Genomic DNA, 115,343 nt, shown 5'->3' on the forward strand with positions numbered 1-115,343 from the left:
CGTAATGACATGGTATCTCTCGCATCCCACGGCATAAGCGACTCCATATACGGGTTCTTATGCCTTAGTTGTAAGTGTCTACCATGTCCCCGAACAAGCGTTCACTATGTCCCCAGTCTGTACACCCTGAATGGAGAGGGGGCCGACCGTGCCAATATTTTTTGTGAGGATCCCTCAGCCCGGCGGGAAAGGGCATCAGACCGCACGCAACTACTTAAGCGTACAGTCTCCACACTGCTGAACATCCGGCAGGCGATAGCGCTGGCAGCAGGTGCGGCGTACCAGCAGCCCGTCACGCGGCACCACGGTGCGGAAAAGCGGGTTATCCTGGCCGTCTGACAGCTGGCGGGCAAAGAAAAAGGCCTGACGCAGTGTTTCCACTTTCTCATCACCCAGCAGCGCTTTCATCTCATTCAGATACCAGTGAATTAAATAGCCGGTATTGCTCCAGATAAGTTTGCCATTAATCTCACCCGTCTCTTCCAGCGCCTCAATCACCGGGATCAGCGCGCGGGTAATCATCACGTCCATCCGCTGTTGCGCTGAGAGCACCGTTGTCTCGCGGTCTTCATTCACGTCAATCCAGAAACAGGCGGCGCGCCCGGTTTCATGGAACTCAACGTGGAAATGTTCAGGAGAAACATCCAGCGCCACATCCTGCGTAAGCAGCGTCAGCATTAATGGCGGCACCAGCAGCCCGATATACCATTGCGCCCACAGCGACAGCAGCGGCTTGTTTTCCCGCGTCTGGTTCGGTTGGTTGCGATAGATATGATCGGAGTAGATGGCCAGCAGTGACTGCAGTTCGCTCGGACGTCGCCATTGGGTCAGCGTCAGGGCCGTATGGGGATGGGGTTCGTCCAGCTTGATGAAATCCAGCAGGTGCGCACGGGTCTCGGTGATGGCGTCACGCATCGAATCCGCGAGCGCAGAAGGCCCTGACGGAAGAGGAGTGTGCCAGATAAGACTGTCAACGGTGCGTGCTGAACCTGTGGCCATAAGCAGACTGGATAGAAATCTAAATGATAATGATTGCCAATCCTAACTATAGGCAAAGCCGATCGCAAGATTTTTTACACAATCCGCCGGCAGGCTGACAGATGAGAAATTATGTCATATGATATTGGTTATCATTATCGAACCGAGAGAGACAGATCATGCTGAGCAGAGCGTTAGGAAGTGGTTGGGGAGTGTTACTGCCGGGCGCAATGATTGCCGGCCTGGCGTATACCGATCTTTCGCTGATGGTCTGGAAAGTGATTATCGTCTCGGGCTTACTGATTTCATCTGCCATGATTTGGCATAAACAGTTACGGCATTTTGTGTTGCTGCCATCGTGCGTCGCATTTGTTGCGGGCATGTGGGTGATTGCAATGAGTTTGAAATAGGGGAACTGCAGGAGAGAACATCAGGGAGAGATAAGATAATTGGTGCGAGGGGGGGGACTCGAACCCCCACATCCTAAGGACACTAACACCTGAAGCTAGCGCGTCTACCAATTCCGCCACCTTCGCACAGTCATCTTATTTTTCGATATCGCCTCGTTGGTGCGAGGGGGGGGACTCGAACCCCCACATCCTAAGGACACTAACACCTGAAGCTAGCGCGTCTACCAATTCCGCCACCTTCGCCCAGTGCAAGCGATATCTTTTACTACATGGTTATTGGTGCGAGGGGGGGGACTCGAACCCCCACATCCTAAGGACACTAACACCTGAAGCTAGCGCGTCTACCAATTCCGCCACCTTCGCATACCATCGATACCCAAAAAAAGTATCGTAACCACGGAGGCGCATTCTAGAGCGTTTCAGATTTTCGTCAACAGATAAATGAGCAGGATGTTGTGATTGCTGCAAAAACGGCCTGATTGATCATCAGGCCAGTTTGCAAGCTTCAGGCGTTACTTCTTCGCCTGGCGGGTCATGATTGCGCGGTAAATTTTAAAGCGGCCGGTCTGCGCCAGCACTTCGTGGAAGCCGAAGATTTCATCCAGCACTCTCGGATACGGCAGGAAGGCGTTGGCCACGATGCGCAGTTCGCCACCGCTGTTCAGATGACGAACCGAGGTGCGGATCAGCGTCTGAGCCGCTTCGAGGCTGGTTTCCATCCCATCATGGAACGGCGGATTGGAGATGATCATATCGAAACGACCGGTCACTTCAGACAAGACGTTAGAGGCCAGGACTTCACCTTCGATACCGTTTGCTGCAAGCGTTGCGCGGCTGGCTTCGATCGCCGGGGCGCTGACGTCAGTCAGGGTCAAGCGCACTTTTGGCGAATGGCTGGCGAGTGCCACGGAGAGCACGCCCGCGCCACAGCCCACGTCCAGCACTTTACCTTTGGTGTGCGGCTTGAAGGTGGAGAGCAGCAGCTGGCTACCCACATCCAGACCGTCACGGCTGAAGACGCCCGGCAGGGTTTTAATGGTCAGGCCATCAAGCTGATATTCGCCCCAGTATTTTTCTGCATCGAATACGGGTTTTTTGTCCAGACGACCGTGATACAGGCCGCAGCGACGGGCGCTGTCGATTTTGTTCAGCGTGGCGTATTCCGCCAGCATCTGCTCGGCGCTGCGCACGCCGCTGCGGTTTTCACCGACCACAAAGATATCGCAGCCTACCGGCAGCAGTGAGAGCAGGTTCATCAGCTGGAACTGGGCTTCCGGCTTGTTCTTCGGCCAGTAGTAGATCAGCGTATCGCAGTCAGCCACATCGCTCTCTTCCGCCACCAGGCTGTAGCGAACGCGTTCTTCCATCTGACGGCTTAACAGCTGCCAGTGGTGGAATTGCTGGGTGTGCGCGCGGCTGTCGGCGCAGTCGAAACGAGCAGGCAGGTCATCCTGCATATCTCCGGCAAACAGAATACGGCTTTGTTCGAAATCATCACTGTGGCGCAGCAAGACTTCACTTGCCGGGGTAAATGCAGACATGAAAAACTCCTCAAGGATTAAGGGGACGGATTATAGTTGTTTGTTGGCGCAGATTCGACGAGTTTGGTATATTTGCGCGCCTGACAGACAGGAGTTATGGCAATGGCATCCCGACGAGACAGGCAATTACAGCAGCTGGGCATCACCCAGTGGGCGTTGCGTCGCCCGGCGGCCTTGCAGGGCGAGATCGCCATCTCGCTTCCCGCGCACATTCGTCTGGTGATGGTGGCGCAGAGCCTGCCGGCCCTGAACGAACCGGTAATTACTGACGTACTCCGTGCCCTGAACGTGGGTAGCGACCAGGTGCTTCAGCTCACCCCGGACCGCGTCGCGATGCTCCCGCAAGGTAGCCGCTGCAACAGCTGGCAGCTTGGCGCAGCTGAAGAGATAGTGCTGGATGGCAGTAAGCTAACCACCCCGGTGCTCGACGAACTTAAAGTAAACCCGGCGGCACTGCGCGCGCTGTGGCAACAAATCTGCGAACATGAACACAATTTCTTCCCTCACGACGACTGATTTAGCCCAGGCTTTTGACATCGAAAAACGCGCCCACGCATTTCCGTGGAGTGAAAAAACCTTTGCCAGTAACCAGGGTGAGCGTTACCTGAACTATCGCCTCGATGTCGACAGTCATCTCGCCGCATTCGCTATCACCCAGGTGGTGCTTGATGAAGCGACGCTGTTTAATATTGCCGTCGATCCGGCTTTCCAGCGTCGTGGATTGGGCAGGGAACTGCTGGAGCATTTAATCCGCGAGCTGGAAGCCCGGGACGTTTTCACCCTGTGGCTGGAAGTGCGGGCCTCGAATACTGCGGCCATTAAACTCTATGAAAGCCTGGGCTTTAATGAAGCGACGATCCGCCGCAATTATTACCCCACCGCAGAAGGACGTGAAGACGCCATCATCATGGCTCTGCCGCTTGGATAACAGATAAGGTTGTAACAATGAACTGGGACTGGATTTTTTTTGACGCCGACGAAACGCTGTTTACCTTCGATGCCTTTGGCGGCTTACAGCGGATGTTTCTCGACTACAGCGTGACCTTTACCGCTGAGGATTTCCAGGATTACCAGGCGGTCAATAAACCGTTGTGGGTGGATTACCAGAACGGTGCCATTAGCGCATTACAGCTACAGCATCAGCGTTTCATGGGGTGGTCTGAGCGCCTCAGCGTCCCGGCGGGGGATTTGAACAACGCGTTCCTTAATGCGATGGCCGCCATCTGCGCGCCACTGCCGGGGGCCGCGTCACTGCTGGATTCCCTGAAAGGCAAAGCGAAGCTCGGTATTATCACCAACGGCTTTACTGCCCTGCAGCAGATCCGCCTTGAGCGCACCGGTTTTCGTGACTATTTTGATTTGTTAGTGATCTCCGAGCAGGTTGGCGTGGCGAAACCGGCGGCAAAAATCTTCGACTATGCGCTGGCGCAGGCCGGCAACCCGGATCGGGCAAACGTGCTGATGGTGGGTGATACGGCGGAGTCGGATATCCTCGGCGGGATCAATGCGGGTCTCTCTACTTGCTGGCTGAATGCGCACAATCGCGCTCTGCCGGAAGGGATCCAGCCTACCTGGACCGTGGCCTCGCTGAGCGAACTGGAGCAACTCCTGTGTAAACATTGATTGCCTGCCCCCCATTGATGGGTAAAATAGCCGCATTTTCGTATTCATGATGCGTGGCTCACTGCCGCGCTTTTAAAAGAAGATTTGATTATGACGTTGTCTCCTTATCTGCAAGAGGTGGCGAAGCGCCGTACTTTTGCCATTATCTCTCACCCGGATGCCGGTAAAACCACCATCACCGAGAAGGTGCTGCTGTTCGGACAGGCGATCCAGACCGCCGGTACGGTTAAAGGCCGTGGCTCCAGCCAGCATGCGAAATCCGACTGGATGGAGATGGAAAAGCAGCGTGGTATCTCGATTACCACTTCCGTGATGCAGTTCCCGTATCACGACTGCCTGGTGAACCTGCTCGACACCCCGGGTCACGAAGACTTCTCCGAAGATACTTACCGTACCTTGACGGCCGTCGACTGCTGCCTGATGGTTATCGATGCCGCGAAAGGTGTAGAAGACCGTACCCGTAAGCTGATGGAAGTCACCCGTCTGCGCGATACGCCGATCCTCACCTTTATGAACAAACTTGACCGTGACATCCGTGATCCGATGGAAGTGATGGACGAAGTGGAGCGCGAACTGAAGATCGCCTGCGCCCCTATCACCTGGCCAATTGGCTGCGGCAAGCTGTTTAAAGGCGTATATCACCTCTATAAAGACGAAGTTTATCTGTATCAGACCGGTAAAGGTCACACCATCCAGGAAGTGCGGATCGTGAAAGGTCTGGATAACCCGGATCTGGACGCTGCGGTAGGCGAAGATCTGGTCGAGCAGCTGCGCGAAGAGCTGGAGCTGGTCAAAGGCGCATCCCACGAGTTCGACAAAGAGCTGTTCCTGAGCGGTGAAATTACGCCGGTATTCTTCGGTACTGCATTGGGTAACTTTGGCGTCGACCATATGCTGGATGGCCTGATTGAGTGGGCACCACAGCCGATGCCGCGTAAAACCGACACCCGTGAAGTGGTCGCCAGCGAAGAGAAGTTCACCGGCTTCGTGTTTAAAATTCAGGCCAACATGGACCCGAAACACCGTGACCGCGTGGCGTTTATGCGCGTGGTGTCGGGTAAATATGAAAAAGGCATGAAGCTGCGTCAGGTCCGTACCGGCAAAGACGTGGTGATCTCCGATGCGCTGACCTTTATGGCGGGTGACCGTTCACACGTCGAAGAGGCGTATCCGGGCGATATCATCGGTCTGCATAACCACGGCACCATTCAGATCGGCGACACCTTTACCCAGGGCGAGATGATGAAGTTCACCGGTATTCCGAACTTCGCGCCGGAGCTGTTCCGTCGTATTCGCCTGCGCGATCCACTGAAGCAGAAACAGCTGCTGAAAGGGCTGGTCCAGCTGTCGGAAGAGGGCGCGGTGCAGGTGTTCCGTCCGATCTCTAACAACGATCTGATCGTGGGTGCGGTCGGTGTGCTGCAGTTCGACGTGGTGGTTGCTCGTCTGAAGAGCGAATACAACGTTGAAGCGATTTACGAATCGGTCAACGTGGCGACGGCGCGCTGGGTCGAATGTTCTGACGTCAAGAAATTCGAAGAATTTAAGCGTAAGAACGAGATCCAACTGGCGCTCGACGGCGGCGATAACCTGACCTATATCGCCCCAACCATGGTTAACCTGAACCTGGCGCATGAGCGTTACCCTGACGTGCAGTTCCGCAAAACGCGCGAGCATTAATCCCGTCCCAGAGCACGGCAGCTGCCGTGCTCTTCTTAAATCCCAGCCTTATTAATCCCTTACGGAATTTTCTTAATTCATCGCCTTTTGCTTACGATTGCTCATTTTTTGACCGATTCTGAAAGCAGCCTGCTGATTGTGATCTATATTTAACTCAGTGTTTAGCACCGGGCGCAGATGAAAGCTCTACTCAATGCGTGTTGATAAGGTCGTCGTCTCGCCCGAGTGTTGATTGGAAGTATGAATGGCTACTTAAAACAGATATGTGTCGCTCGAATCTGGAGCAAACCAAAGGAATACATCGATGAATACTAAAAAACTGAACATTTCGAAAACTCTGCTGGCGGTTGTGATGGGTAGCGCCCTGGTCTGCGGCTCTGCAATGGCAGAATCCACCACCAATACCGCAGGGGAAAAAATCGATAGCTCAATGAATAAAGTCGGTAACTACATGGATGACAGCGCGATCACGGCGAAGGTGAAAGCGGCCCTGGTTGATCATGAGAACATTAAGAGTACCGACATCTCCGTTAAAACGGATAAGAGCGTCGTCACCCTGAGCGGCTTCGTTGAGAGCCAGGCGCAGGCTGAACAGGCGGTGACCGTGGCGAAAGGCGTTGAGGGTGTAGCCTCCGTTAGCGACAAACTGCACGTGCGTGACGGCAAAGACACCACGGCCAAAGGCTATGCCGGTGACACCGCCACCACCAGCGAGGTGAAAGCCAAACTGTTAGCCGATGACATCGTCCCATCGCGTAAAGTCAAAGTTGAAACTACCGATGGGGTGGTTCAGCTGAGCGGTACCGTGGATTCGAGCGCGCAAAGCGACCGTGCCGAGAGTATTGCTAAAGCCATTGATGGCGTGAAAAGTGTCAAAAACGATCTGAAAGTAAAATAAAGTCTACAATTTGACCATCTGGCTTCGGCCAGATGGCGAGATAAGAAATTAAGAATTATATGGACATCGCAGTGAGCAACCTGAGCGCTCACGGACAGCGGTCGACATTAACTATGGTAAAGGAGAGTCTTATGTTTCGTTGGGGCATCATTTTTCTGGTTATCGCGTTAATTGCCGCCGCTTTGGGTTTTGGTGGACTGGCAGGCACCGCAGCGGGCGCGGCGAAAATTGTCTTCGTGGTCGGTATTATCCTGTTCCTGGTCAGCCTGTTCACCGGTCGACGCCGTCCATAGCGTCGCTTATCGGTACGCTTACAAAAAGGCCCCTGTTTTTACAGGGGCCTTTTTCTGTTATTGCCCCTCTCAATTTGAGAAATGCAGCGGGAGTACGCTACTGTGTAGTAACAGAACAATAAAAAAAGGGATACCAAAGTGGGGCAGCGAATTCCGGTTACGCTCGGCAATATTGCGCCGCTGGCGCTCAAGCCTTTTCGCCCGGGGCAGGTCGCACTGGTGTGCGAAGGCGGCGGTCAGCGGGGGATCTTCACGGCTGGCGTGCTGGATGAATTTATGCGCGCGCAGTTTAATCCCTTTGATCTCTTTTTTGGTACTTCAGCCGGCGCGCAAAATCTCTCGGCTTACGTCTGCAATCAGCCGGGCTACGCCCGTAAAGTGATCATGCGTTACACCACTTCCCGCGAGTTCTTCGACCCGCTGCGCTTTGTGCGCGGCGGCAATCTTATCGATCTCGACTGGCTGCTGGATGCCACCGCCAGCCAGATGCCGCTGTCGATGGACACCGCCTCGCGCCTGTTTGATACCGGTAAATCCTTCTGGATGTGCGCCTGTCGCGGGGATGATTACACCCCGGGCTACTTTTCGCCGCTGAAGGAGAACTGGCTGGATATTCTCCGCGCCTCCAGCGCAATACCGGGTTTCTACCGCACCGGTGCGCTGCTGGATGGGATCGCGTATCTGGACGGCGGCGTCAGCGATGCGATCCCGGTGCAGGAGGCGGCCCGGCGCGGTGCGAAAACGATTGTGGTGATCCGCACCGTACCGTCGCAGATGTACTATACCCCACAGTGGCTGAGGCGAATGGAGCGTTGGCTGGGTGACAGTAGCCTGCAGCCGATGCTTAATCTGGTGTCGCACCACGAGGCCAGCTACCACACTATTCAGCGTTTTATCGATAAGCCGCCGGGCAAACTGCGGATTATCGAAATCTACCCGCCGAGGCCGCTCAAAAGTCAGGCGCTGGGCAGTCGGGTGCCCGCCCTGCGCGAGGATTACAAAACCGGTCGCCTGTGCGGGCGTTATTTCCTCGCTACGGTGGGCAAATTACTGGCCGATCAACCGCCGCTGCGACGGCATGCGCGGATCGTTGTCCCGACCGCGCTGGTTGTGCCCCCGGCGATCGTGGCCAACGACATCGCCGTCACGCCGCGGGTGATTGCACACCAGGCAAATGACACCCTGTTTGATAACGAGGATCTGGCGTGACTTACCGCTTTGTTGATACCCATTGCCACTTTGATTTTCCCCCTTTTACCGACGATGAACCCGCCAGCCTTCAGCGTGCCGCCGAAGCCGGGGTCGAAGCAATTATTGTTCCGGCTATTGATGTGGCCAGCATCACGCGCGTACAGCGATTGGGCGAGCGCTATCCGGCGCTGTATATTGCGCTCGGCCTGCATCCCATCGTGATTGAATCCCATCGCGATGCGCACCTGGAGCAGCTCGATGCGGCGATTGCCGCGCGTCCGACAAGGCTGGTGGCGATTGGCGAGATCGGTCTCGATCTCTATCGTCAGGATCCGCAGTTCGAGCGCCAGGAAACGATCCTCGACGCCCAGCTAAAGCTGGCAAAGCGCTACGATCTGCCGGTGATCCTCCATTCGCGACGGACGCATGACAAGCTGGCGATGCACCTTAAGCGTCACGATCTGTCGCGTACCGGGGTGGTGCATGGGTTTGCGGGTAGCCTGCAGCAGGCCCAGCGTTTTGTGGAGATGGGTTATAAGATTGGCGTCGGCGGCACCATCACCTATCCACGGGCCAGTAAAACCCGCGATGTGATGTCGCAATTACCGCTTTCTGCCTTGTTACTGGAAACGGATGCGCCGGATATGCCGCTGAAGGATTTTCAGGGCCAGCCTAATCGCCCGGAGCAGGCGGCGCGGGTCTTCGCCACGTTGTGTGAACTGCGCAATGAGCCTGCAGATGAAATAGCCGACGCGCTGCTGTACAACACCCGCACCCTGTTCGATCTTCCGCTATAGATACAGCGCCGGGCGGATCACCCGGATCCGCTGGCTCTCGAGCATCTGCGCCAGCGGCTCGACATCCTTAGGCGTTGCGCTGCGCCATTGGCGGGCTTCGCCATAGACCCCATGCGAATGAAAAGCGTTGATTCTGACGGGAACGTCGCCCAAACGGCGGATAAAACTCACCAGTTCCCGCCGATGGGTGAGGTAATCACAATGATCCGGGATCACCAGCAGGCGCAGCTCGCTCAGTCGGTTATGCGCCGCCAGCCAGCGAATACTGTGCTTGATGGTTGCGTTATCCCGCCCGGTCAAAAACTGGTGCTGCGCGCTGCCCCAGGCCTTCAGATCCAGCATGGCGCCGTCAAATACCGGGAGCAGTTTTTGCCAGCCGGTTTCACCGAGCAGACCGTTGCTGTCCACCAGGCAGGTCAGATGCTGAAGCTGAGGGTCGGCTTTCAGCGCCGTGAACAACGCCACCACAAACGGTAGCTGAGTGGTGGCCTCACCGCCGCTGACGGTCATGCCGGTGATAAAGGGCGCCACCTTGCGAACCTGGGCCAACACCTCTTCTACGCTCATGCGTTGCGCCATCGGCGTGGCCTGCTGCGGGCAAAGCCGCAGGCAGGTGTCGCACTGCTGGCATAGCGACTCTTCCCACCACACCCGTCCGGCCTGAATGTGCAGCGCGTCATGCGGACAGTGCGGCACGCACTCCCCGCAGTCGTTGCAACGGCCTATCGTCCACGGATTGTGGCAGGTTTTGCAGCGCAGGTTACAGCCCTGCAGAAACAGGGCCAGCCGACTGCCCGGCCCGTCGACGCAGGAGAAGGGAATAACCTGACTAACTAAAGCGCATCTGCTGTTCATGGCTTATCACGCGCGGCTGGCGCTCCAGGATTCGGGTATTGCGGGCGGCCTCATCGCCCAGCCAGGTGGTGTTGGTGCGCGATCCCTCTGCACGGTATTTTTCCAGCTCGGACAGCCGCACCATATAGCCGGTAACGCGCACCAGATCGTTGCCTGCGACGTTGGCGCTGAACTCGCGCATCCCGGCGCGGAAGGCGCCCAGGCACAGCTGCACTACCGCTTGCGGGTTGCGTTTAACGGTCTCGTCCAGGGTCAGAATGTCGCTGATCCCGGCGTGATAGTGACGGTGATGCGGCGCCACGGCCAGCAGGTGACTGATAGGATCCGGCTCATCACCGTACGGCAGGCGCGCTCCCGGGGTGGTGCCAATATCCGAGCTGATCCCCGACTGCGCATGTAGCATCGCCCGCTGCTGCCAGCCATGTTTCACCGGGGTATTTTCCACAAACGCCGCTAACTGTTCGCTAATCCGATACCCCAGCGCGTTGGCCTGCGCGTCTTTACCGTATCGCCCGTTAAGCCCGGCTTTCTCGCACAGCACGTTCACCGCTTCTGCCAGGCCATACATGCCAAACATCGGCACAAAACGGTCGGCGTCGATCAGCCCTTCCTTGACCAGGAAGCTATTCTCAAAGAAGCCGGATTGCTGATAGAGGAAATCACACCGCGCATCGATGATGGCGATCTGCTGCTGGCAGTAGTGCGGCAGGCTGCGGGTAAAGAACTCTTCAACGGAGTCACTCTGTTGGGCAATCGCTTTCAGATTAAGGCGCACCAGGGTGCTTCCGCCGCCTGCCAGCGGCAGCGAGTTGTAACAACTGACTACCCCAAAGCGGTTTTTTGTGAAAATTTTATCATTTTCCGGGCCGTTGGCGATGTGAGGTTTACTGCATTCGCAGATGTTTTTGGCCACCTCCAGCAGCAGATCGTCCGGGGTGATCGTCGGATCGTAGATAAAGGTCAGATTCGGTGAAACCTGCTTCAACTCTGCATCAGCGCGTAAAATCGCCCGGGTGATGGGGCCATCCGCCGGGCCAATGTTGGCATGGACAAAGGCATCTGGCAGGGTGCGATCGAGATAGCGCCAGAAACGTTTTATTCGAATATCTATTTCGTCTTGTGTTAGAATTCTAACATACGGTTGCAACAGCGCATCAAGATGCCCGAGGAACACCGGCATCGACGTCACGGACGGGACGTGGTGGTAAAGGATAGTGAGCAGCGACAGGGCATCATCCAGATCCTGTGCCCCTTCCAGCTCCAGCCATTGTGAGCCTTTTGCCAGGAATACCGCGTAGTCGGGCAGGACATAGCGTGGTTTGTAGGGCGCGTGGCCCTCAAACATATCGCAGATAAAACCGGCTTCCAGGGCGAGACGCGCTTCAGACGTTAAGGCAGGATAGGGCAGATTGTTTTCGGCCTCCAGCGCCAGGAAATGGCGTTTTTGTTCGGGACTTAACACCGGGCTTGTCACAATTTTCTGGCAACGTTGTTGCAGGGTATCGGGGCTGGCTGTGGACATTGTCGCTTCCTTATTCTGCTGCAAAAGTGGAAGAGAGTGTAAGAAGAGTCCCGCCGTTTGCCTTTGATCCTGCGCGGGTGCCTGGTGCGTTAACCGACAGTTACAGCAAAAATATTTGAAGTTGATCGCATTACAGTTATGCAAATTTGTAAGCGTATTTCATTAACTGTGATGAATGTCGAAGTGAGAATGCGGGTGAATGTTAGAATACTCACAGACCCGCAAGGTACAATTTTACGGCTATATGCCTGGAGAATGTTATGACCGACTTAACCGCAAGCAGCCTGCGCGCGTTGAAACTGATGGACCTGACCACCCTGAATGATGACGACACCAACGAGAAAGTGATCGCGCTGTGTCATCAGGCGAAAACCGCAGTCGGTAACACCGCGGCTGTCTGCATCTATCCCCGTTTCATTCCTATCGCCCGTAAGACCCTGAACGAGCAGGGTACGCCGGACGTGCGCATCGCTACCGTGACTAACTTCCCGCACGGCAACGACGACATCGAGATCGCGCTGACAGAAACCCGCGCCGCCATCGCTTATGGCGCAGACGAGGTGGACGTGGTCTTCCCGTACCGCGCGCTGATCGCTGGTAATGAGCAGATTGGTTTCGATCTGGTGAAAGCCTGTAAAGAGGCCTGTGCAGCGGCTGACGTGCTGCTGAAAGTGATTATCGAAACCGGCGAGCTGAAAGAAGAAGCCCTTATTCGTAAAGCGTCTGAAATCTCGATTAAAGCAGGTGCTGATTTTATCAAAACCTCTACCGGTAAAGTGCCGGTTAACGCCACCCCGGAAAGCGCACGCATCATGCTGGAAGTGATCCGCGATATGGGCGTGGAAAAAACCGTTGGTTTCAAACCAGCAGGCGGCGTACGTACTGCGGAAGACGCGCAGCAGTTCCTGGCGATTGCCGATGAGCTGTTTGGTGCAGACTGGGCTGATGCCCGTCACTATCGTTTCGGCGCATCCAGCCTGCTGGCAAGCCTGTTGAAAGCGCTGGGCCATGGCGACGGTAAGAGCGCAAGCAGCTACTAAGATTTGAATTGCCGGGTGGCGCGACGCTTACCCGGCCTACTTTCGGGAGGTTACCGTGTTTCTCGCACAAGAAATTATTCGTAAAAAACGTGATGGTCATGCTTTAAGTGACGAAGAGATCCGTTTCTTTATCAACGGCATTCGTGACAACACCATCTCTGAAGGGCAGATTGCTGCTCTGGCGATGACCATTTTCTTCCACGATATGGCGATGCCAGAACGGGTATCGTTGACCATGGCGATGCGAGATTCAGGAACTGTCCTGGACTGGAAGAGCCTGAATCTTAACGGTCCGATCGTCGATAAACACTCCACCGGCGGCGTGGGCGATGTCACTTCGCTGATGCTGGGGCCAATGGTCGCTGCCTGCGGCGGCTATATTCCGATGATCTCCGGGCGCGGCCTCGGTCATACCGGCGGCACCCTCGACAAACTCGAAGCCATTCCGGGCTTTGATATCTTCCCGAATGACAATCGCTTCCGCGAAATTATTAAAGATGTGGGTGTGGCGATTATCGGCCAGACCAGCTCCCTCGCTCCGGCGGACAAGCGTTTTTACGCCACGCGTGACATTACCGCGACCGTCGACTCCATCCCACTGATCACCGCCTCGATCCTCGCCAAGAAACTGGCCGAAGGGCTGGATGCGCTGGTGATGGATGTGAAAGTGGGCAGCGGCGCCTTTATGCCGACCTATGAACTCTCTGCGGCGCTTGCCGAAGCGATCGTTGGCGTCTCCAACGGCGCTGGCGTACGGACTACCGCGCTGTTGACCGACATGAACCAGGTGCTGGCGTCCAGCGCCGGTAACGCGGTGGAAGTCCGCGAAGCGGTGCAGTTCCTGACCGGTGAATACCGTAACCCGCGTCTGCTCGACGTCACCATGGCGCTGTGCGTGGAGATGCTGATCTCCGGCAAGCTTGCCCAGGACGACGCCGACGCGCGCGCAAAACTGCAGGCAGTGCTGGATAACGGTAAAGCGGCTGAGATCTTTGGCCGCATGGTTGCCGCGCAGAAAGGCCCGACCGATTTCGTGGAAAACTACGCCAAATACCTGCCAACCGCGACGCTGAGCAAAGCCGTTTACGCGGACAGCGAAGGATTCGTCTCTGAGATGGATACCCGTGCGCTGGGTATGGCGGTGGTCTCCATGGGCGGCGGTCGTCGTCAGGCATCCGACAGCATTGATTACAGCGTTGGCTTTACCGAGATGGCCCGTCTGGGCGACAGCGTTGACGGACAGCGTCCGCTGGCGGTGATCCACGCCAAAGATGAAAACAGCTGGCAGGAAGCCGCGAAAGCGATGAAAGCGGCCATCACTCTGGCGGATAAAGCGCCGGAAAGCACACCAACCGTCTATCGTCGCATTACCGAATAGCGGTATACTGATCTGATCGCTTTTTTATGAAGCACTGAGTACGGAGAATATATGAAACGTGCATTTATTATGGTGCTGGACTCATTCGGCATCGGCGCTACAGAAGACGCAGATCGCTTTGGTGACACAGGTGCAGACACCATGGGTCACATCGCTGAAGCCTGTGCAAAAGGTGAAGCGGACACAGGTCGTAAAGGCCCGCTCAATCTGCCTAACCTGACCCGTCTGGGCCTGGTGAAAGCCCACGAAGGTTCTACCGGCAACGTTGCCGCAGGTATGGATGGCAACGCGGAAGTGGTGGGCGCATACGCCTGGGCGCACGAGCTCTCTTCCGGTAAAGATACCCCGTCTGGTCACTGGGAAATTGCCGGTGTACCGGTCCTGTTCGACTGGGGCTACTTCTCCGATCACGAAAACAGCTTCCCGCAGAAACTGTTGGATAAGCTGGTTGAGCGCGGCAACCTGCCGGGTTACCTCGGCAACTGCCACTCATCCGGGACCGTGATCCTCGATCAGCTCGGCGAAGAGCACATGAAAACCGGTAAACCGATTTTCTACACCTCCGCTGACTCCGTATTCCAGATTGCCTGTCATGAAGAGACCTTTGGCCTGGATCGTCTGTACGAGCTTTGCGAAATCGCCCGTGAAGAGCTGACCGAAGGTGGCTATAACATCGGCCGCGTCATTGCGCGTCCGTTTATCGGCGACAAGCCGGGCAACTTCCAGCGTACCGGCAACCGTCACGATCTGGCCGTTGAACCGCCAGCCGCGACCGTGCTGCAGAAGCTGGTCGACGAGAAAGACGGTCAGGTTGTCTCTGTGGGTAAAATCGCGGATATCTACGCCAACTGCGGCATCACCAAAAAAGTGAAAGCCACCGGTCTGGATGCGCTGTTTGACGCCACCGTCAAAGAGATGAAAGAAGCGGGCGACAAGACTATCGTCTTCACCAACTTCGTTGATTTCGACTCCTCATGGGGCCACCGCCGCGATGTGGCGGGCTATGCTGGCGGTCTGGAGCTGTTCGACCGCCGTTTGCCAGAGCTGATGGAGCTGGTGGGTGAAGATGACATTCTGATCCTGACCGCTGACCACGGCTGCGACCCGACCTGGACCGGCACCGACCATACCCGTGAGCACATCCCGGTACTGGTGTACGGCCCGAAAGTGAAACCGGGTTCTCTGGGCCATCGCGAAACCTTCGCGGATATCGGCCAGACGCTGGCGAGCTACTTTGGTACCTCCCCGATGGACTACGGCAAAAACATGCTGTGATAATAATTGGGGTGCGGTCTGATGCCCTCACCCCGGCCCTCTCCCACAGGAAACATGGGTGCGGCCTGATGCCCTCACCCCAACCCTCTCCCACAGGGAGAGGGCGAATTTAAATGAAAAGGAACTGAAGATGGCAACTCCACACATTAATGCAGAAATGGGCGATTTCGCTGATGTTGTCCTGATGCCGGGCGACCCGCTGCGTGCCAAGCACATTGCAGAAACTTTCCTCGAAGACGTGCGTGAAGTGAACAACGTTCGCGGCATGCTGGGCTTCACCGGTACCTACAAGGGCCGCAAAATTTCCGTTATGGGCCACGGTATGGGTATCCCATCCTGCTCCATCTACACCAAAGAGCTGATCACCGATTTCGGCGTGAAGAAAATCATTCGTGTGGGTTCCTGCGGCGCAGTACGCATGGACGTGAAACTGCGTGACGTGGTGATCGGGATGGGGGCTTGCACCGATTCCAAAGTGAACCGCATGCGTTTCAAAGACCACGACTTTGCCGCTATTGCTGACTTCGGTATGGTGCGTAACGCGGTTGACGCAGCTAAAGCGCTGGGCGTTGACGCGCGCGTGGGTAACATCTTCTCGGCTGACCTGTTCTACTCCCCGGACGGCGGCGAAATGTTCGACGTGATGGAGAAGTACGGCATCCTGGGCGTGGAAATGGAAGCCGCAGGCATCTACGGTGTGGCTGCAGAGTTCGGCGCGAAAGCCCTGACCATCTGCACCGTGTCTGACCATATCCGTACCCACGAGCAGACCACTGCCGCTGAGCGTCAGACCACCTTTAACGACATGATCAAAATCGCGCTGGAATCCGTTCTGCTGGGCGATCAAGAGTAAGTTGTTTATGCTCTTTAAGCCCGCTGAGCATCGCGCCAGCGGGCTTTTTTATTAGCGCACAGCCCGCGCAATCCATTCCGACAATTCCCGCAGCTCTTTTTCCTGATCCGGGAAATCCACGATCAACGCTTCGCACGCCTGCTGCAGCGTATCCGCACGGTATAAACAGCCCTGCAGACGTGTGGCCAGCGCTTCCAGCGGGGCCGGATTCAGGCTATCGGTAAACACCTGCGCGCGGGTGATATGGCCCTTCTCGACGTCGAAATGCAGCTCCACACCACCCCACGTAAAACGCTCGTCCAGCAGGTGGGAGAACGCCGGTGCCTGGCCAAAGTTCCACGCCCAGCTGCTCTGGCGGGCAAAGGTTTCGGCAAAGTTCGGCAGGTCCGGGGTGTTGTCCGGGGAAATCACTTCTGCCTCGACGCGTTCGCCATAGTGGGCAAAGAACGCTTCGCGAATGGCATCGCAGATCTGTTCGTGGGTCACGCCGGGCAGCAGATCCACCAGATTTGCGACTCGACCGCGCACGGAGGTGATGCCCTTGGCCTGCAGCTTTTTCTGGTCTGGATTAAGGTAGTTCGCCAGGCGGCTGAGATCGGCATTGAGCAGCAGGGTGCCGTGATGAAAGCCCCGGTCTGGCGTTTCGCGATAGGCTGAGCCGGAAACCTTACGATCGCCTTCTGCCGTTTTCACCACCAGGTCGTTGCGCCCGGACGCTTCCGCCGTGGCGCCCAGGGCCTCCAGCGCGTTGAGGACAATGCGGGTGGAGATGGTTTTGTCGTACTCGGGTTTCCCGGCCATAAAGGTAAAACAGGTATTGCCGAGGTCGTGGAACACCGCGCCACCGCCGCTGCTGCGGCGCGCCAGGCGCACGTTGTCCTCTTCCATACGCCGCGTATTACACTCTTTCCACGGGTTCTGCGCGCGGCCAATGACCACGGTGTCGGCGTTGCGCCACAGGAACAGCACCCGCTGCGTGGCAGGCATCTGGCGGAAGATGCACTCTTCCACCGCAAGGTTAAACCAGGGATCGTACGAATCAGAGATAAGCAGGCGCAAATCAGACATGGCGGTTTCCTTCGCTTAAACAAGCATCTACTTTACCACTAATCTTTCTTCTCGCTCTCTTCCTCTTCCGGGACCGATTTACTGGCAGTCAGCAGGAAAGGGGATTGCTGCCAGCGGGTGCGTTTACCCTGCAATAGCGTGCGGGTCAGTACCACCCCAATCGCCAGCGAGAGCAGCAGCATCAGGCGCAGAATATTAGTGGTGTTATCCACCTGTCTGGCTTCGGTGGCCAGAGTATGGGTATCGAGCGTGAGACGCAGATAGCCAAGAGGGCCATTTTTACCCTGAATCGGCTCAACAATTTGTTGGCTAAAATAGCCTCCGGCTTTTTTGCCATCCAGCGCCAGCCTGTCGCGCACGGCAACATGCTCGCCGGCACGGGCAATCAGCCCACCTTCTTCGTCATAGACGCTGGCATCCAGGATCCGACTCTCTTTGGTCAGCAGATTAAGCACCTGGGTAATGCGTTTTTCATCCGGCGTTTCGGTATGCATTGCCGGAGCAACGTTGAGTGTCACCTGATGCGCCAGTGTGCGCGCCAGTTCTTCAAGCTGCGGGTTACGCTGCCGTTGATGGTTCTGGCTGAACCATGAAGCACCCTGCATCAACGCCACCAGAAGTGCGAGACAGGACAGGACTATCACGGCACGATGAAGCCGGAATTTCAGTTTTGCGCGAGCCATATTCCACCTGCTGAAAAATTTCGGGTTAATGTTGCCAGAAGTGATGGTTACAAGGTAGCCTCATGCGTTATTTTCACCCCCTGGATGATTCCCGGTGCGAACGATTTTACAGGAGCTTTAATGCCAAACATTACCTGGTGCGACCTGCCCAATGAAGTCCCTTTATGGCCAGGATTGCCGCTCTCTCTTAGTGGCGATGAGGTAATGCCACTGGATTACCATGCGGGCCGTAGCGGCTGGCTGCTGTACGGACGCGGTCTGGATAAGCAGCAGCTCACGCGTTATCAGAGCCAACTGGGCGCAGCAATGGTGATCGTGGCCGCCTGGTGTGTCGAAGATTATCATGTGATCCGTCTGGCCGGGTCGTTGACCCCGCGCGCCACCCGCCTGGCACACGATGCCGGGTTTGATGTCGCGCCGCTGGGTAAAATCCCGCATCTGAAAACGCCAGGACTGCTGGTGATGGATATGGATTCGACCGCTATTCAGATCGAATGTATCGATGAGATTGCTAAACTTGCCGGGACCGGCGAGATGGTGGCTGAGGTGACCGAGCGGGCGATGCGCGGGGAGCTGGACTTTACGGCCAGCCTGAAGCAGCGCGTGGGCACGCTGAAAGATGCCGATGCCAACATCCTGCAGCAGGTGCGCGAAAAGCTCCCGCTGATGCCGGGGCTGACGCAGCTGGTGTTGAAGCTGGAAACGCTGGGCTGGAAAGTGGCCATTGCCTCGGGTGGGTTTACCTTCTTTGCCGACTACCTGCGCGATAAGCTGCGCCTGGATGCGGTGGTGGCCAACGAGCTGGAGATCCGCGACGGTAAGCTGACCGGCAACGTGATCGGCGATATCGTCGATGCCCAGTATAAAGCCAACACCCTGCTGCGCCTGGCAGAGAAGTATGATATTCCCGCCGCGCAGACCGTAGCGATCGGTGACGGCGCGAACGATCTGCCGATGATCAAAGTGGCCGGGCTGGGCATTGCCTTCCATGCCAAACCGACCGTCAATGAAAAGGCGGAAGTCATTATCCGTCATGCTGACCTGATGGGGGTGTTCTGCATTCTCTCCGGCAGCGTGAATCAGAAATAACGAGGTAAAACGTGGCGAAAGCTCCAAAACGCGCATTTGTCTGTAATGAATGTGGTGCAGATTATCCGCGCTGGCAGGGGCAATGCAGCGCCTGTCATGCATGGAATACCATCACCGAAGTGCGCGGTATTGCCGCTTCGCCAACCGTTGCCCGTAACGAGCGTCTGAGCGGTTATGCGGGCAACGCGGGCGTGTCTAAAGTCCAGAAACTTTCTGATATCAGTCTCGAAGCCCTGCCGCGTTTCTCCACCGGTTTTAAAGAGTTCGACCGGGTGCTGGGGGGCGGGGTGGTGCCAGGCAGCGCAATCCTGATCGGCGGCAACCCGGGAGCCGGGAAATCGACCCTGCTGCTGCAAACGATGTGTAAGCTCGCCGAGAACATGAAAACTCTGTACGTCACCGGGGAAGAGTCGTTGCAGCAGGTAGCGATGCGTGCGCATCGGCTGGGGTTACCGACCGCCAACCTGAATATGCTCTCCGAAACCAGCATTGAGCAGATCTGCATGATTGCCGAAGAAGAGCTGCCGAAGCTGATGGTCATCGACTCCATTCAGGTGATGCACATGGCGGACATTCAGTCGTCGCCGGGCAGCGTCGCCCAGGTGCGAGAAACGGCGGCCTACCTGACGCGCTTTGCCAAAACGCGCGACGTGGCGATCATCATGGTCGGCCACGTCACCAAAGATGGTTCGTTGGCCGGTCCGAAGGTGCTGGAACACTGTATCGACTGTTCAGTGATGCTGGATGGCGATGCCGATTCCCGTTTCCGTACTCTGCGCAGCCATAAAAACCGCTTTGGTGCCGTCAACGAGCTGGGCGTTTTCGCCATGACGGAGCAGGGGCTGCGCGAAGTTAGCAACCCGTCGGCCATCTTCTTAAGCCGCGGCGATGAAGTGACCTCTGGCAGCTCGGTGGTGGTGATCTGGGAAGGCACCCGTCCGCTGCTGGTCGAGATCCAGGCGCTGGTCGATCACTCGATGATGGGCAACCCGCGTCGTGTCGCCGTCGGTCTGGAACAGAACCGTCTGGCGATCCTGCTGGCGGTGCTGCACCGCCACGGGGGTCTGCAGATGGCGGATCAGGACGTGTTCGTCAACGTCGTGGGCGGGGTAAAAGTGACCGAAACTAGCGCGGACCTGGCGCTTCTGCTGGCGATGGTCTCGAGTCTGCGCAACCGACCGCTCCCGCAGGATTTAGTGGTGTTTGGTGAAGTGGGGCTGGCGGGCGAAATTCGTCCGGTGCCGAGCGGCCAGGAGCGTATTTCTGAAGCGGCGAAGCACGGCTTCCGCCGGGCGATTGTGCCCGCCGCGAACGTACCCAAAAAACTGCCGGAAGGGATGAAAGTGTTCCCTGTCAAAAAACTCTCTGATGCGCTAACCGTCTTTGACGACTTATAATTATACCCGTCATACTTCAAGTTGCATGTGTGTTGGCTGCGTTCGCTTACCCCGGTCACTTACTTTAGTAAGTGACCGGGGATACGCTTACTTGCCGCCTTCCTGCAACTCGAATTATTTAGGGTATACGTATTCGATGTTGCAGGAGGCACCGTAATTTATGTCGTCATTTGACTATCTTAAAACCGCAATCCGCCAGAAAAACTGCACCTTGCAGCAGGTGGCGGAAGCCAGCGGAATGACCAAGGGCTACTTAAGCCAGCTGTTGAATGCCAAAATCAAAAGCCCCAGCGCGCAAAAGCTGGAAGCGCTGCACCGCTTTCTGGGGCTTGAATTCCCGCGTCTGCACAAGAACATTGGCGTGGTGTTCGGCAAGTTTTATCCGCTGCATACCGGGCATGTCTATCTGATCCAGCGCGCCTGTAGCCAGGTGGACGAACTGCATATCATCATGGGCTACGATGAGAAGCGCGACCGCGAGCTGTTTGAAGCCAGCGCCATGTCGCAGCAGCCCACCGTATCTGACCGCCTGCGCTGGCTGCTGCAGACCTTTAAGTATCAGAAAAATATCCGCATTCATGCCTTTAACGAAGAGGGCATGGAGCCCTATCCGCACGGCTGGGACGTGTGGAGCAACGGCATTAAAGCGTTCATGGAAGAAAAAGGCATTCAGCCTAACTGGATTTACACCTCTGAAGAGTCCGATGCGCTGCAATATCCGCAGCACCTGGGCACGGAAACGGTGCTAATCGATCCCAGGCGCACCTTTATGAACATCAGCGGGGGGCAGATCCGTGAAAACCCGTTCCGCTACTGGGAGTACATCCCAACGGAAGTGAAGCCGTTCTTCGTCCGTACCGTGGCGATCCTCGGCGGGGAATCCAGCGGCAAATCCACGCTGGTCAACAAGCTGGCGAACATCTTTAACACCACCAGCGCTTGGGAATACGGACGCGATTATGTCTTTTCGCATCTCGGCGGCGATGAGATGGCGCTCCAGTATTCCGACTACGATAAAATCGCGCTGGGTCATGCGCAGTACATTGATTTCGCTGTTAAATATGCCAACAAGGTTGCATTTGTCGATACCGATTTTGTCACCACTCAGGCGTTCTGTAAAAAATACGAAGGGCGTGAACATCCGTTTGTGCAAGCCTTGATCGACGAGTACCGCTTTGATCTGGTGATCCTGGTGGAGAACAACACCCCGTGGGTGGCCGACGGGATGCGCAGCCTGGGCAGCTCAGTGGACAGGAAAGAGTTCCAGACCATGCTGGTGGAGATGCTGGAAGCGAATAACATCGACTTTAAGCATGTGGAAGAGGCGGATTACGACGGCCGTTTCCTGCGCTGCGTGGATCTGGTGAAAGAGATGATGGGGGAGAAGGGGTAAACCCGTGCGGCCTGATGCGCTCACCCTGGCCCTCTCCCACGCGAAGAGGGAACAAACATAAAAAAACGGCAACCTGTTGGTTGCCGTTTTGCGTTTATTTCGAAATACGCTTGTACTTGATACGCTTCGGCTCCAGCGCGTCGGCGCCCAGCGTGCGTTTCTTGTACTCTTCGTATTCGGTGAAGTTACCTTCAAAGAACTCCACTTTGCCTTCATCCTGATAATCCAGGATGTGGGTTGCCACGCGGTCCAGGAACCAACGGTCGTGCGAGATAACCATCGCACAGCCTGGGAACTCCAGCAGGGCGTTTTCTAACGCGCGCAGGGTTTCGATATCCAGGTCGTTGGTTGGTTCATCGAGCAGCAGAACGTTGCCGCCAACCTGCAGCAGCTTCGCCAGGTGCAGACGACCGCGCTCACCGCCGGACAGTTCGCCCACGCGTTTGCCCTGATCGACACCCTTAAAGTTGAAGCGACCCACGTAGGCACGGCTTGGCATCTCGGTATTGCCGATACGCATAATATCCTGCCCGCCAGAGACTTCTTCCCACACGGTTTTGCTGTTATCCATCGCGTCACGGAACTGGTCAACGGAGGCCAGCTTCACGGTATCGCCCAGGGTAATCGTGCCGCTGTCAGGCGCTTCCTGACCGGACATCATGCGGAACAGCGTCGATTTACCCGCGCCGTTCGGACCGATGATCCCGACAATCGCCCCTTTCGGTACGGCGAAGCTCAGGTCTTCGATCAGCAGGCGATCGCCGTAAGACTTACGCAGGTTGCTGACTTCAACCACTTTGTCGCCCAGACGAGCTCCAGGTGGAATGAACAGTTCGTTGGTTTCGTTACGCTTCTGGTATTCAGCGTTGTTCAGCTCTTCAAAGCGTGCCAGACGGGCCTTGCCCTTAGACTGACGGCCTTTAGCGCCCTGACGAACCCACTCCAGCTCTTTCTCAATCGATTTACGACGGGCGGCTTCCTGAGAAGCTTCCTGCGCCAGACGCTGATCTTTCTGCTCAAGCCAGGAGGAGTAGTTACCTTCCCACGGAATACCTTCACCGCGGTCCAGCTCCAGGATCCAGCCAGCAACGTTATCGAGGAAGTAACGGTCGTGGGTGATCGCCACCACGGTGCCTTCGAAGTCGTGCAGGAAGCGTTCCAGCCAGGCGACGGATTCCGCATCCAGGTGGTTCGTTGGTTCGTCGAGCAGCAGCATGTCTGGCTTTTCCAGCAGCAGACGGCACAGCGCGACGCGGCGGCGTTCACCCCCGGAGAGTTTGTCGACTTTCGCATCCCAGTCCGGCAGACGCAGGGCATCGGCCGCGCGCTCCAGTTGGACGTTCAGGTTGTGGCCGTCGTGCGCCTGGATAATCTCTTCAAACTTGCCTTGCTGGGCCGCGAGTTTGTCGAAGTCCGCATCCGGTTCAGCGTACTTCGCGTACACCTCGTCCAGACCTTTCAGCGCATTAACTACTTCGGCAACGGCTTCTTCTACGGACTCTCGGACGGTATGTTCCGGGTTCAGCTTCGGTTCCTGCGGCAGGTAACCGATTTTGAGGCCTGGCTGCGGACGGGCTTCACCTTCGATGTCTGTATCGATGCCGGCCATGATGCGCAGCAGGGTGGACTTACCGGCACCGTTGAGGCCCAGAACGCCGATTTTTGCGCCTGGGAAGAAGCTCAGCGAGATATTTTTGAGAATATGACGTTTCGGCGGAACCACTTTGCCGACACGATGCATGGTATAAACGAATTGAGCCACGTTGGACTTCGCCTCTTTTATCGTGATGAGAATAGCTGCGAAGTGTAGCCTTTTTCCCTCTCTAATCCCAGCCATCGACATCGGGAGTGTTAAAGGGCGCAAGAAAGGTAAAAATGTGTCCATGACGTGGCGCGTTGTCTGATGCCTGGTTAGCATAAGTTAAAGACGCTTTGCGCGGCAAGACGCTGCATTTAACAACGATTAACAGAGGACGAGCGTGTGGTAAAAGCCAAACAGGTAGCCTGGCGATTGCTGGCTGCCAGCGTCTGCGTACTGACGATCAGTAGCGCAGCGCGAGCCGATTCATTGGATGAACAACGTAATCGCTATGCACAGATTAAACAGGCGTGGGATCAGCGGCAGATGGACACCGTCCAGGCGCTGATGCCCACGTTGAAAGCCTATCCGCTGTACCCGTATCTGGAATATCGCCAGATTACCGACGATCTGATGAACCAGCCCACCGTCGCCGTCAGCAACTTTATTCAGGCCAACCCGACGCTACCGCCCGCGCGCACGTTACAGTCGCGCTTTGTGAATGAGCTGGCGCGGCGAGAGGACTGGCGTGGCCTGCTGGCCTTTAGCCCGGAAAAGCCCGGCACCACGGAAGCGCAGTGTAATTATTACTATGCGAAATGGGCGACGGGCCAGCAAGAAGAGGCCTGGAATGGGGCGAAAGAGCTGTGGCTCACCGGCAAAAGCCAGCCCAATGCCTGCGACTCGCTGTTCGGTGCCTGGCGTGGATCCGGTAAGCAGGATCCACTGGCGTATCTTGAGCGGATCCGCCTGGCGATGAAGTCGGGCAACACCCGTCTGGTGACCACGCTCGCCGGGCAGATGCCGCCGGAGTACCAGACCATCTCCAGCGCCTTGATCCAGCTGGCTAACGACCCCAACACGGTGATGAACTTTGCCCGTAACACCGGCGCCACCGATTTTACCCGGCAGATGGCGGCGGTCGCCTTTACCAGCGTGGCGCGGGATGACGCGGAAAATGCGCGGCTGATGATCCCCTCGCTTGCCGAAGCACAGAAGTTGAATGAGGATCAGACTCAGGAGCTGCGCGATATCGTGGCGTGGCGGCTGATGGGTAATGACATCACCGACGAACAGGCTCGCTGGCGTGATGATGCGATCATGCGCTCAAACTCCATATCGCTGGTGGAACGGCGGGTGCGCATGGCGCTGGGTAACGGCGATCGCCGCGGCCTGAATACCTGGCTGGCGCGCCTGCCGATGGAAGCCAAAGAGAAGGACGAATGGCGTTACTGGCAGGCCGATCTACTGCTGGAGCGCGGTCGCAATGATGAAGCAAAAACGATCCTCAGTAGCCTGATGCAGCAGCGCGGGTTTTATCCGATGGCGGCCGCGCAGCGGCTTGGTGAAGAGTACACCTTTAAAATCGATAAGGCCCCGTCGGGTGTCAACGCCGCCCTGGTGCAAGGCCCGGAGATGGCGCGGGTGCGCGAGCTGATGTACTGGAATCTGGACAACACCGCCCGCAGCGAATGGGCTAACCTGGTTACCAGCCACACCGTCGACGAGAAAGCGCAGCTGGCTCGCTACGCCTTTGACAACCACTGGTGGGATCTGAGCGTGCAGGCGACGATCGCCGGTAAGCTGTGGGATCATCTCGAAGAACGTTTCCCGCTGGCCTATAAAGATCTGTTTGATCGCTATACCCAGGGGAAAGATATTCCTGTCAGCTATGCGATGGCGATTGCGCGCCAGGAGAGCGCCTGGAACCCGAAAGTGCGCTCCCCGGTGGGTGCCAGCGGTCTGATGCAGGTGATGCCTGCCACTGCGGCGCACACGGTGAAGAAGTTTGCTATTCCGGGTTACAGCAGTCCTTCACAGCTGCTGGATCCTGATACCAACATCAACATCGGTACCACCTATTTGCAGAGTGTTTACGACCAGTTTGGCGATAACCGCATTTTCGCCTCGGCAGCCTATAACGCCGGTCCGGGACGGGTGCGAACCTGGCTGGGCAACAGCGCCGGGCGCATTGATGCGGTGGCATTTGTCGAAAGTATTCCGTTCTCGGAAACCCGCGGCTATGTGAAGAATGTGCTGGCGTACGATGCCTACTATCGCTACTTCATGGGGCAGAAGGATAGCCTGATGAACGACAGTGAGTGGCAGCGTCGTTACTGATCGGCGTGGGTTATGTTATGCTTGTACTCGTTTAAGAGTACGAAAGGCGGCATAACATGACCCAGCATTCCCCTTATTCATCGGCTATGGCCGAACAGCGTCATCAGGAGTGGCTTAGTTTTGTGGAGCTGCTTCGCCAGTCTTATGAACAGGATCTGCATTTACCCTTGCTTCAACTGATGCTAACCCCGGACGAGCGCGAAGCGCTGGGCACCCGGGTGCGGATTATTGAAGAGTTGCTGCGCGGGGAGATGAGCCAGCGTGAACTAAAAAGCGAGCTGGGCGCGGGCATCGCGACGATCACCCGCGGGTCAAACAGCCTGAAATCCGCTCCGGTTGAACTGCGTCAGTGGCTGGAGCAGGTGCTGCTGAAAAACGCCTGATGGCGCTAGGCTTATCAGGCCTACAAGAAACGGCTGCGGGTCATTGATCAGCGGTAAACGGTGTTATGAAACGGGCTTAGTGCCAGAATCACCGCCTGATGATAAACGCTGGATCGCGTGAGCGCTCCGGCGGTAAACACACCAATGGCCCCCTCTTTGCGACCTATTTCATTGATGCCGGTATACTGCGACATTACCGGCCCCAGCGCCTCGCCTGCGCGGACTTTTTCCAGAATGATTGCCGGAAGGGGCAGGGTGGCAGAACGGGCCTCGCCGCGTTGGGTCGCGCTTTCAATCACCACCCAGCTAAAGGTGCTGTCGTTGTCGATCCCGGCTTCAATGGCGACCCAGTAGTCGGCCTGCGGGCGCGCCTGCCTGGCGTTAACGACACGATTTCGTGCGCCAGATCGCGTTTCTTCGCTACCCCAGGGCTGTTCCGGGACGCCGCTCTCGACGCTTACAGCGTCAATGTGGCAGGATCCTTCGCCGAAGATCTGTTCAAATGCCCTTAGAATTGCCTGAATTTTGGCAGGATTAGTGGTAGCAGAGACAACCTGGTGCATAATTAAACCTAACTCTAAAAATATCATCGCAGTATAACGGAAAAAAAGCATGTTACAGGTATACCTTGTTCGCCACGGTGAAACGCAGTGGAACGCCGAGCGACGTATTCAAGGCCAGTCAGACAGCCCACTGACTGCGAAGGGTGAGGAACAGGCGTGGCAGGTTGCTGAGCGCGCCAAAACCCTTGGCATCACCCACGTTATCGCCAGCGATTTAGGTCGCACGCGACGGACAGCAGAGATTATCGCGCAAGCCTGCGGCTGCGATGTCACTGTCGATGCCCGTCTTCGCGAGCTGGATATGGGGGTATTGGAAAAACGCCATATCGACTCGCTGACCGAGGCCGAAGAGGGCTGGCGTAAGACCCTGGTCAACGGCACCGAAGATGGCCGCATCCCGGATGGCGAATCCATGCTGGAGCTGAGCGAGCGGATGCACGCGGCGCTGGCGGCCTGCCTGGCGCTGCCACAAGGCAGCCGACCGTTACTGGTCAGTCATGGGATGGCGTTGGGTTGTCTGGTGAGTACCATTCTGGGACTTCCGGCCTGGGCGGAACGCCGACTGCGTTTGCGTAACTGCTCGCTGTCCCGCATCGACTATCAGCAGAGTCCGTGGCTGGCTTCCGGCTGGATTGTGGAGATGGCAGGGGATATCTCGCACCTTGATGCCCCTGCGTTAGATGAGCTTCAGCGCTAGCGGCGGACAGGAATCAAGTATTCGCAGCGCAAATCGATTGGGCGTGCTTCCGGCCTGACATCACTGGCCGGGTAGTAACGCTCAATATCCTGACCCTTTCTGCGGTTCAGGTTCAGCATCGGCATGCAGGTACCGTACACCGTCATGATAAAGTCCTGAATGCCATTACCCAGCCCTTCGTAGGTGAACATCACGTATTCACCGCCTTCCACGACTACCGGCTTCGCGCTTTGAATATAACCGTTGGCCATTTCAGGGGTTAATGCGGTGGTATAAAAGACTTCCTGCTCGTCATCTTTTTCCTGGCTCGGGCGCGTTTCGTTCAGGCCGTACAGCAAGGGCGGAATGGCCGGTGCATGGCTGAGAAAATCACGCCAGAACTGGACGCGCATCTGATGACGAAATTCGGAGATCTGCTCCAGCGAACACGAGTAGCTTTGGGTGGTGCCGACCAGATGCGTTTCGGGCAGGGTAACGATTTCATGTTTTGGCATCGCGAATTCACCCAGACGCAGCGGCGGCCGCATGCCGAACGAGTTCCAGTCCGGTGAACGGCGATAGAGCGCAGGGGTGAGCGAAAACTGTTTCTTGAACGCGCGGGTAAACGTCTGCTGCGAATCAAAGCGATACTGCAGGGCAATATCCAGAATCGGACGCGCAGTCAAGCGCAGCGCCACGGCGGATTTGGAAAGACGACGCGCACGAATATAGGCGCCGATGGCATGACCGGTGACATCCTTAAACATCCGTTGTAAATGCCACTTAGAATAACCCGCTTTTGCCGCCACGTTATCGAGTGACAAAGGCTGATCCAGATGGCCTTCCAGCCAGGTAAGAAGATCGCGAATAATTCCAGCCTGATCCATATACTATCCTCATCCTTAAAACAGCAGACACCCTGCTAACAGGTTAGCGGATAATAGCATTTTTTGATCTTTTAGCATTCAGTGTTTTTTTTGCGCATAAATGCGCATTTCCGAATGCTCTGCGGGCCTTTTTGCTAATCCTGTGATCTTGCTACCTTTTTCCGTATGATTGTTGAATAATTACTCAGTGCAATTTTAAAATATGGTAACAATATGAAATACAAGACATTGATCGCTGTAACGCTTCTGCTGTTGACCGGCCACGCTGCTCAGGCAGAGGAAATTGGCTCGGTTGATACCGTGTTTAAGGTGTTCGGGCCAGACCACAAAATTGTCGTCGAAGCCTTTGACGATCCTGATGTAAAAAACGTGACCTGCTATATCAGCCGGGCGAAAACCGGTGGCATTAAAGGCGGTCTTGGCCTTGCCGAAGATACCTCCGATGCGGCTATCTCCTGCCAGCAGGTTGGCCCGGTTGAGCTGAGCGATAAGATCAAAAGCGGTAAATCGCATGGCGAGGTGGTGTTCCAGAAACGAACCTCGCTGGTGTTCAAAAAACTGCAGGTCGTGCGTTTCTACGATGCGAAGCGCAATACGTTGGCGTATCTGGCCTACTCCGACAAGGTCGTGGAAGGTTCACCGAAAAATGCGTTGAGCGCCGTACCTATTATGCCGTGGCACTAAATCAGGGAACCCTCATGCAGCAACCGTTGATCTGGTTGGTGGAAGACGAAATCAGTATTGCCGAGACGCTTATCTACATGCTGTCGCAGGAGGGCTTTTCGGTGAAAGCCTTTGAACGCGGGCTGCCCGCGTTGGATGAGGCGCGTCGGCAGGTGCCTGCGCTGGCGATCCTCGACGTCGGGTTGCCGGACATCAGCGGGTTTGAGCTGTGCCGCCAGCTTCTTGCCCAACATCCCGCTCTGCCGGTGCTGTTTCTCACCGCCCGCAGCGATGAGGTGGATAAACTGTTGGGGCTGGAAATGGGGGCCGATGATTACGTCGCCAAGCCGTTTTCGCCGCGCGAAGTCTGCGCCCGCGTACGCACCATTTTGCGTCGGATGCAAAAGTCCGCCGCGCCCTCTGACGTAGTCCGCATCGGTCAGTTTGAGCTGAATGAACCTGCGGCGCATATCAGCTGGTGCGGCGAATCTTTAGCGCTGACGCGCTATGAGTTTCTGCTGCTGAAAACGCTGTTGCACGCGCCTGGTCGCGTTTTTTCCCGTCAGCAGCTGATGGACCGGGTTTGGGGTGATGCCGGAGACAGCTTCGACCGCACAGTCGACACCCACATCAAAACGCTGCGCGCGAAATTACGCGCCATTGATGCCCAACTGTCCCCCATTACGACCCACCGCGGGCTCGGCTACAGTCTGGGGCTGTCTTAATGCGCATTGGGATGCGGCTGCTGCTGGGCTATTTCCTGATCGTTGCCATCGCCGCATGGTTCGTTTTGTCGATATTTGTCCAGGAAGTGAAGCCCGGCGTGCGGCGTGCGACCGAAGGCACGCTGATCGATACGGCGACGCTGCTGGCCGAAGTGGGGCGTGACGATCTGCTGAACGGTGATGCGCAAAACGGCAGGTTGGCGCAGGCGTTTTCGCAACTTCATCAGCGGCCGTTTCGTGCCAACATCGGCGGTATTCATAAAGTGCGCAATGAGTATCACGTCTACATGACCGATGCGCAGGGCCGGGTAGTGTTTGATTCAGCCGGTCACGCGCTCGGGCAGGATTACTCCCGCTGGAACGACGTCTGGCGCACCCTGCGCGGTGAGTATGGCGCGCGCAGCACGCTGAGCGATCCCAGCGATCCGCAAAGTACGGTGATGTACGTCGCAGCGCCGATCGTCGACAAGGGGAAGATCGTCGGGGTGTTAAGCGTGGGGAAACCCAACAGCGCGATGGCACCGGTGATCAACCGCAGTGAGCGGCGGATCCTGTGGGCGGGTGGGGCACTGCTGGGCATCGCCCTGCTTATTGGTCTGGTCGTGGCGTGGTGGATTAACCGCTCGATTGGCACGCTGTCGCGCTATGCCGACTCAGTCACCCAGGATACGCCTTTACCCTTGCCCGATCCGGGCAGCAGCGAGCTGCGCAAACTGGCACAGGCGCTGGAAAATATGCGCATCCGCCTCGAAGGTAAAAACTATATTGAGCAGTATGTTCACGCGCTGACACATGAGTTAAAAAGCCCGCTAGCGGCGATCCGCGGGGCGGCGGAAATTCTTGCAGAACAGCCGCCACCGGCGGTTGCTGCGCGATTTATCGATAACATTCTGGTACAAAACGCGCGGATGCAGTCGCTGGTAGAAAAGCTGCTTGAACAGGCGAAGCTGGAAAACCGCGTCGAGATTACCCCCTCGACGGTAAACCTTGAGGGGCTGTTCAGGCGGCTGGTCGATATGCGATCCGCATTGCTGGCCGCGAAAAATATCACCCTGACGCAGCAGAGCGCCTCGCTGGCAGTCAATGGCGATGAGGCGTTGCTCGAGCAAGCGCTGGGGAATTTACTGGATAACGCGATCGACTTTACGCCGGAAGGTGGAAGCATCGTGCTGGCGGCCTTAGAGGCGTATCAGCAGGTGCAGCTCAAGGTGATCGACAGCGGCAGCGGGATACCTGATTATGCGCTGCCACGTATTTTCGAGCGCTTTTACTCGCTCCCGCGCAGTAATGGCCTGAAAAGCAGCGGACTTGGGCTGGCCTTTGTTCAGGAGGTGGCTCGACTGCATCACGGCGAGATTGATCTTCGTAATCGCCCGGAGGGTGGCGTTGAGGCCCGGCTGACACTTCACCGTCCCTTCACATAACTTCAAACTGACCGCACATAGCAGGTTTACGCTCTCCTCATTACAAAGGAGAGCTAATGATGAAATCCCCCCTGTTCTGGAAAGTAAGCACCCTGCTGGGGTGCATCCTGCTGTTAATCATTCCACTGATGATGGTAAGCACGCTGATTGCAGAGCGTGAAAACTATCGCAATGATGTCGAAAACACCCTTCGCCAAAGTACCAGCGGCCCGCAGCAGCTGGTTGGCCCGCTGATTGCCATTCCGGTCACCGAGATTTATTACAAGTACGAGGACGACAAGCAGACCGAGCATAAACGAAGCTACATGCACTTTATCCTGCCGGAGTCTCTGTTGGTTGAAGGTAATCAGCAGGTTGAATCGCGAAGCATCGGGATCTATGACGGTCAGATCTGGAATACCAGCCTCAATATCAAAGCGCAGTTTACGACCGATAAACTGGCGCAGCTGAAGGGGGAAACGGTAACGCTCGGGCAGCCGTTTATCGTGACGGGCGTGGGGGATGCACGCGGGATTGGCGCGGTTAACGTGTCAAAAATCAACGGTGAGACCTTAAGCGTAGAGCCTGGTTCAGGTGTGTATGGGCCATTATCTGGCATTCATATGCCGTTGAGCGACAAGGTGATGACGCTGAAAACCTTCACCCTGGAGATGACCCTGAATCTGGCTGGCACTGGCAGTTTTTCGGTGGTACCGGTCGGGCGAAATAGCGAAATGACCCTCACCAGCAACTGGCCGCACCCCGGTTTTATGGGCAACTATCTGCCGGTTAAACATGACATCAGCGCCTCGGGCTTCCGCGCCAACTGGCAGAGCAGCTGGTTTGCGAACAATCTGGGAGGCTGGTTCGACGACAAAGAGACCCCAGAATGGAATACCATTCCGGCCTTTAGCGTGACGGTGGCGACGCCTGCCGATCATTACCAGCTGACCGACCGGGCAATCAAGTACGCCATTTTGCTTATCACTCTGACGTTCATGGCCTTTTTCGTCTTCGAAACCTTAACCGGGCTCCGCCTGCACCCGATGCAGTATCTGCTGGTAGGGCTGTCGCTGGTGCTGTTCTATCTGGTGTTGCTGGCGTTGTCAGAGCATGTTGGCTTTACCCCTGCGTGGATTATCGCAAGCCTGATCGGAGCGCTGATGAACGGGGTTTATCTGCAGGCGGTACTGAAAAGCTGGAAGCGGAGCGGGATGTTTGTTCTGGCGCTGCTGGGGCTGGATGTAGTGATGTGGTTCCTGCTGCGGTCGGAAGATAGCGCGCTGCTGCTGGGCTCTGCGGTTATGGCGCTGGCACTGTTTGCGGTGATGTACCTGACGCGTCACTTTGACTGGTACTCGCTTTCTCAGTCGAAACGCACAGAGCCGCCCACTGCGCCAGATAAGGATACGCTGCGGATCTGGAAATAAAAAAAACGGCGCAAAAGCGCCGTTTTTAATGCGTTAAATGCAGGATTACTCCTGCAGGTCGCCGCAGAAACGATAGCCTTCACCATGAATGGTGGCAATGATTTCTGGCGTATCCGGCGTGGATTCGAAGTGTTTACGAATACGACGGATGGTGACATCAACGGTACGGTCGTGCGGCTTCAGCTCACGGCCGGTCATTTTTTTCAGCAGCTCTGCACGGGACTGGATCTTGCCCGGGTTTTCGCAGAAGTGCAGCATGGCGCGGAATTCACTGCGCGGCAGCTTGTATTGATCGCCCTGCGGGCTGACCAGAGAACGGCTATTAATATCCAGTTCCCAACCGTTGAATTTGTAGCTGTCTACGCTACGACGCTCTTCGCTGACTGTGCCCAGATTCATGGTACGGGACAGCAGGTTGCGTGCACGAATGGTTAACTCGCGAGGGTTAAACGGCTTGGTAATATAGTCATCTGCACCAATTTCCAGGCCAAGGATTTTATCAACTTCGTTATCGCGGCCAGTCAGGAACATCAGCGCGACATTCGCTTGCTCACGCAGTTCGCGCGCCAGCAGCAGGCCGTTTTTACCCGGCAGGTTAATGTCCATGATAACCAGGTTGATATCATTTTCAGAAAGGATCTGATGCATCTCTGCGCCATCGGTCGCTTCAAAGACATCGTAGCCTTCTGCTTCGAAAATGCTCTTTAACGTGTTGCGTGTTACCAACTCGTCTTCAACGATAAGAATGTGCGGGGTCTGCATGTTTGCTACCTAAATTGCCAACTAAATCGAAACAGGAAGTACAAAAGTCCCTGACCAGCCTGATACATGCCATAAATTAACATGACCGGCGTAACGTGACTAAGGTACGTAATTGCGTTCTTGATGCACTTTCCATCAACGTCAACAACATCATTAGCTTGGTCGTGGGTACTTTCCCTCTGGACCCGACAGTGTCAAAAACGGCTGTCATCCTAACCATTTTAACAGCAACATAACAGGCTAAGAGACACCGGACACCCAATAAAACTACGCTTCGTTGACATATATCAAGTTCAATTGTAGCACGTTAACAGTTCGATGAAATCATCGTATCGGATTGGTTTCTTTTGTCACATTTTTTCAATAAACCAACTAGTTGCGACTCTTGATTAATAAACAAGGTGAATCCAATGTCAATATCGCATCGAAGAAGATATTATCATTAATAAACATGGGGATAAGTGCTATTCTTTAACAATATCTCTCATTGTTTATTGAGGAAATAGTTTAGCGCTTTTAATTTGTAGTGAAACGCTATTTCGGTGATTTCTGTTGCATATTTGTAAATTTGCGCTGCGTAATATGTTGATGCCCATCACATTTTTACCCGCTAACTGTCTAAAAAGAGAGCATAAATGGATCTGTCTATCGTACTGGTTTCCCCCGCAAGAGCAGAAAATGTTGGCGCTGCGGCGCGGGCGATGAAGACCATGGGGTTTACCGATTTGCGAATCGTCGCCAGTGATGCGCATTGCGATCCTGCGGCACGCCGCGTCGCGCATGGTTCGGGAGATATTCTCGATAATTTAACCACTTATGCAACACTCGCTGATGCATTGCATGATGCTTCCTTTACCGTTGCTACCACCGCCCGTGGGCGCTCGAAGTTTCATTACTATGCAACACCCGCTGAACTGGTACCGCTGCTGGCCGAAAAGAGTCAGTGGTTGCCAAAAATCGCGCTGGTTTTTGGCCGTGAAGATTCCGGTCTGACTAACGATGAACTGGCGCTTGCCGACGTGCTAACCGGCGTACCGATGGTGGCTGATTATCCATCACTGAATTTAGGCCAGGCGGTGATGGTGTATTGCTATCAATTAGCGTCCTTAATGCAAATCCCTGCTCAGCCCGCTGCCGGGGTGGATGAGAATCAACTCACTGCATTGCGGGCGCGAACCGATCGCCTCCTGGCGTCGCTGAATGTCGCCGACGATCAGAAAATGGTGGACTGGCTGCAGCAACGGCTGGGTCTTTTAGCGCAGCGAGACACCGCAATGTTGCACCGGTTACTGCACGATATCGAAAAAAAACTTGCAGAGTAAAGTTCTGTCATCGTTTTTTGTTATGGTTAAATATTCCGTAAAAATGCGGTGCACCCGGTCTGATCTGGTGAGAAATAAAAACGCAGGCAGCGAGACGTGAAAATGCGACGAAGGGCACTGAAATTAGAAATAAATTGACTTAGCCCTGCGGATGCTTTAACCAATAGAGGTATACAGGACAGACAGATAATAATTACAGAGTACACAACATCCATGAAACGCATCAGCATCACCATTATTACTACAACCATCATCATTACCACAGGTAACGGTGCGGGCTGACGCGTACAGGAAAGAAAAGAAAAAGCCCGCACCTGAACAGTGCGGGCTTTTTTTTCGACTAAAGATTACGAGGAAACAACCATGCGAGTGTTGAAGTTCGGCGGTACATCAGTGGCAAATGCAGAACGTTTTCTGCGTGTTGCCGATATCCTGGAAAGCAATGCCAGGCAGGGGCAGGTTGCAACGGTGCTGTCTGCCCCGGCTAAAATTACCAACCACCTGGTGGCGATGATTGAGAAAACCATCGGGGGGCAGGATGCGCTGCCGAACATCAGCGATGCCGAACATATTTTTACCGCCCTGCTGCAGGGACTGGCCGATGCCCAACCAGGCTTCCCCCACGCGCAGCTGAAAGCGTATGTTGAGCAAGAATTTGCGCAGATTAAACACGTTCTGCACGGTATCAGCCTGTTGGGGCAATGCCCGGACAGCATTAACGCGGCACTGATCTGCCGCGGTGAAAAGCTCTCGATCGCCATTATGGCGGGCCTGCTGGAAGCGCGCGGCCACCACGTCACGGTTATCGATCCGGTTGAAAAACTGCTCGCCGTAGGTCATTACCTCGAATCGACCGTTGATATCACCGAATCCACCCGCCGCATCGCCGCAGGTAAAATTCCAGCCGACCATATGATCCTGATGGCCGGTTTCACCGCCGGAAACGACAAAGGCGAACTGGTTGTTCTGGGCCGTAACGGCTCTGACTATTCTGCCGCGGTGCTGGCTGCTTGCCTGCGCGCCGACTGCTGTGAAATCTGGACCGATGTCGACGGTGTGTATACCTGTGACCCGCGTCAGGTACCGGATGCGCGACTGCTGAAGTCGATGTCCTATCAGGAAGCGATGGAGCTGTCTTATTTCGGTGCCAAAGTGCTCCACCCGCGCACCATCGCTCCGATTGCCCAGTTCCAGATCCCGTGCCTGATTAAAAATACCGGTAATCCGCAGGCACCGGGCACGCTGATTGGTGCCAGTAATGACGAAGACGGTCTGCCGGTAAAAGGCATTTCTAATCTTAACAACATGGCGATGTTCAACGTCTCCGGTCCGGGCATGAAGGGCATGGTCGGCATGGCGGCGCGCGTGTTTGCGGCGATGTCGCGCAACGGCATTTCCGTGGTGCTGATCACCCAGTCCTCCTCCGAATACAGTATCAGCTTCTGTGTCCCGCAGGCTGACTGCCTGCGCGCGCGCCGTGCACTGGAAGAGGAGTTTTACCTTGAGTTAAAAGAGGAGTTACTGGAGCAACTGGCCATTCAGGAGCATCTGGCGATTATCTCTGTGGTCGGGGATGGCATGCGCACCCTGCGCGGTATCTCCGCGAAGTTCTTTGCGGCGCTGGCTCGGGCCAACATCAACATTGTGGCGATTGCGCAGGGCTCTTCCGAGCGCTCAATTTCTGTGGTGGTGGCTAACGATGACGCCACCACCGGCGTACGCGTGACTCACCAGATGTTATTCAATACCGACCAGGTGATTGAAGTGTTCCTGATTGGCGTCGGCGGTGTCGGTGGTGCCTTACTGGAACAGCTTAAGCGTCAGCAGGCGTGGCTCAAGAAAAAGCATATCGATCTGCGCGTGTGCGGTATCGCCAACTCAAAAGCGCTGTTGACCAATGTTCACGGGTTAAACCTGGATAACTGGCAGGCAGAGATGGCGGAGGCGAAAGAGCCGTTTAACCTGGGTCGCCTGATCCGTCTGGTGAAAGAGTACCATCTGCTGAACCCGGTGATTGTTGACTGTACGTCACACCAGGCAGTGGCCGATCAGTACGCCGACTTCCTGCGTGAAGGCTTCCACGTGGTCACGCCCAACAAAAAGGCCAACACCTCGTCGATGGATTACTACCATCAGATGCGCCATGCGGCGGCCAAATCGCGACGTAAATTCCTCTACGACACCAACGTTGGCGCGGGGCTGCCGGTTATCGAAAACCTGCAAAACCTGCTCAACGCCGGTGATGAACTGCAGCGTTTTTCCGGCATCCTGTCGGGTTCGCTGTCCTTTATCTTCGGTAAGCTCGACGAAGGCATGAGCCTGTCGGAGGCGACGAAAGTGGCGCGTGAGCTGGGCTATACCGAGCCCGATCCGCGTGACGATCTCTCCGGTACCGATGTGGCGCGGAAGCTGCTGATCCTCGCCCGTGAAACGGGTCGCGAGCTGGAGCTGGCGGATATCGTTATCGAACCGGTTCTGCCGGACAGTTTCGATGATTCTGGCGATGTGAGCACCTTTATGGCGAATCTGCCCCAACTGGACGATCGCTTCGCGGCCCGTGTCGCAAAAGCCCGTGATGAAGGGAAGGTATTGCGCTATGTTGGCAACATCGAAGAAGACGGTGTTTGCCGCGTGAAGGTGGCGGAAGTCGACGGTAACGATCCGCTGTTCAAAGTGAAAAATGGTGAAAACGCACTGGCGTTTTACAGCCACTATTATCAGCCACTGCCGCTGGTGCTTCGCGGCTATGGCGCAGGGAACGATGTGACGGCGGCGGGCGTGTTTGCCGATCTGCTGCGTACCCTGTCATGGAAGTTAGGAGTTTAACATGGTGAAAGTTTATGCCCCGGCTTCCAGCGCCAATATGAGCGTCGGATTTGATGTGCTGGGCGCGGCGGTGACGCCGGTGGATGGGTCATCGCTGGGTGATACGGTGACGGTAGAGGCGGCGGAGCATTTTAGTTTAACCAACGTCGGGCGCTTCGCCATCAATCTGCCAACAGAGCCGCGTGAGAATATTGTTTATCAGTGCTGGGAGCGTTTTTGTCAGGAGATCGGTAAGAACGTGCCGGTCGCCATGACCCTGGAAAAGAGCATGCCGATTGGTTCCGGATTAGGTTCCAGCGCTTGTTCGGTGGTGGCTGGCCTGGTGGCGATGAATGAGTATTGTGGCAAGCCGCTGAATAATACCCGTCTGCTGGCCTTGATGGGCGAGCTGGAAGGGCGGATCTCCGGCAGCATCCATTACGATAACGTCGCCCCCTGTTTCCTCGGCGGTATGCAGCTGATGATCGAAGAGAACGGCATCATCAGCCAGCAGGTGCCGGGCTTTGACGAGTGGCTATGGGTGCTGGCGTACCCAGGCATTAAAGTCTCTACCGCTGAAGCGCGTGCGATCCTGCCTGCACAATATCGTCGTCAGGACTGTATTGCACACGGTCGCCATCTGGCGGGCTTTATTCATGCCTGCTACACCCGTCAACCCGGGCTTGCGGCAAAACTGATGAAAGACGTGATTGCTGAACCGTACCGCACCAAATTGCTGCCGGGCTTCAATGAAGCGCGCAGCGCCGCGCTGGATATCGGCGCGCTGGCCTGCGGTATTTCCGGCTCTGGCCCGACGCTGTTTGCGCTGTGCGATAAGCCGGATACGGCTGAGCGAGTCGCGGCCTGGCTGGAAAAAAATTACCTGCAAAATCAGGAAGGCTTTGTTCATATTTGCCGTCTGGATACGGCGGGCGCACGAGTACTGGGATAAACGATGAAACTCTACAATCTGAAAGATCATAACGAGCAGGTCAGCTTCGCGCAGGCGTTGACTCAGGGGCTGGGTAAAAATCAGGGTCTGTTCTTCCCGCACGAGCTGCCGGAATTTGGCCTGACTGAAATTGACGAAATGCTGAAGCAGGACTTCGTCAGCCGCAGCACCAAAATCCTCTCCGCCTTTATCGGCGACGAAATTCCGCAGGCGCAGCTGGAAGAGCGCGTGCGCGCGGCGTTTGCCTTCCCGGCACCGGTAAGCCAGATTGAGCCGGACGTCGGCTGCCTTGAGCTGTTCCACGGCCCGACGCTGGCGTTTAAAGATTTTGGCGGCCGCTTCATGGCGCAAATGCTGACCCACATCAGCGGCGACAAACCGGTCACCATCCTGACTGCAACCTCCGGTGATACCGGTGCGGCGGTCGCGCATGCCTTCTACGGCCTGAAAAACGTGCGTGTGGTGATCCTCTATCCGCAGGGCAAAATCAGCCCGCTGCAGGAAAAACTGTTCTGTACGCTCGGCGGGAACATTGAAACTGTCGCCATCGACGGCGACTTCGATGCCTGTCAGGCGCTGGTTAAGCAGGCGTTCGATGACGAAGAGCTGAAAGAGGCCCTGGGTCTTAACTCTGCCAACTCCATCAACATCAGCCGTCTGCTGGCGCAGATTTGCTACTACTTCGAAGCGGTGGCGCAGCTGCCACAGGAAGCGCGCAACCAGCTGGTGATCTCGGTGCCAAGCGGCAACTTTGGTGACCTGACGGCGGGCCTGCTGGCGAAGTCTCTCGGCCTGCCGGTGAAGCGTTTTATCGCTGCCACCAATGCCAATGACACGGTGCCGCGTTTCCTGAAAGAGGGCAAATGGACGCCAAATACCACTCAGGCAACCTTGTCCAACGCGATGGATGTGTCACAGCCTAACAACTGGCCGCGCGTAGAAGAGCTGTTCCGCCGTAAAATCTGGCGTCTCAATGAGCTGGGCTATGCCGCGATCACTGACGAAACCACCAAACAGACCATGCGCGAGCTGAAGGCGGTGGGCTACACCTCTGAGCCACATGCTGCTGTGGCGTATCGCGCCCTGCGCGATCAGCTGAACCCAGGCGAATATGGCTTGTTCCTTGGCACCGCCCATCCGGCGAAGTTTAAAGAGAGTGTCGATGAAATCCTCGGCGAATCCCTGCCGCTGCCAAAAGCGCTGGCCGACCGCGCCGATCTGCCGCTACTGTCGCACAACCTGCCAGCGGATTTTGCCGCGCTGCGTAAGCTGATGATGACCCGCGGGTAATTATTTGTTGTACGTTTTCCTCACGTATGCCGGGTAAGGCGAAGCCGCCACCCGGCTTTTTTATGGAGAAAATAAGGAGAAAAATAGCAGAGAAAAAGCAGAAATTCCCAATAAATGCGGTCACTTACAGATTAGGATTGCAGAGAATAACATCCCCACGCCCCCTCACGTAATCTCCTCCCATCGGCCCACATCGGGCAAGAATGAAAGGAGAAACCTATGTCTACATTGAAACCTGCGCTTCTGGCGCTTTCGCTGATGCTGGTGGCTACGATGGCGGTGCAGGCCGCTGAAATTACGCTGGTACCGGCGGTCAAGCTGCAGATTGGCGATCGGGACAACCGCGGGCATCACTGGGATGGCGGCCACTGGCGTGACAACGACTGGTGGAAATCACACTATGAGTGGCGGGATAACCGCTGGCGCCCGCATGACGATCGTCATGATAATCACCACCACGATCGTCACGATGACCACCGTCCGGGGCCGGATCGGAAGCATCATTAATCAGCATCGTGCAACGGGGACATTACTGCTCGTGGCGTTTAAACACCAGTTCACCTTTCCCTGACGCGTTTGCGTCAAAGAAATAGCCTTCGCTGTTAAACGCCGTCAACTGATCGGCTTTGGTCAGACGATTTTCAATGATGTAACGGCTCATCAGTCCGCGCGCTTTTTTGGCGTAGAAGCTGATCACTTTGAACTTACCGTTTTTCTCATCGAGAAATACCGGTTTGATGATCTCGGCATCCAGCTTTTTCGGCTTCACGGATTTGTAGTACTCGTCGGACGCCAGGTTGATAACGACGTTATCGCCCTGCGCTTTCAGGGCATCATTCAGCTTGTTAGTGATGACCTCACCCCAAAACTGATACAGGTCTTTGCCTTTGGCATTCTCCAGACGGATCCCCATCTCCAGACGGTAGGGTTGCATCAGATCCAACGGACGCAGAACACCGTACAAACCTGACAGCATGCGCAGGTGCTGCTGGGCAAAATCAAAATCCGCTTCGCTGAAAGATTCTGCCCGCAGGCCAGTGTAGACATCGCCTTTAAAGGCCAGCAGAGCCTGACGGGCGTTAGACGGGGTAAAGTCCGGCTGCCAGTCGTGGAAGCGGGTGGCGTTCAAATCGGCCAGTTTGTCGCTGATGCTCATCAGTTTGGCAATTTGCGGCGCCGACAGCTTACGCGCCTCGCGGATCAAGTGCTGGGAATGATCCAGCAGTTCAGGCTGGGTATAGCGCTCAGTGGCAAGCGGGCTCTGGTAGTCGAGCGTTTTAGCAGGTGAAATCAGAATCAGCATATCCAGTCCTTGCAGGAGATTTAAGGCGACTTTAACAAAAAAACCGCCTGGATTGATCGATGACTGTTATTGACGCGGCAAATCATCCCATGCGCCCGGCGCAAGCTGGGAGGCGATTTCGGGATAGCGTGACGCATCGAAAACCGGCTGGATACCCAGCTTTCGCTGGCGGAGATAGTCCTGGCCCAGCAGGCTGACCACCGGCGAAAGCAGCAGGATGGCCATCAGATTGGTTATCGCCATCAGCGCCATAATGATATCCGCCAGTTGCCAGACCAGCGGCAGGCTGAGCAGCGATCCGATCAGTACCATCGTCACCACGCTTCCCCGCAACAGCCAGCGGGATTTGCGGGCATCAGGGTGTAAAAAGATCAGGTTATTTTCGGCGTAAATGTAATTTACCACGATCGAACTGAACGCAAACAAAATGAGGATAATCGCGACGAATCCCGCGCCCCAGGCGCCCGTCAGGTTCACCAGCGCCTGCTGAACCAACTGAATACCGGAAACATTACCCGGGTTCCCAAGCGGCCCGGCAAGCAGCACGATCATCGCGCTGGCGGTACAAATAATAATGGTATCAACAAAGACGCCAATCATCTGCACTACGCCCTGGGCAGCAGGGTGGGGCGGCCAGGAGGCCGCCGCCGCCGCGGCATTCGGGGTAGAACCCATTCCTGCTTCGTTGGAAAACATACCGCGCTGGAACCCTGCCGTCAGGGCCTGGCTGAGGGTATAGCCCAGCGCACCAGCGGCAGCTTCGCGCCAGCCAAAGGCGCTTTTGAAAATCATGGCAAAGACTGCCGGTAGTTGGTCTGCATGCCAGACGCAGACGATCAGGCTGGCTACAACCCACAGCAGCGCCATCACCGGCACCATCCATTGCATCAGGCGGGCAACGCCGCGTATCCCGGTCAGGATCACCACCAACGTGCCGATCGCCAGCACGCTGCCGGTCACGATCTCCGGGAGGTCAAAGGCAAAACGCAGCGCGTGGGCGACCGAGTTAGCCTGGACGGTATTGAAGATCACGCCGTAGGCGATAAGCAGAAAGACCGAAAACAACACCCCCATCCAGCGCATGCCGAGGCCGCGGGCCATATACCAGGCCGGGCCGCCGCGAAACTGCCCCTGCTTATCCGGTTCTTTATAGAGCTGGGCCAGCGAACACTCCGCAAATGAGGTCGCCATACCGATGATGGCGGTGACCCACATCCAGAAGATCGCCCCCGGGCCGCCTGCCGCGATCGCCAGCGCCACCCCGGCCAGATTTCCGCTGCCGACGCGGGCCGCAAGGCTGGTGCACAGCGCCTGGAACGAAGTTAAGCCGCCCGGCTGGGGAGACAGGCTGTTTTTCAGATTTTTGCCAAGCTGAGGAATTGAACGAAACTGAATAAAACGGCTGCGAAAAGTGAACCAGATACCTGCGGCGAATAGCAGGTAAATCATCACCGAACCCCACAGGATTTCGTTAATAAACGACAGAAAATCAGGCATTAACGTCCCTCTTGTTGATGCCGAAGTGCATAGGTAATCGCAACGAATGATTGAGTAAACAGCTAATTAACATGCGGTTAATAGGCCAAGTTTATCACACTATCGCCCAGGGCACTGTCTGCGGTTGCGCTGACCTTCCGGCGTGTTATCATCAGGGCAGACCGGTTACATCCCCCTAACAGTTCACCTGTCATTTTTCCGTTTCTGGCATCACGCTGGTAACGCGAATTATCCAGGGCAAGTTAAAGAGAAACACTATCATGACGGATAAATTAACCTCCCTTCGTCAGTTCACGACTGTTGTCGCTGACACCGGAGATATCGCGGCAATGAAGTTGTACCAGCCGCAGGATGCCACAACGAACCCTTCTCTGATCCTTAACGCTGCGCAGATCCCTGAATACCGCAAACTGATTGATGACGCTATTGCATGGGCAAAAACCCAGAGCAGCGACCGCGCTCAGCAGGTGATTGATGCGTCGGATAAACTGGCTGTTAACATCGGTCTGGAAATTCTGAAACTGGTTCCGGGTCGTATCTCTACCGAAGTTGATGCGCGTCTGTCCTACGACACCGAAGCGTCCATCGCGAAAGCCAAGCACCTGATCAAGCTGTACAACGATGCGGGCATCAGCAACGATCGCATTCTGATCAAACTGGCTTCCACCTGGCAGGGCATCCGTGCTGCTGAGCAGCTGGAAAAAGAAGGCATCAACTGTAACCTGACGCTGCTGTTCTCCTTCGCGCAGGCGCGTGCATGTGCAGAAGCGGGCGTGTTCCTGATTTCTCCGTTCGTGGGCCGTATTCTGGACTGGTACAAAACCAACACGGATAAGAAAGAGTACGCACCGGCTGAAGATCCAGGCGTAGTTTCCGTGACCGAAATCTACGAATACTACAAACAGCATGGCTATGAAACCGTGGTGATGGGCGCAAGCTTCCGTAACCTGGGCGAAATCCTGGAACTGGCTGGCTGTGACCGCCTGACCATCGCACCTGCCCTGCTGAAAGAACTGGCAGAAAGCGAAGGCGCGATCGAGCGTAAACTGAGCTTCAGCGGTGAAGTGAAAGCCCGTCCTGAGCGCATCACAGAAGCTGAATTCCTGTGGCAGCACAACCAGGATCCAATGGCAGTAGACAAACTGGCGGACGGTATCCGTAAGTTTGCTGTTGACCAGGAAAAACTGGAAAAAATGATCGGCGATCTGCTGTAATCATTTATAGCGTGGCCGGGCTCCCGGCCACGTTTGCTACTTCTTTCGGATCCTGTCTGTAATTCCTCTCTGCGTGTATCATTCCGTTATCTGCATTATTTAAATGGAATGGATATGAATACCTTACGCATCGGCTTAGTTTCCGTCTCTGACCGCGCCTCGAGCGGTGTCTATGAAGACAAAGGCATTCCCGCTCTGGAAGCGTGGCTGGCCGCGGCCCTGACCACCCCTTTTGAAGTGCTCACCCGCTTGATCCCTGATGAACAGGCCGTTATCGAGCAAACCCTGTGTGAACTGGTTGATGAAATGAGCTGCCATCTGGTGCTGACCACCGGCGGTACGGGTCCGGCGCGTCGTGATGTTACCCCGGATGCGACCCTGGCGATTGCCGATCGTCAGATGCCCGGTTTCGGTGAACAGATGCGCCAGATTAGCCTGCACTTTGTCCCGACGGCGATCCTTTCACGTCAGGTGGGGGTGATCCGCAAGCAGGCGTTGATCCTCAATTTGCCAGGCCAGCCGAAGTCGATTAAAGAGACCCTCGAAGGGGTGAAAGGGGACGACGGGAAGGTGGTTGTGGCGGGTATCTTCGCCAGTGTACCGTATTGTGTACAACTGCTGGAGGGACCCTACGTGGAAACCGATCCGCAGGTGGTAGCAGCTTTTCGTCCTAAAAGTGCACGGCGTGAAACAATCTCCTGAAATTAACAATTATGTGACATAAGCTGCAGGGTCTGTGGCGTGCTGATTGATTTACGGTATAGTAATTTTTTCTTTACGATCGCTGTAAATAATAATCAACAACACAGGTCAACTGGTTCGCTATGTCACAAAATACCCGGCCTCTCAATCGTCAGGATTATAAAACGCTCACGCTTGCCGCACTCGGTGGCGCGCTGGAGTTTTATGACTTCATCATCTTCGTCTTTTTCGCCACCGTCGTCGGCGCGTTATTCTTCCCGGCGGATATTCCCGAATGGCTGCGTCAGGTGCAGACCTTTGGCATCTTTGCTGCCGGGTATCTGGCGCGCCCGCTGGGCGGGATTGTGATGGCCCACTTTGGCGATCTGGTGGGACGCAAAAAGATGTTCACTCTCAGTATCCTGCTGATGGCGGTGCCAACGCTGGCAATTGGCTTGCTGCCAACCTATGCCTCAATGGGAATTATTGCCCCAGTATTGCTCTTGTTGATGCGTATTCTGCAGGGCGCGGCGATTGGCGGTGAAGTGCCCGGTGCCTGGGTCTTTGTCGCGGAACATGTTCCGGCACGCCGGATCGGTATCGCCTGCGGTACGCTGACTGCCGGGCTGACGGTAGGGATTTTGCTGGGTTCGGTAGTGGCGACGCTTATCAATACCAGTATGACACCACAGGAAGTACTCGACTGGGGCTGGCGTATTCCGTTCCTGCTGGGTGGGGCTTTTGGCCTGGTGGCGATGTACCTGCGCCGCTGGCTGCAGGAAACGCCAGTCTTCCTCGAGATGCAGCAGCGCAAGGCGCTGGCGCAGGAGCTGCCGGTCAAAGCGGTGGTGGTGCGGCATAAAAAGGCGGTCGTGGTGTCGATGCTGCTGACCTGGCTGCTTTCGGCGGGCATTGTGGTGGTGATCCTGATGTCGCCGGTCTGGTTGCAAAAACAGTATGGCTTTGCCCCGGCGGTGACGCTGCAGGCGAACAGCATTGCCACCATCATGCTGTGCTTTGGCTGTTTGATTGCCGGGCTGGCGGTGGATCGCATGGGTTCGAGCCTGACATTTATTATTGGCAGCCTGCTGCTGGCGGGGTCGAGCTGGGCGTTTTACCACCTGGCGGGCAGCCATCCTGAGCAGCTATTCCTGCTGTACGGCACGGTTGGGCTGTGCGTGGGCGTGGTGGGTGCGGTGCCTTACGTGATGGTGCGGGCCTTCCCGCCAGAAGTGCGTTTCACCGGCATCTCCTTCTCCTATAACGTCTCGTACGCCATCTTTGGTGGATTAACGCCGATCGTGGTTACGCTGATGATGGGCGTGTCGCCGATGGCACCTGCCTGGTACGTGCTGGCGCTGTCGCTGATGGGATTGGGGCTCGGAGTCTGGCTGCGTCAAAAGCCGGTTGAAGCCCCGGTTCTGGCCGGGTAGGGCGAAGCCACCACCCGGCACATTGTTAGTGAGAAGGGGTATAGCTCAGGATGATGTTGTCATCCGGAATATGGGTAAAGTCTTTTATAATGGTGTGGTAATCCGCCAGCGGATCCACATCGTTAAACAGCGTTGGGTAGAAAATTTTGCTCAGTGTCTCAACGGCGACGATGTTGTACGGGTTGTTATAGAAGTGGTGATAGAGCGCCCCCGTGTGACCTTGTGCCACCGCCGGAATGCTGGCCACGCCCTGGCGTGCCATCAGGGCATTGAACGCTGCGCTGACATCGTTTTCCGGTACGTTATAGCCAAACGGGATAATCGCCGTGCCTTTGCCTGGACGTTTTGAACCGGTCATCAGGTAGTAATCAGGATTCAGGGAGATTATCTTCTCGACCGACACATTCCCGGTTGCGCCTGGCAGCAGCTGCGAGCCAATGTTGGTGCCGCCGGCGGCTTCTACCAGCCCGCCCCAGCCGTTACGTGCATGGGTGAAGCAGCAGCCGTTATCCAGCCCGCCGACACCGGCAATCGGCTCGATAAAGACCAGCGGTTTTTTGCTGGCCGTTGCCAGACGCTGGTGGATCCTATCCAGGCGCTGCTGATAGAAATCGATATAGGCCTGCGCGCGTTCGCTTTGACCCATTACCTTACCCAGCAGGGCAATACTTGGCAGGGTGTTCTCGACCGGGTGCAGTTCGTAGTCAACAAACACCACCGGGATGTGCAAGGCTTCGAGCTGTGCCAGTACGCCAGTCTGCACCAGCGAGGGCTTTGCGCGCAGCTGGGCGATCATCAGGTCGGGCTGACGCGAGATAACCGTTTCCAGATCCACGTTCCCCTGGTCGGAAAACTTCATATCGAGGATCTTTTCCGCTTCTGGCCATTTACGCTTCAGCAGATTCCAGGTTTCGCTGTCCTGTTTCTTCGGCAGGTTGTTCCACGCCACCACTTTGGCAAACGGGTTATCGCGTTCCAGCAAGGCGAGGGCAAAAATGTCGCGCCCGTCCTGCAGAATAATGCGCTGCGGTTCGTGTTCAATCGTGACCGTGCGGTTATCAAGATCTTTCACTGTCACCGGCCAGACTTGCGCCTGCGCGAGTAAAGGTGAAAGTAACAGTGCCAGCCCACTGGCGGCCGCGATGATTTTCTTCAACGTCATGTTTTCCCCGTCTTTTTTCTTATGGTATTACCCCGTCGACCACCACATGCGGTAAGCCACGGGAACAGTATTCAACCCTGCCGTCCACGCCATACACCGTCGCCAGGCTGGTGGGGGAGACCACCTCACCCGGTAAACCGCTGGCAATCAGCTCGCCGCCTTTCAGCATCAGCGCATACTGGGCATGGCGTAGCGCGATGTTGATGTCATGGATCACCACCACGGTAACGATGTTACGCAGCCGCGTTTCACGGGCGACGATATCCATAACATGGAACTGATAGTTAAGGTCGAGGGCGCTCAGGGGCTCGTCCAGCAGCAGCAGATCGGGCTCGCGGATCAGCGATTGCGCCAGGCCAATCAGCTGCTTTTGTCCGCCGGAAAGTTGATCGAGAAAGCTCATCGCCAGATGGGCGACACCCAGCTTCTCAAGAATGGCGTACGCCTCCTGCTCGACGTTGTGCCCATAAGCACTGCCGCTGGCCCGTCGGGCGACAATCACCGATTCCAGCGCGTGCAGATGTACACCCTGCGGCAGGGATTGCGGCAGATACACCACCTTTTGTGCGCGTGTTGCTGAAGGCAATGTCATCAGGTCTTCGCCATTCAGCAGCAGTTCTCCCTGCGCGGGGTTTAGGTCCGCCAGCGCGCGCAGCAACGTGGATTTGCCCGAGCCGTTTGGCCCAAGCAGCGCGGTGATGTCTCCGCGAGGCAGCAGTGGGGTAGTCAGCCCATTAATGATTTTTTTCTTACGGTAACCCGTCTGTAAATCGTGGATGCGCAGGCCGTCGGTCATACGTTCCCCCGATGACGAATAATGATGCTGAGGAAAAACGGCACACCCACCAGCGAGGTGACAATACCGACGGGAATGATGACGCCGGGCACAATGTTCTTGGAGAGCACCGACGCCAGAGAGAGCACCAGTGCGCCAATCAGCATGCTGCCTGGCAGGTAAAAGCGATGATCCTCGCCAAACATCATGCGTGAGATATGCGGTGCAACCAGGCCGATAAAACCGACCGGCCCGACAAAGGCGACCGTGAGTGCAGAGATAATGCTGATGCGCAGCAGGGCAGTAAGGCGCAGCTTCTTCACGTTGATGCCAAAACTGACGGCGCGATCTTCACCCAGGCGCAACGCCGTCAGCTTCCAGGCATTTTTTAGCGACAGCGGCACGATAATCACCAGCGCTACGCCGAGGATCGCGAGCTTATCCCAGGAGGCTCTGGCCAGGCTTCCCATTGTCCAGAACACCAGCCCCTGCAGAGTATCTTCGCTGGCGACAAACTGCAGAATGGAAATCAATGCATTAAAGGTAAACACCAGCGCGATACCAAACAACACCACGCCCGAGGTCGCCACACGTGTCCAGCGGCTGATGCCATCAAGAATAAAACAGGCCAGTAGGGCGAAGACAAAGGCATTTGCGGGAATAAACCACTTATCGGCAATACCGGGGATCCCTAAGCCAAGCACGATGGCCAGCGCCGCACCAAAGGAGGCGGCGGAAGAGACGCCAAGCGTAAACGGGCTGGCAAGGGGGTTATTCAGGATGGTCTGCATCTCTGCTCCGGCCAGCCCCAGCGCCATGCCGACGGCGATAGCCATCAAGGCAAAGGGCAGACGCAAATCCCAGACGATGACCCGCGTGCCCGCATCTGCGGCACCCGCATTCACTAAGGTGTGCCAGAGCGTGGAAACGGAGATGCCGGACGGGCCAATCGTGAAGTCGAGGATCAGCGAGCAAATAATGAGTGCGAAGAGTACCGCTGCCAGTGCAAAGCGCCTGACGAGGACCTTACGGTAATGTAACGCAACGGAGGATTCGCCTGAGCGATGGCTGGCGGTAAGACTGGAATTCATTGGATACCCTTATGCAACACAATAAAATCGTGGTATCCCCATCCGTTCCTGATGAGAGTGCTGCATGATATCCGCTATCCAGGAGACACCTGGGGACGATATTTCAAGTGATAATGCTTATCAATACAATGCGGGGGTTAAGACGGTTTCATTGACGGATTGTTTGGCTTCTGGCGAAAAACTAATCGAATCAGCGGGGATTTCGTGCCCGCAGCGCGGGCACGAAAGGGGGATTAGTGCTTTTCACCAATCGGCAGAACGGTACGGCCGAACTGTTCGTTCAGCACTTCGCCCATTGCCAGGTAAATGGCGCTCGCGCCGCAGACCAGGCCAATCCAGCCAGCAACGTGAATGATGCCTTCACCGTTATCGACCAGATGGCCAACAGACAGCAGAGCAAACAGCACGGTCAGGCTCAGGAACACGAACTGCAGCGCACGGTTACCGACCAGTGTGCCGAAGAACATGAACAGGGTGAAGACGCCCCACAGACCCAGATACACGCCCATGAATTGTGCGTTCGCAGCATCTGCCAGCCCCATTTTTGGCAGCAGCAGAATAGCGACCAGCGTCAGCCAGAAGGAGCCGTACGAGGTAAACGCGGTTAAACCGAAGGTATTGCCTTTCTTATATTCCAGCAGCCCTGCGAAGATTTGCGCGATGCCGCCGTAGAAAATGCCCATCGCCAGGATAACGCCATCCATCGGGAAAACCCCAATGTTATGCAGGTTCAGCAGAATGGTAGTCATGCCGAAACCCATCAGACCCAGCGGAGCCGGATTAGCCAACTTAGTGTTGCCCATAATTCCTCAAAAAATCATCATTAATATGGTGAAATGGTGTGACCCTCGCCAATTCTCCCTGGCGGGGCGCGGCATGATAATCAGCGCAGGCGACGGCGTCTATGATCTGAGCAGGGTGAAATTAAAAATTTTTTTATCCTCCCCCCTTGATGGATGCCGTTGCGACCCCATCTTGTAGTCAACCGCAGTGAGTGAACCTGAAAAAAAGCAAATCAGGGACAGTTGAAAAAGCATCATCTGCCCTTATTACTGGTTCACAACCACATGTATGACCGAATTTTTAGTGGAGACGTTTAGATGGGTAAAATTATTGGTATCGACCTGGGTACTACCAACTCTTGTGTAGCGATTATGGACGGCACTACTGCACGTGTGCTGGAGAACGCCGAGGGCGATCGCACCACGCCTTCTATCATTGCTTATACCCAGGATGGTGAAACTCTGGTTGGTCAGCCGGCTAAACGTCAGGCAGTGACAAACCCGCAAAACACCCTGTTTGCGATTAAACGCCTGATTGGCCGCCGCTTCCAGGACGAAGAAGTGCAGCGTGATGAAGCCATCATGCCGTACAAAATCATCGGTGCTGATAACGGTGATGCGTGGATTGATGTTAAAGGTCAGAAAATGGCACCGCCGCAGATCTCTGCTGAAGTGCTGAAAAAAATGAAGAAAACGGCTGAAGATTACCTGGGCGAACCGGTAACTGAAGCGGTTATCACCGTACCGGCATACTTTAACGATGCTCAGCGTCAGGCAACCAAAGACGCGGGCCGTATCGCAGGTCTGGAAGTCAAACGTATCATCAACGAACCGACTGCCGCTGCGCTGGCTTACGGTCTGGATAAAGAAGTCGGCAACCGTACTATCGCGGTATACGACCTTGGTGGCGGTACTTTCGATATCTCTATTATCGAAATCGACGAAGTTGACGGCGAAAAAACCTTCGAAGTTCTGGCAACCAACGGTGATACCCACCTGGGTGGTGAAGATTTCGACAGCCGTATGATCAACTACCTCGTTGACGAGTTTAAGAAAGATCAGGGCATTGACCTGCGTAACGACCCGCTGGCAATGCAGCGCCTGAAAGAAGCCGCAGAAAAAGCGAAAATCGAGCTCTCTTCTGCGCAGCAGACCGACGTGAACCTGCCGTACATCACTGCAGACGCGACCGGTCCGAAACACATGAACATTAAAGTGACTCGCGCGAAACTGGAAAGCCTGGTAGAAGACCTGGTTAACCGTTCTATCGAGCCGCTGAAAGTTGCTCTGCAGGACGCAGGTCTGTCCGTATCCGAAATCCAGGACGTTATCCTGGTCGGTGGTCAGACGCGTATGCCAATGGTTCAGAAGAAAGTAGCTGAATTCTTTGGTAAAGAGCCGCGTAAAGACGTTAACCCGGACGAAGCTGTGGCTATCGGCGCTGCGGTCCAGGGTGGTGTACTGAGTGGTGAAGTGAAAGACGTACTGCTGCTGGACGTGACCCCGCTGTCGCTGGGTATCGAAACCATGGGCGGCGTGATGACTGCGCTGATCAGCAAAAACACCACTATCCCGACCAAGCACAGCCAGGTGTTCTCTACCGCTGAAGACAACCAGTCTGCGGTAACCATCCATGTGCTGCAGGGTGAGCGTAAACGTGCTGCGGATAACAAAGATCTGGGTCAGTTTAACCTGGATGGTATCAGCCCGGCGCCGCGCGGTATGCCGCAGATCGAAGTGACCTTCGACATCGATGCTGACGGTATTCTGCACGTTTCCGCGAAAGACAAAAACAGCGGTAAAGAGCAGAAGATCACCATCAAGGCCTCTTCTGGTCTGAACGAAGAAGAGATCCAGAAGATGGTGCGCGAAGCGGAAGCCAACGCGGAATCTGACCGTAAGTTCGAAGAGCTGGTTCAGACCCGTAACCAGGGCGACCATCTGCTGCACAGCACCCGTAAGCAGGTTGAAGAAGCGGGCGACAAACTGCCAGCAGACGACAAAACCGCTATCGAGTCTGCACTGAGCGCGCTGGAAACGTCTCTGAAAGGCGAAGACAAAGCAGATATCGAAGCCAAAATGCAGGAACTGGCACAGGTTTCCGAGAAGCTGATGGAAATCGCCCAGCAGCAACACGCTCAGCAGCAAGCTGGCGCGGGTGCTGACGCTTCTGCGAACAACGCGAAAGATGACGATGTTGTCGACGCAGAGTTTGAAGAAGTGAAAGACAAAAAATAATCGCCCTTTGAACGGGTAAAACACTGGCACGGGCGAAGAGGTTTCCTCTCCGCCCGTGCACGCATGTTAGGGGCAGATAAAACAAGATGGCAAAGCTTGATTATTACGAGATTTTAGGCGTTTCCAAAACAGCGGAAGAGCGTGAAATCAAAAAGGCCTATAAGCGGCTGGCCATGAAATTCCACCCGGACCGTAACCAGGGTGATAAAGAGGCCGAAGCCAAATTTAAAGAGATCAAAGAAGCCTACGAGATCCTGACCGATGCCCAGAAACGTGCGGCATACGATCAGTATGGTCATGCCGCGTTTGAACAAGGCGGGATGGGCGGCGGCGGTGGCTTCGGTGGCGGCGGCGGAGCTGATTTCAACGATATCTTTGGTGACGTATTCGGCGATATCTTCGGCGGTGGCCGTGGTCGCCAGCGTGCATCTCGTGGCGCAGACCTGCGTTACAACATGGACCTGTCGCTGGAAGAAGCCGTACGTGGCGTGACGAAAGAGATCCGTATTCCGACGCTGGAAGGATGTGATGTTTGCCACGGCAGCGGCGCGAAAGTCGGCACCAAACCGCAGACCTGTCCAACCTGTCACGGCTCCGGCCAGGTGCAGATGCGTCAGGGCTTTTTTGCAGTACAACAGGGCTGTCCGCACTGCCAGGGTCGCGGTACGCTGATCAAAGATCCGTGCAACAAGTGCCACGGACACGGTCGCGTTGAGAAGACCAAAACCCTGTCCGTTAAGATCCCGGCGGGCGTGGATACCGGCGATCGTATTCGTCTGACCGGTGAAGGCGAAGCGGGCGAGCATGGCGCTCCGGCAGGCGATCTGTACGTTCAGGTTCAGGTGAAACAGCACGCGATTTTTGAGCGTGAAGGCAACAACCTGTACTGCGAAGTGCCGATCAACTTTGCGATGGCGGCGATGGGCGGCGAAATTGAAGTGCCGACGCTGGATGGTCGCGTAAACCTGAAAGTACCGGGTGAAACTCAAACCGGTAAGCTGTTCCGTATGCGTGGCAAAGGCGTTAAATCGGTACGCGGCGGTGCGCAGGGTGATCTGTTGTGTCGCGTGGTGGTAGAAACCCCGGTTGGTCTGAATGACAAGCAGAAGCAACTGCTCAAAGAGCTGCAGGAAAGCTTCGGTGGCCCGACGGGTGAAAATAACAGCCCGCGCTCGAAAAGCTTCTTTGATGGCGTGAAAAAATTCTTCGATGATTTAACCCGCTAATTTTTAGCCGTGTTTTATCTTCAAGCCCGGAAGCGATTCCGGGCTTTTTCTTTGTGAAAAAATAGTTCGTAAAAACTGAGTATATACTCAATATTAACCTGCTTTTACCGATGAATAACCGCGAGTATGATGGTTTTAACGAGGGATTGATCTAGAGAGAGAAAGTAAAAGTGAAACTTCTGCACCGTTTTTTCAAAAGTGAAGCCTCCGGCGGCATCATTCTTATTCTGGCTGCGGCCTTTGCCATGCTGCTGGCTAACCTCGGCACCACCCGTGACCTGTACCATGCGTTTCTGGAAACCCCTGTAGAGCTACGGGTCGGCGTGTTGGAAATCAACAAGAACATGCTGCTGTGGATCAACGATGCGCTGATGGCGGTCTTTTTCCTGCTGGTGGGGCTGGAAGTCAAACGTGAGCTGGTTCAGGGGTCGCTTGCCAGCCGCCAGAGAGCGGCTTTCCCGGTCATTGCCGCCATCGGCGGGATGGTGGTTCCGGCGCTTCTTTATCTGGCCTTTAACTATCAGGATCCTGTTGCCCGTCACGGCTGGGCGATCCCGGCGGCAACGGATATCGCCTTTGCGCTGGGGGTACTGGCGCTGCTGGGCAACCGCGTGCCGATGGCGCTGAAAATCTTCCTGATGGCGCTGGCGATCATTGATGACCTGGGTGCGATTGTGATTATCGCCCTGTTCTACACCAGCGAGCTGTCAGTGCTTTCACTGGGCGTGGCGGCAGCCGCTATCGCCATGCTGGCGATCCTGAACATGTGCAACGTACGTCGGATTGGCATTTATGTGCTGGTTGGGGTGATTCTGTGGACAGCGGTACTGAAATCAGGCGTGCATGCCACTCTGGCTGGCGTGATTATCGGCTTCTTTGTGCCGTTGAAGCCGCAGGACGGTAAATCACCGGCTAAGCAGCTCGAGCATGTTCTGCATCCGTGGGTGGCCTATATGATCCTGCCGCTGTTTGCGTTCGCCAATGCCGGGGTGTCGCTTGAAGGGGTGACCCTGGAGGGCCTGACATCGATGCTGCCGTTGGGTATCATCGCCGGGCTGTTTATTGGCAAGCCGCTGGGGATTAGCCTCTTCTGCTGGCTGGCGCTGAAATTTAAGCTGGCATCGTTGCCGCACGGTACCACATGGCGGCAGATCATGGCGGTCGGCGTGCTGTGTGGCATTGGTTTTACCATGTCGATTTTTATCTCGACGCTGGCGTTTGGCCCGCATGCTCCGGAGCTGATCGTCTGGGCTAAACTGGGTATTTTAACCGGTTCGCTACTGGCGGCGGTGATCGGCTATACCTTACTGAAGATGAAATTGTCGGGTCAAGTGCACCCGGCCTGACAGGACGCCGGGAGGACAGGAGTTCCTCCCGGCATTACGATCAAGGAGTGAGAATGATATGTCCCATCTTAACTACAACCATCTCTATTACTTCTGGCATGTCTATAAAGAGGGCTCAGTGGTCGGTGCTGCAGAAGCACTCTTCCTGACGCCCCAGACGATCACCGGACAGATCAAAGCGCTGGAAGAGCGCCTGCAGGGTAAATTATTCAAGCGCAAAGGACGCGGGATTGAACCGAGTGAGCTGGGTGAGCTGGTGTTTCGCTACGCGGATAAGATGTTCACGCTGAGCCAGGAAATGCTCGATATTGTTAACTATCGCAAAGAGTCGAACCTGCTCTTTGATGTGGGCGTGGCGGATGCGCTGTCAAAACGGCTGGTGAGCGGCGTGCTCGATGCTGCCGTGGTGGAAGATGAGCAGATCCACCTGCGCTGTTTCGAATCAACTCACGAGATGCTGCTGGAGCAGTTGAGTCAGCATAAGCTGGACATGATTATCTCCGACTGCCCGATCGATTCAACGCAGCAGGAAGGGCTGTTCTCGGTGAAAATTGGCGAGTGCGGCGTCAGTTTCTGGTGCAGTAACCCACCGCCAGAAAAACCGTTTCCCGCCTGCCTGGAAGAGCGCCGTTTACTGGTGCCTGGGCGGCGTTCGATGCTAGGCCGCAAGCTGCTGAACTGGTTTAACTCGCAGGGACTGAACGTTGAAATTCTGGGTGAGTTTGATGATGCGGCGCTGATGAAGGCGTTTGGCGAGGCGCATAACGCCATTTTTGTCGCGCCGACGCTGTATGCAAAGGATTTGTATGCCGATGAAAAAATTACCGAGATCGGCCGGGTCGAGAACGTGATGGAAGAGTACCACGCGATTTTTGCTGCAAGAATGATTCAGCATCCGGCGGTGCAGCGTATCTGTAATCGGGATTACTCCGCGCTATTTACCCCACCCACGTTTTGAAGGCATAAAAAAACCCGCGTTAAGCGGGTTCTTTAAAACAAGCAACAACAAGTGGCGATTAAGCCAGTTTGCTGATCTGCGCGGTCAGGTTTGCTTTATGACGCGCTGCTTTGTTTTTGTGGATCAGACCTTTAGAAGCCTGACGGTCCACGATTGGTTGCATTTCGTTAAATGCGTTCTGCGCTGCAGCTTTGTCGCCAGCTTCGATTGCTGCGTATACTTTCTTGATGAAAGTACGCATCATAGAGCGACGGCTTGCGTTGTGCTTACGAGCCTTTTCAGACTGAACGGCACGTTTCTTAGCTGATTTGATATTAGCCAAGTCCAACTCCCAAATATGATCTATGTGGACAATTCAAAGGCCGAGGAATATGCCCTCTCTACCTTCTATTGTCAATGGATTTGTGCAAATAAGCGCCGTTAATTAGCGACGCTACGTTACGTAGTGATGGCGCAGGATTCTACCAGCTTGTCTCCCCTGAATACAGCTTTTCGACACAAAAATAGTCATCAGTGCCCAGATTTTTTCGCTGTGAAAGGTAACCACGATGAAATCATTACGGCTTTCTGTTTTGCGGCAACAATCGCCGGTTAACGTTCATCGCTGTACAAGGTATACTTTCACGATTTTCACTGTTTTGAGCCAGTCATGAAGCTGATACGCGGCATACATAATCTCAGTCAGGCCCCGCACGGGTGTGTGCTGACTATTGGTAATTTCGACGGTGTGCATCGTGGGCATCAGGCGCTGTTGCAGCGATTGCGTGAAGAAGGGCAGGAACGTGGTCTGCCGGTGGTGGTGATGATTTTCGAACCACAGCCGCTTGAGCTATTTACCAGCGAAAAGGCCCCCGCGCGGCTGACCCGCCTGCGTGAAAAGGTACGCTACCTGGCGCAGTGCGGCGTGGACTATGTCCTGTGCGTCCGTTTTGATCGACGCTTTGCCGCGCTGACGGCACAAAATTTTGTCGGCGATCTGTTAGTCGAACGCCTCGGGGTGCAGTTCCTGGCCGTGGGTGATGATTTCCGCTTTGGCGCTGGTCGCCAGGGGGATTTCTTGCTATTACAGAAAGCCGGCCTGGAGTACGGCTTTGACGTCACCAGCACGCAGACCTTTTGCGAGGGCGGGGTGCGCGTCAGCAGTACGGCCGTTCGTCAGGCGCTGGCCGACGATAATCTGGACGTCGCCGAGAGTTTGCTCGGGCGCCCATTCTCTATTTCCGGGCGCGTGGTGCATGGTGATGAGCTGGGCCGCACGATTGGTTTCCCTACGGCGAACTTACCGCTGCGTCGTCAGGTCTCCCCGGTAAAAGGGGTCTTTGCGGTAGAAGTGACGGGGCTGGGTGATAAGCCCCTGCCGGGCGTGGCCAACATTGGTACCCGTCCAACAGTTGCCGGCGTACGCCAGCAGCTTGAAGTGCATTTGCTGGACGTTGTAATGGACCTATACGGTCGCCATATAGATGTAATCCTGCGTAAAAAAATACGCAATGAACAGCGATTCGCCTCGCTCGATGAACTGAAAGCACAAATCGCGAGAGATGAATTAACAGCCCGTGAACTTTTTGGGCTATCAAATCCGGCTTAATGCCTGAGATCTAAATACGGAACCGAGAATCTAATGAGTGACTTTAAATCGACCCTGAATTTGCCGGAAACAGGGTTCCCGATGCGCGGCGACCTCGCCAAGCGTGAGCCGGGAATGCTGGCGCGTTGGACTGATGATGACCTGTACGGCATCATTCGTGCGGCCAAAAAAGGTAAAAAAACCTTCATTCTGCATGATGGCCCTCCTTATGCGAATGGCAGCATTCATATTGGTCACTCTGTAAATAAGATTCTGAAAGACATTATCGTGAAGTCCAAAGGTCTCACGGGTTATGACTCCCCTTACGTTCCGGGCTGGGACTGCCATGGTCTGCCGATCGAGCTGAAAGTGGAGCAAGAGTTTGGTAAGCCGGGCGAGAAATTTACCGCTGCCGAATTCCGCGCAAAATGCCGTGAATACGCGGCCACCCAGGTGAACGGTCAGCGCGAAGACTTTATCCGTCTGGGCGTGCTGGGCGACTGGTCGCGTCCGTACCTGACCATGGACTTCAAAACAGAAGCCAACATCATCCGTGCGCTGGCCAAAATCATCGGCAACGGCCACCTGCACAAAGGTGCTAAGCCGGTGCACTGGTGCGTGGACTGCCGTTCTGCGCTGGCAGAAGCGGAAGTCGAGTATTATGACAAAACCTCTCCTTCTATCGACGTGGCGTTCCACGCGGTAGATCAGGATGCGGTGAAAGCCAAATTTGGCGTAGCGGCTGTAAACGGCCCGGTCTCGCTGGTTATCTGGACCACTACTCCGTGGACCCTGCCTGCTAACCGCGCCATCTCTCTCTCTGCAGAGATCGAGTACGTACTGGTGCAGATCGACGGTCAGGCGCTGATCCTGGCAAAAGAGCTGGTCGAAAGCGTACTGAAACGCGCGAACATTGCGGATTACACCGTTCTCGGTACCGTGAACGGCGATGCGCTGGAATTGATGCGCTTCAAACACCCGTTCCTCGACTTCGATGTCCCGGCTATTCTGGGCGATCACGTCACGCTCGAAGCCGGTACCGGTGCGGTTCATACCGCCGGTGGCCACGGTCCTGACGACTACAACATCAGCCTGAAATACGGTCTGGAAATCGCGAATCCGGTCGGCCCGGATGGCGCTTACCTGACAGGCACTTATCCGACTCTGGATGGCGTTAACGTCTTTAAAGCCAATGACATCATCGTCAACATGCTGCGCGACAACGGGTCGCTGCTGCACGTTGAAAAAATGCAGCACAGCTATCCGTGCTGCTGGCGTCATAAGTCGCCGATCATCTTCCGTGCGACCCCGCAGTGGTTCGTCAGCATGGATCAGAAAGGCCTGCGTGCGCAGTCGCTTTCCGAGATCAAAGGCGTGCAGTGGATCCCGGACTGGGGCCAGGCGCGTATCGAATCGATGGTCGCCAACCGTCCTGACTGGTGTATCTCCCGTCAGCGTACCTGGGGTGTGCCAATGTCTCTGTTCGTGCACAAAGAGACGCAAGAACTGCACCCAAACACGCTGGAACTGATGGAAGAAGTGGCTAAGCGTGTTGAAGTGGACGGCATTCAGGCGTGGTGGGATCTTGATTCCCGCGACATCCTGGGCGCTGACGCTGATAACTACGAAAAAGTGCCAGATACCCTCGACGTGTGGTTCGACTCCGGTTCAACCCACTCCTCCGTCATTGATGTGCGTCCGGAATTTACCGGTCACGCTGCCGACATGTATCTGGAAGGGTCTGACCAACACCGCGGCTGGTTTATGTCATCGCTGATGATCTCTACCGCCATGAAGGGCAAAGCGCCGTATCGCCAGGTACTGACTCACGGCTTCACCGTTGATGGTCAGGGCCGCAAAATGTCCAAATCCATCGGTAACACCGTTTCTCCGCAGGACGTGATGAACAAGCTGGGCGCCGATATTTTGCGCCTGTGGGTGGCATCTACCGACTACACCGGCGAAATGGCCGTTTCCGATGAGATCCTGAAACGTGCTGCCGACAGCTATCGTCGTATTCGTAACACCGCGCGCTTCCTGCTGGCAAACCTCAACGGTTTTGACCCGGTAAAAGACATGGTGAAACCGGAAGAGATGGTCGTGCTGGATCGCTGGGCAGTAGGCTGCGCACAAGCGGCACAGAACGACATCCTGAAGGCGTACGAATCGTACGACTTCCATGAAGTGGTACAGCGCCTGATGCGCTTCTGCTCCATCGAGATGGGCTCGTTCTACCTCGACATCATCAAAGATCGCCAGTACACCGCGAAAGCGGACAGCGTGGCGCGTCGCAGCTGCCAGACCGCACTGTTCCATATCGCAGAAGCGCTGGTGCGCTGGATGGCGCCAATCATGTCCTTCACCGCAGATGAAATCTGGGGCTACCTGCCGGGCGACCGTGAGAAGTATGTCTTTACCGGTGAATGGTATGAAGGGCTGTTTGGCCTGGGCGAAACCGAAGCAATGAACGATACCTTCTGGGACGAGCTGCTGAAAGTGCGCGGCGAAGTGAACAAGGTGATCGAGCAGGCGCGTGCTGATAAGAAAGTGGGTGGCTCGCTGGAAGCTGCGGTGACCCTGTATGCCGAACCTGAGCTGGCGGCGAAGCTAACCGCGCTGGGCGATGAATTACGATTTGTCCTGTTGACCTCCGGTGCCCGTGTTGCGGATTATGCAGATGCCAGCGCTGATGCCCAGCAGAGCGAACTGCTCAAAGGGCTGAAAGTGGTGCTGGTGAAAGCCGACGGTGAGAAGTGCCCGCGCTGCTGGCACTACACCACCGATGTTGGTCAGGTGGCGGAACACGCAGAGATCTGCGGACGCTGTGTCAGTAACGTCGCCGGTGCTGGCGAAAAACGTAAGTTTGCCTGATGAGCCAATCTCTCTGTTCAACAGGACTGCGCTGGCTGTGGCTGGTAGTGGTCGTGCTGATTATTGATTTGGGCAGCAAGTACCTGATCCTCCAGAATTTCGCTCTGGGGGATACGGTGCCGCTGTTCCCGTCACTGAATCTGCACTATGCGCGCAACTACGGCGCGGCGTTTAGCTTCCTGGCTGACAGCGGCGGCTGGCAGCGCTGGTTCTTCGCCGGTATTGCGCTCGGTATCTGTGTGGTACTGGCGGTGCTGATGTACCGCGGCAAAGCCACGCAAAAGCTGAATAACATCGCCTACGCGCTGATCATTGGCGGTGCGCTGGGTAACCTGTTTGACCGTCTGTGGCACGGCTTCGTGGTCGATATGATCGACTTCTACGTCGGCAACTGGCACTTCGCGACTTTCAATCTGGCCGATACCGCAATTTGTATCGGTGCAGCGTTAATCGTGCTGGAAGGCTTCTTGCCTAACGCCGCGGCGAAGAAACAGGCGTAACACAATCTGCCCGGTAGCGTAACGCCGCCGGGCAAAACAACAGGCAAAATTGCATGTCCAAATCCGTACAGTCTAATAGCGCGATGCTGGTTCATTTCACGCTGAAACTTGATGATGGCTCCACGGCGGAGTCCACCCGCAATAACGGCAAACCGGCGCTGTTCCGTCTGGGCGATACCTCCCTGTCTGAAGGTCTTGAGCAGCAGCTGCTGGGTCTGAAAGAAGGTGAGAAAAAAGCCTTTACGCTGGAGCCGGATGCCGCATTTGGCGTACCGACTCCGGATCTGATCCAGTATTTCTCGCGACGTGAATTTATGGATGCGGGTGAACCGGAAATCGGCGCGATTATGCTCTTTACCGCAATGGATGGCAGCGAAATGCCTGGCGTGATCCGTGAAATCAACGGCGACTCGATCACCGTCGATTTTAACCACCCACTCGCCGGGCGTACCGTCCATTTTGATGTTGAAGTACTGGAAATCGATCCGGTACTGGAGGAAGTGAATGCAGATCCTGTTGGCTAACCCGCGCGGTTTCTGTGCCGGAGTAGACCGCGCTATCAGCATTGTCGAAAACGCGCTGGAGCTTTACGGCGCGCCCATTTATGTTCGCCATGAAGTGGTGCATAACCGCTATGTGGTCGATAGCCTGCGTACGCGCGGGGCGATCTTTATCGAACAGATCAGCGAAGTGCCGGATGGCGCGATCCTGATTTTCTCCGCCCATGGCGTCTCGCAGGCGGTCCGTAACGAAGCGAAAAGCCGCGATCTGACCGTATTCGATGCGACCTGTCCGCTGGTTACCAAAGTGCATATGGAAGTGGCACGCGCCAGCCGCCGTGGTGAGGAATCGATCCTGATTGGTCACGCGGGTCACCCGGAAGTCGAAGGCACGATGGGCCAGTACAGCAACCCGAAAGGGGGGATGTACCTGGTTGAATCGCCGGAAGATGTGTTGACGCTGGACGTCAAAAACGAAGCGAAACTGTCGTTTATGACCCAGACCACGCTGTCGGTGGATGATACGTCCGAGGTGATTGATGCGCTGCGCCAGCGCTTCCCAAAAATCGTCGGCCCGCGTAAGGACGATATCTGCTACGCCACCACTAACCGTCAGGAAGCCGTGCGTGCGCTGGCGGAACAGGCTGATGTAGTGCTGGTCGTTGGCTCTAAGAATTCGTCTAACTCCAACCGTCTGGCCGAACTGGCACAGCGCATGGGGAAAGCGGCGTTCCTGATCGACGATGCGACTGATATTCAGGAAGTGTGGGTTAAAGGCGCGGGATGCGTTGGCGTGACCGCCGGGGCCTCTGCGCCGGATATCCTGGTGCAGAACGTCATTGCACGGTTACAGGAGCTGGGAGGCGGTGAAGCCATTCCGCTGGCGGGCCGCGAAGAGAACATCGTCTTCGAAGTGCCTAAAGAGCTGCGTATCGACGCAAAAGAAGTCGAGTAACCTGCCAAATCAAGCCAGCAAATTCATTGCTGGCTTTTTTTTTGTTTGCCGTCTCGTGCGGCTAAATCATGTCTTTTACTGATACTTCCCGCTGTTTATCATTAAATTCTAATTATAGGCGTTTTAGGATGGCGGCTTCGTCAGAGGCTGGTTAATCTGAAAACGGTTTACATCATTTTAACGTAAGAGAATAACTATGCATGATGCACAGGTTCGCGTCGCGATTGCTGGCGCGGGTGGCCGTATGGGCCGTCAGTTAATTCAGGCCACGCTGCAGATGGATGGCGTCAGTCTTGGTGCGGCGCTGGAGCGTGAAGGCTCGTCATTATTAGGCGCAGATGCCGGAGAACTGGCGGGGACTGGCACATCAGGTGTCACCGTACAAAGCAGCCTGGAAGCGGTTAAGGACGACTTCGACGTCTTTATCGATTTCACCCGCCCGGAAGGCACGCTGACTCATCTGGCGTTCTGCCGTCAGCATGGCAAAGGCATGGTTATCGGCACCACCGGTTTTGATGACGCGGGCAAGCAGGCGATTCTGGAGGCTTCTAAAGAGGTTTCGATTGTCTTTGCAGCTAACTTCAGCGTCGGTGTTAACGTGATGCTTAAGCTGCTGGAGAAAGCGGCGAAGGTGATGGGCGATTATACCGACATCGAAATTATCGAAGCGCATCACCGTTATAAAGTCGATGCGCCGTCAGGCACTGCGCTGGCTATGGGCGAGACGATTGCCCAGGCGATGGACAAAGATTTGAAGGACTGTGCCGTCTACACCCGTGAAGGTCATACCGGTGAGCGCGTGCCTGGTACCATTGGTTTTGCGACCGTGCGTGCCGGTGACATTGTCGGTGAACATACCGCCATCTTTGCTGATATTGGCGAGCGCGTTGAGATCACCCATAAAGCATCCAGTCGGATGACTTTCGCAAATGGCGCCGTTCGTTCCGCAATTTGGTTAAAAGGCAAGAAAAATGGTCTCTTCGACATGCGTGACGTGCTTGATCTCAATAGTTTATAAACAAGTTTACCCTTCGTGATGTGGTTATTGCAGTCATAATTACTTGATTGCAAAGGGCAATATTTTATTGCCCTTTTATTTTATTCAATTTTGACTTAATTTTTGTTCCAGTCTCGTGTAATAACATCTTTTCCTCTCTTTTTTTGACTCTCTGTTGCGAATTTTGACCAAACGGTCTGGTTTTTCAGGCTCTGATTGTTTTGTTGATACTAAATCTGACCCGCAAGCGTTTTCTCAGGTGATTTAGTTGATCTTTTTGCCCGTTAACAAGCTTATCAGCCATCAGTGGCGCAAAAACAACAAACAAAATACGCATTTTCAGTTGACTTTACCCTGCCAAATCCCCAGAATGCCGCCGTTTGCCGAAAATCCACATGCAGCAAATTTGCATTGCTTCACACCATGGTTGTGAATTAATATGCAGATAAAGTGAGTGAATATTCTCTGGAGGGTGTTTTGATTAAGTCAGCGCTATTGGTTCTGGAAGACGGAACCCAGTTTATCGGTCGGGCCATAGGGGCAACAGGTTCGGCGGTTGGGGAAGTCGTTTTCAATACTTCAATGACCGGTTATCAAGAAATCCTCACTGATCCTTCCTATTCCCGCCAAATCGTTACTCTTACTTATCCCCATATCGGAAATGTCGGCACCAACATTGCTGATGAAGAGTCCTCCCAGGTACATGCACAAGGTCTGATTATTCGCGACCTGCCGCTGATTGCCAGCAACTACCGCAATACCGAAGACCTCTCTTCCTACCTGAAACGCCATAACATTGTGGCGATTGCCGATATCGATACCCGTAAGTTGACGCGTTTGCTGCGTGAAAAGGGCGCACAGAACGGCTGCATCATCGCCGGCGACAATCTGGATGTGGCACTGGCACAAGAAAAAGCCAAAGCCTTCCCGGGGCTTAACGGAATGGACCTCGCGAAAGAAGTCACGACGGCAGAATCCTACAGCTGGACCCAGGGAAGCTGGACGCTGGAAGGCGACCTGCCGGAAGCGAAAAATGAAGGCGACCTGCCATTCCACGTGGTGGCTTACGATTACGGCGCCAAGCGCAACATCCTGCGCATGCTGGTTGACCGCGGCTGCCGCCTGACGGTCGTCCCGGCGAAGACCCCGGCTGATGAAGTGCTGAAGATGAACCCGGATGGGATCTTCCTCTCCAACGGCCCTGGCGACCCGGCACCCTGCGACTACGCGATCGCCGCGATTAAAACGTTCCTTGAAACCGATATTCCGGTGTTTGGTATCTGCCTCGGCCATCAGCTGTTAGCGCTGGCGAGTGGGGCAAAAACCGTGAAGATGAAGTTCGGTCACCACGGTGGTAACCACCCGGTGAAAGATATCGATAACGACACGGTGATGATTACCGCGCAGAACCACGGTTTTGCGGTGGATGAGGATTCAATGCCTGCCACCCTGCGCGTGACGCACAAATCCTTGTTCGATGGCACCTTACAGGGTATCCATCGCACCGATAAACCGGCGTTCAGCTTCCAGGGACACCCGGAGGCGAGCCCAGGCCCTCACGATGCCGCGCCGCTGTTCGATCACTTTATCGAACTTATCGAGCAATACCGTCAGACCGCTAAATAATCAGGAGCCGAGAACAACATGCCAAAACGTACAGACATAAAAAGCATCCTGATCCTTGGCGCTGGCCCGATCGTTATCGGCCAGGCCTGTGAATTTGACTACTCCGGAGCACAGGCGTGTAAAGCCCTGCGTGAAGAGGGTTACCGCGTTATCCTCGTGAACTCCAACCCGGCGACCATCATGACTGACCCGGAAATGGCTGATGCGACCTACATCGAGCCGATTCACTGGGAAGTGGTACGCAAAATCATCGAAAAAGAGCGTCCGGATGCCGTACTGCCAACGATGGGCGGCCAGACGGCGCTGAATTGCGCGCTGGAGCTGGAGCGTCAGGGCGTGCTGGCCGAGTTCGGCGTCACCATGATTGGTGCCACCGCCGACGCAATTGATAAAGCCGAAGACCGCCGTCGTTTCGACGTGGCAATGAAGAAAATCGGCCTCGATACGGCGCGTTCTGGTATCGCACATACCATGGAAGAAGCGCTGGCGGTTGCCGCTGACGTCGGTTATCCGTGCATTATCCGCCCGAGCTTTACCATGGGCGGCACCGGCGGCGGTATCGCTTATAACCGCGAAGAGTTTGAAGAGATTTGCGAGCGCGGTCTGGATCTTTCCCCCACTAAAGAGCTACTGATTGATGAGTCGCTGATTGGCTGGAAAGAGTACGAGATGGAAGTGGTGCGTGATAAAAACGACAACTGCATCATCGTCTGCTCAATCGAAAACTTCGACGCAATGGGTATCCACACCGGTGACTCCATCACCGTGGCGCCTGCGCAGACCCTGACCGACAAAGAGTACCAAATCATGCGTAACGCCTCGATGGCGGTACTGCGTGAAATCGGCGTCGAAACCGGCGGTTCTAACGTCCAGTTCTCGGTTAACCCGAAAAACGGTCGCCTGATTGTTATCGAGATGAACCCGCGCGTATCCCGCTCTTCCGCACTGGCATCGAAAGCTACCGGCTTCCCGATTGCGAAAGTGGCGGCCAAGCTGGCGGTGGGTTACACCCTCGACGAGCTGATGAACGACATCACCGGCGGGCGTACCCCGGCTTCGTTCGAGCCGTCAATCGACTACGTTGTGACCAAGATCCCGCGTTTTAACTTCGAGAAGTTTGCGGGCGCGAACGACCGTCTGACCACCCAGATGAAATCCGTCGGCGAAGTGATGGCGATTGGCCGCACGCAGCAGGAATCCCTGCAGAAAGCGCTGCGCGGCCTGGAAGTGGGTGCAATGGGCTTTGACCCGAAAGTGAGCCTCGATGACCCGGAAGCGTTGACCAAAATCCGCCGCGAACTGAAGGATGCAGGCGCAGAGCGTATCTGGTATATCGCTGACGCATTCCGCGCGGGCCTCTCCGTCGACGGCGTGTTTAACCTGACCAACATCGATCGCTGGTTCCTGGTGCAGATTGAAGAGCTGGTGCGTCTGGAAGAGCAGGTTGCGGAGATGGGCATCACCGGTCTCGACGCTGATTTCCTGCGTATGCTCAAGCGCAAAGGCTTTGCCGATGCACGTCTGGCGACGCTTGCTGGCGTACGCGAATCGGAAATCCGTAAGCTGCGCGACCAGTACAACCTGCACCCGGTTTACAAGCGCGTGGATACCTGTGCGGCGGAATTCGCTACCGACACCGCCTATATGTACTCCACGTACGAAGACGAGTGCGAAGCGAACCCCTCCACGGATCGCGATAAAATTATGGTCCTCGGCGGCGGTCCAAACCGTATCGGCCAGGGTATCGAGTTTGACTACTGCTGCGTACACGCCTCTCTGGCGCTGCGCGAAGACGGTTACGAGACCATCATGGTCAACTGTAACCCAGAGACGGTTTCGACCGACTACGACACTTCTGACCGTTTGTACTTCGAGCCGGTAACCCTGGAAGACGTGCTGGAAATCGTGCGCATCGAGAAGCCGAAAGGCGTTATCGTGCAATACGGTGGCCAGACCCCGCTGAAGCTGGCGCGTGCGCTGGAAGCAGCAGGTGTGCCGATTATCGGTACCAGCCCGGATGCGATTGACCGTGCTGAGGACCGCGAGCGTTTCCAGAAGGCAGTAGACCGCCTGAAGCTGAAACAGCCCGCTAACGCCACCGTCACCGCCATTGAAATGGCCGTTGAGAAGGCAAAAGAGATTGGCTATCCGCTGGTCGTGCGCCCATCTTACGTGCTGGGCGGCCGTGCGATGGAAATCGTCTATGACGAAGCCGACCTGCGCCGCTACTTCCAGACCGCCGTCAGCGTCTCCAATGATGCACCGGTGCTGCTGGACCGCTTCCTCGACGATGCGGTTGAAGTGGATGTCGATGCCATCTGCGACGGCGAAATGGTGCTGATTGGTGGCATCATGGAACACATCGAGCAGGCGGGCGTTCACTCCGGCGACTCTGCATGTTCTCTGCCGGCATACACCCTGAGCAAGGAAATCCAGGATGTGATGCGCCAGCAGGTGCAGAAGCTGGCCTTCGAGCTGCAGGTTCGTGGTTTGATGAACGTTCAGTTCGCGGTGAAAGATAACGAAGTCTACCTGATTGAGGTCAACCCGCGTGCGGCGCGTACCGTACCGTTCGTCTCTAAAGCCACCGGTGTCCCGCTTGCAAAAGTGGCGGCACGCGTGATGGCAGGCCAGACGCTGGTACAGCAGGGCGTGACCAAAGAAATCATCCCGCCGTATTACTCGGTCAAAGAAGTGGTTCTGCCATTCAACAAGTTCCCGGGTGTTGACCCGCTGTTAGGGCCAGAAATGCGCTCTACCGGTGAAGTCATGGGTGTGGGCCGCACCTTCGCTGAGGCTTTCGCTAAAGCGCAACTGGGCAGCAGCTCGACCATGAAGAAACAGGGCCGCGCGCTGCTGTCTGTCCGTGAAGGCGACAAAGAGCGTGTGGTGGATCTGGCGGCGAAATTGCTCAAACAGGGCTTTGAACTGGATGCCACCCACGGTACCGCGATTGTGCTGGGTGAAGCAGGCATCAACCCGCGCCTGGTGAACAAGGTGCATGAAGGTCGTCCGCACATTCAGGACCGTATCAAGAATGGCGAATACACCTACATCATCAACACCACCGAAGGGCGTCAGGCGATTGAAGACTCCAAACTGATTCGCCGCAGCGCGCTGCAGTACAAAGTGCACTACGACACCACCCTGAACGGCGGTTTCGCTACAGCCATGGCGCTGAATGCGGATGCCACCGAGAAGGTGATTTCAGTGCAGGAAATGCACGCACAGATTAACAAGTAACGCTTGTAGCCCGGTGGCACTTCGTCATCGGGCTTTTAATCCTCTCTTCAGAACCTTCTGCTTTTTCAACTCCCATCACTCAGTTAGTCTAAAGTTATCAGCGTGATAATTAAATCCAACTGAAAAGCAGGGAGAACACCATGCGAAATAAACTTCTGATGACCTCAATTTTTGCTGCCGCAGCACTGTTTACCGTTGCCGGTTGCTCCTCCAACCAGGCGGTGAAAACCACCGATGGCAAAACTATCGTCACCGACGGAAAACCGAAGGTAGATGACGATACGGGAATGATGTCTATTGAAAATGCCGAGACCGGTCAGACGGAACAGATTAACCGCGATCAGGTTAAATCGATGGGTGAACTGAAAAACTGATAAAAAAATGCAGTGGCCTGTGCCACTGCATGTCTTTTTACGTTAAGGCAATTACCAGCGATGGTTCAACAGGATATGACCGCCATAGGCATCGTAGCTGTTTTCACCCCATTCGCCGTTGGCGCGTAACGAGATCATGGTGGTTGGGTTCAGCTTACCGCTGATGCCCAACTCCAGCTGACCCCGGTCATCTGGGGTATCATTCGTGAATTTCTCGCCATTGAGGGCGATGTCGTTCTGACCTGCGCCTTTTAACCAGTTAACGGCGACATACGGCTGCCATGCCTGCACATCTTTTTGGTTGAAGTAGCTGGTTTTCACCCCAACGCGACCCAGTACGCTGTCGTTATCGAGGGTGGAGACACGAACACCGTCGACGTCAGTGTGATTTTCCTGGTCAAGATAGCTATAGACTGCCTGAATCTGCGGCTCGATCTTCCAGGTTCTTTCATTTTCAGAACCCACAATCCACGCGTGACCTGCTTCCAGCGACACGGCGAAACCTTGGCTGTTGTAGGACTCATTACTGCGATCGTCACTTCTCAGCTTGTTGTGATACCAGCCGAAAGAGGCCCAACTGTCGATATAGCTGCCTTTACGCAGTTGCTCGTCTTCCTGCCAGGTGGCATACAGGCCCACGTTCACACCATCAACTTTACCCTGAGCGCTACGGTCGTTGTAGCGCGCGGTTGAGTCGGTTTTCGCCTGGCCGGCACCGAACATCATCCCGCTATGCAGAACTCCGGTATCAAGCTGCTTACTGATGAAGTCGCTGCCGACCTGCATCACATACTCAGTCGTGTCGTAGCTGACTTTGCCGCCAGCAATATCGTTGTCGTGATAGCGGCCTTTAACGTACATCCAGGTATTCAGGTCGTCGGTGTCACGCAAAGTCAGCTGATCGCGATCGTCGCGCTTGTGCAGGAACATACCCTGAGCGGCAAGGTAGTTACCCAGATAAGCACCGACTTCAGGGGCCATCACTTCTGGCTCATTGTTACCGCCGTTGTCAGCATTATCGTCGGAACCACCGTTATCGGTATTATCGTCTGAACCTCCGTTGTCGGTGTTGTCGCCCTGATCGTCATCGGGAGGAGTAGGCGTTGGCGGTGTTTTGGATTCCAGATACCAGTTGCCATCACTCTTCTGATTCAGATTGTATTCCCAGGCACCCACGACGGCAGGTTTCGCCAGGCTAAAGGACGCATCAGAATTCCCGCCCACGTTGATCACTTCGATCCCGTTGACCGTTTGCGCCCCGAGGCCGCCAATATTGCTGAGTTTGACGCCGGATTGACCTGCACTATTGCCGGTGATGCTCAGATGATCGGTCGCTGAACTGTCATCGCCCAGGATGCTGTTCATCACGATCTGACTGCCACTCGCACCGGTATAATCGCCGTTAATGGTGAAGTTATTACCTACATAGTCATTCAGGCCGCTGATCTGCAGTGTGCCGCTGTTGGTGACATTGCCGTTGATGGTATTGACTGTCTCGGAGCTGGTCGGGTTATTGCCTGCTACCGCATTCCAGGAGGCCAGTACGCCGCCGCTGAGAATATCGACATTGTTATTCACAGTACCGGCACTGGCGAAGGTAGCACCGTTATCCACCGTGACGGTTGCGGTATTGCCAGCACTTCCCAGCGTTGCCCCTTCGGCGACCAGCGTGGTGCCGCTTTTCAGCAGCGTATTGCCGGTGTAGCTGTTATTTCCGGTCAGGGTTAGCAGGTGGGCATCGATTTTTTCCACCTTACCGCTGCCGGACATATCTGAGGCGAAAATGGAATCGGAGCCCTGGTTAAAGAAAAAGGTGCCGTTATTGGTAACGTTACCGGTCAGCGAGCCGGTATTCGTGCCGTCGCCCAGTTGCAACATCGCGCTGTCAGCAATCAGGGTATTGCCGCTGTCATTTTTTACAGTGCCTGCCAGTGTCAGCTTGCCCGTGTTGACCAGAATAGAGTCGCCAGAACCGATGACATCGACATTGCCGGTCAGAGACCACTCTGTACCGTCCATTGTCAGCGAAGCGAAACCATCCTCATCATTCAGACCCAGGAAATTGCTGTCTTCTGAACCCCTCTCAAGCAGAGTTAAGGTGTTACCTTTTGAATTTCCGGAGAAAACATCGCCATCAAGTTGAGAATGCTCTTTCAGGGTTAAGGAGTTGTTTTGGGTGCTATTAAAGGTAATTGCGCTTTCTGTACCTTTAATCAGACCGGAGTTGATGAGCTGAAGCCTGTTATCATCCGATGCGATCACCCCGTTGAGGGTACCCTGGATTGTCCCGTTGTTTTCGATTTTACTTTTGCCAGACTTCAGAAGCTCAACCCCATTCCCGGCCAGGCCGTTGAAGGTACCGTCATTATCAAGCGTGAAGCCAGCGTCGGTAGAAAGGGCGGTTTTACCTGTGATAAGCCCCGTATTGGTGTTAGCGATATTAAAGCTGGAAGAGTCTTCTTTGATTTTGATCCCATTCTCTGCGCCAGTGATGTTCCCGGCGTTCTTTATCGTCCCCCCCATATCGATGACGGTAATCCCGTTGCCGCTGGTGGAGTTGATAATGGCATCTTCCTCATTATTTACCTCAAGCGTTTGCCCGCCGGTGGCGATATAAAGCGCGTCACCCTGACCGGTAATCTCCCCATTATTTGTGACTTTATTGATGGTGCTGCCTGAAAGCGTTACAGAAGGATCGCTGGTGGAAGGGTGGATACTCACGCCTTTATTTATGATGTATTCATTATCTGAAGAAAAAACCTGGGTGGTATCCGTCGAACGCGTAATTGTTGTTTCAGCACATACCATTAAGGGTGTAAATGCCATCAGGGCTGATAATGCGGGAAAAAGGACTTTTAAAGACTTGGTCGTCTTATTTAATTGAAGTTGATTTTTGTTCATTGCCACATCCAATTGTGATGAAAATGAATGCGTATCATAATAAGAAGGTAATTATTTGTAAATAACTGTTTTTAAAGGATAAATTATTAACTTAAAATTGAAATTATTGAATCTAAAAACCCCGATGTATACCAATTCATTTTAAAGTCTGTATTAATTTTAAATTAATAATTGCGATATTTTTATTTTTAAAAGGCAATCGATCGATATCTTAAATATTATAATTTTTTATTATTGATTGAGCAGCAAAGATAATCTTCACTCTTGACCGGTTTGCCAATCGTTGCGGTTAAGCGCCGCGAGGGCGTAAGCCCCTTCAAACGCCACCCTTTCATGACTACACTGACAGCTACAACAAGAAAGACGTTAAACCAGGTTAATCATGATACTCATCATTTACGCCCATCCTTATCCGCACCACTCCCATGCGAATAAGCGGATGCTTGAACAGGCAAGGTCAGTTGAAGGGGTGGAAATCCGCTCTCTCTATCAGCTGTATCCTGATTTCAATATTGATGTCGTAGCCGAACAGGCCGCCCTTGCCAGGGCCGATCTCATCGTCTGGCAGCATCCTATGCAGTGGTACAGTGCGCCCCCTTTGCTCAAGCTCTGGATCGACAAAGTTTTCTCCCACGGCTGGGCCTACGGACATAACGCGAAAGCCCTGCAGGGCAAAAGCCTGCTGTGGGCTGTGACTACCGGGGGCGGCGAGCAACACTTTAACATCGGCTCCCATCCCGGCTTTGAGGTATTGGCACAGCCGCTGGAGGCCACCGCCCTGTACTGCGGGCTGAACTGGCTTGCGCCATTCGCGATGCACTGCACGTTTGTCTGCGACGACGAGACCCTGCAGACGCAGGCGCGACATTATAAGCAACGTTTACTCGACTGGCAGGAGGCGCATCATGGATAGCCACACGCTGATACAGGCGCTTATTTATCTGGGGGCTGCGGCGCTGATTGTACCGATTGCTGTCCGGCTGGGGTTAGGATCCGTGCTTGGGTATCTGATTGCTGGCTGTGTGATTGGGCCGTGGGGATTACGGCTGGTCACCGATGCTGAGGCGATCCTGCATTTTGCAGAAATCGGTGTGGTGCTGATGCTGTTTGTCATCGGGCTTGAGCTGGATCCACGTCGCCTGTGGAAACTGCGGGCGTCGGTGTTTGGCGGAGGCGCTTTGCAGATGTTGGCCTGCGGTCTACTTTTAGGCGGTTTTTGCATCCTGCTGGGTATGGACTGGAAGGTGGCAGAGCTTATCGGCATGACGCTGGCGCTCTCATCCACGGCTATTGCGATGCAGGCGATGAACGAGCGTAATCTCACCGTTTCGCAATTGGGACGCAGCACCTTTTCGGTTCTGCTGTTCCAGGATATCGCCGCAATCCCGCTGGTGGCGATGATCCCCTTGCTGGCGGTCTCGGGGGCGTCCACCACGCTTGGTGCCTTTGCCCTCTCGGCGTTAAAAGTCGCCGGGGCACTGACGCTGGTGATTCTGCTCGGACGTTACGTCAGCCGACCGCTGCTGCGCTTTGTGGCACGCTCTGGACTGCGGGAAGTGTTCAGCGCCGTGGCCTTGTTTTTGGTATTTGGCTTCGGGCTGATGCTGGAAGAGGCCGGGCTTTCTATGGCGATGGGCGCGTTTCTGGCTGGGGTCCTGCTGGCAAGCTCGGAGTACCGACATGCGCTGGAAAGCGATATCGAGCCCTTTAAAGGGCTGCTGCTGGGACTCTTTTTCATCGGGGTCGGGATGTCAGTCGATTTCGGTACATTAGTCAGCCATCCGCTGCGTATCGCGACCCTGTTGGTAGGGTTCCTTGTAATCAAAATGGCGATGCTCTGGCTGGTTGCGCGCCCACTGAAGGTACCCAATAAGCAACGCCGTTGGTTTGCCGTGCTGCTGGGGCAAGGGAGCGAATTCGCGTTTGTGGTATTTGGTGCGGCAAATATGGCAAATGTGCTGGATCCCGAGTGGGCCAAAGCGCTGACGCTGGCGGTTGCGCTGTCGATGGCGGCTACCCCGCTGTTGCTGGTGATCTTGAGTCGCCTGGAGGCGAATGACAGCGGTCAGGCGCGCGAGGCAGATGAAATAGACGAAGAACAGCCGCGGGTGATCATTGCCGGGTTTGGCCGTTTTGGGCAGATCGCGGGTCGTTTGTTACTTTCCAGTGGGGTGAAAATGGTCATCCTCGATCATGATCCTGACCATGTCGAAACGCTGCGTAAGTTCGATATGAAAGTGTTCTATGGCGATGCCACCCGAATCGATCTGCTTGAATCCGCCGGCGCGCGCAAGGCGGAAGTGTTGATCAATGCGATTGACGATCCGAAGAACAGCCTGCAGCTGGCAGAGCTGGTGCTGGCGCATTTCCCGCATCTGAAAATCATCTCCCGCGCCCGTGATGTCGATCATTACATCAAGCTGCGTCAGGCAGGCATTGAGACCGCAGAGCGTGAAACCTTCGAGGGAGCACTTAAATCTGGCCGACTGGCGCTGGAAAGCCTCGGTCTGGGCGCGTATGAAGCCCGGGAACGTGCGGACCTGTTCCGCCGGTTTAATCTGGAGATGGTCGAAGAGATGGTCGAACTGACGGAAAACGATGCATCGTCGCGCGCGGCAGTCGTCAAACGCACCAGCGCGATGCTAACCGAGATCATTAATGAAGATCGTAATCATCTGTCGCTGACGCAGCGTCATGGCTGGCAAGGAACGGAAGAGGGCAAGCATACCGGGGATCCACAGGACGAGCCGGAGAGTAAACCTGTAGCGTGAAGCGGGGTTGCCAGCAAATATAAAATATTTCCGCTTCTTTACTCCGCCGCCAGTCGACGAAAGATTAAGCTTTCCGTATAGTGGCGGCAATTTTTTTGCATCCGGGAATTAATCAATGATCAGTCTGATTGCGGCATTAGCGATAGATCGCGTGATTGGTATGGAAAACGCCATGCCGTGGGATCTACCTGCCGATCTGGCATGGTTTAAACGTACAACGTTGAACAAGCCGGTAGTTATGGGCCGCCTGACCTGGGAGTCAATCGGGCGTCCGTTACCGGGGCGTAAAAACATTGTTATAAGCAGCCAGCCGGACACGGACGATCGTGTCGAATGGGTTAAGTCTGTTGAAGACGCCATTGCTGCATGCGGTGATGCCGAAGAAGTGATGGTGATTGGTGGCGGTCGTGTTTACGAGCAGTTCCTGCCAAAAGCGCAGAAGTTGTATCTGACGCATATTGATGCCGAAGTGGAAGGGGATACCCATTTCCCGGACTACGATCCTGACGAGTGGGAATCGGTCTTTAGCGAATTCCATGATGCCGATGCGCAAAATTCGCACAGTTACTGCTTTGAGATCCTTGAGCGCCGCTAATGTATTACTGCACCTTTCTCGTCGGGAGAGGTGCAGTCCACCGCTACGAGGCGACCGCCTCATCCTCGCCTAAATCCAGCCGCCGGTTCGATGGCTGAACGAAATACGCTTTATCTTCCCAGCGCAAACACGTGAGATCGCCCCCCCAGCAGCAGCCGGTATCCAGCCCGTAGATGCCCTCAGGGGTCCCTTTGCCTTCGAGCGAGGCCCAGTGGCCAAAGATCACGCTATATTGTTCCGTTACTGGCCCGGGGATCGCAAACCACGGCTTAAGCGGCGTGGGTGCATTTTCTGGCACGTCTTTGCAGTACATATCCAGCTGGCCGTTCGGGAAGCAGTAACGCATGCGGGTAAAAGCGTTAGAGATAAAGCGCAGGCGCGCAACGCCGCTAAGCTCCAGGCTCCAGTTATTGGGCATGTCGCCATACATCGCATCAAGGAAGAAGGGATACGAGTCGCTGGCCAGCACCGCTTCCACATCGCGTGCGCACTCTTTCGCGGTCTGCAGATCCCACTGCGGCGTGATGCCCGCATGTGCCATCACCAGTTTCTTCTCTTCGTCGATCTGCAGCAGCGGCTGACGGCGAAGCCAGTTAATCAGCTCATCGGCGTCAGGTGCGTCCAGTAACGGTGTGATGCGGTCTTTAGGTTTGTTACGGCTGATCCCTGCAAAGACGGCCAGCAGATGTAGGTCGTGGTTGCCGAGGACAACCCGGACGCTGTCACCCAGCGACTTCACGAAGCGCAATACTTCCAGCGATCCAGGGCCACGCGCGACGAGATCGCCCGTCAGCCACAATGTGTCAGTACCCGGGGTAAAATTCACCTGCTTTAACAACGCGATCAGTTCATCGTAGCAACCGTGAACGTCACCAATGAGATATGTAGACATGTTTTAGTGAATGAGTGTTGGAACAGCCAGACGGAAAACAGGAATGGCAATACGGAACGTATTGCCGTCGGTATCGACCATTTCATAATGGCCTTGCATGGTACCCATTGGCGTTTCGATGACCGCGCCGCTGGTGTACTGAAACTCTTCGCCGGGCTCGATGTGCGGTTGTTCACCGACGACACCTTCGCCCTGGACTTCGATTTCACGGCCATTGCCGTTAGTGATAAGCCAGTAGCGCCCAAGCAGTTGCACAGGCATCCGCCCCAGATTGCGAATGGTTACAGTGTAAGCAAAAACATAGCGCTCTTCGTCCGGTGTGGATTGGGACTCAACATAGATGCTTTGTACATGAACACATACGCGGGGCGAATCAATCATGGCTTAGCTCTCCTTCGGCGGCGCATTTTCGCTGATGTAATTTGCCAGCCTGCAGTACTGTTCAACGGAAATGTTCTCCGCACGCATTGTCGGGTCGATGCCCAACTGCGCCAGCACTTCAACAGTAAACAGATTACCAAGGCTGTTACGAATTGTTTTACGGCGCTGATTAAAGGCTTCTGTGGTGATGCGGCTCAGCACGCGCAGCTCTTTAACCGGATGCGGTACAACGGCATGAGGAACCAGACGAACCACCGCAGAATCGACTTTTGGCGCAGGCGTAAAGGCCGTTGGCGGTACTTCGAGCACCGGAATAATCTGGCAATAGTACTGCGCCATCACGCTTAATCGACCATACGCTTTACTGTTTGGTCCTGCAACCAGTCGGTTGACGACCTCTTTTTGCAACATAAAGTGCATGTCGGCAATGGCATCAGTATAGCTAAACAGGTGGAACATCAGCGGCGTGGAGATGTTATACGGCAGGTTACCGAACACGCGCAGCGGCTGACCGAGCTTCTCTGACAGCTCGCCGAAGTTCATGGTCATCGCATCTTGCTGATAGATAGTCAGCTTAGGGCCAAGGAACGGATGCGTTTGCAGGCGTGCGGCGAGATCGCGATCCAGTTCGATAACAGTCATTTCGTCGAGACGTTCACCCACCGGTTCAGTCAGTGCGGCAAGACCTGGACCGATTTCGACCATTGCCTGGCCTTTTTGTGGATTAATCGCTGAAACGATGCTTTCGATAACGAATCGATCGTTAAGGAAGTTTTGCCCGAAGCGTTTACGGGCTAAGTGGCCCTGATGGACTCTAGTATTCATTGAGTATTAACAATCATTTTGATGGCGAGATTAAGCGCCGTAATAAAACTGCCGACATCTGCTTTACCCTGTCCTGCTAAATCAAGCGCAGTACCATGGTCAACAGACGTGCGAATAAAGGGTAAACCGAGGGTAATATTCACGCCGCGGCCAAAGCCCTGGTATTTTAGCACGGGAAGGCCCTGATCGTGGTACATCGCCAGCACGGCGTCAGCATTCCCGAGGTATTTCGGTTGAAACAGGGTATCGGCAGGCAAGGGCCCGCTGAGATTCATTCCCTGTGCCCGCAGCGTATCCAGTACCGGAATGATGGTGTCGATCTCTTCCGTGCCCATGTGTCCGCCTTCACCCGCGTGCGGATTGAGGCCGCACACCAGCACGTGCGGATCATTAATGCCGAATTTAGTCCGCAGATCGTGATGCAGGATCGTAATGACCTCATGCAGCAGATCCGGGGTGATAGCATCAGAGACGGCTTTGATCGGAAGATGGGTTGTTGCCAGCGCGACCCGTAGTTCCTCGGTCGCCAGCATCATCACCACTTTTGGGCTGTGCGAGCGCTCTTCAAAAAACTCGGTATGCCCGGTAAAGGCGACACCCGCATCGTTGATCACCCCTTTATGGACCGGCCCGGTAATCAGTGCGGCAAATTCACCGCTCAGGCAGCCATCGCAGGCGCGCGCCAGCGTGTCCACCACGTAATGACCATTCTCCGTACTGAGCTGACCGGGGATAACCGACGTGCGCAACGCAACGGGCAGCAGCGTGAGCGTGCCCGCCTGCTGTGGAAGGGGCGCGTTTTCCGCGCAGTAGGGTAGCAGCGTCAGCGGCAGATTGAGCTGCTTCGCCCGCGCCTCAAGCACGCTGGCATCTGCGCAGACAACCAGTTCGACCGGCCAGCTGCGCTGGGCGAGCTGGACGACCAAATCGGGACCAATCCCGGCGGGTTCGCCGGGCGTGATGACCACACGATGCAGTTTCATTAGTTGCTCAGAACTTTGACGTAGGCACTGGCGCGTTGTTCTTGCATCCAGGTTGCGGCTTCTTCAGAGAACTTACGGTTGAACAGCATGCGGTACGCACGGTCTTTTTGCGCTGCATCGGTTTTATCCACATTGCGGGTGTCCAGCAGCTCAATCAGGTGCCAGCCGAAGGTGGAGTGAACCGGGGCGCTAAGCTGACCTTTGTTCATTTTCATCAGCGCATCACGGAAGGCAGGATCGTAAATGTCTGCAGCCGCCCAGCCCAGATCGCCGCCCTGATTGGCAGAACCCGGATCCTGAGAGAACTCTTTCGCCGCGTTCACAAAGGAGGTTTTACCACTGCGAATATCGGCGGCAATTTGCTCCAGTTTGGTCCGTGCCTGATCGTCATTCATGAGCGGGGAAGGTTTCAGCAGAATGTGGCGAGCGTGGACTTCGGTCACGGAGATGCTCTGGCTTTGGCCACGCAAATCGTTAACTTTCAGCACGTGGAAACCGACGCCGGAACGAATCGGGCCAACGATATCGCCTTTCTTCGCCGTGCTCAGTGCCTGGGCAAAGATAGAAGGCAGTTCCTGAATACGTCCCCAGCCCATCTGTCCGCCTTTCAGCGCCTGCTGGTCAGCAGAATAGGTAATAGCCAGTTTGCCGAAGTCATCGCCGTTACGTGCCTGCTCAACAATCGAACGCGCCTGGCTTTCTGCGTCAGCAACCTGGTCGGAAGACGGGTTTTCTGGCAGCGGGATCAGGATGTGGCTCAGGTTAAGTTCGGTGCTGGCATCGTTCTGATTGCCGACCTGTTTAGCCAGTGATTCGACTTCCTGCGGCAGGATAGTGACGCGACGACGAACTTCATTGTTACGCACCTCAGAAATCAGCATCTCTTTGCGGATCTGGTTGCGATAGGTTGAATTGCTAACACCGTCATAGGTCAGACGGCTACGCATCTGATCGGCAGACATGTTGTTCTGTTTAGCAATGTTGGCGATAGCCTGATCGAGCTGCTCATCAGAGATTTTCACACCCATTTTCTGACCCATTTGCAGTACGATCTGATCCATGATCAGACGTTCAAGGATCTGATGACGCAGTGTGGCATCATCCGGAAGTTGCTGACCTGCCTGACCCGCGTTGAGCTTCACAGACTGCATTAAACCATCAACGTCGCTCTCAAGTACCACACCGTTGTTCACAACGGCAGCGACTTTGTCGACAACCTGTGGGGCCGCGAAGCTGGTATTCGCAACCATAGCGATACCGAGCAGCAGCGTTTTCCAGTTCTTCATACTTTTTCCATATCAATTACCGCAATTGCGGATTACGTTTCAATTCAATGCATTACAACGAATTTTGGTACGGCAGAATATTCGACCGCAGCATCTGCTGTGTACCCAGACCGTAGTTAGAGCTCAGGCCACGCAGTTCGATGTTAAAGCCGATAACTTTATCGTATTCGCTTTGCGCTCGGGTGTTATCCCAACCGTTCAGCTTACGTTCATAGCCAACGCGGATCGCGTAACAGCAGGAGCTGTACTGCAGACCCACCATCTGATCCGCCGGTTTGCTGGTATTGGTGTCAAAGTAGTAGGCACCGACAACGGACCAGCGGTCAACAATCGGCCAACTTGCGGTACCGCCCACCTGCGAAATGCCCTCTTTATACTGCTCGGCCGACGCATAGTTAGGCAATGTCGCCTGGATGTATTCCGGACTGGCGTAGCGATAGCTCAGCTGCAGCAGTCGGTCTTCATCACGACGATACTCGATGGTACCGCTGCCGGTGGCAACGTTGTTCAGACGCGTATCGTACTGCACGCCGCCGCGCAGACCCCAGCGATCGGTCATACGCCAGTAAGTATCGCCGGCCCAGACCAGTGCCCCTTTTTTGTCGTTCTGCTCCCATTGGATATTGTCATCACCGGTTCGGGCTTCGGTGAAATAGTAGATTTGACCAACAGAAGCATTAAAACGTTCAACTGCCGCATTATCATAAACGCGAGTTGTGACCCCGGTCGTAACCTGGTTCGCCGACGCGATACGGTCCAGACCGCCGTAAGTACGGTCGCGGAACAGGCCGCTGTAGTCCGATTGCAGGAACGCAGAGTCGTAGTTCTGAATATTGCTCTGATCGCGATATGGCACATACAGATACTGGGCACGCGGCTCCAGCGTCTGGGTATAGCCTTCGCTCCAGTTCATATCGCGTTCAAAGACCAGTTTGCCGTCCATTTTAAACTGCGGCAGCGTACGGTTAACGGAATCTTCCAGCCGGGTACCGTTTGTGGCGTTGTACGTCTCAAAGTTTTCTTGCTGATAGTGCGTCGCCATCAGCTTAACTTCGGTGTCGAGGCTTCCCCAATCATTTGATACAGGCAGATTAATCGTCGGCTCCAGGTGGAGACGCGTGGCTTCTGGCATGTTGTTGTTAGTATTGACGAAATGCACCGCCTGGGCATAAACGCGGGTATCGAACGGCCCAACGTCATTCTGGTACCAGTTAACGTCCAGCTGCGGTTCGGCAGCATACGTATTGGAGTTTTGAGTACTGAAGACCTGGAACTGTTTGGTTGATACTGTGGCGTCAAAGTTCTGCACCGCATAGCCCGCGCTGAAGATCTGCGTGGCATAGCCGTCGGTACTGGAACCGTACTTCGACGAGAAGTCGTTGAAATAGTGAGGATCGCTGACCTTGGTATAGTCAATATTAAAACGCCATACCTGGTCCATCACCCCGGCGTGCTGCCAGTAGTACAGCCAGCGGTGGCGCTCGCCCTCGGTTGGGTGTTCATCTTCAAAGACTTTATCCGATGGCAGGTAGTCGAGCTCCATCAGACCTGCACCCGCCTGCGACAGATAACGGAACTCGTTTTCCCACATGATGTTGCCGCGCTTGTGGATATAGTGCGGTGTGATCGTGGCGTCCATATTGGGCGCGATGTTCCAGTAGTACGGCAGGTAAAATTCGAAATAATTGCTGGTGCTGTAGCGGGCATTCGGGATTAAAAAGCCCGACCGACGTTTATCACCTACCGGCAGCTGCATATAAGGGCTGTAGAAGACCGGTACCGGGCCGAGCTTAAAGCGGGCGTTCCAGATCTCAGCAACCTGCTCTTCGCGGTCGTGGATCACTTCGCTACCGACCACGCTCCAGGTATCAGAGCCTGGCAGACAGGACGTAAAAGTCCCATTCTCGAGAATGGTGTAGCGGTTTTCGCCGCGCTGCTTCATCAGGTCGGCTTTACCGCGACCCTGACGTCCAACCATCTGATAATCACCTTCCCAGACGTTGGTATCTTTGGTATTCAGATTCGACCAGGCTTTCGGACCTTTCAGAATGACCTGATTATCGTCATAGTGCACATTACCGAGTGCATCCACCGTGCGTACCGGCTCTGCTGCGCCTTCAGGCTGCTTTTGATGCAGCTGGACTTCATCGGCCAGCAGGCGGCTGTTGCCCTGGTTAATATCCACATTGCCGCTGAACACGGCATCGTCAGGATAGTTACCTTTCGCATTATCAGCGGTAATGGTGACCGGCAGCGCGTTCGTATCACCCTGCACCAGCGGGCGATCGTAGCTAGGGACACCCAGCATACATTGCGAGGCGAGATCGGCCGCCAGCCCTTGTTGACTGTACAAGGCGGCAGCTATCATCGTGGCCAGGAGGGTGGGGATACGTTTTTTCATACGTTTTATTTTGTGTTCCGTCATCAGTGGCTTATCGCTGGCAAACGGTCAGAGACTATCTTACTCATCATCGCAGTGCCAGCGTTAATCCTGCCCGTAGGCGAGCAGTGGTGATAGGCTCGCTATTGAATGACGAGTATGATAATGCAAATTATAGGCGATGTCCTTCAATTGACCGTGGCTCGATTCGCGGAATGATGGCGTTGCGCGGAATCAAATACATCACCATTTGGGGAGTATATGCAGTATTGGGGAAAAATTATCGGCGTGGCCTTCGCTTTACTGATGGGCGCAGGCTTCTGGGGCATCCTTTTGGGGCTGATTATCGGCCATATGTTTGATAAAGCACGAAGTCGTAAGATGGCGTGGTTTGCCAATCAACGCGATCGTCAGGCACTTTTTTTTGCCACCACCTTTGAAGTGATGGGCCATCTGACCAAATCGAAAGGGCGGGTGACCGAGGCCGACATCCACATCGCCAGCCAGTTTATGGACCGCATGAACCTGCACGGAGATTCCCGGGCGGCGGCGCAGCACGCGTTTCGTATCGGCAAGGCGGATAACTATCCCCTGCGCGAAAAAATGCGTCAGTTTCGCGGCATCTGCTTCGGCCGTTCTGACTTAATCCGGATGTTTCTGGAAATTCAGATCCAGGCTGCGTTCGCTGACGGCTCATTGCACCCTAACGAACGTACGGTGCTGTACGTGATTGCCGAAGAGCTGGGCATCTCCCGCAGCCAGTTCGATCAGTTCCTGCGCATGATGCAGGGCGGGGCACACTTTGGCGGCGGCTATCAACAACAGCAGGCAGGCGGCGGTTGGCAGCAAGCGCAGCGTGGACCGACGCTGGAAGATGCCTGCAATGTGCTGGGTGTAAAGCCTACTGACGAAGCGACGACCATCAAGCGCGCCTACCGCAAGCTGATGAGCGAGCACCATCCGGATAAGCTGGTGGCGAAAGGTTTACCGCCGGAAATGATGGAGATGGCAAAGCAGAAAGCGCAGGAAATTCAGAAAGCGTACGAACTGATTAAAGAGCAGAAAGGCTTTAAGTAAGGATGAAGCCCGGCTAGCAAAGCGCTGCCGGGCAACCTGTCAAAAATCTACCGGCGCCTTAAAGGTCATTGGCGTGCCATATTCCGGGTGGGTAATGGTCAGCATCTCGGCGTGCAGCTGCAGGCGGGGTGCCATTGCCAGTGCTTCTGGTGAGGCATAAAAGCGGTCACCCAGAATCGGATGTCCTAACGCCAGCATATGCACACGCAGCTGGTGCGAGCGGCCGGTAATCGGTTTTAAGCGCACCCGCGCGCTATTATCCGCCGCGTACTCCAGCACTTCATACTCGGTTTGCGCCGCTTTGCCGGTCTCATAGCACACCATCTGCTTCGGACGGTTCGGCCAGTCGCAGATCAGCGGCAGATCAACCAGCCCTTCGGCCGGTTGCGGATGCCCCCAGACGCGCGCCACGTACTGTTTCTTCGTCTCGCGCTCGCGAAACTGGCGCTTAAGCTCGCGCTCTGCCGCCTTGGTCAGCGCCACCACAATCACACCACTGGTAGCCATGTCCAGACGGTGGACGGACTCCGCCTGCGGATGATCGCGCTGGATGCGCGTCATCACGCTGTCTTTGTGCTCCTCCAGCCTGCCGGGCACGGACAACAAGCCGCTCGGCTTGTTGACCACCATAATGTGTTCATCCTGATACAGAATGACCAGCCACGGATCCTGCGGCGGATTGTAGGGTTCCATTACCATTTTGCGCCTCGTTTACTGATGCGTCACAACGATGAGGCGCAGCGCATCCAGACGCCAGCCCGCCTCGTCCAGGCTTTCGAGCACCTGCTGACGATTACTTTCGATCGCCGCCAGCTCATCGTCACGGATATTCGGGTTCACCGCTCTCAGCGCTTCCAGACGAGAAAGCTCCGCCGACAGTTTTTCATCCGCTTCGCTGCGCGCAGCATCGATCAATACGCGAGCCGCTTTCTCAATCTGTGTTTCACCCTGCTGCAGAATGGCATAAACGTCCTGCTGAACGGCGTTCACCAGCTTACTGCCAGTATGACGATTGACCGCGCTCAGCTGACGGTTAAAGCTTTCGAACTCGACCTGTGCCGCCAGGTTGGTGCCGTTCTTATCGAGCAGCAAACGCACCGGCGTGGCAGGCAGGAAGCGGTTAAGCTGCAGCTGTTTTGGCGCCTGGGCTTCCACAACGTAAATCAGCTCAAGCAACAGCGTGCCCACGGGCAAGGCTTTGTTCTTCAACAGCGAAATGGTGCTGCTGCCGGTATCCCCGGAGAGGATCAGATCCAGGCCGTTACGAATCAACGGGTGTTCCCAGGTAATGAACTGTGCGTCTTCACGAGACAGAGCCACATCACGTTCGAAGGTGATGGTGCAGCCATCTTCCGGCAGACCCGGGAAGTCCGGGACCAGCATATGATCGGACGGGGTGAGCACAATCATGTTCTCCCCGCGATCGTCCTGGTTAATACCGACGATATCGAACAGGTTCATGGCAAAGCTAATCAGGCTGGTATCGTCATCCTGCTCTTCAATGCTTTCGGCCAACGCCTGCGCTTTTTCACCGCCGTTAGAGTGGATCTCCAGCAGGCGATCCCGGCCCTGTTCCAGCTGCACTTTCAGCGCGTCGTGTTGTTCACGACAGACTTTGATCAGATCGTCAAAGCCGTCGGTGGTTTCCGGTGATGCAAGGAAACCGGTCAGCTCGCTATGAACGTTGTCGTAAATGGTGCGGCCGGTCGGGCAGGTATGCTCAAACGCATCCAGCCCTTCGTGGAACCAACGCACCAGCACTGACTGGGCGGTTTTTTCCAGATACGGCACATGAATTTGGATATCGTGGGCCTGGCCAATACGGTCCAGACGACCAATACGCTGTTCCAGCAGATCCGGGTTGAACGGCAGATCGAACATCACCAGACGGCTGGCGAACTGGAAGTTACGCCCTTCGGAGCCGATTTCGGAACACAGCAGAACCTGTGCGCCGCTGTCCTCTTCGGAGAACCAGGCCGCTGCGCGGTCGCGTTCAATGATCGACATGCCTTCATGGAACACGGCTGCGCGAATTCCTTCCCGCTCGCGCAGAACCTGCTCAAGCTGGAGCGCAGTCGTGGCTTTGGCGCAAATGACCAGCACTTTCTGGGAGCGATTTGCCGTCAGGTAACCCATCAGCCACTCAACGCGCGGATCGAAGTTCCACCAGGTACCGCTGTCGCCTTCAAATTCCTGGTAAATCTGTTCTGGATACAGCATATCGCGGGCGCGCTCTTCCGCCGTTTTGCGTGCGCCCATGATGCCAGAGACTTTGATCGCGGTCTGGTACTGGGTAGGCAGCGGCAGACGGATGGTGTGCAGCTCGCGTTTCGGGAAACCTTTCACCCCGTTACGGGTGTTACGGAACAGGACGCGGCTGGTGCCGTGTCGGTCCATCAGCATCGAGACCAGCTCCTGACGTGCGGCTTCAGCGCCGTCACGGTCGCTGTTGGCGGCCTGCAGTAAGGGCTCGATATCTTGTTCGCCAATCAGATCGCTCAGGGTATTGAGCTCGTCGTTGGACAGATGCTTGCCTGCCAGCAGCAGGGCAACGGCATCGGCCACCGGGCGGTAATTTTTTTGCTCTTCAACAAACTGCGCAAAGTCGTGGAAGCGGCTCGGATCGAGCAGGCGCAGACGCGCAAAGTGGCTTTCCAGACCCAGCTGCTCCGGCGTTGCGGTCAGCAGCAGGATCCCCGGCACGCGTTCGGCCAGCTGTTCAATCGCCATGTACTCGCGGCTTGGCGCGTCTTCGCTCCAGACCAGATGGTGTGCTTCATCGACCACCATGATGTCCCATTCGGCATCACACAGGTGTTCGAGACGCTGCTTGCTCCGGCGAACAAAGTCCAGGGAGCAGATCACCAGCTGTTCGGTTTCGAACGGGTTATCGGCATCATGCTGGGCTTCGGCATAGCGCTCATCATCGAACAGGGAGAAACGCAGGTTGAAGCGGCGCAGCATCTCCACCAGCCACTGGTGCTGTAAGGTTTCCGGCACCACAATCAGCACGCGTTCGGCTGCGCCCGCGAGCAGTTGCTGGTGCAAAATCATGCCCGCTTCGATGGTTTTACCTAAACCGACTTCATCAGCCAGCAGAACGCGCGGCGCATGGCGACGGCCCACGTCATGGGCAATATTAAGCTGGTGGGGGATCAGGCTGGTGCGCTGACCGCGCAGGCCGCTCCACGGCATCCGGTACTGTTCGCTCTGGAATTTGCGCGCACGATAGCGCAGCGAGAAGCGATCCATACGGTCAATCTGACCGGCGAACAGGCGGTCCTGAGGCTTGCTGAACACCAGTTTGCTGTCGAGCAGCACTTCGCGCAGCATCACATCAGACTCTTCGGTATCGAGACGCGTACCGATATACGCGAGCAATCCATTCTCTTCTTTTACGTCTTCAATCTTCAGCTGCCAGCCTTCATGGCTGGTAACGGTGTCGCCCGGGTTGAACATCACGCGGGTGACAGGGGAATCATTGCGAGAATACAGGCGGTTTTCACCGGTTGCGGAGAAAAGGAAAGTGACCATACGCGCATCCAGCGCAACTACCGTTCCTAATCCAAGTTCGCTTTCTGTATCGCTGATCCAGCGTTGACCAAGTGTAAAAGGCATATTTGTTCGGCTCTAATCTTTAATTGCAGGCAATAGTTCAACCACCGCGCTAAATGACGGCAATCGAAAAATGGGTCCGGGAATGGAAAGGGCGCTATGGTACTGGATGGCAGCGATTTCGTCACCTGTCAAAATAGCCCCAACTGTCCCGTCATCAGTGTAGCAAAATCGTCGTCCATAAACGGTAATATTCCTTCTGCCACGGGCTGCAGCTGGCGCGTAAGGTAGTGATCGTAGTCCAGCGGCGAGTGCTGATAATCCACCGGCTCCGGGCCGCTGGTGGTCCAGACATATTTAATGGTACCCCGATTCTGATACTGCGGCGCACGGCCACGCCGGACATTCTCTTCGTCGGCAAGCCGCGCAGCGCGAACGTGCGGCGGGACGTTTCGCTGGTACTCCGCCAGCGGGCGACGCAGGCGCTTGCGGTACACCAGCTGACTATCCAGCTCGCCCGCCATCAGGCTGGCGATGGTTTCACGTATGTAGTCCTGGTAGGGTTCGTTACGGAAGATTTTCAGATACAGCTCCTGCTGAAAGCGCTGTGCCATTGGCGTCCAGTCGGTGCGCACGGTTTCCAGTCCTTTAAAGACCATGCGCTGGCTTTCGCCCTCCTGAATCAAACCGGCATAGCGCTTCTTGCTGCCCTGGTCGGTGCCACGAATGGTCGGCATCAAAAAGCGGCAGAAGTGGGTCTCAAACTCCAGCTCAAGGGTGCTGGTTAAGCCCGCTTGCTGCAGATGGGCAAGCCACCAGTCGTTCACGTAGGCCACCAGCCTCTGGCCAATAGCGACCGCGTCTTCTTCGCTGTGCGCGCTTTTGAGCCAGATGAAGGTCGAGTCGGTATCGCCATAAATCACGTCATAGCCTTGAGACTCAATCAGCGCTTTGGTCTGGCGCATAATTTCATGTCCGCGCATGGTGATCGATGATGCCAGGCGCGGATCAAAGAAGCGGCAGGCGCTGGTGCCGAGCACGCCATAAAAGGCGTTCATAATGATCTTCAGGGCCTGGGAGAGAGGCTTGTTGCCGTGGCGTTTGGCATCATCGCGACCGTGCCAGATTTGGCTGACAATATCCGGCAAGCAGTGTGTGCTTCGGGAAAAACGGGCCCCGAGAAAGCCTTCGGTGCTGTGCTGTTCATCGGGCTGCGCCATGCCTTCTACCAGCCCGACCGGATCGATCAGGAAGGTGCGGATAATCGACGGGTAGAGGCTTTTATAGTCCAGCACCAGCACCGAGTCGTACAACCCTGGTCGGGAATCCATCACGTAGCCGCCAGGGCTGGCCTGCGGCGGCACGTCGCCGAGGTTGGGGGCGACATAGCCCGCCCGGTGCATGCGCGGGAAATAGAGGTGACTGAAGGCAGCGACGGATCCGCCGTGCCGGTCAACCGCCAGTCCGTTGACCGTGGCACGCTCCAGCAGGAACGGCATGATCTCGGTTTTGTGGAAAATGCGCGTCACCAGCTCGCAGTCTTTCAGGTTATAGGTCGCCAGGGCCGGTTTATCCTGCGCAAACCGGCGGTCGATCTCATCCATCCGATCCCAGGGATTGTCGATGGACTTGCCCTCGCCGAGCAGTTCTTGCGACACCGCTTCCAGCGAAAACGACGAGAAGCTCCAGAAGGCCGATTTTAAGGCCTCAATACCATCGATGATGAGGCGCCCGCGTGCCTGGGCAAAGAAGACGCCGTTCTTAAAACCGTGCTCGCGCCACTCCAGCTCGCTGTTACCGCGCCCGAGCAGCAGCGGAATGCGGTAGCGCTCGGCGTGCTTTTGCAGGACCCGTAGATCGAACTGCACCACGTTCCAGCCGATCAGGACGTCGGGATCGTGCTGCGCTATCCAGGCATTGAGCTTTTCCAGCAGTTGAGGACGGCTGTTAACGTACTCAAGCTGAAAATCGAGCCCGGAGGTATCGCCGTTGGCCGGGCCCAGCATATAGACAACCCGCTGGCCACAGCCTTCAATACCAATGCAGTACAGTTCGCCGTGGCGGGTGGTTTCAATATCGATCGACGCCCATTTCAGCGGCGGCCGATAGTGCGGATGGGGTTTAAGACGGGCATTAATCAGCCTGTCGCCCTGCACAGTACCCTCTACCCAGACGGGAGCGGTAATAAAGCGCTCCATCAAAAAGCGCTCCGGGGGACGGGTATCGGCTTCGTACAGGGTTACGCCCGCCTCGCGTAGCAGCTTTTCATAGCGCATCAACTGGCGGTGGGCGCGGCAATAGAGGCCATAAACCGGGCGGCGCTGGAAATCTTTCAGTTCAAGCGGCGTCAGCCGCCAGCCGTTTTCGTCGCGCAGCAGCTGTCTGGCTTTTTCAACATGCGGTTCAGGTATGAATGCAACGGACTCCTGCGCAGGCAGGATGACGTTTAATGGACCGTTGTCGGTCGCCAGCCAGAATTCGACCTCTGTGCCCTGCGGTGTATCCCGCCAGTGTCGGGTCAGTAAAAAACCTTCTTGCGCCTGCGCCACGCCGCTCTCTCATAAAACAAAACCAGGCCTGAGTATAGCCTGGTTGAGGGTGTTTTGCTGGGGTTTTATACAGCTATTGCCCGTAATACGCCTTTGCGCCGTGCTTGCGCAGGTAGTGCTTATCGAGCAGGGTTTGCTGCATGTCCGGCAACTGTGGCGCCAGCTGGCGGCAGAAGATGCCCATATAGGCCACCTCTTCCAGCACGATGGCGTTATGTACCGCGTCTTCGGCATTTTTGCCCCACGCAAACGGGCCGTGGGAGTGCACCAGCACCCCCGGCATCTGCGCCGCGTCGAGACCCTGTTGCTCAAAGGTTTCGACAATCACGTTGCCGGTTTCCCACTCATACTCCCCGTTAATCTCGGCATCGGTCATCATGCGGGTGCAAGGAATGGTGCCGTAGAAATAGTCGGCATGGGTAGTGCCGGTCGCCGGGATCGCCTGCCCGGCCTGAGCCCAGATGGTGGCGTGGCGGGAGTGGGTATGCACGATGCCGCCAATCGACGGGAAGGATTGATACAGCAGTCGGTGGGTGGGCGTATCGGAGGAGGGCTTTTTCTTTCCTTCCACCACTTCGCCGGTCGCAAGGCTCACCACCACCATATCGTCGGCGGTCATCACCCGGTAATCGACGCCGGACGGTTTAATGACAAACACGCCGTGTTCACGATCGACTGCACTGACGTTGCCCCAGGTCAGGGTCACGAGATTATGTTCCGGCAGGGCCAGATTGGCTTCCAGAACCTGACGTTTGAGATCTTCTAACATGCATCCTCCAGGAAAAAAGGCCCGCCCTGCGGCAGGCCAAAGGTTCCCCTGTTAACGTTTTGAACCGTAATAGACTTCGTTCCAGCGCAGGGCGTCTTTGAAGGCCGGCATACGCGTGTCGTTATCAATCACCGCCAGCTCGATGTCGTGCAGTTCAGCGAACTGACGCATGTCGTTGAGGTCCAGCGCGTGGCTGAACACGGTATGGTGCGCGCCGCCGGCCACGATCCAGGCTTCGGATGCGGTAGACAGATCTGGCTGAGCTTTCCACAGGGCGTTAGCCACCGGCAGGTTCGGCAGAGCGTGCGGGGTTTCTACCGTATCAACACAGTTGACCAGCAGACGGTAGCGATCGCCCAGATCGATCAGGCTGGCGTTAATTGCCGGGCCGGTGCGGGTGTTGAAGATCAGACGGGCGGGATCGGCTTTGCCGCCAATGCCCAGGTGCTGCACGTCGAGGATCGGTTTTTCGTCAACCGCGATCGATGGACACACTTCCAGCATGTGCGAGCCCAGCACCAGATCGTTGCCGTTCTCGAAGTGGTAGGTGTAATCCTCCATAAACGAGGTGCCGCCCTGCAGACCGGTCGACATCACTTTCATGATGCGTAGCAGGGCGGCAGTTTTCCAGTCGCCTTCGCCCGCAAAGCCGTAGCCCTGCTGCATCAGACGTTGTACCGCCAGGCCTGGCAGCTGCTTCAGGCCGTGAAGATCTTCAAAAGTGGTGGTAAAAGCATGGAAGCCACCCTGTTCGAGGAAGCGCTTCATGCCCAGCTCAATGCGGGCGGCATCCAGCACGTTCTGGCGCTTGTCGCCGTTGATTTGCGCGGCGGCCGTCAGGCGGTAGCTGCTTTCGTAATCATCGATCAGCGCATTCACATCGCCGTCGCTGACCTCGTTGACCACCTGCACCAGGTCACCCACCGCCCAGGTGTTGACCGAAAAACCAAACTTGATCTGCGCGGCGACTTTATCGCCGTCGGTGACCGCCACTTCACGCATGTTGTCGCCGAAGCGTGCCACTTTCAGCTGGCGGGTATCCTGTTTTGATACCGCCTGACGCATCCACGAACCAATACGTTTGTGGGCCTGTTGATCCTGCCAGTGACCGGTGACGACGGCGTGTTGCTGACGCATACGTGCGCCGATGAAGCCGAACTCGCGGCCGCCGTGTGCGGTCTGGTTCAGGTTCATAAAGTCCATGTCGATGCTGTCCCACGGCAGCGCGGCGTTGAACTGGGTATGGAATTGCAGCAGCGGTTTGTTGAGGATCGTGAGACCGTTGATCCACATCTTGGCCGGGGAGAAGGTGTGCAGCCACACCACCAGACCTGCGCATTTGTCATCGTAGTTGGCATCGCGGCAGATATGGGTAATCTCGTCCGGCGAAGTCCCGAGTGGTTTCAGAACCAGCTTGCAGGGCAGTTTCGCTTCTGCATTCAGTGCATTCACAACATGTTCAGCGTGCTGAGTCACCTGGCGCAGGGCTTCCGGCCCATAAAGATGCTGGCTACCAATCACAAACCACACTTCATAATTATTAAAAATCGTCATTATCGTGTCCTTAATGTGTCAGGGTTGCCGTGGATTCCGGGCTGTTCTTAACCGGGGCGGCGACAGGGAGATAGTGCTGTTCAGCGCTCTTCGACCATTGCTGATAGCGCTGATAGAGCTGTTCAAAGCGTTGCGCCTGCTGCGCACGCGGCTGTAGGGTGATTTCCACCTCGCTTGCCATATGCTGTTGCGCGGTCGGGATATCGGCATGCACGCCTGCCGCCACGGCTGCGAAGATGGCAGCGCCAAGGGCGCAGCACTGGTCGGAGGCGACGATCTGCAGTGGGCGGTTCAGGACATCGCAGCAGGCCTGCATGATCACCGGGTTCTTACGGGCGATCCCGCCCAGCGCCATCACGTTGTTGACGTCGATACCCTGTTCGGTGAAGCACTCCATAATGGCGCGCGCACCGAAGGCGGTAGCGGCAACCAGGCCGCCGAACAGCGCCGGGGCGTCGGTGGCGAGATTCAGATCGGTAATCACCCCTTTCAAACGCTGGTTGGCATTTGGCGTACGGCGACCGTTAAACCAGTCGAGTACTACCGGAAGATGGTCAAGGGACGGATTTTTGGCCCAGGCGTCGGTTAACTGCACCAGCAGCTGTTTCTTGCTGACGTCAATCTGGGATTTCAGCTCCGGATGGGCAGCCGCCAGCTGATCCAGCGGCCAGCCCAGCACCCGGCCAAACCAGGCGTAGATGTCACCGAAAGCGGACTGACCCGCTTCCAGACCGATAAAGTCAGGAACCACGCTGCCGTCGACCTGGCCGCAAATGCCTTTCACCGCGCGGTCGCCCACGCTGGCTTTATCCGCAGTCAGAATGTCGCAGGTGGAGGTGCCAATCACCTTCACCAGCGTGTTGGGCTGCGCGCCCGCGCCGACCGCACCCATATGGCAGTCAAATGCGCCGCCGGAGATGGCCACCTGCTGCGGCAAGCCCAGGCGTTCTGCCCACTCGGCACAGAGCGCGCCCACCGGGATATCGGCCGTCCAGGTGTCGGTAAACAGCGGGTAGTCGAGGTTTTGGTTGATGATGGGATCGAGATCGTCAAAGAAGGCGGCTGGCGGCAAACCGCCCCAGCTTTCATGCCACAGGGATTTGTGCCCGGCGCTGCAGCGGCCACGACGAATATCCTGCGGACGCGTGGTGCCGGAGAGCAGGGCAGGCACCCAGTCGCAGAGCTCAATCCACGATACTGCGGCCTGCGCCACGCGGGCATCCTCGCGGGTAACGTGCAGAATTTTGGCCCAGAACCATTCGCTGGAGTAAATGCCGCCAATGTAGCGGGAGTAGTCGTTCTTGCCTGGCTGATGGCACAAACGGGTGATGGCTTCGGCTTCTTCCACCGCGGTATGGTCTTTCCACAGCACGAACATGGCGTTCGGGTTATCGGCAAACTCCGGGCGCAGTGCCAGCACGTGGCCGTCGGCGTCAATCGGTGCCGGGGTTGAACCGGTGCTGTCCACGCCAATCCCGACGATCTGGCTGCGCTGTGCGTCGTTCAATTCGGACAGCACCGTTTTGATTGCCGCTTCCATCGACTCGATATAGTCGCGTGGGTGATGGCGAAACTGATTATTCGGCGCATCACAGAAGCGCCCCTCTTGCCAGCGCGGGTACCACTCAACGCTTGTCGCTATCTCCTGGCCCGTTGTGCACTCCACTGCCAGGGCACGTACCGAGTCACTGCCAAAGTCCAGGCCAATCGCAATTGCCATGCTGTTGCTCCATCAAAAAACAGGTATGCATGAACATTAGAGAGTGAGGGGGAAAATCGTCAGGCAGGATCCGCTAATCTTATGGATGATTTTGCTGTGACATGAGAAAGTGTGACGCCGTGCAAATATTCAATGTGGACATTTCTGCCGCGGTTATAGACACTTTTGTTACCGCTGACCTGCACCCTGTTACGGATAAAACGCAACGGAGGCGTTATCAATCTGGACCTATAAGACCGCTGATAGCGTTTAGATCTTTTATTGCCCGGTTTTTATGCTGTTTTTGTTGATATGGACAATTGGTTTCCTTCAGGACCCTCAGGAGTATTGAAATTATGGCTGAAACGCAAAGTGATCCCCTGCTGCCGGGCTATTCGTTTAACGCGCACCTGGTCGCGGGTTTAACCCCTATTGAGTCTGAGGGGTATCTCGATTTTTACGTTGATCGACCGCTGGGGATGAAGGGCTATATCCTCAATCTGACCGTGCGCGGGGAAGGGGTGATAAAGAATAACGATCAGACCTATGTCTGCCGTCCGGGCGATATTCTGCTGTTTCCGCCGGGGGAAATTCACCACTACGGACGCCATCCCGATGCCAGCGAGTGGTATCACCAGTGGGTTTACTTTCGCCCGCGCGCCTACTGGCAGGAGTGGCTCAGCTGGCCGTCGATGTTTGCGCACACGGGTTTTTATCGACCGGATGACGCGCATCAGGCGCAGTTTCGCGAACTCTTTGCCCAGATCATCGAAGCCGGGCAGGCGGGTGGCCGCTATGCCGAGCTGCTGGCGATCAACCTGCTGGAGCAACTGTTGCTCAGGCGCATGGAGGCAATCAATGAGTCGCTCAACCCGCCGCTCGATCACCGGGTGCGCGAGGCCTGCCAGTACATTAGCGATCATCTGGCGGACGGGCAGTTCGACATTGCCGGCGTTGCCCAGCATGTCTGCCTCTCCCCGTCGCGCCTGTCACATCTGTTCCGCCAGCAGCTAGGGGTCAGCGTCCTGAGCTGGCGCGAAGATCAGCGTATCAGCCAGGCCAAACTGCTGCTGAGTACCACCCGGATGCCGATTGCCAGCGTCGGGCGCAACGTGGGCTTTGAGGATCAACTCTATTTTTCCCGCGTGTTTAAGAAATGCACCGGCGCCAGCCCCAGCGAATTCCGCGCCGGCTGTGAGTAAAAAAGTGAACAAAAGGTAAATAAAACTAAACGAATTCGCTGAAAGCCGCGTACACCCGGTAAACTATTCAGACAATTGATGTCTTGACGCAGCAGGCGTGTCTTCGCAGAATCCCTGCTTTGTTACCTGACCGGAAGAGTTATGCAGGCATTGCTGGAACATTTCATTACCCAGTCCGTTACCTATTCGCTCTTCGCGATTGGGTTAGTGGCTTTTCTCGAATCTCTGGCACTGGTCGGACTCATTTTACCCGGTACGGTAATGATGGCCGGGCTAGGGGCGCTGATCGGCAGCGGCGAGGTTAACTTCTGGCAGGCGTGGCTGGCGGGTATCGTCGGCTGTCTGCTGGGCGACTGGATCTCATTCTGGCTGGGCTGGCGCTTTAAAAAGCCGCTGCACCGCTGGTCGTTCATGAAGAAGAATAAAGCCCTGCTCGATAAGACCGAACACGCCCTGCACCAGCACAGCATGTTTACCATTCTGGTGGGCCGCTTTGTCGGCCCGACGCGCCCCCTGGTGCCGATGGTGGCGGGGATGCTCGATCTGCCGGTGTCGAAGTTTATTGTGCCGAACCTGATTGGCTGCCTGTTCTGGCCACCGATCTACTTCCTGCCGGGCATTCTGGCCGGTGCGGCGATCGATATTCCTGCCGGGATGCAGAGCGGCGGCTTCAAATGGCTGCTGCTGGCAAGTGCGCTGCTGCTGTGGCTGGCGGCGTGGCTCTGCTGGCGACTGTGGCGCAGCGGTAAAGCAAGCGCCGACCGACTGAGCGTTTATCTGCCGCGTGGGCGTCTGCTGTGGGTGGCACCTGTCATGCTGGGTGTGGCCGTGATGGCGGTGGTGGCGCTGATTCGCCACCCGCTGATGCCGGTATACGGTGAGATCCTGCTGAAAGTGGTGAGCCGCTGATCGGGTTTAGACGATACCTAACAGCCGCGACGCGCTAACCTTGCCTTGCACCAACGCCTGGGTATCGCCATCCCAGGCGATCCGCCCATCGGCCACGACCACGGCGCGGGGGGCGATCCTTGCCGCATCCTCCACGCTGTGCGACACCATCAGCATTGTCAGCTGCTGACGCTCGCAGACCTCTTTTACCAGCAGCAGCATTTCCTGGCGTAAAGCGGGATCGAGCGCTGAAAAGGGCTCATCCAGCAGCAAAATGGGCTGTTCTCGCACCAGACAGCGCGCCAGAGCGGCACGCTGACGCTGTCCGCCGGAAAGCTCGCCCGGCAGGCGTTCCAGCAGATCGTTGATCCCCATTTGTGCCGCAATATTGTTCAGCTTCAGCTGCTGGTCGGCGTTCAGCCGCAGCCCCGGATGCATCCCAAGGCCAATATTCTGGCGCACCGTCAGATGGGTAAAGAGGTTGTTTTCCTGAAACAGCATTGACACCGGACGCTGAGAAGGCGGCGTCTGGGTGTGGTCTTGCTCGGCAATAGTGATGCTGCCGCTGGCCGGTTGCAGAAAACCGGCGACCAGATTCAGGAGCGTACTTTTCCCCGCCCCGCTGGGGCCGAGCACCGCGATCAATTCCCCCTGACGAACAGAGAGCGTGAAACGCATCGGCAGGTGCTGATAAAGCCAGGTTACATCAGTCAGTTTTAACATCACGTCCCGGAAGTTTTTCGATAACGGTAAATAGCGCAAAGCACAGTAGCAGCAGCAGCAGCGCCGTGACGGCGCCATCCTGGCTACGATACGAGCCAATCTGCTGATACAGCCAGAACGGCAAGGTACGGAAGTCGTCATTGCCAAACAGCGCCACGACCCCGAAGTCGCCGATCGACAGCACGCAGGCAAACGCCAGCGCCTGGGCCAGCGGGCGTTTCAGGGCGCGCAGCTCAACCGTGGTGAGGCGCTGCCAGCCGTGCATCCCCAGCGAGGCGCAAAGCTGCGTGTAGCGGGCGCTAAGGTCGCGCATGGGGTTTTCCAGCACCTTCAGCGCATAGGGGATCGCCATCAGCGCGTTGGTGAAAATTACGATACCGTCCGCTGATTCAGGCAGGCCGATGGTGCTATTGAACAGCAGGAAGAATCCGCTCGCCAGCACAATGCCGGGCATCGCCAGAATCAACATACCGCTGAGATCCAACGCCTGTCCGGCAATGATTGCCTGCCGGGCATACAGCTCGCGGCTGGTCCACAGCAGCATCATGGTCAACACCACGCAGAGCAAACCCGCCCCCAGCGCAATGCGCAGCGAGGTGCCGAGCGCCTGCCACAGCACCGGCTGTTGCAGCACCGACAGCAAATTGAGGTTCAGCCCGTCGATCACCACCGCCAGCAGCGGCGGCAGCAGCAGCAGCAGCGCCAGCGTGATAAGCAGGCCATCGGTCAGGCGACTCTGCAGGCTGTCCTGCGGATCCCGCCAGCCGGTAAGCTGGCTGCTGCCCACCGCAATGGCTTTACCCAGCCGCTGGCTTAGCACCACCAGCCCCAGGCAGCAGAACATCTGCACCATCGCCAGCAGCGCGGCGCGGCCGGGGTCGTAGTCGTAGCTCAGGGCCTGATAGATGGCGAGCTCGATGGTAGTGGCCTGCGGGCCACCGCCCAGGGACAGCACCGTGGCGAAGCTGGCGAAGCACAGCATGAAAATTAACGCCGCCACCGGAGGGATTTGTCGGCGCAGCCAGGGCCACTCGACGAAGCGGAAAAACGACCAGCCGCGCATGCCGAGCTGGGCGGCGAGCTGACGCTGTTCACCGGGGATATTCTCCAGCGCCTGCAGCAGCAGCCGCGTGGCCATCGGCATATTGAAAAAGACGTGCGCCAGCAAAATACCCTGCAGGCCGTAGGGCGAGAAGGTCCACTCCAGCCCGAGCATCTGGCACAGGGCGGCAAGCCATCCCTGGCGGCCATAGACGCTGAGAATACCAAACACCGCCACCAGCACCGGCAGGATCAAGGTCATGGCGCACAGGCGCAGCAGCGCCTGCCTGCCAGGGAAGCGGCGCCGGTAAAGTGCGCGGGCGAGGAAGATGGCGGGCACGACGGAGAGCAGTGCGGACAAAAACGCCTGCCAGAACGAGAAGCGGATCACGTGCCACAGATAGCTGTCGTGCCACAGCGCCGCCACGTCGATGGCGGGCGCATTAAGCCACAGGGCCAGAAACGCCCCCAGCGCGACGGTCACCATCAGCGTGGCGGCCGTCAGCCCCGGCAGCAGCCAGCCTGCGATTAGCGGCTGACGGCGCGTTGCCATTCACTGACCCAGGCGGCACGTTTTTCCGCGACTTCGTGCGGGGTAAATTCCAGCGTGGTTTTCGGTTTCACCAGCGTGTCAAAACCGGCCGGTAACGTAACGTTGGTAACCGGATACATCCAGTTGCCCTCAGGAATGGCATTCTGGAACGGCGGTGAGACCATAAATTTCAGGAACTTTTCGGCCAGCTCCGGCTGTTTGCTGGCAGAAGTGCGGGCAGCAACTTCCACCTGCAGGTAGTGGCCTTCGGCAAAATCAGCGGCCGCGTAGTTGTCTTTTTTCTCGGCAATTATGTGGTAAGCCGGCGAGGTGGTGTAGCTCAGCACCAGGTCGCTTTCCCCTTTCAGGAACAGACCGTAGGCTTCGCTCCAGCCTTTGGTGACGGTGACCGTTTTGGCGGCCAGCTTCTGCCAGGCTTCCGGCGTTTTATCGCCGTACACTTTCTGCATCCACAGCAGCAGGCCGAGACCCGGGGTACTGGTGCGGGGATCTTCGTAGATCACGCGCCATTTCTGGTCACTTTCAACCAGCTCTTTCAGGCTTTTTGGCGGGTTTTTCAGCTTATTTTTGTCATAGACGAAAGCGAAGTAGCCGTAATCGAAAGGCACAAAGGTGTCGTTTTTCCAGCCGCCGGGGACGTTTAGCGCATTCGTTGCGACGCCGCTTTTCGCAAACAGTCCGGTTTGTGTGGCGGCTTCGAGCAGGTTGTTATCCAGACCCAGCACCACGTCGGCTTTGCTGTTTTTGCCTTCCATGCGCAGACGATTGAGCAGCGAGACGCCATCTTCCAGCGCCACGAATTTCAGTTCACAGCCGCAGTCGGCTTCAAAGGCTTTTTTCACTGCCGGGCCTGGGCCCCAGTCGGCGGCGAAGGAGTCGTAGGTATAGACCGTCAGGACAGGACTGGCAACAGCAGGCAGCGCCACCAGCGCCAGCAGGGGAAGAACAGTTTTGAACACTTTGCACCTCTTGAATTGAGAGTGGCAAAGGATTTTGAGCGACAGCCTCAAATCCCTTCGCCGGCGTTATCCGGATCAGGTTCGACGGGTATTTTCTCAGCACACGCTCGCGCGCAGCACCCCGATGAGAACGACAGCATTGTAATGATTTGGTGAATATTACGAAAGGATTATGGTTCAGGCGGCGCAAACCATGCCGACTTGAAATCAAACCAGCCCAGCGTATTCATGCGTAAACCGCGCATGCTGCGTTGCCCCTGAATCATCAGCCAGTGATGGATCAGCGGAACCATCGCCTGCTGCGCCAGCAACTGCTGACACCAGACCGCAAGGTTCATCTCGCCTGCGCGCCATGCGGCGGCATCCTGCTGCCAGTCGCGGGGAATACAGTGCTGCAGCAGCGGCACTTCATACAGGTGCGAGAACAGCGAAAAATCGAGCGGCAGGGTGAAGTTAACGCTGTTGAGCCAGATGTCGCTCAGCGCATCGCCGCGATGCCATTCGTCATAGCTCACTTCCTGAATATTGAGCGTCACCTGCTCGGCGGCCAGCAGTTCGCTCATCAATCTGGCGATCGTCCGATGTTCCACATGCTCCCGGTAGAAGGTCAGGGTGATGCTCTCCAGCCCGGCGGGTTTTTCAACGCGCCCCGGACGGGCATGGTGCCAGCGGGGAAGCAAGCCATACGCCGGGAACCAGTAGGACTGGTAAAGCTCCTCGGCCTGATAAATGAGGTTAGCAGGGGAGAGGATCCGGCTTATCCACTGGCGCACATCGGTGCTGGCACCACGCTGGGAGCGGGCATCGAACAGCAGGTAGTAACAACCCTCCTCAAGACGGCTCTCCACCGCTTTTTCACCTTCGGTTGGCCCCTCCAGCGTCAGACCGACGCTCAGCTCTTCGTTTATATCCGGCAGAACCCAGACGTTCACTTCGTCGATCAGTGCCCGGTAGCCAAAGTAGTCATCGAAGGCGCGGATCTTGAGCTGATTGTTGTTGTTACGCGAGACCGCATAAGGACCGGTTCCGATCGGCTGGCTGGAAAAGTTGTGCATCGATTCCCATTCGCGCGGCAGGATCATCGACGGCACATACCCCAGCAGCCACGGTAGCCAGCGGTCAGGTTCCGACAGCTGAATATCCAGCGTCCAGGCGGTAGGAGACTGGATCCGCGTGATATGCGAATAGAGCGGAAGTTCGCGGGCGCGCTGCAGCGAGGCAATGACGTCTGCCATCTCCAGCTCGCGACCATGGTGGAAGTGAATACCTGGGCGCAGGAAAAAGCGCCAGTGCAGCGGTGAAATTTGCTGCCAGTGATGGGCGATATCGGCTTCCAGTTCCCCGTTTTCCTCATTTATCCGCGTCAGCCCGCTAAAAATCTGCCGGGCCATGTGGGTTTCGGATCGGCGTAATGCGCTGCCCGGTAAAAGATTTTTCATTGGGCGGTAATAGAGTACGCGCAGGATGTGCTTCCCCTGACGAAAACTGCGGCCCAGATGCGAAACCAGCATCTGGCGCACGGCGGCTTTATCCCCTACCAACTGCACCAGTTGCTCGATGCGATCCTGCTCCAACAGGTCTTCCGCCCGCTGTTGCTGAAGCGCCAGCCCGGTATAGAGAAAGGACAGGCGGGATCGTTTTCCGCGTCCGGCTTCGGCTTCCCAGCTCAGCCAGCCCTGCTGCTGCATGGTGTTGAGCAGGGTGCGCATGTGGCGCCGCGAACAGCTGAGCAGCTCGGCGAGTTCGCTGAGCGTGGTGTCCCGGGTTTGGCCATCACAGCATTGCCACAGGCGGATGAATTGTTGTTGCAGACGACCAGACGGCATAAAAGAGGAACTCCTGACAAATAATCAGCAATTTATTAATCCCTATATTAGGCCAATAATGCACTTCGATGAAGCGAGGAGGTGAAGATGAAGAGGTCTACCGCACGTCAGTTTTACCGAAAGTACTTCTCAGCGACAAAAGGAGTGTCCTGGCTGGCCCGCCTGTGCGCAGAACAGCAGCTGAAAATACTGGACGATCTGATGCAGTGGGAGGTGACAACGTCGACCTCGGAACGCTGAATTGCTTCAATCATGTGTGACTGAGTATTGGTGCGAATCACCACGCCAGCAGGTATCATCTGCTGGCTTTTTTTCGTTTTCACTTGCGCTGAAGGGAACTGATCATGCTCTGGATAATGACGATGGGGCGCCGCCTCAACGGTGTCTACGCTGCCTTTCTGATGGTGGCATTTATGATGGGCGTGGCCGGTGCGCTGCAGGCGCCTACCTTAAGTCTATTCCTGAGCCGTGAGGTGGGGGCCCAGCCATTCTGGGTAGGACTGTTTTATACCGTCAACGCCATCGCCGGGATCCTCGTGAGTTTGTGGCTGGCGAAGCGATCCGACAGTCAGGGCGATCGACGCAAACTGATCCTGTTTTGCTGTGTCATGGCCATCGGTAATGCGCTGCTGTTTGCTTTTAACCGTCATTATCTGACGTTACTCACCTGCGGCGTGTTTCTGGCGTCGCTGGCCAATACCGCCATGCCTCAGCTGTTTGCGCTGGCGCGCGAATACGCTGACAGCTCCGCGCGTGAAGTGGTGATGTTCAGCTCGGTGATGCGTGCGCAGCTCTCCCTGGCGTGGGTGATCGGCCCGCCGCTGGCCTTTATGCTGGCGCTTAACTACGGTTTTACCGTCATGTTCTCGATTGCGGCCGGAATTTTTGCCATTAGCCTGGGATTAATCGCCTTTGCGCTACCGACCGTTTCCCGGGTTGAATCAGCGACCGCGACGCCTTTGACGCAGGTCAGTGGCTGGCAGAACAAGAATGTGCGGATGCTGTTCATCGCCTCCACGTTGATGTGGACCTGCAATACCATGTACATCATCGATATGCCTCTGTGGATCAGCAGCGATCTGGGCCTGCCGGATAAGCTGGCCGGGATCTTAATGGGAACGGCTGCCGGGCTGGAAATACCGGCGATGATCCTCGCGGGCTACTACGTAAAACGCTTTGGCAAACGGCGGATGATGCTGATTGCGGTGACGGCTGGGGTGCTGTTTTATGTGGGGTTGATTCTGTTTCACAGCAACGAGGCCTTGCTTGCCTTGCAGCTATTTAACGCCATTTTTATTGGCATCGTCGCCGGGATTGGCATGCTGTGGTTCCAGGATCTAATGCCAGGGCGGGCCGGTTCGGCCACCACGCTGTTTACTAACAGCATCTCAACCGGGGTGATTCTGGCGGGGATGATTCAGGGTGCGCTGGCGCAAAGTTATGGCCACTACGCGGTCTACTGGGCGATTGCGGCCATTTCAGTGGTGACACTGGCGCTGACTTTCCGCATCAAGGATGTGTGATTTTCTGGACGATGGCTTTTTTAAAACGGCCCGCAGCGCGGGCCATTTCATTACGCCATAAAAGCAGGCTGTTTGTTCTCGTAAGCGGCAATCGCCTCTTCATGCTGCAGGGTCAGACCGATGCTGTCGAGGCCGTTGATCATGCAGTGGCGGCGGAAGGCATCGAGGCTAAAGCCATAGGTTTTATCCCCGGCTTTCACTTCCTGCGCTTCCAGGTCCACTTCAAATGTAATCCCTGGGTTGCTTTTCACCAGCGCAAACAGCTCGTCGACCTGTTCGTCGCTTAACGTCACCGGCAGCAGCTGGTTGTTGAAGCTATTACCGTAAAAGATATCGGCAAAGCTTGGCGCAATCACCACTTTGAAGCCGTAATCGGTCAGCGCCCACGGCGCGTGCTCGCGTGATGAGCCACAGCCGAAGTTTTCCCGCGCCAGCAGGATCGATGCGCCTTTAAACTCCGGGAAGTTCAGTACGAACTCCGGGTTCGGCACTTCGCCTTTCTCGTCCAGAAAACGCCAGTCGTTAAACAGATGCGCGCCAAAACCGGTGCGGGTCACTTTCTGCAAAAATTGCTTCGGGATAATGGCGTCGGTATCGACGTTGGCCGCGTCCAGTGGGACAACCAGGCCAGTATGCTGGATAAATTTCTCTGCCATGATGGTCTCCTTACTTCAGGTTGCGAATATCGGCAAAATGGCCGGTCACTGCGGCTGCCGCGGCCATTGCCGGGCTGACCAGATGCGTGCGTCCGCCGCGCCCCTGACGACCTTCAAAGTTACGGTTGCTGGTGGATGCGCAGCGCTCGCCCGGATTCAGGCGATCGTTGTTCATCGCCAGACACATGGAGCAGCCTGGCAGACGCCATTCAAAGCCCGCTTCGATGAAAATTTTATCCAGACCTTCTTCTTCGGCCTGGGCTTTCACCGGGCCGGAGCCGGGAACGACCAACGCCTGCACGCCTGGGGCGACTTTACGGCCTTTCGCGACCTCGGCCGCTGCGCGCAAATCTTCGATCCGCGAGTTGGTACAGGAGCCGATAAAGACTTTATCAATCGCCACATCGGTCAACGGCACGCCCGGTTTCAGCCCCATGTAGGCCAACGCTTTTTCGGCACTGGCGCGCTCAACCGGATCGGCAAATGAGGCCGGATCGGGGATCGCGTCGGTGACCGAAATCACCTGACCTGGGTTAGTCCCCCAGGTCACCTGTGGCGCTATGGCTTCAGCCTGCAGGGTCACAACGGTGTCGAACTGCGCGCCGTCGTCGGTTTTCAGGGTTGACCAGTAGGCGACAGCGTCGTCGTAATGTTGGCCTTTCGGCGCGTGCAGACGGCCTTTGACATACTCAAACGTGATGTCGTCCGGGGCAACCAGACCGGCTTTCGCCCCCATCTCAATGGCCATGTTGCAGAGGGTCATGCGACCTTCCATGCTCAACGCCTGAATAGCGCTGCCGCAGAATTCGACCACGTGCCCGGTGCCGCCTGCGCTACCGGTTTTCCCGATGATGGCCAGCACAATGTCTTTGGCGGTGATGCCCGGTGCGGCCTGACCGGTGACTTCAATTTTCATGGTTCTGGCGCGGCCCTGCTTCAGGGTCTGGGTCGCCAGTACATGTTCCACTTCAGAGGTGCCGATACCGAACGCCAGTGCGCCAAACGCGCCGTGGGTGGCGGTATGGGAGTCGCCGCAGACGATGGTCATCCCCGGCAGGGTGATACCCTGTTCCGGCCCCATCACGTGGACAATCCCCTGATACGGGTGATTCAGGTCGTACAGCTCAACGCCAAATTCGTTGCAGTTTTTGATCAGTTCCTGCATCTGAATGCGCGCCATTTCACCGGAGGCATTGATGTCTTTGGTCTGCGTCGAGACGTTATGGTCCATCGTCGCAAAGGTCTTACCTGGCTGACGCACTGGACGATGATGCGCGCGCAGGCCATCAAATGCCTGCGGTGAGGTCACTTCGTGCACCAGATGACGGTCGATATAGAGTAATGGGGTTTCGTTTTGCGCTTCATAAACCACATGAGCGTCAAACAACTTTTCGTACAACGTCTTCGCCATGATTACACCCCTTCAGCGACATAGCGGGCAATGATATCGCCCATTTCATCGGTACTGACTGCAGACGCACCACGGGCTAAATCACCGGTGCGGATGCCTTCTTCCAGCGCACGGTTGATGGCGTTTTCAATCGCCGTCGCCGCCTCGTTGGCATCCAGGCTGTAGCGCAGCAGCAGCGCCAGAGAGAGGATCTGCGCAATCGGGTTTGCAATGTTCTTGCCTGCGATATCCGGTGCCGAGCCACCTGCCGGTTCGTACAGGCCAAAACCTTCTTCGTTCAGACTGGCGGATGGCAGCATTCCCATCGAACCGGTGATCATGGCGCATTCGTCAGAGAGGATGTCGCCAAACAGGTTGGAGCACAGCAGCACGTCGAACTGAGACGGATCTTTGATCAACTGCATGGTGGCATTGTCGATATACATATGAGCCAGCTTAACGTCCGGGTATTCCTGGGCGATTTCATTAACGATTTCACGCCACAGAATCGAGGACTGCAGTACGTTGGCTTTATCAATCGAGTGGACTTTGTGACCGCGCTTGCGGGCCGATTCGAACGCGATTCGGGCGATGCGTTCAATTTCAAAGCGGTGATACACCTCAGTATCAAAGGCTTTTTCGTGCTGACCGCTGCCTTCACGGCCTTTCGGCTGGCCAAAATAGATACCGCCGGTTAACTCACGCACGCACAGAATGTCGAAACCGTTGGCTGCGATATCGGCGCGCAGTGGGCAAAACTCTTCCAGACCCGGATACAGTTTGGCCGGACGCAGGTTGCTGAACAGCTTAAAATGCTTACGCAACGGCAGCAGCGCTCCGCGCTCTGGTTGCTCTGCGGGCGGCAGGTGTTCCCATTTCGGGCCCCCGACGGAACCGAACAGCACCGCATCCGCATTCTCACAGCCGGTCACTGTCGCCTGCGGTAATGGCATACCGTGGTTATCGATCGCGACACCGCCCACATCGTAGTGGCTGGTGGTAATTTTCATCGCAAAACGGGTACGGATAGCTTCCAGAACCTTCAGCGCCTGTGCCATAACCTCGGGGCCAATTCCGTCGCCCGGTAACACAGCAATATGGTAATTCTTCGACATTACACGGTTTCCTTATTGTTCTCTTTATTCTGAGCTTTGCGTTGTAACTCTTTTTCAACTTCTGCGGCGCGCCAGATGTTATTCAGGACGTGAACCATCGCTTTTGCAGAAGACTCGACGATATCGGTCGCCAGACCCACGCCGTGGAAGCGGCGGCCGTTATAGTTCACTACGATGTCAACCTGACCCAGCGCGTCTTTACCCTGGCCTTTCGCCGTCAGGTCATATTTGACCAGCTCAACGTCGTAGTCGGTGATACGGTTGATTGCCTGGTAAATCGCATCGACCGGACCGTTGCCATTCGCCGCTTCAGCTTTTGTTTCTTCACCGCAGGCCAGCTTGACCGAGGCGGTAGCAATATCGCTGGAACCGGACTGCACGCTGAAGTAGTCCAGACGGAAATGCTCTGGCTCTTCTTGCTGCTTGTTAATGAACGCCAGCGCTTCCAGGTCGTAATCGAAGACCTGACCTTTCTTATCGGCCAGCTTCAGGAAAGCGTCGTACAGGTGATCCATGTTGTAGTCGGACTCTTTATAACCCATCTCTTCCATGCGATGTTTCACCGCTGCGCGGCCAGAACGGGAGGTCAGGTTTAACTGGACCTGGTTCAAACCGATGGATTCCGGGGTCATGATTTCGTAGTTTTCGCGGTTCTTCAGCACGCCATCCTGGTGGATACCGGAGGAGTGGGCGAAGGCACCGGTGCCAACAATCGCTTTGTTCGCCGGGACCGGCATGTTGCAAATCTGGCTGACGGTCTGGCTGGTACGCCAGATTTCATGGTGATTGATGCGGGTTTGCACATTCATAATGTCTTTGCGCACCTTGATCGCCATGATCACTTCTTCCAGCGAACAGTTGCCCGCGCGCTCGCCAATTCCGTTCATGGCCCCTTCAACCTGACGCGCACCGGCGTGGACGGCGGCAATGGCGTTACCGACAGCCAGGCCCAAATCGTCGTGGGTATGCACGGAGATAATTGCTTTATCGATATTCGGCACGCGCTCATACAGCCCGGTAATGATGTTGGAGAATTCGAACGGCATGGTATAGCCGACGGTATCCGGGATGTTGATGGTAGTGGCGCCGGCGCGGATGGCGGCTTCAACCACGCGAGCCAGGTCTTCGATCGGCGTGCGGCCTGCATCTTCACAGGAGAACTCTACATCGTCGGTATAGTTACGAGCGTGTTTCACCATGTGAATAGAGCGCGCGATAACCTCATCCAGCGTGCTGCGCAGCTTGGTCGCGATATGCATGGGAGAGGTTGCAATAAAGGTATGTATACGGAAGGCTTCGGCCACTTTTAAGGACTCTGCCGCGACATCAATATCGTGCTCGACGCAGCGCGCCAGCGCACACACCCGGCTGTTTTTAATGGTGCGGGCAATGGTCTGAACGGATTCAAAATCACCAGGAGAAGAGACCGGGAAGCCCACTTCCATTACGTCTACACCCATACGTTCGAGGGCCAGCGCAATATGCAATTTTTCTTTAACGCTCAGGCTCGCCTGCAATGCCTGTTCGCCGTCACGTAAGGTGGTATCGAAAATAATGACTTGCTGGCTCATGGGTAGGTCCTTGTCTGTATTTGGGCGCCTTGCTACGAGCATAAAAAAACCCGCGCAGTGGCGCGGGTTTTTTGTGTTAACCAGAGGTCAATTCAACGCTGAATTTCGCCCGCCGGTCTACCGCGCACAGTGGATGCGTTTAGTAGTAGTAGACCGGTGAAACGAATGCTGCGAATCATGAATCAAGCCCCAGATGAATACGATATGCCTTTAGTGGTACTGGATACGCTGGTTGATGTCAACCCTTTGCCGAGGAAATCGGCCTTCTGGCGTCATTTCCTGCTGCGATGGAATTAGCTTATTGTGCTGGTTTTTTAGCGTCAGACGGTTTTATTTGTCTAAAATTGGACTGGATTTTAATTAAAGGAATTATTTGAATATACTTCATTGCAATTGCATATATTTTTGAAATAATTTTATCGTGATTAAAATTCTATTATTATCATGGTGTTATTGTGTTTGTGACTGCGGAATACGTTGGCGGGTGAGTTAAGTGATAATGAGATGTTAAGCATTTAAGGTATGTAATGGTTGATATTTAATTAGGGCTTAAATATTCCTTAACTAAGTGGCGTATTGTTTATTTGTAGGATCTATGGTTTCATTTAAAATATAAACTATTTGATATGTTTTCGCTCTCCCTGAACATATTTTCTCGTCTTATACGTATCCCTGTCAGTGTTGGCAGGTATTAATATATTCCTAATTTGTAACATTTCTCTTTTGCTGATCTTATATGCGTGATAAATCATATTTTTTAGAGTTATTGTTACACACGAGAACAGGGAGTTTAGCGTGACAGTGGAGCAGGGTATGTTTGAACAAAAAACTGATAAACCGCAAGTGATTGACGGAACAAAACCACAGCTTCGTACTGTGGATCTCAATCTTTTAACCGTATTCGATGCCGTGATGCAGGAACAAAATATCACCCGAGCAGCTCACTCACTGGGGATGTCGCAGCCCGCCGTCAGCAACGCCGTAGCCAGGCTTAAGGTCATGTTTAATGACGAATTATTCGTTCGCTATGGCCGTGGTATTCAACCTACAGCACGGGCGTTTCAACTGTTCGCATCGGTACGCCAGGCGCTGCAACTGGTACAGAACGAATTACCAGGATCGGGGTTTGACCCTTCCGTCAGCGAGCGCATTTATCATTTGTGCGTTTGCAGCCCGCTTGATAACTATTTGACCTCGCTTATCTATAATAAAGTCGAGCAGATCGCACCCAATATTCATCTGGTCTTCAAATCATCGCTCAATCAAAATACTGAGCACCAGTTGCGATATCAGGAAACAGAATTTGTGATTGGCTATGAAGAATTTCGCCGTCCTGAGTTTTCCTGCGTGCCATTATTTAAAGATGAAATGGTTCTGGTGACCAGCAAAACACATCCGCGTCTGAATGGAACATTGCTGGAAAGCGATATTTATCGCGAGCAACATGCAGTTGTTGCTCTTGACCGCTACGCGTCCTTTAGCCAGCCCTGGTACGATACACCCGATAAGCAGGCCTGCGTTGCCTACCAGGGTATGGCGATGACCAGCGTCTTAAATATTGTTTCGCAAACTCAATTGGTTGCTATCGCGCCGCGCTGGCTGGTTGAAGAATTTGCTGAATCGCTGAATTTGAGGATCCAGACACTCCCTTTGAGCCTAAACTTGCGTACCTGTTACCTTTCCTGGCATGAAGCCGCCGGGCGCGATAAAGGACATCAGTGGATGGAAGAGCTTTTAGTGAGTGTCTGTAAGCACTAAAGGTATCCAGGATAAATAACACTATACCTGTTATTTATCCTGGGTTTTTGTTTGATACTGATATTTTATTCTGTGATGATTTTTTCCCTGCCCGTTCCCTCGCCGTAAAAATGCATGAATTACTGAACCTCCTCGTTTTTAAATGATGAATGGGCAGTCCGCTTCGTTATCGTAGTGGATTTATCCATAACTATTTTTAATACCGCCTGTTTCTGCTTTCTTCTTTATACGTCAACGTAGGTTTGCTAATTGCCTGCCTTCCGGCGAGCGGTTATGGTAACTGTCACTCTGCACAATAAAAAAACGCCAGAGCGTCACTCTGGCAAAAAAGACCAACAGGGCCGTTACGCCTGTTGGTCTGAAACGATAAGCCTGGAGGCTAATCATGGAGATGTTGTCTGGCGCCGAAATGGTCGTCCGATCGTTAATTGATCAAGGCGTGAAGCAAGTGTTCGGTTACCCTGGGGGCGCTGTCCTCGATATCTACGATGCCCTTCATACCGTCGGTGGGATCGATCACGTGCTGGTGCGCCATGAGCAGGCTGCTGTGCATATGGCTGACGGGCTGGCACGCGCAACGGGTGAAGTTGGCGTAGTGCTGGTGACCTCCGGTCCCGGGGCGACTAACGCCATTACGGGTATCGCGACGGCCTATATGGATTCGATTCCTCTGGTGGTGCTCTCCGGTCAGGTTGCCACCTCGCTGATTGGCTACGATGCCTTTCAGGAGTGTGACATGGTCGGCATTTCGCGCCCGGTGGTGAAACACAGCTTCCTCGTCAAGCAGACGGAAGATATTCCGGGCGTGCTGAAAAAAGCCTTCTGGCTGGCGGCGAGCGGGCGTCCTGGCCCGGTGGTGGTCGATCTTCCAAAAGACATTCTCAACCCGGCAAACAAAATGCCTTACGTCTGGCCGGAGTCGGTCAGCATGCGTTCTTATAATCCAACAACTCAGGGACACAAAGGCCAGATTAAACGGGCGTTGCAAACGCTGGTTGCCGCTAAAAAACCGGTGGTGTACGTCGGCGGCGGGGCCGTGAACTCACAGTGCGGATCGCAGCTGCGTGAGCTTATCGAAAAGCTGAACCTCCCGGTGGCATCGTCACTGATGGGGCTCGGGGCTTTCCCGGCATCCCACCGTCAGGCGCTCGGTATGCTCGGGATGCACGGCACCTACGAAGCCAACATGACGATGCATAATTCCGATGTCATTTTTGCCGTGGGGGTGCGCTTTGACGATCGCACCACCAATAATCTGGCAAAATACTGTCCGAATGCCACAGTGCTGCACATCGATATTGATCCGACGTCTATTTCCAAAACCGTTCCGGCGGATGTGCCGATTGTTGGCGACGCGCGTCAGGTGCTGGAACAGATGCTTGAGCTACTGGCTCAGGAAAGCTCTGTTCAGCCGCTGGATGATAATCGTGACTGGTGGCTGCAGATTGAGCAGTGGCGCGCGCGTCAGTGCCTGAAATATGACACGCAAAGTGCGAGTATCAAGCCGCAGGCGGTCATCGAAACCATCTGGCGTCTGACCAATGGTGAGGCCTATGTGACCTCTGATGTAGGTCAACACCAGATGTTTGCCGCGCTCTATTATCCGTTTGATAAACCACGCCGCTGGATCAATTCCGGTGGTCTGGGCACCATGGGATTCGGTCTGCCCGCTGCGCTGGGTGTCAAACTGGCGCTGCCGGACGAAACGGTGGTCTGTGTAACAGGCGATGGCAGCATTCAGATGAACATTCAGGAGCTGTCGACTGCGTTGCAGTATGACCTCCCCGTGCTGGTGCTGAACCTGAACAACGGCTACCTCGGGATGGTGAAGCAGTGGCAGGACATGATCTATTCCGGGCGTCATTCACAATCGTATATGAAATCGCTGCCGGACTTTGTTCGTCTGGCAGAAGCTTATGGCCACGTGGGGATTCGCATCAGCGATCCGGCGGAGCTGGAAGCGAAGCTCAATGAAGCCCTGGAACACGTCAGGAACAACCGTCTGGTGTTTGTCGATGTCGTTGTCGATGGCACCGAACATGTGTATCCGATGCACATTCGCGGTGGCGGTATGGATGAAATGTGGTTAAGCAAAACGGAGAGGACCTGATATGCGCCGGATACTGTCTGTATTACTGGAAAACGAGTCCGGTGCGCTGTCGCGCGTGATTGGGCTTTTTGCACAGCGCGGCTACAACATCGAAAGTCTGACGGTTGCCCCGACCGACGACCCGACCCTCTCCCGCATGACCATCCAGACGGTGGGCGATGCAAAGGTGCTGGAGCAGATTGAAAAGCAACTGCACAAGCTGGTTGATGTCTTGCGTGTCAGTGAGCTGGGTCAGGGGGCTTACGTTGAACGTGAAGTTATGCTGGTCAAAATTCAGGCGACCGGCTACGGGCGCGAAGAGGTGAAACGCAACGCGGATATTTTCCGTGGGCAGATCATCGATGTGACCCCCTCTATCTATACCGTCCAGCTCGCCGGGACCAGCGATAAGCTGGATGCTTTTCTCGCCTCGGTGAGAGATGTCGCAAAAATCGTTGAAGTGGCGCGCTCCGGCGTCGTGGGGCTTTCCCGCGGTGATAAAGTGATGCGTTAAGGCCAAAAAAGTTCGCCTCAATCTTGCCCGGCGACTCTTGCCGGGCTTTTTTTTGTGTACAGGCGCATTTGTGCTGACAAAAGCGGTTGCTGCCCGGACTATTCTGCGCTTAGATGTTACAAGATTTAGCCATAACCCTGGCAAGGTCATGGACTCTTTTATTTCTTTTAAGGGGCAATTGTGAAACTGGATGAAATCGCCAGACTCGCTGGCGTGTCGCGAACCACGGCAAGCTATGTGATTAACGGTAAAGCGAAGCAGTATCGTGTCAGCGATAAGACCGTTGAGAAAGTCATGGCCGTGGTGCGTGAACATAACTACCATCCGAATGCCGTGGCGGCAGGTTTACGCGCCGGGCGCACCCGATCGATCGGTCTGGTGATCCCGGATCTCGAAAACACCAGCTATACGCGGATTGCAAACTATCTTGAGCGTCAGGCACGTCAGCGTGGCTATCAACTGCTGATCGCCTGTTCCGAAGATCAGCCCGACAATGAAATGCGCTGCATTGAGCACCTGCTCCAGCGCCAGGTGGATGCGATCATTGTTTCCACTGCGCTTCCTCCTGAGCATCCGTTTTATCAACGCTGGGCGAATGATTCGTTTCCGATCGTCGCGCTCGATCGCGCATTAGATCGTGAGCACTTCACCAGTGTCGTTGGGGCCGATCAGGACGATGCCGAGATGCTGGCAGCCGAACTGCGCACCTTCCCGGCGGAAAATGTACTGTACCTCGGTGCGCTGCCCGAGCTTTCGGTGAGCTTTTTACGTGAGCAAGGATTCCGCACAGCCTGGAAAGACGATCCGCGCACAGTGGATTACCTGTATGCCAACAGCTACGAGCGCGAAGCGGCGGCGCAGCTGTTCGAGAAATGGCTGGAAACCCATCCGATGCCGCAGGCGCTGTTCACGACCTCATTTGCGCTGCTGCAGGGGGTAATGGACGTCACCCTACGTCGTGATGGCAAGCTGCCGTCAGACCTGGCAATTGCCACGTTCGGTGATAATGAGCTGCTCGATTTCCTGCAATGCCCGGTTCTGGCGGTAGCGCAGCGCCATCGCGATGTGGCTGAGCGTGTGCTGGAGATTGTGCTGGCAAGCCTGGATGAACCGCGTAAGCCGAAACCAGGACTGACGCGTATCCGGCGTAATCTCTATCGTCGCGGTGTGTTAAGTCGTACTTAAGTGCAGCAGGGCAGTGAAAACTGCCCTGAATTCCCTAGGCGTGTCCGCTTAATAATTCCCTTATTGTTTTTAAGATAATTCCTTAAAACTCATTGCTTGTTCGTCTTTTTATTTTCGTTCGTCATTTAAAAGTTTCTTTCACACTTATTAATTGTCATTAAGCGTCTATTTTGTATTATTTTGTTACATCCATTCCTGCCGATGCTGAAATATCAGCCATTTTTACCTTCTCAGCCTACCCACCGACACGACCCCGACAGATGCTTCGCGCCAGCAGTGAATCTGAGGCTGTCATCCCCCGGCAATATGGCTTAAAATGCCGCCCGCGTCGCAAACTGACACTTTATATTTCCTTGCGATGATATGAGCTATGTTTTAACGCTGTTATGTATATTCGAGTTTTTTCTTACAAATATTCATCACGTTAATTTGTCGCGCCGGTTGTGCAGTAATTAGCCAGGTCAGGATCGGTCCGTAAATCAGATGCATTTAGACTGATGTCGCGGAAGTCCTGGCTTGACAAGCTTTTCCATCGCTCCGTAAACTCCTTCAAGTGGGAATTTGTGGGTTAAAGTGGTGAGGAGGGGTGAGACTGGCATGTTTCGTGGCGCTACGTTAGTCAATCTCGACAGCAAAGGACGTATATCGGTACCAACCCGATACCGTGACCAGCTGAACGAGAGCGCTTCAGGTCAAATGGTCTGCACCATTGACATCAACCACGCCTGCCTGCTGCTTTACCCCTTGCCGGAATGGGAAATCATTGAGCAAAAGCTGTCTCGACTGTCGAGCATGAACCCGCAGGAACGCCGTGTACAGCGGCTGTTATTGGGACATGCCAGTGAATGTCAGATGGACAGTGCAGGGCGTTTATTGATTGCGCCTGTGCTGCGGCAACATGCCGGTCTGACGAAAGAAGTGATGCTGGTCGGACAGTTCAATAAGTTTGAACTGTGGGATGAAACGGCCTGGTATCAACGGGTCAAGGAAGATATCGACGCTGAACACTCTGATTCCGCGACAATGTCGGAACGATTGCAGGATTTGTCTCTATAAAATGATGGAAAATTATAAACATACAACGGTGTTGCTCGATGAGGCCGTTAACGGACTGAATATTCGTCCTGATGGCATCTATATTGACGGCACGTTTGGCCGTGGCGGCCACTCGCGCTTGATCCTGTCCCAGCTGGGCGCAGAAGGGCGCTTGATCGCTATCGATCGCGATCCGCAGGCGATTGAAGTGGCCAAAACTATTGACGATCCGCGCTTTTCCATTGTGCATGGTCCATTTTCTGCGTTGGCAGACTATGTCGACGAGCGCGGGTTAACGGGCAAGATTGACGGCATTCTGCTCGATCTCGGCGTGTCTTCCCCGCAGCTTGACGATGCTGAACGCGGTTTCTCCTTTATGCGTGACGGTCCGCTGGATATGCGTATGGATCCGACTCGCGGTCAGTCTGCTGCTGAATGGCTGCAAACCGCAGAAGAAGCGGATATCGCCTGGGTGATCAAAACCTTTGGCGAAGAGCGGTTTGGCAAGCGGATCGCCCGTGCCATTGTTGATCGCAACCGCATCGAACCGATGACGCGTACCAAAGAGCTGGCGACCGTCATTGCGGCGGCCATGCCGGTAAAAGACAAGTTTAAACATCCCGCGACCCGCACCTTCCAGGCGGTGCGCATCTGGGTGAACAGCGAGCTGGAAGAGATTGAACAGGCGTTAAAAAACTCGCTGGGCGTGCTGGCGCCGGGTGGGCGTTTGTCCATTATCAGCTTCCACTCTCTGGAAGACAGGATCGTCAAACGCTTTATGCGTGAGCAAAGCCGCGGCCCGCAGGTTCCGGCCGGACTGCCGATGACGGAAGAACAGCTCAGGAAGCTGGGCGGCCGTCAGCTGCGGGTGCTGGGCAAATTAATGCCGGGTGAGGAAGAAGTGGCAGAAAACACGCGCGCCCGAAGCTCAGTGTTGCGCATCGCAGAAAGGACTGACGCATGATCGGCATCGTGGCAGAAACTCTCAGCAAAGTGAAAGGAACCCTGGCGAGCAATGAGCGCCATGCCTTGCCCGGTGTTATCTGGGAAGATCTTTTACGTTGCGGGAAGCTGCCACTGTGCCTGTTTATCTGCATCATCGTGTCTGCGGTGACGGTTGTTACCACCGCGCACCATACCCGTTTGTTAACGGCGCAGCGCGAACAGCTGGTGCTGGAGCGTGATGCGCTGGATATCGAGTGGCGAAATCTGATTCTTGAAGAAAATGCGCTCGGCGATCATAGCCGGGTAGAACGGATCGCAACGGAAAAGCTGCAAATGCAGCATGTTGATCCCTCTCAGGAAAATATCGTAGTACAAAAATAAGGGAAAACGCGACGCATGAAACCCGCGGCGAAGGCGCTAAAACCAAAACGTCAGGAAGAACAGGCCAGCTTTATCAGCTGGCGTTTTGCGTTGCTGTGCGGCTGCATTTTACTGGCGCTGACGTTCCTGCTGGGTCGGGTGGCATGGTTGCAGATCATCGCGCCCGACATGCTGGTTCGCCAGGGCGATATGCGTTCCCTGCGCGTGCAAGAAGTCTCCACCTCACGCGGTCTGATCACTGATCGCTCGGGCCGCCCGCTGGCGGTCAGCGTGCCGGTGAAAGCGATCTGGGCGGATCCCAAAGAGCTGCACGACGCGGGCGGGATCACTCTCGATAACCGCTGGAAAGCGTTGTCTGACGCGTTAAAAATGCCGCTCGATCAGTTGGCAACGCGCGTGAATGCGAACCCGAAAGGGCGCTTTATCTATCTGGCGCGTCAGGTAAACCCTGATATGGCTGATTATATCAAAAAGCTGAAGCTGCCCGGGATTCATCTGCGTGAAGAGTCGCGTCGTTACTACCCATCGGGGGAAGTGACTGCCCACCTGATCGGCTTCACCAACGTCGACAGCCAGGGGATTGAAGGCGTTGAGAAGAGTTTCGACAAATGGCTCACCGGCCAGCCGGGCGAGCGCGTGGTGCGTAAAGATCGCTATGGCCGTGTAATCGAAGATATCTCCTCGACGGACAGTCAGGCGGCGCACAACCTGGCGCTGAGTATCGACGAACGTTTACAGGCGCTGGTTTATCGCGAACTGAACAACGCCGTTGCCTTTAACAAGGCCGAGTCAGGCAGCGCCGTGCTGGTGGATGTGAGCACCGGTGAAGTGCTGGCAATGGCGAGCAGCCCGTCTTATAACCCCAATAATTTTGCCGGAACTGCCAAAGACGCGATGCGTAACCGCTCGATCACCGACGTCTTCGAGCCGGGCTCGACGGTCAAACCGATGGTGGTGATGTCCGCCCTGCAGCGCGGCATCGTCAATGAAAACACGGTGTTGAATACGGCCCCTTACCGAATTAACGGCCACGAAATCAAAGACGTGGCACGCTACAGCGAATTGACCCTCACCGGGGTCCTGCAGAAGTCGAGTAACGTTGGTGTTTCTAAGCTGGCGTTAGCGATGCCGTCCTCAGCGTTAGTAGATACCTACTCACGTTTTGGGCTTGGAAAGGCGACCAATTTGGGGTTGGTCGGAGAACGCAGTGGCTTATATCCTCAAAAAAAACGGTGGTCTGACATAGAGAGGGCCACCTTCTCTTTCGGCTACGGGCTAATGGTAACGCCGTTACAGCTAGCGCGAGTCTATGCAACGATTGGCAGTTATGGCGTCTATCGCCCGCTGTCGATCACCAAAGTTGATCCCCCGGTTCCCGGTGAGCGTATTTTCCCGGAATCGATCGTGCGTACCGTTGTTCACATGATGGAAAGCGTGGCACTGCCCGGAGGCGGTGGCGTGAAGGCGGCGATCAAAGGCTATCGCATCGCGATTAAAACCGGTACCGCGAAGAAAGTCGGACCGGATGGCCGCTACATCAACAAATATATTGCGTACACCGCGGGCGTTGCGCCTGCGAGTAATCCACGATTTGCGCTGGTGGTCGTCATAAACGATCCACAGGCGGGTAAATATTACGGCGGCGCCGTTTCCGCGCCGGTCTTCGGTGCCATTATGGGCGGCGTTCTG

At 55.5% G+C, this 115,343-nt stretch carries 101 protein-coding genes, 3 tRNA genes, 1 pseudogene, 1 riboswitch and 1 other annotated feature (1 of these 107 running past the window's edge); of the genes and pseudogenes, 63 read left to right on the top strand and 42 right to left on the bottom strand.

What is annotated here, in order from left to right; all coding sequences use genetic code 11:
* Positions 1–210: 210 nt before the first annotated feature.
* Positions 211–999, bottom strand: a complete 789-nt coding sequence (gene fhuF / locus M8013_RS04405; protein ID WP_271266599.1) for a siderophore-iron reductase FhuF — start codon at positions 997–999, stop codon at positions 211–213.
* Positions 1,000–1,157: 158 nt separating this feature from the next.
* Here fhuF and M8013_RS04410 point away from each other — a divergent pair, with 158 nt between their 5' ends.
* On the top strand, positions 1,158–1,388 hold the full coding sequence (locus M8013_RS04410) for a DUF1435 domain-containing protein (RefSeq protein WP_271266600.1): 231 nt from the start codon (positions 1,158–1,160) through the stop codon (positions 1,386–1,388).
* A 40-nt stretch (positions 1,389–1,428) separates the two neighbouring features.
* Here M8013_RS04410 and M8013_RS04415 read toward each other — a convergent pair.
* From M8013_RS04415 to rsmC, 4 genes are all read right to left on the bottom strand, one after another.
* Positions 1,429–1,514: transfer RNA gene (locus M8013_RS04415), tRNA-Leu, on the bottom strand.
* Positions 1,515–1,545: 31 nt separating this feature from the next.
* Positions 1,546–1,631 (bottom strand) — tRNA-Leu (locus M8013_RS04420).
* A gap of 34 nt (positions 1,632–1,665) precedes the next feature.
* Positions 1,666–1,751 (bottom strand) — tRNA-Leu (locus M8013_RS04425).
* A 149-nt stretch (positions 1,752–1,900) separates the two neighbouring features.
* On the bottom strand, positions 1,901–2,929 hold the full coding sequence (rsmC, locus tag M8013_RS04430) for a 16S rRNA (guanine(1207)-N(2))-methyltransferase RsmC (RefSeq protein WP_271266601.1): 1,029 nt from the start codon (positions 2,927–2,929) through the stop codon (positions 1,901–1,903).
* Between the two features lie 102 nt (positions 2,930–3,031).
* Here rsmC and M8013_RS04435 point away from each other — a divergent pair, with 102 nt between their 5' ends.
* The 8 genes from M8013_RS04435 to M8013_RS04470 all read left to right on the top strand — a co-directional run bounded on the left by M8013_RS04435 (position 3,032) and on the right by M8013_RS04470 (position 9,411).
* Positions 3,032–3,445, top strand: coding sequence for a DNA polymerase III subunit psi (locus tag M8013_RS04435; RefSeq protein WP_271266602.1), 414 nt, complete (start codon positions 3,032–3,034; stop codon positions 3,443–3,445).
* Positions 3,414–3,857 carry a ribosomal protein S18-alanine N-acetyltransferase gene (gene rimI / locus M8013_RS04440; protein ID WP_271266603.1) on the top strand — a complete coding sequence of 148 codons (444 nt, stop codon included), beginning with the start codon at positions 3,414–3,416 and terminating at the stop codon, positions 3,855–3,857. Before M8013_RS04435 ends, rimI begins: the two co-directional genes overlap by 32 nt.
* Before the next feature lie 17 nt (positions 3,858–3,874).
* Complete coding sequence (gene yjjG, locus M8013_RS04445) at positions 3,875–4,552, top strand: pyrimidine 5'-nucleotidase (RefSeq protein WP_271266604.1); 678 nt, start codon at positions 3,875–3,877, stop codon at positions 4,550–4,552.
* A gap of 90 nt (positions 4,553–4,642) precedes the next feature.
* Positions 4,643–6,232, top strand: coding sequence for a peptide chain release factor 3 (prfC, locus tag M8013_RS04450; protein WP_271266605.1), 1,590 nt, complete (start codon positions 4,643–4,645; stop codon positions 6,230–6,232).
* A gap of 304 nt (positions 6,233–6,536) precedes the next feature.
* Positions 6,537–7,130, top strand: a complete 594-nt coding sequence (gene osmY / locus M8013_RS04455) for a molecular chaperone OsmY (protein ID WP_271266606.1) — start codon at positions 6,537–6,539, stop codon at positions 7,128–7,130.
* A gap of 131 nt (positions 7,131–7,261) precedes the next feature.
* Entirely contained in the window at positions 7,262–7,423 is a 162-nt protein-coding gene (locus tag M8013_RS04460; RefSeq protein ID WP_002887716.1) for a DUF1328 domain-containing protein, read from the top strand.
* A 138-nt stretch (positions 7,424–7,561) separates the two neighbouring features.
* A complete protein-coding gene (locus tag M8013_RS04465; protein WP_271266607.1) occupies positions 7,562–8,632 on the top strand; it encodes a patatin-like phospholipase family protein in 1,071 nt (356 codons plus the stop codon).
* Positions 8,629–9,411, top strand: coding sequence for a metal-dependent hydrolase (locus M8013_RS04470; RefSeq protein ID WP_271266608.1), 783 nt, complete (start codon positions 8,629–8,631; stop codon positions 9,409–9,411). The genes M8013_RS04465 and M8013_RS04470 overlap by 4 nt, the downstream gene beginning before the upstream one ends.
* Here M8013_RS04470 and M8013_RS04475 read toward each other — a convergent pair.
* A complete protein-coding gene (locus M8013_RS04475; protein WP_271266609.1) occupies positions 9,406–10,266 on the bottom strand; it encodes a YjjW family glycine radical enzyme activase in 861 nt (286 codons plus the stop codon). The genes M8013_RS04470 and M8013_RS04475 overlap by 6 nt on opposite strands.
* On the bottom strand, positions 10,241–11,788 hold the full coding sequence (locus M8013_RS04480; RefSeq protein ID WP_271266610.1) for a YjjI family glycine radical enzyme: 1,548 nt from the start codon (positions 11,786–11,788) through the stop codon (positions 10,241–10,243). The genes M8013_RS04475 and M8013_RS04480 overlap by 26 nt, the downstream gene beginning before the upstream one ends.
* A 260-nt stretch (positions 11,789–12,048) precedes the next feature.
* On the opposite strand from M8013_RS04480, the gene deoC reads away from it, so the two are divergent.
* The 4 genes from deoC (at position 12,049) to deoD (ending at position 16,334) form a co-directional block, all read left to right on the top strand.
* Positions 12,049–12,828 (top strand): deoxyribose-phosphate aldolase, encoded by a 780-nt coding sequence (deoC, locus tag M8013_RS04485; RefSeq protein ID WP_271266611.1) that lies wholly within the window; start codon positions 12,049–12,051, stop codon positions 12,826–12,828.
* Positions 12,829–12,883: 55 nt separating this feature from the next.
* Entirely contained in the window at positions 12,884–14,206 is a 1,323-nt protein-coding gene (deoA, locus tag M8013_RS04490) for a thymidine phosphorylase (RefSeq protein WP_271266612.1), read from the top strand.
* A gap of 51 nt (positions 14,207–14,257) precedes the next feature.
* The gene (gene deoB / locus M8013_RS04495; protein ID WP_271266613.1) at positions 14,258–15,481 is read left to right on the top strand and encodes a phosphopentomutase; all 1,224 of its coding nucleotides are present in this window, start codon (positions 14,258–14,260) and stop codon (positions 15,479–15,481) included.
* A 130-nt stretch (positions 15,482–15,611) separates the two neighbouring features.
* A complete protein-coding gene (gene deoD / locus M8013_RS04500; RefSeq protein ID WP_271266614.1) occupies positions 15,612–16,334 on the top strand; it encodes a purine-nucleoside phosphorylase in 723 nt (240 codons plus the stop codon).
* A 51-nt stretch (positions 16,335–16,385) separates the two neighbouring features.
* Here deoD and lplA read toward each other — a convergent pair whose 3' ends face one another.
* Together lplA and M8013_RS04510 are read right to left on the bottom strand one after the other, a co-directional pair.
* Complete coding sequence (gene lplA, locus M8013_RS04505; RefSeq protein ID WP_271266615.1) at positions 16,386–17,402, bottom strand: lipoate--protein ligase; 1,017 nt, start codon at positions 17,400–17,402, stop codon at positions 16,386–16,388.
* Between the two features lie 38 nt (positions 17,403–17,440).
* Positions 17,441–18,085 carry a YtjB family periplasmic protein gene (locus tag M8013_RS04510; RefSeq protein ID WP_271266616.1) on the bottom strand — a complete coding sequence of 215 codons (645 nt, stop codon included), beginning with the start codon at positions 18,083–18,085 and terminating at the stop codon, positions 17,441–17,443.
* A gap of 120 nt (positions 18,086–18,205) precedes the next feature.
* Here M8013_RS04510 and serB point away from each other — a divergent pair, with 120 nt between their 5' ends.
* The 3 genes from serB to nadR all read left to right on the top strand — a co-directional run bounded on the left by serB (position 18,206) and on the right by nadR (position 21,964).
* A complete protein-coding gene (gene serB / locus M8013_RS04515) occupies positions 18,206–19,174 on the top strand; it encodes a phosphoserine phosphatase (protein WP_271266617.1) in 969 nt (322 codons plus the stop codon).
* An 11-nt stretch (positions 19,175–19,185) separates the two neighbouring features.
* Positions 19,186–20,571 (top strand): DNA repair protein RadA, encoded by a 1,386-nt coding sequence (radA, locus tag M8013_RS04520; RefSeq protein WP_271266618.1) that lies wholly within the window; start codon positions 19,186–19,188, stop codon positions 20,569–20,571.
* A 160-nt stretch (positions 20,572–20,731) separates the two neighbouring features.
* Positions 20,732–21,964, top strand: a complete 1,233-nt coding sequence (gene nadR / locus M8013_RS04525; RefSeq protein WP_271266619.1) for a multifunctional transcriptional regulator/nicotinamide-nucleotide adenylyltransferase/ribosylnicotinamide kinase NadR — start codon at positions 20,732–20,734, stop codon at positions 21,962–21,964.
* 94 nt (positions 21,965–22,058) lie between these two features.
* Here nadR and ettA read toward each other — a convergent pair whose 3' ends face one another.
* Complete coding sequence (ettA, locus tag M8013_RS04530) at positions 22,059–23,726, bottom strand: energy-dependent translational throttle protein EttA (RefSeq protein ID WP_271266620.1); 1,668 nt, start codon at positions 23,724–23,726, stop codon at positions 22,059–22,061.
* A 219-nt stretch (positions 23,727–23,945) separates the two neighbouring features.
* Here ettA and sltY point away from each other — a divergent pair, with 219 nt between their 5' ends.
* Positions 23,946–25,883 (top strand): murein transglycosylase, encoded by a 1,938-nt coding sequence (gene sltY / locus M8013_RS04535; RefSeq protein ID WP_271266621.1) that lies wholly within the window; start codon positions 23,946–23,948, stop codon positions 25,881–25,883.
* A 56-nt stretch (positions 25,884–25,939) separates the two neighbouring features.
* Positions 25,940–26,266 carry a trp operon repressor gene (gene trpR, locus M8013_RS04540; protein ID WP_271266622.1) on the top strand — a complete coding sequence of 109 codons (327 nt, stop codon included), beginning with the start codon at positions 25,940–25,942 and terminating at the stop codon, positions 26,264–26,266.
* 47 nt (positions 26,267–26,313) lie between these two features.
* Here trpR and yjjX read toward each other — a convergent pair whose 3' ends face one another.
* Positions 26,314–26,829, bottom strand: a complete 516-nt coding sequence (gene yjjX, locus M8013_RS04545; RefSeq protein WP_271266623.1) for an inosine/xanthosine triphosphatase — start codon at positions 26,827–26,829, stop codon at positions 26,314–26,316.
* 49 nt (positions 26,830–26,878) lie between these two features.
* Here yjjX and gpmB point away from each other — a divergent pair, with 49 nt between their 5' ends.
* On the top strand, positions 26,879–27,526 hold the full coding sequence (gene gpmB / locus M8013_RS04550; RefSeq protein WP_271266624.1) for a 2,3-diphosphoglycerate-dependent phosphoglycerate mutase GpmB: 648 nt from the start codon (positions 26,879–26,881) through the stop codon (positions 27,524–27,526).
* On the opposite strand, the gene robA is transcribed toward gpmB, so the two are convergent.
* Positions 27,523–28,392 (bottom strand): MDR efflux pump AcrAB transcriptional activator RobA, encoded by an 870-nt coding sequence (gene robA, locus M8013_RS04555; RefSeq protein WP_271266625.1) that lies wholly within the window; start codon positions 28,390–28,392, stop codon positions 27,523–27,525. The genes gpmB and robA overlap by 4 nt on opposite strands.
* A gap of 213 nt (positions 28,393–28,605) precedes the next feature.
* On the opposite strand from robA, the gene creA reads away from it, so the two are divergent.
* Genes creA through creD form a run of 4 tightly spaced genes read left to right on the top strand, consistent with a single transcriptional unit; the run spans position 28,606 to position 32,613 of the window.
* A complete protein-coding gene (gene creA, locus M8013_RS04560; RefSeq protein WP_271266626.1) occupies positions 28,606–29,076 on the top strand; it encodes a protein CreA in 471 nt (156 codons plus the stop codon).
* A gap of 14 nt (positions 29,077–29,090) precedes the next feature.
* Positions 29,091–29,780, top strand: coding sequence for a two-component system response regulator CreB (creB, locus tag M8013_RS04565; protein WP_271266627.1), 690 nt, complete (start codon positions 29,091–29,093; stop codon positions 29,778–29,780).
* Positions 29,780–31,204, top strand: a complete 1,425-nt coding sequence (creC, locus tag M8013_RS04570) for a two-component system sensor histidine kinase CreC (protein WP_271266628.1) — start codon at positions 29,780–29,782, stop codon at positions 31,202–31,204. The genes creB and creC overlap by 1 nt, the downstream gene beginning before the upstream one ends.
* A gap of 56 nt (positions 31,205–31,260) precedes the next feature.
* Complete coding sequence (gene creD, locus M8013_RS04575) at positions 31,261–32,613, top strand: cell envelope integrity protein CreD (RefSeq protein ID WP_271266629.1); 1,353 nt, start codon at positions 31,261–31,263, stop codon at positions 32,611–32,613.
* A gap of 45 nt (positions 32,614–32,658) precedes the next feature.
* Here creD and arcA read toward each other — a convergent pair whose 3' ends face one another.
* Positions 32,659–33,375 (bottom strand): two-component system response regulator ArcA, encoded by a 717-nt coding sequence (arcA, locus tag M8013_RS04580; RefSeq protein WP_032616427.1) that lies wholly within the window; start codon positions 33,373–33,375, stop codon positions 32,659–32,661.
* 95 nt (positions 33,376–33,470) lie between these two features.
* Between arcA and yjjY the strand changes: the two genes are divergently transcribed.
* The 7 genes from yjjY (at position 33,471) to M8013_RS04615 (ending at position 40,251) form a co-directional block, all read left to right on the top strand.
* A complete protein-coding gene (yjjY, locus tag M8013_RS04585) occupies positions 33,471–33,611 on the top strand; it encodes a YjjY family protein (RefSeq protein WP_001541509.1) in 141 nt (46 codons plus the stop codon).
* 399 nt (positions 33,612–34,010) lie between these two features.
* Complete coding sequence (locus tag M8013_RS04590; RefSeq protein WP_271266630.1) at positions 34,011–34,697, top strand: tRNA/rRNA methyltransferase; 687 nt, start codon at positions 34,011–34,013, stop codon at positions 34,695–34,697.
* 213 nt (positions 34,698–34,910) lie between these two features.
* Entirely contained in the window at positions 34,911–34,979 is a 69-nt protein-coding gene (gene thrL / locus M8013_RS04595) for a thr operon leader peptide (RefSeq protein WP_271266736.1), read from the top strand.
* Positions 34,918–35,035, top strand: a sequence feature (Thr leader region). It overlaps the preceding gene by 62 nt.
* 25 nt (positions 35,036–35,060) lie before the next feature.
* Positions 35,061–37,523, top strand: a complete 2,463-nt coding sequence (gene thrA / locus M8013_RS04600) for a bifunctional aspartate kinase/homoserine dehydrogenase I (protein ID WP_271266631.1) — start codon at positions 35,061–35,063, stop codon at positions 37,521–37,523.
* A 1-nt stretch (position 37,524) separates the two neighbouring features.
* Positions 37,525–38,454, top strand: coding sequence for a homoserine kinase (gene thrB / locus M8013_RS04605; RefSeq protein WP_271266632.1), 930 nt, complete (start codon positions 37,525–37,527; stop codon positions 38,452–38,454).
* Positions 38,455–38,457: 3 nt separating this feature from the next.
* On the top strand, positions 38,458–39,744 hold the full coding sequence (gene thrC, locus M8013_RS04610) for a threonine synthase (RefSeq protein ID WP_271266633.1): 1,287 nt from the start codon (positions 38,458–38,460) through the stop codon (positions 39,742–39,744).
* Between the two features lie 219 nt (positions 39,745–39,963).
* Complete coding sequence (locus tag M8013_RS04615; protein ID WP_271266634.1) at positions 39,964–40,251, top strand: DUF2502 domain-containing protein; 288 nt, start codon at positions 39,964–39,966, stop codon at positions 40,249–40,251.
* A 22-nt stretch (positions 40,252–40,273) separates the two neighbouring features.
* Here M8013_RS04615 and yaaA read toward each other — a convergent pair whose 3' ends face one another.
* Complete coding sequence (yaaA, locus tag M8013_RS04620; protein WP_271266635.1) at positions 40,274–41,047, bottom strand: peroxide stress protein YaaA; 774 nt, start codon at positions 41,045–41,047, stop codon at positions 40,274–40,276.
* Between the two features lie 66 nt (positions 41,048–41,113).
* Positions 41,114–42,544, bottom strand: a complete 1,431-nt coding sequence (locus M8013_RS04625) for an alanine/glycine:cation symporter family protein (protein WP_271266636.1) — start codon at positions 42,542–42,544, stop codon at positions 41,114–41,116.
* 260 nt (positions 42,545–42,804) lie between these two features.
* Between M8013_RS04625 and tal the strand changes: the two genes are divergently transcribed.
* The 3 genes from tal (at position 42,805) to M8013_RS04640 (ending at position 45,872) form a co-directional block, all read left to right on the top strand.
* Entirely contained in the window at positions 42,805–43,758 is a 954-nt protein-coding gene (gene tal, locus M8013_RS04630) for a transaldolase (RefSeq protein ID WP_271266637.1), read from the top strand.
* 114 nt (positions 43,759–43,872) lie between these two features.
* Positions 43,873–44,460: a molybdopterin adenylyltransferase gene (gene mog / locus M8013_RS04635; protein WP_271266638.1), complete on the top strand. Its 588-nt coding sequence runs from the start codon at positions 43,873–43,875 to the stop codon at positions 44,458–44,460.
* A 122-nt stretch (positions 44,461–44,582) separates the two neighbouring features.
* Positions 44,583–45,872: an MFS transporter gene (locus tag M8013_RS04640; RefSeq protein ID WP_271266639.1), complete on the top strand. Its 1,290-nt coding sequence runs from the start codon at positions 44,583–44,585 to the stop codon at positions 45,870–45,872.
* 25 nt (positions 45,873–45,897) lie between these two features.
* Here the strand turns inward: M8013_RS04640 and M8013_RS04645 are convergent, their stop codons facing one another.
* The 4 genes from M8013_RS04645 to satP all read right to left on the bottom strand — a co-directional run bounded on the left by M8013_RS04645 (position 45,898) and on the right by satP (position 49,703).
* Positions 45,898–47,034, bottom strand: coding sequence for an ABC transporter substrate-binding protein (locus M8013_RS04645; RefSeq protein WP_271266640.1), 1,137 nt, complete (start codon positions 47,032–47,034; stop codon positions 45,898–45,900).
* Between the two features lie 19 nt (positions 47,035–47,053).
* Positions 47,054–47,830 (bottom strand): ABC transporter ATP-binding protein, encoded by a 777-nt coding sequence (locus M8013_RS04650; protein ID WP_271266641.1) that lies wholly within the window; start codon positions 47,828–47,830, stop codon positions 47,054–47,056.
* Positions 47,827–48,900 carry a FecCD family ABC transporter permease gene (locus tag M8013_RS04655; protein ID WP_271266642.1) on the bottom strand — a complete coding sequence of 358 codons (1,074 nt, stop codon included), beginning with the start codon at positions 48,898–48,900 and terminating at the stop codon, positions 47,827–47,829. The genes M8013_RS04650 and M8013_RS04655 overlap by 4 nt, the downstream gene beginning before the upstream one ends.
* Positions 48,901–49,133: 233 nt before the next feature.
* Positions 49,134–49,703 (bottom strand): acetate uptake transporter, encoded by a 570-nt coding sequence (satP, locus tag M8013_RS04660; RefSeq protein ID WP_271266643.1) that lies wholly within the window; start codon positions 49,701–49,703, stop codon positions 49,134–49,136.
* Between the two features lie 297 nt (positions 49,704–50,000).
* Between satP and dnaK the strand changes: the two genes are divergently transcribed.
* From dnaK to nhaR, 4 genes are all read left to right on the top strand, one after another.
* Complete coding sequence (dnaK, locus tag M8013_RS04665; protein WP_271266644.1) at positions 50,001–51,920, top strand: molecular chaperone DnaK; 1,920 nt, start codon at positions 50,001–50,003, stop codon at positions 51,918–51,920.
* A gap of 86 nt (positions 51,921–52,006) precedes the next feature.
* The gene (gene dnaJ, locus M8013_RS04670; RefSeq protein ID WP_271266645.1) at positions 52,007–53,146 is read left to right on the top strand and encodes a molecular chaperone DnaJ; all 1,140 of its coding nucleotides are present in this window, start codon (positions 52,007–52,009) and stop codon (positions 53,144–53,146) included.
* Between the two features lie 170 nt (positions 53,147–53,316).
* Positions 53,317–54,492 (top strand): Na+/H+ antiporter NhaA, encoded by a 1,176-nt coding sequence (gene nhaA, locus M8013_RS04675; RefSeq protein ID WP_271266646.1) that lies wholly within the window; start codon positions 53,317–53,319, stop codon positions 54,490–54,492.
* A gap of 58 nt (positions 54,493–54,550) precedes the next feature.
* Positions 54,551–55,450: a transcriptional activator NhaR gene (gene nhaR / locus M8013_RS04680; protein ID WP_271266647.1), complete on the top strand. Its 900-nt coding sequence runs from the start codon at positions 54,551–54,553 to the stop codon at positions 55,448–55,450.
* Positions 55,451–55,508: 58 nt separating this feature from the next.
* On the opposite strand, the gene rpsT is transcribed toward nhaR, so the two are convergent.
* Positions 55,509–55,772, bottom strand: coding sequence for a 30S ribosomal protein S20 (gene rpsT / locus M8013_RS04685; RefSeq protein WP_271266648.1), 264 nt, complete (start codon positions 55,770–55,772; stop codon positions 55,509–55,511).
* A gap of 101 nt (positions 55,773–55,873) precedes the next feature.
* On the opposite strand from rpsT, the pseudogene M8013_RS04690 reads away from it, so the two are divergent.
* From M8013_RS04690 to M8013_RS04735, 10 genes and pseudogenes are all read left to right on the top strand, one after another.
* A pseudogene (locus M8013_RS04690) lies at positions 55,874–56,092 on the top strand (DUF2575 domain-containing protein).
* Between the two features lie 7 nt (positions 56,093–56,099).
* Positions 56,100–57,038, top strand: a complete 939-nt coding sequence (ribF, locus tag M8013_RS04695) for a bifunctional riboflavin kinase/FAD synthetase (protein WP_271266649.1) — start codon at positions 56,100–56,102, stop codon at positions 57,036–57,038.
* A 33-nt stretch (positions 57,039–57,071) separates the two neighbouring features.
* The gene (ileS, locus tag M8013_RS04700; protein WP_271266650.1) at positions 57,072–59,888 is read left to right on the top strand and encodes an isoleucine--tRNA ligase; all 2,817 of its coding nucleotides are present in this window, start codon (positions 57,072–57,074) and stop codon (positions 59,886–59,888) included.
* A complete protein-coding gene (lspA, locus tag M8013_RS04705) occupies positions 59,888–60,388 on the top strand; it encodes a signal peptidase II (protein WP_271266651.1) in 501 nt (166 codons plus the stop codon). Before ileS ends, lspA begins: the two co-directional genes overlap by 1 nt.
* Positions 60,389–60,441: 53 nt before the next feature.
* Complete coding sequence (fkpB, locus tag M8013_RS04710; RefSeq protein ID WP_271266652.1) at positions 60,442–60,912, top strand: FKBP-type peptidyl-prolyl cis-trans isomerase; 471 nt, start codon at positions 60,442–60,444, stop codon at positions 60,910–60,912.
* Positions 60,893–61,843, top strand: coding sequence for a 4-hydroxy-3-methylbut-2-enyl diphosphate reductase (ispH, locus tag M8013_RS04715; protein WP_271266653.1), 951 nt, complete (start codon positions 60,893–60,895; stop codon positions 61,841–61,843). The genes fkpB and ispH overlap by 20 nt, the downstream gene beginning before the upstream one ends.
* 196 nt (positions 61,844–62,039) lie before the next feature.
* Positions 62,040–62,861, top strand: a complete 822-nt coding sequence (gene dapB / locus M8013_RS04720; RefSeq protein ID WP_271266654.1) for a 4-hydroxy-tetrahydrodipicolinate reductase — start codon at positions 62,040–62,042, stop codon at positions 62,859–62,861.
* A gap of 456 nt (positions 62,862–63,317) precedes the next feature.
* Positions 63,318–64,466, top strand: a complete 1,149-nt coding sequence (gene carA / locus M8013_RS04725; protein ID WP_271266655.1) for a glutamine-hydrolyzing carbamoyl-phosphate synthase small subunit — start codon at positions 63,318–63,320, stop codon at positions 64,464–64,466.
* Between the two features lie 18 nt (positions 64,467–64,484).
* The gene (carB, locus tag M8013_RS04730; RefSeq protein WP_271266656.1) at positions 64,485–67,709 is read left to right on the top strand and encodes a carbamoyl-phosphate synthase large subunit; all 3,225 of its coding nucleotides are present in this window, start codon (positions 64,485–64,487) and stop codon (positions 67,707–67,709) included.
* Positions 67,710–67,849: 140 nt separating this feature from the next.
* Positions 67,850–68,083 (top strand): YgdI/YgdR family lipoprotein, encoded by a 234-nt coding sequence (locus M8013_RS04735; RefSeq protein WP_271266657.1) that lies wholly within the window; start codon positions 67,850–67,852, stop codon positions 68,081–68,083.
* Between the two features lie 51 nt (positions 68,084–68,134).
* Here the strand turns inward: M8013_RS04735 and M8013_RS04740 are convergent, their stop codons facing one another.
* Complete coding sequence (locus tag M8013_RS04740) at positions 68,135–70,984, bottom strand: autotransporter family protein (protein ID WP_271266658.1); 2,850 nt, start codon at positions 70,982–70,984, stop codon at positions 68,135–68,137.
* 382 nt (positions 70,985–71,366) lie between these two features.
* Here M8013_RS04740 and kefF point away from each other — a divergent pair, with 382 nt between their 5' ends.
* The 3 genes from kefF (at position 71,367) to folA (ending at position 74,350) form a co-directional block, all read left to right on the top strand.
* The gene (gene kefF / locus M8013_RS04745; protein ID WP_271266659.1) at positions 71,367–71,897 is read left to right on the top strand and encodes a glutathione-regulated potassium-efflux system oxidoreductase KefF; all 531 of its coding nucleotides are present in this window, start codon (positions 71,367–71,369) and stop codon (positions 71,895–71,897) included.
* On the top strand, positions 71,890–73,755 hold the full coding sequence (gene kefC, locus M8013_RS04750) for a glutathione-regulated potassium-efflux system protein KefC (protein ID WP_271266660.1): 1,866 nt from the start codon (positions 71,890–71,892) through the stop codon (positions 73,753–73,755). The genes kefF and kefC overlap by 8 nt, the downstream gene beginning before the upstream one ends.
* Positions 73,756–73,870: 115 nt before the next feature.
* Positions 73,871–74,350 carry a type 3 dihydrofolate reductase gene (gene folA, locus M8013_RS04755; protein WP_271266661.1) on the top strand — a complete coding sequence of 160 codons (480 nt, stop codon included), beginning with the start codon at positions 73,871–73,873 and terminating at the stop codon, positions 74,348–74,350.
* A gap of 43 nt (positions 74,351–74,393) precedes the next feature.
* Here folA and apaH read toward each other — a convergent pair whose 3' ends face one another.
* Genes apaH through lptD form a run of 6 tightly spaced genes read right to left on the bottom strand, consistent with a single transcriptional unit; the run spans position 74,394 to position 81,118 of the window.
* Entirely contained in the window at positions 74,394–75,242 is an 849-nt protein-coding gene (apaH, locus tag M8013_RS04760) for a bis(5'-nucleosyl)-tetraphosphatase (symmetrical) ApaH (RefSeq protein WP_271266662.1), read from the bottom strand.
* 3 nt (positions 75,243–75,245) lie between these two features.
* On the bottom strand, positions 75,246–75,623 hold the full coding sequence (gene apaG, locus M8013_RS04765) for a Co2+/Mg2+ efflux protein ApaG (protein WP_271266663.1): 378 nt from the start codon (positions 75,621–75,623) through the stop codon (positions 75,246–75,248).
* A gap of 3 nt (positions 75,624–75,626) precedes the next feature.
* Positions 75,627–76,448 carry a 16S rRNA (adenine(1518)-N(6)/adenine(1519)-N(6))-dimethyltransferase RsmA gene (rsmA, locus tag M8013_RS04770; RefSeq protein ID WP_271266664.1) on the bottom strand — a complete coding sequence of 274 codons (822 nt, stop codon included), beginning with the start codon at positions 76,446–76,448 and terminating at the stop codon, positions 75,627–75,629.
* Positions 76,445–77,431: a 4-hydroxythreonine-4-phosphate dehydrogenase PdxA gene (gene pdxA, locus M8013_RS04775; RefSeq protein WP_271266665.1), complete on the bottom strand. Its 987-nt coding sequence runs from the start codon at positions 77,429–77,431 to the stop codon at positions 76,445–76,447. Before pdxA ends, rsmA begins: the two co-directional genes overlap by 4 nt.
* Positions 77,431–78,717, bottom strand: a complete 1,287-nt coding sequence (surA, locus tag M8013_RS04780) for a peptidylprolyl isomerase SurA (RefSeq protein ID WP_271266666.1) — start codon at positions 78,715–78,717, stop codon at positions 77,431–77,433. The genes pdxA and surA overlap by 1 nt, the downstream gene beginning before the upstream one ends.
* A gap of 52 nt (positions 78,718–78,769) precedes the next feature.
* On the bottom strand, positions 78,770–81,118 hold the full coding sequence (gene lptD / locus M8013_RS04785; protein ID WP_271266667.1) for an LPS assembly protein LptD: 2,349 nt from the start codon (positions 81,116–81,118) through the stop codon (positions 78,770–78,772).
* Between the two features lie 240 nt (positions 81,119–81,358).
* On the opposite strand from lptD, the gene djlA reads away from it, so the two are divergent.
* Complete coding sequence (gene djlA / locus M8013_RS04790) at positions 81,359–82,174, top strand: co-chaperone DjlA (protein ID WP_271266668.1); 816 nt, start codon at positions 81,359–81,361, stop codon at positions 82,172–82,174.
* A 39-nt stretch (positions 82,175–82,213) separates the two neighbouring features.
* Here djlA and rluA read toward each other — a convergent pair whose 3' ends face one another.
* The 6 genes from rluA to araB all read right to left on the bottom strand — a co-directional run bounded on the left by rluA (position 82,214) and on the right by araB (position 92,321).
* Positions 82,214–82,873 carry a bifunctional tRNA pseudouridine(32) synthase/23S rRNA pseudouridine(746) synthase RluA gene (gene rluA / locus M8013_RS04795; RefSeq protein WP_271266669.1) on the bottom strand — a complete coding sequence of 220 codons (660 nt, stop codon included), beginning with the start codon at positions 82,871–82,873 and terminating at the stop codon, positions 82,214–82,216.
* 12 nt (positions 82,874–82,885) lie between these two features.
* Complete coding sequence (gene rapA / locus M8013_RS04800; protein ID WP_271266670.1) at positions 82,886–85,792, bottom strand: RNA polymerase-associated protein RapA; 2,907 nt, start codon at positions 85,790–85,792, stop codon at positions 82,886–82,888.
* A 128-nt stretch (positions 85,793–85,920) separates the two neighbouring features.
* Positions 85,921–88,278 carry a DNA polymerase II gene (polB, locus tag M8013_RS04805; protein WP_271266671.1) on the bottom strand — a complete coding sequence of 786 codons (2,358 nt, stop codon included), beginning with the start codon at positions 88,276–88,278 and terminating at the stop codon, positions 85,921–85,923.
* Positions 88,279–88,351: 73 nt separating this feature from the next.
* Entirely contained in the window at positions 88,352–89,047 is a 696-nt protein-coding gene (gene araD, locus M8013_RS04810; RefSeq protein ID WP_271266672.1) for an L-ribulose-5-phosphate 4-epimerase, read from the bottom strand.
* A gap of 51 nt (positions 89,048–89,098) precedes the next feature.
* Positions 89,099–90,601, bottom strand: a complete 1,503-nt coding sequence (araA, locus tag M8013_RS04815) for an L-arabinose isomerase (RefSeq protein ID WP_271266673.1) — start codon at positions 90,599–90,601, stop codon at positions 89,099–89,101.
* 10 nt (positions 90,602–90,611) lie between these two features.
* Positions 90,612–92,321 carry a ribulokinase gene (gene araB, locus M8013_RS04820; RefSeq protein WP_271266674.1) on the bottom strand — a complete coding sequence of 570 codons (1,710 nt, stop codon included), beginning with the start codon at positions 92,319–92,321 and terminating at the stop codon, positions 90,612–90,614.
* Between the two features lie 335 nt (positions 92,322–92,656).
* On the opposite strand from araB, the gene araC reads away from it, so the two are divergent.
* Positions 92,657–93,502: an arabinose operon transcriptional regulator AraC gene (gene araC / locus M8013_RS04825; RefSeq protein WP_271266675.1), complete on the top strand. Its 846-nt coding sequence runs from the start codon at positions 92,657–92,659 to the stop codon at positions 93,500–93,502.
* Positions 93,503–93,643: 141 nt separating this feature from the next.
* Complete coding sequence (locus tag M8013_RS04830; RefSeq protein ID WP_271266676.1) at positions 93,644–94,411, top strand: DedA family protein; 768 nt, start codon at positions 93,644–93,646, stop codon at positions 94,409–94,411.
* A 6-nt stretch (positions 94,412–94,417) separates the two neighbouring features.
* Here the strand turns inward: M8013_RS04830 and thiQ are convergent, their stop codons facing one another.
* The 4 genes from thiQ to sgrR form a co-directional block, all read right to left on the bottom strand.
* Complete coding sequence (gene thiQ, locus M8013_RS04835) at positions 94,418–95,113, bottom strand: thiamine ABC transporter ATP-binding protein ThiQ (protein WP_271266677.1); 696 nt, start codon at positions 95,111–95,113, stop codon at positions 94,418–94,420.
* The gene (gene thiP, locus M8013_RS04840) at positions 95,097–96,707 is read right to left on the bottom strand and encodes a thiamine/thiamine pyrophosphate ABC transporter permease ThiP (protein WP_271266678.1); all 1,611 of its coding nucleotides are present in this window, start codon (positions 96,705–96,707) and stop codon (positions 95,097–95,099) included. The genes thiQ and thiP overlap by 17 nt, the downstream gene beginning before the upstream one ends.
* Positions 96,683–97,666, bottom strand: a complete 984-nt coding sequence (gene thiB, locus M8013_RS04845; protein WP_271266679.1) for a thiamine ABC transporter substrate binding subunit — start codon at positions 97,664–97,666, stop codon at positions 96,683–96,685. Before thiB ends, thiP begins: the two co-directional genes overlap by 25 nt.
* A gap of 34 nt (positions 97,667–97,700) precedes the next feature.
* Positions 97,701–97,800: riboswitch (TPP riboswitch) on the bottom strand.
* A 36-nt stretch (positions 97,801–97,836) separates the two neighbouring features.
* The gene (gene sgrR, locus M8013_RS04850; RefSeq protein ID WP_271266680.1) at positions 97,837–99,492 is read right to left on the bottom strand and encodes an HTH-type transcriptional regulator SgrR; all 1,656 of its coding nucleotides are present in this window, start codon (positions 99,490–99,492) and stop codon (positions 97,837–97,839) included.
* Between the two features lie 87 nt (positions 99,493–99,579).
* On the opposite strand from sgrR, the gene sgrT reads away from it, so the two are divergent.
* Both sgrT and M8013_RS04860 read left to right on the top strand, forming a co-directional pair.
* Positions 99,580–99,732, top strand: coding sequence for a glucose uptake inhibitor SgrT (gene sgrT / locus M8013_RS04855; protein WP_271266681.1), 153 nt, complete (start codon positions 99,580–99,582; stop codon positions 99,730–99,732).
* Positions 99,733–99,836: 104 nt separating this feature from the next.
* Positions 99,837–101,015: a sugar efflux transporter gene (locus M8013_RS04860; RefSeq protein ID WP_271266682.1), complete on the top strand. Its 1,179-nt coding sequence runs from the start codon at positions 99,837–99,839 to the stop codon at positions 101,013–101,015.
* 50 nt (positions 101,016–101,065) lie between these two features.
* On the opposite strand, the gene leuD is transcribed toward M8013_RS04860, so the two are convergent.
* From leuD to leuL, 5 genes are all read right to left on the bottom strand, one after another.
* Positions 101,066–101,671 (bottom strand): 3-isopropylmalate dehydratase small subunit, encoded by a 606-nt coding sequence (gene leuD / locus M8013_RS04865; protein WP_271266683.1) that lies wholly within the window; start codon positions 101,669–101,671, stop codon positions 101,066–101,068.
* Between the two features lie 10 nt (positions 101,672–101,681).
* Complete coding sequence (gene leuC / locus M8013_RS04870; RefSeq protein WP_271266684.1) at positions 101,682–103,082, bottom strand: 3-isopropylmalate dehydratase large subunit; 1,401 nt, start codon at positions 103,080–103,082, stop codon at positions 101,682–101,684.
* A gap of 2 nt (positions 103,083–103,084) precedes the next feature.
* Positions 103,085–104,176 (bottom strand): 3-isopropylmalate dehydrogenase, encoded by a 1,092-nt coding sequence (gene leuB, locus M8013_RS04875; protein ID WP_271266685.1) that lies wholly within the window; start codon positions 104,174–104,176, stop codon positions 103,085–103,087.
* A complete protein-coding gene (gene leuA, locus M8013_RS04880; protein ID WP_271266686.1) occupies positions 104,176–105,747 on the bottom strand; it encodes a 2-isopropylmalate synthase in 1,572 nt (523 codons plus the stop codon). The genes leuB and leuA overlap by 1 nt, the downstream gene beginning before the upstream one ends.
* 92 nt (positions 105,748–105,839) lie before the next feature.
* A complete protein-coding gene (leuL, locus tag M8013_RS23600) occupies positions 105,840–105,926 on the bottom strand; it encodes a leu operon leader peptide (RefSeq protein ID WP_418939522.1) in 87 nt (28 codons plus the stop codon).
* A gap of 634 nt (positions 105,927–106,560) precedes the next feature.
* Between leuL and leuO the strand changes: the two genes are divergently transcribed.
* From leuO to M8013_RS04920, 8 genes are all read left to right on the top strand, one after another.
* Positions 106,561–107,505, top strand: a complete 945-nt coding sequence (gene leuO / locus M8013_RS04885; protein ID WP_271266687.1) for a transcriptional regulator LeuO — start codon at positions 106,561–106,563, stop codon at positions 107,503–107,505.
* A gap of 385 nt (positions 107,506–107,890) precedes the next feature.
* Positions 107,891–109,615 (top strand): acetolactate synthase 3 large subunit, encoded by a 1,725-nt coding sequence (gene ilvI, locus M8013_RS04890; RefSeq protein WP_271266688.1) that lies wholly within the window; start codon positions 107,891–107,893, stop codon positions 109,613–109,615.
* Position 109,616: 1 nt separating this feature from the next.
* Complete coding sequence (gene ilvN / locus M8013_RS04895; protein ID WP_271266689.1) at positions 109,617–110,108, top strand: acetolactate synthase small subunit; 492 nt, start codon at positions 109,617–109,619, stop codon at positions 110,106–110,108.
* Between the two features lie 180 nt (positions 110,109–110,288).
* Entirely contained in the window at positions 110,289–111,293 is a 1,005-nt protein-coding gene (cra, locus tag M8013_RS04900; RefSeq protein WP_271266690.1) for a catabolite repressor/activator, read from the top strand.
* A gap of 597 nt (positions 111,294–111,890) precedes the next feature.
* Entirely contained in the window at positions 111,891–112,349 is a 459-nt protein-coding gene (gene mraZ, locus M8013_RS04905) for a division/cell wall cluster transcriptional repressor MraZ (protein ID WP_271266691.1), read from the top strand.
* A gap of 1 nt (position 112,350) precedes the next feature.
* Positions 112,351–113,292, top strand: a complete 942-nt coding sequence (gene rsmH / locus M8013_RS04910; RefSeq protein WP_271266692.1) for a 16S rRNA (cytosine(1402)-N(4))-methyltransferase RsmH — start codon at positions 112,351–112,353, stop codon at positions 113,290–113,292.
* Complete coding sequence (gene ftsL / locus M8013_RS04915; protein WP_271266693.1) at positions 113,289–113,654, top strand: cell division protein FtsL; 366 nt, start codon at positions 113,289–113,291, stop codon at positions 113,652–113,654. Before rsmH ends, ftsL begins: the two co-directional genes overlap by 4 nt.
* Positions 113,655–113,669: 15 nt before the next feature.
* A protein-coding gene (locus M8013_RS04920; RefSeq protein WP_271266694.1) for a peptidoglycan glycosyltransferase FtsI crosses the window boundary here: on the top strand, positions 113,670–115,343 show its 5' portion. The gene runs 93 nt beyond the window's last position; only the first 1,674 of its 1,767 coding nucleotides appear in the window; it begins with the start codon at positions 113,670–113,672; the stop codon falls past the right edge of the window.

The sequence above is a fragment of the Silvania confinis genome (genome assembly GCF_025564085.1).
Classification (GTDB): Bacteria; Pseudomonadota; Gammaproteobacteria; order Enterobacterales; family Enterobacteriaceae; genus Enterobacter; species Enterobacter confinis.

Excerpts from the sequence above, each read along its gene's own strand:
- fhuF (WP_271266599.1), bottom strand. The coding sequence starts at position 999 with ATGGCCACAGGTTCAGCACGCACCGTTGACAGTCTTATCTGGCACACT.
- M8013_RS04410 (WP_271266600.1), top strand. The coding sequence starts at position 1,158 with ATGCTGAGCAGAGCGTTAGGAAGTGGTTGGGGAGTGTTACTGCCGGGC.
- rsmC (WP_271266601.1), bottom strand. The coding sequence starts at position 2,929 with ATGTCTGCATTTACCCCGGCAAGTGAAGTCTTGCTGCGCCACAGTGAT.
- M8013_RS04435 (WP_271266602.1), top strand. The coding sequence starts at position 3,032 with ATGGCATCCCGACGAGACAGGCAATTACAGCAGCTGGGCATCACCCAG.
- rimI (WP_271266603.1), top strand. The coding sequence starts at position 3,414 with ATGAACACAATTTCTTCCCTCACGACGACTGATTTAGCCCAGGCTTTT.
- yjjG (WP_271266604.1), top strand. The coding sequence starts at position 3,875 with ATGAACTGGGACTGGATTTTTTTTGACGCCGACGAAACGCTGTTTACC.
- prfC (WP_271266605.1), top strand. The coding sequence starts at position 4,643 with ATGACGTTGTCTCCTTATCTGCAAGAGGTGGCGAAGCGCCGTACTTTT.
- osmY (WP_271266606.1), top strand. The coding sequence starts at position 6,537 with ATGAATACTAAAAAACTGAACATTTCGAAAACTCTGCTGGCGGTTGTG.
- M8013_RS04460 (WP_002887716.1), top strand. The coding sequence starts at position 7,262 with ATGTTTCGTTGGGGCATCATTTTTCTGGTTATCGCGTTAATTGCCGCC.
- M8013_RS04475 (WP_271266609.1), bottom strand. The coding sequence starts at position 10,266 with ATGAACAGCAGATGCGCTTTAGTTAGTCAGGTTATTCCCTTCTCCTGC.
- M8013_RS04480 (WP_271266610.1), bottom strand. The coding sequence starts at position 11,788 with ATGTCCACAGCCAGCCCCGATACCCTGCAACAACGTTGCCAGAAAATT.
- deoC (WP_271266611.1), top strand. The coding sequence starts at position 12,049 with ATGACCGACTTAACCGCAAGCAGCCTGCGCGCGTTGAAACTGATGGAC.
- deoB (WP_271266613.1), top strand. The coding sequence starts at position 14,258 with ATGAAACGTGCATTTATTATGGTGCTGGACTCATTCGGCATCGGCGCT.
- deoD (WP_271266614.1), top strand. The coding sequence starts at position 15,612 with ATGGCAACTCCACACATTAATGCAGAAATGGGCGATTTCGCTGATGTT.
- lplA (WP_271266615.1), bottom strand. The coding sequence starts at position 17,402 with ATGTCTGATTTGCGCCTGCTTATCTCTGATTCGTACGATCCCTGGTTT.
- M8013_RS04510 (WP_271266616.1), bottom strand. The coding sequence starts at position 18,085 with ATGGCTCGCGCAAAACTGAAATTCCGGCTTCATCGTGCCGTGATAGTC.
- serB (WP_271266617.1), top strand. The coding sequence starts at position 18,206 with ATGCCAAACATTACCTGGTGCGACCTGCCCAATGAAGTCCCTTTATGG.
- nadR (WP_271266619.1), top strand. The coding sequence starts at position 20,732 with ATGTCGTCATTTGACTATCTTAAAACCGCAATCCGCCAGAAAAACTGC.
- trpR (WP_271266622.1), top strand. The coding sequence starts at position 25,940 with ATGACCCAGCATTCCCCTTATTCATCGGCTATGGCCGAACAGCGTCAT.
- yjjX (WP_271266623.1), bottom strand. The coding sequence starts at position 26,829 with ATGCACCAGGTTGTCTCTGCTACCACTAATCCTGCCAAAATTCAGGCA.
- gpmB (WP_271266624.1), top strand. The coding sequence starts at position 26,879 with ATGTTACAGGTATACCTTGTTCGCCACGGTGAAACGCAGTGGAACGCC.
- robA (WP_271266625.1), bottom strand. The coding sequence starts at position 28,392 with ATGGATCAGGCTGGAATTATTCGCGATCTTCTTACCTGGCTGGAAGGC.
- creA (WP_271266626.1), top strand. The coding sequence starts at position 28,606 with ATGAAATACAAGACATTGATCGCTGTAACGCTTCTGCTGTTGACCGGC.
- creB (WP_271266627.1), top strand. The coding sequence starts at position 29,091 with ATGCAGCAACCGTTGATCTGGTTGGTGGAAGACGAAATCAGTATTGCC.
- creC (WP_271266628.1), top strand. The coding sequence starts at position 29,780 with ATGCGCATTGGGATGCGGCTGCTGCTGGGCTATTTCCTGATCGTTGCC.
- creD (WP_271266629.1), top strand. The coding sequence starts at position 31,261 with ATGATGAAATCCCCCCTGTTCTGGAAAGTAAGCACCCTGCTGGGGTGC.
- arcA (WP_032616427.1), bottom strand. The coding sequence starts at position 33,375 with ATGCAGACCCCGCACATTCTTATCGTTGAAGACGAGTTGGTAACACGC.
- M8013_RS04590 (WP_271266630.1), top strand. The coding sequence starts at position 34,011 with ATGGATCTGTCTATCGTACTGGTTTCCCCCGCAAGAGCAGAAAATGTT.
- thrA (WP_271266631.1), top strand. The coding sequence starts at position 35,061 with ATGCGAGTGTTGAAGTTCGGCGGTACATCAGTGGCAAATGCAGAACGT.
- thrB (WP_271266632.1), top strand. The coding sequence starts at position 37,525 with ATGGTGAAAGTTTATGCCCCGGCTTCCAGCGCCAATATGAGCGTCGGA.
- thrC (WP_271266633.1), top strand. The coding sequence starts at position 38,458 with ATGAAACTCTACAATCTGAAAGATCATAACGAGCAGGTCAGCTTCGCG.
- M8013_RS04615 (WP_271266634.1), top strand. The coding sequence starts at position 39,964 with ATGTCTACATTGAAACCTGCGCTTCTGGCGCTTTCGCTGATGCTGGTG.
- yaaA (WP_271266635.1), bottom strand. The coding sequence starts at position 41,047 with ATGCTGATTCTGATTTCACCTGCTAAAACGCTCGACTACCAGAGCCCG.
- M8013_RS04625 (WP_271266636.1), bottom strand. The coding sequence starts at position 42,544 with ATGCCTGATTTTCTGTCGTTTATTAACGAAATCCTGTGGGGTTCGGTG.
- tal (WP_271266637.1), top strand. The coding sequence starts at position 42,805 with ATGACGGATAAATTAACCTCCCTTCGTCAGTTCACGACTGTTGTCGCT.
- mog (WP_271266638.1), top strand. The coding sequence starts at position 43,873 with ATGAATACCTTACGCATCGGCTTAGTTTCCGTCTCTGACCGCGCCTCG.
- M8013_RS04640 (WP_271266639.1), top strand. The coding sequence starts at position 44,583 with ATGTCACAAAATACCCGGCCTCTCAATCGTCAGGATTATAAAACGCTC.
- M8013_RS04645 (WP_271266640.1), bottom strand. The coding sequence starts at position 47,034 with ATGACGTTGAAGAAAATCATCGCGGCCGCCAGTGGGCTGGCACTGTTA.
- M8013_RS04650 (WP_271266641.1), bottom strand. The coding sequence starts at position 47,830 with ATGACCGACGGCCTGCGCATCCACGATTTACAGACGGGTTACCGTAAG.
- M8013_RS04655 (WP_271266642.1), bottom strand. The coding sequence starts at position 48,900 with ATGAATTCCAGTCTTACCGCCAGCCATCGCTCAGGCGAATCCTCCGTT.
- satP (WP_271266643.1), bottom strand. The coding sequence starts at position 49,703 with ATGGGCAACACTAAGTTGGCTAATCCGGCTCCGCTGGGTCTGATGGGT.
- dnaK (WP_271266644.1), top strand. The coding sequence starts at position 50,001 with ATGGGTAAAATTATTGGTATCGACCTGGGTACTACCAACTCTTGTGTA.
- dnaJ (WP_271266645.1), top strand. The coding sequence starts at position 52,007 with ATGGCAAAGCTTGATTATTACGAGATTTTAGGCGTTTCCAAAACAGCG.
- nhaR (WP_271266647.1), top strand. The coding sequence starts at position 54,551 with ATGTCCCATCTTAACTACAACCATCTCTATTACTTCTGGCATGTCTAT.
- ribF (WP_271266649.1), top strand. The coding sequence starts at position 56,100 with ATGAAGCTGATACGCGGCATACATAATCTCAGTCAGGCCCCGCACGGG.
- ileS (WP_271266650.1), top strand. The coding sequence starts at position 57,072 with ATGAGTGACTTTAAATCGACCCTGAATTTGCCGGAAACAGGGTTCCCG.
- lspA (WP_271266651.1), top strand. The coding sequence starts at position 59,888 with ATGAGCCAATCTCTCTGTTCAACAGGACTGCGCTGGCTGTGGCTGGTA.
- fkpB (WP_271266652.1), top strand. The coding sequence starts at position 60,442 with ATGTCCAAATCCGTACAGTCTAATAGCGCGATGCTGGTTCATTTCACG.
- ispH (WP_271266653.1), top strand. The coding sequence starts at position 60,893 with ATGCAGATCCTGTTGGCTAACCCGCGCGGTTTCTGTGCCGGAGTAGAC.
- dapB (WP_271266654.1), top strand. The coding sequence starts at position 62,040 with ATGCATGATGCACAGGTTCGCGTCGCGATTGCTGGCGCGGGTGGCCGT.
- carB (WP_271266656.1), top strand. The coding sequence starts at position 64,485 with ATGCCAAAACGTACAGACATAAAAAGCATCCTGATCCTTGGCGCTGGC.
- M8013_RS04735 (WP_271266657.1), top strand. The coding sequence starts at position 67,850 with ATGCGAAATAAACTTCTGATGACCTCAATTTTTGCTGCCGCAGCACTG.
- M8013_RS04740 (WP_271266658.1), bottom strand. The coding sequence starts at position 70,984 with ATGAACAAAAATCAACTTCAATTAAATAAGACGACCAAGTCTTTAAAA.
- kefF (WP_271266659.1), top strand. The coding sequence starts at position 71,367 with ATGATACTCATCATTTACGCCCATCCTTATCCGCACCACTCCCATGCG.
- kefC (WP_271266660.1), top strand. The coding sequence starts at position 71,890 with ATGGATAGCCACACGCTGATACAGGCGCTTATTTATCTGGGGGCTGCG.
- folA (WP_271266661.1), top strand. The coding sequence starts at position 73,871 with ATGATCAGTCTGATTGCGGCATTAGCGATAGATCGCGTGATTGGTATG.
- apaH (WP_271266662.1), bottom strand. The coding sequence starts at position 75,242 with ATGTCTACATATCTCATTGGTGACGTTCACGGTTGCTACGATGAACTG.
- apaG (WP_271266663.1), bottom strand. The coding sequence starts at position 75,623 with ATGATTGATTCGCCCCGCGTATGTGTTCATGTACAAAGCATCTATGTT.
- rsmA (WP_271266664.1), bottom strand. The coding sequence starts at position 76,448 with ATGAATACTAGAGTCCATCAGGGCCACTTAGCCCGTAAACGCTTCGGG.
- pdxA (WP_271266665.1), bottom strand. The coding sequence starts at position 77,431 with ATGAAACTGCATCGTGTGGTCATCACGCCCGGCGAACCCGCCGGGATT.
- surA (WP_271266666.1), bottom strand. The coding sequence starts at position 78,717 with ATGAAGAACTGGAAAACGCTGCTGCTCGGTATCGCTATGGTTGCGAAT.
- lptD (WP_271266667.1), bottom strand. The coding sequence starts at position 81,118 with ATGAAAAAACGTATCCCCACCCTCCTGGCCACGATGATAGCTGCCGCC.
- djlA (WP_271266668.1), top strand. The coding sequence starts at position 81,359 with ATGCAGTATTGGGGAAAAATTATCGGCGTGGCCTTCGCTTTACTGATG.
- rluA (WP_271266669.1), bottom strand. The coding sequence starts at position 82,873 with ATGGTAATGGAACCCTACAATCCGCCGCAGGATCCGTGGCTGGTCATT.
- rapA (WP_271266670.1), bottom strand. The coding sequence starts at position 85,792 with ATGCCTTTTACACTTGGTCAACGCTGGATCAGCGATACAGAAAGCGAA.
- araD (WP_271266672.1), bottom strand. The coding sequence starts at position 89,047 with ATGTTAGAAGATCTCAAACGTCAGGTTCTGGAAGCCAATCTGGCCCTG.
- araA (WP_271266673.1), bottom strand. The coding sequence starts at position 90,601 with ATGACGATTTTTAATAATTATGAAGTGTGGTTTGTGATTGGTAGCCAG.
- araB (WP_271266674.1), bottom strand. The coding sequence starts at position 92,321 with ATGGCAATTGCGATTGGCCTGGACTTTGGCAGTGACTCGGTACGTGCC.
- araC (WP_271266675.1), top strand. The coding sequence starts at position 92,657 with ATGGCTGAAACGCAAAGTGATCCCCTGCTGCCGGGCTATTCGTTTAAC.
- M8013_RS04830 (WP_271266676.1), top strand. The coding sequence starts at position 93,644 with ATGCAGGCATTGCTGGAACATTTCATTACCCAGTCCGTTACCTATTCG.
- thiQ (WP_271266677.1), bottom strand. The coding sequence starts at position 95,113 with ATGTTAAAACTGACTGATGTAACCTGGCTTTATCAGCACCTGCCGATG.
- thiP (WP_271266678.1), bottom strand. The coding sequence starts at position 96,707 with ATGGCAACGCGCCGTCAGCCGCTAATCGCAGGCTGGCTGCTGCCGGGG.
- sgrR (WP_271266680.1), bottom strand. The coding sequence starts at position 99,492 with ATGCCGTCTGGTCGTCTGCAACAACAATTCATCCGCCTGTGGCAATGC.
- sgrT (WP_271266681.1), top strand. The coding sequence starts at position 99,580 with ATGAAGAGGTCTACCGCACGTCAGTTTTACCGAAAGTACTTCTCAGCG.
- M8013_RS04860 (WP_271266682.1), top strand. The coding sequence starts at position 99,837 with ATGCTCTGGATAATGACGATGGGGCGCCGCCTCAACGGTGTCTACGCT.
- leuD (WP_271266683.1), bottom strand. The coding sequence starts at position 101,671 with ATGGCAGAGAAATTTATCCAGCATACTGGCCTGGTTGTCCCACTGGAC.
- leuC (WP_271266684.1), bottom strand. The coding sequence starts at position 103,082 with ATGGCGAAGACGTTGTACGAAAAGTTGTTTGACGCTCATGTGGTTTAT.
- leuB (WP_271266685.1), bottom strand. The coding sequence starts at position 104,176 with ATGTCGAAGAATTACCATATTGCTGTGTTACCGGGCGACGGAATTGGC.
- leuA (WP_271266686.1), bottom strand. The coding sequence starts at position 105,747 with ATGAGCCAGCAAGTCATTATTTTCGATACCACCTTACGTGACGGCGAA.
- leuL (WP_418939522.1), bottom strand. The coding sequence starts at position 105,926 with ATGATTCGCAGCATTCGTTTCACCGGTCTACTACTACTAAACGCATCC.
- leuO (WP_271266687.1), top strand. The coding sequence starts at position 106,561 with ATGTTTGAACAAAAAACTGATAAACCGCAAGTGATTGACGGAACAAAA.
- ilvI (WP_271266688.1), top strand. The coding sequence starts at position 107,891 with ATGGAGATGTTGTCTGGCGCCGAAATGGTCGTCCGATCGTTAATTGAT.
- ilvN (WP_271266689.1), top strand. The coding sequence starts at position 109,617 with ATGCGCCGGATACTGTCTGTATTACTGGAAAACGAGTCCGGTGCGCTG.
- mraZ (WP_271266691.1), top strand. The coding sequence starts at position 111,891 with ATGTTTCGTGGCGCTACGTTAGTCAATCTCGACAGCAAAGGACGTATA.
- rsmH (WP_271266692.1), top strand. The coding sequence starts at position 112,351 with ATGATGGAAAATTATAAACATACAACGGTGTTGCTCGATGAGGCCGTT.
- ftsL (WP_271266693.1), top strand. The coding sequence starts at position 113,289 with ATGATCGGCATCGTGGCAGAAACTCTCAGCAAAGTGAAAGGAACCCTG.